The organism is Streptomyces flaveolus (genome assembly GCF_000716535.1).
Classification (GTDB): Bacteria; Actinomycetota; Actinomycetes; order Streptomycetales; family Streptomycetaceae; genus Streptomyces; species Streptomyces flaveolus_A.
Genome location: NZ_JNWV01000028.1, coordinates 113,921 through 194,920, shown reverse-complemented (window position 1 = coordinate 194,920; position 81,000 = coordinate 113,921). Strand labels below are relative to the sequence as shown.

The 81,000-nt window shown below is 73.1% G+C and carries 66 protein-coding genes, 3 tRNA genes and 2 pseudogenes (1 of these 71 running past the window's edge); 37 read left to right on the top strand and 34 right to left on the bottom strand.

The window, feature by feature from the left end; all coding sequences use genetic code 11:
* Positions 1–358: 358 nt before the first annotated feature.
* A pseudogene (locus tag OO52_RS29245) lies at positions 359–1,006 on the top strand (carboxyl transferase domain-containing protein); the annotation flags it as partial.
* A gap of 18 nt (positions 1,007–1,024) precedes the next feature.
* Here OO52_RS29245 and OO52_RS29240 read toward each other — a convergent pair.
* The gene (locus tag OO52_RS29240; RefSeq protein WP_030652317.1) at positions 1,025–4,636 is read right to left on the bottom strand and encodes a S8 family serine peptidase; all 3,612 of its coding nucleotides are present in this window, start codon (positions 4,634–4,636) and stop codon (positions 1,025–1,027) included.
* 281 nt (positions 4,637–4,917) lie between these two features.
* Here OO52_RS29240 and OO52_RS29235 point away from each other — a divergent pair, with 281 nt between their 5' ends.
* From OO52_RS29235 to OO52_RS29215, 5 genes are all read left to right on the top strand, one after another.
* Positions 4,918–5,370: a CU044_2847 family protein gene (locus OO52_RS29235; protein WP_030652320.1), complete on the top strand. Its 453-nt coding sequence runs from the start codon at positions 4,918–4,920 to the stop codon at positions 5,368–5,370.
* Positions 5,370–7,142 (top strand): trypsin-like peptidase domain-containing protein, encoded by a 1,773-nt coding sequence (locus tag OO52_RS29230; RefSeq protein WP_030652321.1) that lies wholly within the window; start codon positions 5,370–5,372, stop codon positions 7,140–7,142. The genes OO52_RS29235 and OO52_RS29230 overlap by 1 nt, the downstream gene beginning before the upstream one ends.
* A 43-nt stretch (positions 7,143–7,185) precedes the next feature.
* Entirely contained in the window at positions 7,186–8,220 is a 1,035-nt protein-coding gene (locus OO52_RS29225) for an AAA family ATPase (protein WP_030652326.1), read from the top strand.
* Positions 8,210–12,151 (top strand): SAV_2336 N-terminal domain-related protein, encoded by a 3,942-nt coding sequence (locus OO52_RS29220; RefSeq protein ID WP_030652329.1) that lies wholly within the window; start codon positions 8,210–8,212, stop codon positions 12,149–12,151. The genes OO52_RS29225 and OO52_RS29220 overlap by 11 nt, the downstream gene beginning before the upstream one ends.
* 159 nt (positions 12,152–12,310) lie before the next feature.
* Positions 12,311–13,348: a rod shape-determining protein gene (locus OO52_RS29215; RefSeq protein ID WP_030652333.1), complete on the top strand. Its 1,038-nt coding sequence runs from the start codon at positions 12,311–12,313 to the stop codon at positions 13,346–13,348.
* 42 nt (positions 13,349–13,390) lie between these two features.
* Here the strand turns inward: OO52_RS29215 and OO52_RS29210 are convergent, their stop codons facing one another.
* Entirely contained in the window at positions 13,391–14,353 is a 963-nt protein-coding gene (locus OO52_RS29210) for an anti-sigma factor RsbA family regulatory protein (protein WP_030652336.1), read from the bottom strand.
* Positions 14,350–14,703: an STAS domain-containing protein gene (locus tag OO52_RS48020; protein WP_234339802.1), complete on the bottom strand. Its 354-nt coding sequence runs from the start codon at positions 14,701–14,703 to the stop codon at positions 14,350–14,352. The genes OO52_RS29210 and OO52_RS48020 overlap by 4 nt, the downstream gene beginning before the upstream one ends.
* Positions 14,704–14,857: 154 nt before the next feature.
* On the opposite strand from OO52_RS48020, the gene OO52_RS29200 reads away from it, so the two are divergent.
* The gene (locus OO52_RS29200) at positions 14,858–15,622 is read left to right on the top strand and encodes an ANTAR domain-containing protein (protein ID WP_030652341.1); all 765 of its coding nucleotides are present in this window, start codon (positions 14,858–14,860) and stop codon (positions 15,620–15,622) included.
* A 159-nt stretch (positions 15,623–15,781) separates the two neighbouring features.
* On the opposite strand, the gene OO52_RS29195 is transcribed toward OO52_RS29200, so the two are convergent.
* From OO52_RS29195 to OO52_RS29180, 5 genes are all read right to left on the bottom strand, one after another.
* Positions 15,782–17,068, bottom strand: coding sequence for a serine/threonine-protein kinase (locus OO52_RS29195; protein ID WP_030652344.1), 1,287 nt, complete (start codon positions 17,066–17,068; stop codon positions 15,782–15,784).
* Positions 16,966–17,391: a hypothetical protein gene (locus tag OO52_RS53085; protein ID WP_234337774.1), complete on the bottom strand. Its 426-nt coding sequence runs from the start codon at positions 17,389–17,391 to the stop codon at positions 16,966–16,968. The genes OO52_RS29195 and OO52_RS53085 overlap by 103 nt, the downstream gene beginning before the upstream one ends.
* Entirely contained in the window at positions 17,388–17,699 is a 312-nt protein-coding gene (locus OO52_RS53080) for a hypothetical protein (protein ID WP_030652347.1), read from the bottom strand. The genes OO52_RS53085 and OO52_RS53080 overlap by 4 nt, the downstream gene beginning before the upstream one ends.
* Positions 17,700–17,720: 21 nt before the next feature.
* Complete coding sequence (locus OO52_RS29185) at positions 17,721–19,112, bottom strand: MFS transporter (protein ID WP_030652351.1); 1,392 nt, start codon at positions 19,110–19,112, stop codon at positions 17,721–17,723.
* A 183-nt stretch (positions 19,113–19,295) separates the two neighbouring features.
* Positions 19,296–19,628 carry a hypothetical protein gene (locus OO52_RS29180; RefSeq protein WP_030652353.1) on the bottom strand — a complete coding sequence of 111 codons (333 nt, stop codon included), beginning with the start codon at positions 19,626–19,628 and terminating at the stop codon, positions 19,296–19,298.
* A 146-nt stretch (positions 19,629–19,774) separates the two neighbouring features.
* Between OO52_RS29180 and OO52_RS29175 the strand changes: the two genes are divergently transcribed.
* Complete coding sequence (locus OO52_RS29175) at positions 19,775–20,197, top strand: hypothetical protein (RefSeq protein WP_030652355.1); 423 nt, start codon at positions 19,775–19,777, stop codon at positions 20,195–20,197.
* 270 nt (positions 20,198–20,467) lie between these two features.
* On the opposite strand, the gene OO52_RS29170 is transcribed toward OO52_RS29175, so the two are convergent.
* The 3 genes from OO52_RS29170 to OO52_RS29160 form a co-directional block, all read right to left on the bottom strand.
* Positions 20,468–20,541 (bottom strand) — tRNA-Ile (locus OO52_RS29170).
* Positions 20,542–20,716: 175 nt separating this feature from the next.
* A tRNA-Asn gene (locus OO52_RS29165) sits at positions 20,717–20,789 on the bottom strand.
* Between the two features lie 6 nt (positions 20,790–20,795).
* Positions 20,796–20,868, bottom strand: a tRNA-Asn gene (locus OO52_RS29160).
* Between the two features lie 157 nt (positions 20,869–21,025).
* On the opposite strand from OO52_RS29160, the gene OO52_RS29155 reads away from it, so the two are divergent.
* From OO52_RS29155 to OO52_RS29140, 4 genes are all read left to right on the top strand, one after another.
* A complete protein-coding gene (locus OO52_RS29155) occupies positions 21,026–21,331 on the top strand; it encodes a hypothetical protein (RefSeq protein ID WP_030652358.1) in 306 nt (101 codons plus the stop codon).
* Positions 21,332–21,403: 72 nt separating this feature from the next.
* Positions 21,404–22,843: a xylulokinase gene (locus OO52_RS29150; RefSeq protein ID WP_030652361.1), complete on the top strand. Its 1,440-nt coding sequence runs from the start codon at positions 21,404–21,406 to the stop codon at positions 22,841–22,843.
* 106 nt (positions 22,844–22,949) lie between these two features.
* Positions 22,950–24,683: an ABC transporter ATP-binding protein gene (locus OO52_RS29145; RefSeq protein WP_030652364.1), complete on the top strand. Its 1,734-nt coding sequence runs from the start codon at positions 22,950–22,952 to the stop codon at positions 24,681–24,683.
* Positions 24,683–26,611: an ABC transporter ATP-binding protein gene (locus OO52_RS29140; RefSeq protein WP_030652367.1), complete on the top strand. Its 1,929-nt coding sequence runs from the start codon at positions 24,683–24,685 to the stop codon at positions 26,609–26,611. The genes OO52_RS29145 and OO52_RS29140 overlap by 1 nt, the downstream gene beginning before the upstream one ends.
* A gap of 32 nt (positions 26,612–26,643) precedes the next feature.
* Here the strand turns inward: OO52_RS29140 and OO52_RS29135 are convergent, their stop codons facing one another.
* The 5 genes from OO52_RS29135 to OO52_RS29115 form a co-directional block, all read right to left on the bottom strand.
* The gene (locus OO52_RS29135; RefSeq protein ID WP_420711441.1) at positions 26,644–27,843 is read right to left on the bottom strand and encodes an RNA polymerase sigma factor; all 1,200 of its coding nucleotides are present in this window, start codon (positions 27,841–27,843) and stop codon (positions 26,644–26,646) included.
* Positions 27,844–27,971: 128 nt separating this feature from the next.
* The gene (dnaG, locus tag OO52_RS29130; RefSeq protein ID WP_030652373.1) at positions 27,972–29,876 is read right to left on the bottom strand and encodes a DNA primase; all 1,905 of its coding nucleotides are present in this window, start codon (positions 29,874–29,876) and stop codon (positions 27,972–27,974) included.
* 47 nt (positions 29,877–29,923) lie between these two features.
* On the bottom strand, positions 29,924–31,189 hold the full coding sequence (locus OO52_RS29125) for an NAD(P)/FAD-dependent oxidoreductase (protein WP_030652376.1): 1,266 nt from the start codon (positions 31,187–31,189) through the stop codon (positions 29,924–29,926).
* A 104-nt stretch (positions 31,190–31,293) separates the two neighbouring features.
* On the bottom strand, positions 31,294–32,568 hold the full coding sequence (locus OO52_RS29120; RefSeq protein ID WP_030652379.1) for a deoxyguanosinetriphosphate triphosphohydrolase: 1,275 nt from the start codon (positions 32,566–32,568) through the stop codon (positions 31,294–31,296).
* A gap of 68 nt (positions 32,569–32,636) precedes the next feature.
* Complete coding sequence (locus OO52_RS29115; protein WP_030652382.1) at positions 32,637–33,422, bottom strand: sirohydrochlorin chelatase; 786 nt, start codon at positions 33,420–33,422, stop codon at positions 32,637–32,639.
* A gap of 153 nt (positions 33,423–33,575) precedes the next feature.
* Here OO52_RS29115 and OO52_RS29110 point away from each other — a divergent pair, with 153 nt between their 5' ends.
* The 3 genes from OO52_RS29110 to OO52_RS29100 all read left to right on the top strand — a co-directional run bounded on the left by OO52_RS29110 (position 33,576) and on the right by OO52_RS29100 (position 37,617).
* Complete coding sequence (locus tag OO52_RS29110; protein ID WP_030652385.1) at positions 33,576–34,256, top strand: SanA/YdcF family protein; 681 nt, start codon at positions 33,576–33,578, stop codon at positions 34,254–34,256.
* Positions 34,257–34,359: 103 nt separating this feature from the next.
* Positions 34,360–36,705 carry a molybdopterin oxidoreductase family protein gene (locus OO52_RS29105; protein ID WP_030652401.1) on the top strand — a complete coding sequence of 782 codons (2,346 nt, stop codon included), beginning with the start codon at positions 34,360–34,362 and terminating at the stop codon, positions 36,703–36,705.
* Between the two features lie 54 nt (positions 36,706–36,759).
* On the top strand, positions 36,760–37,617 hold the full coding sequence (locus OO52_RS29100; protein WP_030652404.1) for an arylamine N-acetyltransferase family protein: 858 nt from the start codon (positions 36,760–36,762) through the stop codon (positions 37,615–37,617).
* 1 nt (position 37,618) lies between these two features.
* Here the strand turns inward: OO52_RS29100 and OO52_RS29095 are convergent, their stop codons facing one another.
* Entirely contained in the window at positions 37,619–38,047 is a 429-nt protein-coding gene (locus tag OO52_RS29095) for a gamma-glutamylcyclotransferase family protein (protein ID WP_030652407.1), read from the bottom strand.
* Positions 38,048–38,197: 150 nt separating this feature from the next.
* Here OO52_RS29095 and OO52_RS29090 point away from each other — a divergent pair, with 150 nt between their 5' ends.
* The 3 genes from OO52_RS29090 to OO52_RS29080 all read left to right on the top strand — a co-directional run bounded on the left by OO52_RS29090 (position 38,198) and on the right by OO52_RS29080 (position 41,466).
* On the top strand, positions 38,198–39,847 hold the full coding sequence (locus tag OO52_RS29090; protein ID WP_030652410.1) for a M4 family metallopeptidase: 1,650 nt from the start codon (positions 38,198–38,200) through the stop codon (positions 39,845–39,847).
* A gap of 289 nt (positions 39,848–40,136) precedes the next feature.
* On the top strand, positions 40,137–40,646 hold the full coding sequence (locus tag OO52_RS29085; protein ID WP_030652413.1) for a hypothetical protein: 510 nt from the start codon (positions 40,137–40,139) through the stop codon (positions 40,644–40,646).
* Positions 40,647–40,767: 121 nt separating this feature from the next.
* Entirely contained in the window at positions 40,768–41,466 is a 699-nt protein-coding gene (locus OO52_RS29080; RefSeq protein ID WP_078629923.1) for a class F sortase, read from the top strand.
* 5 nt (positions 41,467–41,471) lie between these two features.
* Here the strand turns inward: OO52_RS29080 and OO52_RS29075 are convergent, their stop codons facing one another.
* Positions 41,472–41,819, bottom strand: coding sequence for a winged helix-turn-helix transcriptional regulator (locus OO52_RS29075; protein WP_030652418.1), 348 nt, complete (start codon positions 41,817–41,819; stop codon positions 41,472–41,474).
* Between the two features lie 98 nt (positions 41,820–41,917).
* On the opposite strand from OO52_RS29075, the gene OO52_RS29070 reads away from it, so the two are divergent.
* From OO52_RS29070 to nirD, 4 genes are all read left to right on the top strand, one after another.
* Positions 41,918–42,805 (top strand): NAD(P)-dependent oxidoreductase, encoded by an 888-nt coding sequence (locus OO52_RS29070; protein ID WP_030652422.1) that lies wholly within the window; start codon positions 41,918–41,920, stop codon positions 42,803–42,805.
* A 144-nt stretch (positions 42,806–42,949) separates the two neighbouring features.
* Positions 42,950–44,164 carry an NAD(P)/FAD-dependent oxidoreductase gene (locus OO52_RS29065; RefSeq protein ID WP_030652424.1) on the top strand — a complete coding sequence of 405 codons (1,215 nt, stop codon included), beginning with the start codon at positions 42,950–42,952 and terminating at the stop codon, positions 44,162–44,164.
* On the top strand, positions 44,165–46,774 hold the full coding sequence (nirB, locus tag OO52_RS29060; protein ID WP_030652426.1) for a nitrite reductase large subunit NirB: 2,610 nt from the start codon (positions 44,165–44,167) through the stop codon (positions 46,772–46,774). It begins immediately after the preceding gene.
* On the top strand, positions 46,771–47,121 hold the full coding sequence (gene nirD / locus OO52_RS29055; protein ID WP_030652428.1) for a nitrite reductase small subunit NirD: 351 nt from the start codon (positions 46,771–46,773) through the stop codon (positions 47,119–47,121). Before nirB ends, nirD begins: the two co-directional genes overlap by 4 nt.
* A gap of 174 nt (positions 47,122–47,295) precedes the next feature.
* On the opposite strand, the gene OO52_RS29050 is transcribed toward nirD, so the two are convergent.
* A complete protein-coding gene (locus OO52_RS29050) occupies positions 47,296–48,279 on the bottom strand; it encodes an NADPH:quinone reductase (RefSeq protein ID WP_030652429.1) in 984 nt (327 codons plus the stop codon).
* A 99-nt stretch (positions 48,280–48,378) separates the two neighbouring features.
* Here OO52_RS29050 and OO52_RS29045 point away from each other — a divergent pair, with 99 nt between their 5' ends.
* Both OO52_RS29045 and OO52_RS29040 read left to right on the top strand, forming a co-directional pair.
* Positions 48,379–48,963: a TetR/AcrR family transcriptional regulator gene (locus OO52_RS29045; protein ID WP_030652431.1), complete on the top strand. Its 585-nt coding sequence runs from the start codon at positions 48,379–48,381 to the stop codon at positions 48,961–48,963.
* 143 nt (positions 48,964–49,106) lie between these two features.
* A complete protein-coding gene (locus OO52_RS29040) occupies positions 49,107–49,874 on the top strand; it encodes an SDR family NAD(P)-dependent oxidoreductase (protein ID WP_030652436.1) in 768 nt (255 codons plus the stop codon).
* Between the two features lie 11 nt (positions 49,875–49,885).
* Here the strand turns inward: OO52_RS29040 and OO52_RS29035 are convergent, their stop codons facing one another.
* The 7 genes and pseudogenes from OO52_RS29035 to OO52_RS29010 form a co-directional block, all read right to left on the bottom strand.
* Complete coding sequence (locus tag OO52_RS29035) at positions 49,886–50,719, bottom strand: carbohydrate ABC transporter permease (protein WP_030652439.1); 834 nt, start codon at positions 50,717–50,719, stop codon at positions 49,886–49,888.
* Complete coding sequence (locus OO52_RS29030; RefSeq protein ID WP_030652443.1) at positions 50,712–51,614, bottom strand: carbohydrate ABC transporter permease; 903 nt, start codon at positions 51,612–51,614, stop codon at positions 50,712–50,714. Before OO52_RS29030 ends, OO52_RS29035 begins: the two co-directional genes overlap by 8 nt.
* On the bottom strand, positions 51,611–52,858 hold the full coding sequence (locus tag OO52_RS29025) for an ABC transporter substrate-binding protein (protein WP_030652445.1): 1,248 nt from the start codon (positions 52,856–52,858) through the stop codon (positions 51,611–51,613). Before OO52_RS29025 ends, OO52_RS29030 begins: the two co-directional genes overlap by 4 nt.
* A 73-nt stretch (positions 52,859–52,931) precedes the next feature.
* Complete coding sequence (locus OO52_RS53075) at positions 52,932–53,090, bottom strand: hypothetical protein (RefSeq protein WP_234339817.1); 159 nt, start codon at positions 53,088–53,090, stop codon at positions 52,932–52,934.
* Between the two features lie 37 nt (positions 53,091–53,127).
* A pseudogene (locus OO52_RS53070) lies at positions 53,128–53,346 on the bottom strand (VOC family protein); the annotation flags it as partial.
* Positions 53,347–53,706: 360 nt separating this feature from the next.
* Positions 53,707–56,427: a pyruvate, phosphate dikinase gene (gene ppdK, locus OO52_RS29015; RefSeq protein WP_030652448.1), complete on the bottom strand. Its 2,721-nt coding sequence runs from the start codon at positions 56,425–56,427 to the stop codon at positions 53,707–53,709.
* A gap of 418 nt (positions 56,428–56,845) precedes the next feature.
* On the bottom strand, positions 56,846–58,066 hold the full coding sequence (locus OO52_RS29010) for an ROK family transcriptional regulator (protein ID WP_030652450.1): 1,221 nt from the start codon (positions 58,064–58,066) through the stop codon (positions 56,846–56,848).
* 122 nt (positions 58,067–58,188) lie between these two features.
* On the opposite strand from OO52_RS29010, the gene OO52_RS29005 reads away from it, so the two are divergent.
* The 3 genes from OO52_RS29005 (at position 58,189) to OO52_RS28995 (ending at position 63,716) form a co-directional block, all read left to right on the top strand.
* Positions 58,189–59,838 carry an MGH1-like glycoside hydrolase domain-containing protein gene (locus tag OO52_RS29005; RefSeq protein ID WP_030652453.1) on the top strand — a complete coding sequence of 550 codons (1,650 nt, stop codon included), beginning with the start codon at positions 58,189–58,191 and terminating at the stop codon, positions 59,836–59,838.
* Positions 59,835–61,772 (top strand): amylo-alpha-1,6-glucosidase, encoded by a 1,938-nt coding sequence (locus OO52_RS29000; protein ID WP_030652455.1) that lies wholly within the window; start codon positions 59,835–59,837, stop codon positions 61,770–61,772. The genes OO52_RS29005 and OO52_RS29000 overlap by 4 nt, the downstream gene beginning before the upstream one ends.
* A 375-nt stretch (positions 61,773–62,147) precedes the next feature.
* Positions 62,148–63,716: a hypothetical protein gene (locus tag OO52_RS28995; protein ID WP_051818789.1), complete on the top strand. Its 1,569-nt coding sequence runs from the start codon at positions 62,148–62,150 to the stop codon at positions 63,714–63,716.
* Between the two features lie 327 nt (positions 63,717–64,043).
* On the opposite strand, the gene dusB is transcribed toward OO52_RS28995, so the two are convergent.
* Positions 64,044–65,174, bottom strand: a complete 1,131-nt coding sequence (gene dusB / locus OO52_RS28990) for a tRNA dihydrouridine synthase DusB (RefSeq protein WP_030652461.1) — start codon at positions 65,172–65,174, stop codon at positions 64,044–64,046.
* A gap of 185 nt (positions 65,175–65,359) precedes the next feature.
* Between dusB and OO52_RS28985 the strand changes: the two genes are divergently transcribed.
* Both OO52_RS28985 and OO52_RS54685 read left to right on the top strand, forming a co-directional pair.
* Complete coding sequence (locus OO52_RS28985) at positions 65,360–66,811, top strand: MFS transporter (RefSeq protein WP_030652464.1); 1,452 nt, start codon at positions 65,360–65,362, stop codon at positions 66,809–66,811.
* 100 nt (positions 66,812–66,911) lie between these two features.
* Positions 66,912–67,469, top strand: a complete 558-nt coding sequence (locus OO52_RS54685) for a DUF6766 family protein (protein WP_356197644.1) — start codon at positions 66,912–66,914, stop codon at positions 67,467–67,469.
* Between the two features lie 20 nt (positions 67,470–67,489).
* Here OO52_RS54685 and OO52_RS28975 read toward each other — a convergent pair whose 3' ends face one another.
* Positions 67,490–68,362: a helix-turn-helix transcriptional regulator gene (locus tag OO52_RS28975; RefSeq protein WP_030652470.1), complete on the bottom strand. Its 873-nt coding sequence runs from the start codon at positions 68,360–68,362 to the stop codon at positions 67,490–67,492.
* A gap of 189 nt (positions 68,363–68,551) precedes the next feature.
* Between OO52_RS28975 and OO52_RS28970 the strand changes: the two genes are divergently transcribed.
* Complete coding sequence (locus OO52_RS28970) at positions 68,552–69,979, top strand: MFS transporter (protein ID WP_030652472.1); 1,428 nt, start codon at positions 68,552–68,554, stop codon at positions 69,977–69,979.
* 105 nt (positions 69,980–70,084) lie between these two features.
* Complete coding sequence (locus tag OO52_RS28965; RefSeq protein ID WP_030652475.1) at positions 70,085–71,137, top strand: chitinase; 1,053 nt, start codon at positions 70,085–70,087, stop codon at positions 71,135–71,137.
* 67 nt (positions 71,138–71,204) lie between these two features.
* Here OO52_RS28965 and OO52_RS28960 read toward each other — a convergent pair whose 3' ends face one another.
* Entirely contained in the window at positions 71,205–72,587 is a 1,383-nt protein-coding gene (locus tag OO52_RS28960; protein ID WP_030652477.1) for a glycine--tRNA ligase, read from the bottom strand.
* 160 nt (positions 72,588–72,747) lie between these two features.
* On the opposite strand from OO52_RS28960, the gene OO52_RS28955 reads away from it, so the two are divergent.
* From OO52_RS28955 to OO52_RS28940, 4 genes are read left to right on the top strand one after another with little or no spacing between them, the layout of a single operon-like run.
* Positions 72,748–73,728: a metal ABC transporter substrate-binding protein gene (locus tag OO52_RS28955; RefSeq protein ID WP_030652480.1), complete on the top strand. Its 981-nt coding sequence runs from the start codon at positions 72,748–72,750 to the stop codon at positions 73,726–73,728.
* A gap of 11 nt (positions 73,729–73,739) precedes the next feature.
* Complete coding sequence (locus OO52_RS28950; protein ID WP_030652482.1) at positions 73,740–74,510, top strand: metal ABC transporter ATP-binding protein; 771 nt, start codon at positions 73,740–73,742, stop codon at positions 74,508–74,510.
* On the top strand, positions 74,510–75,412 hold the full coding sequence (locus OO52_RS28945) for a metal ABC transporter permease (protein WP_030652485.1): 903 nt from the start codon (positions 74,510–74,512) through the stop codon (positions 75,410–75,412). Before OO52_RS28950 ends, OO52_RS28945 begins: the two co-directional genes overlap by 1 nt.
* A gap of 60 nt (positions 75,413–75,472) precedes the next feature.
* Positions 75,473–75,892: a Fur family transcriptional regulator gene (locus OO52_RS28940; protein ID WP_030652488.1), complete on the top strand. Its 420-nt coding sequence runs from the start codon at positions 75,473–75,475 to the stop codon at positions 75,890–75,892.
* Positions 75,893–75,895: 3 nt separating this feature from the next.
* Here the strand turns inward: OO52_RS28940 and OO52_RS28935 are convergent, their stop codons facing one another.
* Positions 75,896–76,744, bottom strand: coding sequence for an isoprenyl transferase (locus OO52_RS28935; protein ID WP_030652491.1), 849 nt, complete (start codon positions 76,742–76,744; stop codon positions 75,896–75,898).
* 30 nt (positions 76,745–76,774) lie between these two features.
* Positions 76,775–77,521 (bottom strand): DNA repair protein RecO, encoded by a 747-nt coding sequence (gene recO, locus OO52_RS28930; RefSeq protein WP_030652494.1) that lies wholly within the window; start codon positions 77,519–77,521, stop codon positions 76,775–76,777.
* A 107-nt stretch (positions 77,522–77,628) separates the two neighbouring features.
* Between recO and OO52_RS28925 the strand changes: the two genes are divergently transcribed.
* The gene (locus OO52_RS28925; RefSeq protein ID WP_030652499.1) at positions 77,629–78,180 is read left to right on the top strand and encodes a flavin reductase family protein; all 552 of its coding nucleotides are present in this window, start codon (positions 77,629–77,631) and stop codon (positions 78,178–78,180) included.
* Between the two features lie 86 nt (positions 78,181–78,266).
* On the top strand, positions 78,267–79,370 hold the full coding sequence (locus OO52_RS28920) for a Gfo/Idh/MocA family protein (protein WP_030652502.1): 1,104 nt from the start codon (positions 78,267–78,269) through the stop codon (positions 79,368–79,370).
* Between the two features lie 69 nt (positions 79,371–79,439).
* On the opposite strand, the gene OO52_RS28915 is transcribed toward OO52_RS28920, so the two are convergent.
* The 3 genes in view from OO52_RS28915 to OO52_RS28905 are tightly spaced (at most 1 nt apart) and all read right to left on the bottom strand, a layout consistent with a single transcriptional unit that may run on beyond the window.
* Positions 79,440–80,204, bottom strand: coding sequence for a thioesterase II family protein (locus OO52_RS28915; protein ID WP_030652505.1), 765 nt, complete (start codon positions 80,202–80,204; stop codon positions 79,440–79,442).
* Between the two features lies 1 nt (position 80,205).
* Positions 80,206–80,973 (bottom strand): 4'-phosphopantetheinyl transferase family protein, encoded by a 768-nt coding sequence (locus OO52_RS28910; protein WP_030652508.1) that lies wholly within the window; start codon positions 80,971–80,973, stop codon positions 80,206–80,208.
* On the bottom strand, positions 80,970–81,000 hold the 3' portion of the coding sequence (locus tag OO52_RS28905) for an acyl carrier protein (RefSeq protein WP_030652511.1). 371 nt of this gene lie beyond the right edge of the window; only the last 31 of its 402 coding nucleotides appear in the window; its start codon lies off the right edge, out of view; it ends in the stop codon at positions 80,970–80,972. Before OO52_RS28905 ends, OO52_RS28910 begins: the two co-directional genes overlap by 4 nt.

Here is an 81,000-nt window from a genome sequence, read left to right as displayed (position 1 = left end):
CCCCCCCCCGCCGGACCCCGCCCCACCGTCCGCCCGGAAGACCGCGCCCACCCCCACCCCAGAGCCCGTCCAGGGGACGGACCCGGCACCACCCGGGCCCACCCTTGCGCCCACCCAGTGGCCCGAGCCCACCTCCACCCCAGGGTCCGCCCAGGGGACCGAACCCGCCCCGCCGGAACCCGCCCCACCGTCCGCCCGGAAGACCGCGCCCACCTCCACCCCAGAGCCCGTCCAGGGGACGGACCCGGCTCCACCCGTGCCCACCCTTGCGCCCACCCAGTGGCCCGCGCCCACCTCCGCCCCAGGGTCCGCCAGGGGCAACCCGCCCACCCCCACCCCAGAACCCGCCGGAGGCAACGCGCCCGCACCCGTGCCGGGTGCGCTCTGGCGGGGCGGGCTGCCCGGGAGCGGGTGGGAGGCGGTCGAACGGGCCCGGGCGGCCGAACGGCCACGGGCGCACGCCTACCTGGACGCCTACTTCGACGACCGGCTGCCGATCAGCGGTGACCGGTGCGGCGGTACCGATCCCGACGGGATGCTGTGCGGGTTCGGTGAGCGGGACGGCCGTACCGTGGCCTACGCGGCGCAGACCGGCACGGCGACCCGCCCCGCCGGGTACCGCACCGCCGCCCGGCTGATCCGGCTGGCGGACCGGCTCGGCATCCCCGTGCTGACGCTGGTGGACACCCCGGGTGCCGCGAACGACGCGGAGGCGGAGCGGCAGGGCGTCGGCGCGGCCGTCGCCGAGGTGTTCGGCGCGGTGGCCGCCGCCCGGGTGCCGGTCACCACCCTCGTCATCGGCGAGGGCGGTTCGGGCGGCGCGCTCGCGCTGGCCGCGCCCGGCAACACCTGGGCCACGCCGGACAGTTACTTCTCGGTGATCGCCCCGGAGCTGGCGGCCGCCATCCTGAAACGCCCGCCGGAGGAGGTCCGGTCGACCGCGGACCAGCTCCGCATCCGTCCACAGGACCTGGCGGAGCTGGGCGTGATCCGGGGCGTCGTCTGAACGCCCTCGGCCGCGGCGCTACCGGACCGCCACCGCCCGGATGATCTCCTGTGTCACCGATCCGCCCTTGTCGTCCCGGGCCGAGGCCCGCAGCGAGACGGACGACGCGCCGTGCGGCACGGTCAGCGTGCCGTGCCAGGAGGCGTCCCGGCCGGTGCGCAGGGGGACCTTCCGCCAGGTGGTGCCGTCGTCGTACGACACCTCCAGCCGGCCGCCGCCGAGCCTTCCGGTGCCCGAGGCCCGCGCCACGTAGGAGGCGCCGAGCCCGACGGGGACCCGCTGCCCGCCGCGCACGGCTCCGGCGAGGTCGGTGTCGAGGTCGTAGGCGAGGTTGATCAGCGGCAGGTACGTCCAGTGGTCCTCGGGGGTGGCCGCCGAGCGGAAGGTCCACTCGGAGTGGCCCCGGGTGGCGAGCGGCCACCGGCCGGCGTCGAGGGCGGTGTCGGTGACGACCTGGTAGGTGTGCTCCTCGGCGGGCGCGTCCCTGACGTAGGCGGCGGAACCGGTGTTCTGGTCGACGAGGGTGCCGTCGAGCCGGACGGAGGTGGTCTGCCGCATCCCGCTGTCCTCGCTCCACACGTCGCCGAAGCCGGTGTGGTCGGGTCCGGAGTCGCCCCAGCCGGGCACGTTCAGCTGGATCTGGTTCCCGGCCCGCTGCTGGCCCCAGCCGAGTCCGGTGCCCATCCACGGGTGCCACACCGGCCGGAACCAGTGCAGCGCCGGCCGGGTCCCGCCGTCGTAGCGGACGAGCCCGCCGCGCTCCTCCAGCGCGCCGTCGGCGGCGGTGACGGACTCGTGCCACAGCTGGCCGGGACCGGTGGAGACGTAGTCCGTGCGCTCGGCGGGCAGGGTGACGCGCTCCTGGAAGCCGAGGCCGATCGGGAAGGTGCCGGTGATCGAGTACCGGAACTCGCCGCCGCTCTGCGGCCGTGCCGCGTGGAACGTGACGCGCACGGCGGCCAGTTCGCGGGCGCCGGGCGCGTACGTGAGGTCCCGGTCCGGGATGGCTCCCCGGTGGCCCTCGGAGAGGTCGTACACGTACGGCGAGTCGGCGGTGCCCGTCATGTCGGCCCGGCCCGCCGCCCTGAGGCGTGCCGCGTCCGCCTGGTTCACGGTGGCGATCAGCAGGGGCCGGTCGGCGTTGTCGTCGGTGCCCCACCAGGCCGTCAGCCGGCCGGGGGCGTCGTCCGTGACGAACAGGGCCTCGGCGCCCGCGTCCTGCGCGTCCCGCGCGAGCGCGGCCGGGTCGGCGCCGGGGACGAGACGGGCGAGCACGGCCTTGCCGGACACCCCGGTGACGGGTCCGTCGCCGACGTCCACCAGGGGCAGTCTCGTGCGGCCCGGGACGAGGGTGCCGCCCGGCTGGACGGTGGCCTCGCCGACGCCCTTGACCTCCAGTTGTGGCTTGGCCAGCCGCCATACGGTCCGGTACTCGAAGGTGCCCCGCGTGACCTCGGGCGTGGGCGCCGCGAAGACGCTGTCGTAGGTGAGGGGCACCTGGACCGCGCCGAACAGGTCGGCGCCGTTCGCCTTCCGGTCGTACTCCATGACGAGCTGGTGGGTCTCGGTGCGCCGGTCCACGTCCGCCCGGATCTCCCGCAGCGTGCGGCCGTCCAGGGTGATGTCGCGGTCCCGGTCGAGGGTGATCTCGGGGGCGGTGAGGAAGCCGAGGCCGAGGGAGTCGGCGCCGTGGCTGCCGGGCACGTCGAGGAAGGTGGCGAGGGAGTAGGTGCCGGGCTTCAGGCGCAGCCGGAGCGTGCCCGAGTCGCCGACGTGGGCGGGCTCGGCGTCCGCGCCCTCGGCGAGCCGCTGCACGGTGAGGTCGGCGGCGGCGGGCGCGCCCGAGCGGTCCTTGACGTGGACGGTGAGCGTGTACCGCTCCTCCTCCTTGACCAGCCCGAACACGGTGTGCGCGACCGTGTCGCCGGCCGGGTCGGTGGCCACGATCCGGCCGCTGGTCTCGCCGACCGGTGCCTTGGACCCGTCGCCGGTGACCGTGGTGGAGGCCGTGCCGTGGGCGGGCACGGTGAGGGTGTCGTCGGCGAGGGTGGCGACGCCGTCCGGGGCGCCGCGCACCGACAGCCGCAACTCGACCGGGGCGTCGGAGGAGTTGGTGTAGGTGACGGTCCGGGTGACCGGCTCGTCCGCGTCGTAGGGCCAGCGGTGGAAGCCGAGGTCGGCGCTGCCGGTGGCGGTGACCGTGGCGCGCACCGCGTCCGGCACGCTCACCCGGCCCGCGCCCAGCGTGTAGGCGGAGGCGTCGAGCTGCTTCGAGCTGGACATCAGGGCGTCCTTCAGCCGCGCGCCGGTCCAGTCGGGATGCTGTTCGGCGAGCAGCGCCGCGACGCCCGCGACCTGCGGGGTCGCCATGGACGTACCGCTCATGGAGGTGTAGGGGCCGGAGCCGCCGACGAGACCGGAGCGGGCGGCGAGGATGTCCACGCCGGGGGCGGCGAGGTCGGGCTTGAGGGCGTTGTCGCCGTACCGGGGTCCGGCGGAGGTGAACCAGGCGGCCTGGTCGGCGGAGTCGACCGCGCCGACGGTGAGTGCGGCGTCGGCGGCGCCCGGTGAGCCGACGGAGGAGGGGGCACCGGTGTTGCCGGCGGCGACGACGAACAGCGCGCCGGTCTCCTTCGAGAGGGTGTTCACCGCCTGCGCCATGGGATCGGTGCCGTCGCTCGGCTCCGTGGAGCCCAGGCTCATGGAGACGATCCGGGCGTGCACGTCCCGTGCCGCCCACTCCATCCCGGCGATGATCTGGGACTCGCTGCCCGAGCCCTGGTCGCTGAGCACCTTGCCGACGGCGAGGTCCGCGCCCGGCGCCACGCCCTTCTCCTTGCCGTCGGAGGCCGCGCCGCTGCCGCCGACGGTGGAGGTGACGTGGGTGCCGTGGCCGTTGCGGTCGGCGACCTCCTGCCCGTCGATGAAGCTCTTGGCGGTGCTCACCCGGCCCGCGAGGTCGGGATGGCCGAGGTCGGCGCCGGAGTCCAGGACGGCCACGGTGACGCCCTTGCCGGTCAGCCCCGCGTCCCAGCCCGCCGCGGTGCCGATCTGGGCGTTGCTCTCGGCGAGTTCGGCCCGCACCCGCCCGTCGAGCCACACCTTGTCGATGCCGGGCGTCCGGGTGAACGACCGCCAGAAGGCACGCCCCTTGCCGGCCTCCACGGCGGCCCCGCGCAGACTGGGCAGCGCGCGGGTCCGCTCGGCACCGCCCGGGGTCGTGGTCCGCGCGCTCCTGTCGTAGGTGACGATCAGTGGCAGGGCGTCGGTCTCGGCGTCGGTGAGCCCCTGCCGGATCAGCCCGCTGACGTCGAACAGCCTCCGGTCCAGGCTGCCGGCCCGCAGGTACGGCAGCGCCTCGTCCGGTACGACGGTGAGGTGGCCGTCGCCGCGCTGCGTCCGTACGGCACCGGTGGCGCCCACGGGCCGCCGTACGGTGACCGTCTGTCTGCCGTGCCCGAGGTCGGTGACGGTCACCTCGTCGCCGGTGACGAGGGTGACGGTGGTGGTGCCGCTCGCGCCGGGGCCCTGGGGGTGCGGTGCCGCGACCGCCGGGCCGGCCGGGAGCAGGGCGCTCACCAGCCCCGCAGCGAGCAGGGCGGCCCCGCGTCTGACTGGTCCTGTGCTCATCCACGCCTCTTCTCGTGTGTAGCGAGTCGTGTGCAGCGAGTCGTGTCGTCGAGTCGGGTGTGCCGAGTCGTGTGTGCCGAGTGCGTCGAGTGCTGGGACGAGTGTGATGTGTCGTATCCCGTACGGGAGTTGACCGGAACTGACGGAAAGGCGCCCTGGCGGGTTTTCGCCAACCTCGGAACAGGTCCCGCCCCTCACCGCCGGATGTGTGACACCCGCAGCACCGTCCGTAACATGGACCGTGGTCACTGGTCAGGTACGACGGGGGAGCGAGCGTCACCGTGGACGAATTGGTGGAGTTCAGGACCGAGGACGGCGCGCTCGTCATGGTGGAGGGTGCCGGCAGCACCCGGTCGGGAGCCCGCCTCGTCTCGCGCGGCGACGGGCCGGCGCAGGCCGCGCGCACCTTCGAGGGAGCGCTCGACGGCGTACGGGCGGCCGCGGCGTCCGCGCTGCGGGTCTTCCGGGACGGCAGCCTGCGCCCGGACACGGTGGAGATCGAGTTCGGCGTGCGGCTGTCCGCGGAGGCCGGTGCCGTGATCGCGAAGGGATCGGCGGAGGGCCACCTGGTCGTCAAGCTGAGCTGGTCCCCGGGGCAGGCGCCGGAACCGGCCGCCCCGGCGCAGAACCCGCCGGCGCGGGCCGCGTCCGGACAGCACGCGTCACCGCCGACCCTGCCCGGCCAGGCCGCGCCCGACCGGACCGTGCCCGGACCGGAGTCCGCCGACCGGTGATGCGCAGCGCTGCCTGGCAGGCCCGGATCGCCTGTGGCGACGAGGTGGGTGCCGGATTCCTGGTCACCGGCCGCCGGCTGCTCACCTGCGCCCACGTCGTCGGGCGGAGCGACCGGGCAGCGGTGACCGTCACCTTCCCGCACGCCAGGGAGCTGGGCGAGCTGTCCGCCTCGGTCGTCGCCCACGGCGGCTGGGCGGGCGAGGTCACCGACCCCGGCGATGTCGCCGTGCTCGAACTGGACCGTGACGTCCCGCTCGCCCCGGCGGGTTTCGCCCCGCCCGACGCCGCGTACACCGAGCCGTACCCCCGCCTGGTCGCGTACGGCTTCCCCCAGGGCTACGACGAGGGCACGCTCGCCGAATGCCAGGCCGTGTCCGGGCAGTTGATCGCCGGGGAGTGGCTGGAACTGGTGGCGTGGCAGGGGCACGGGCAGCCGCTCGTGGACGGGTTCAGCGGGGCGGCGGCGGCGCTCCCGGACGGCAGGGTCGCGGGCATGGTCACCGCGGCCGTGGGGTCGTCGCCGGACGTGCGCAAGGGCCGGATGCTGCCGCTGGACGTGCTGGCCCGGTACTGGCCCGAGCTGGGCGAACTGGTGCCCACCCCGGGCCACCGGGACGACGCCCGCCGGCGGCTGTACGCCCTGCTGCGCCGGGCCGTGGCCGCCGGCGGCGGGGTGGGCGATCCGAACCGGCTGTACGTGGACGCGGTGGGCGCCTTCGGGCCGCCCCTGCCCCCGGGCGGCTTCCCCTCCCTGTGGGCCGCCGCCGCCTATGTGCAGTGGGAGGTCCCCGATCCGCAGGCGATGACCCGGTTCGCCGACCGGCTCCTGGAACTGCTGGACGGGGAGCCGACGTTACCGGACACGGCGGCCCCGGACGCCCCGGCCCCCGCCGCCGCGTCGGCGGCTCCCGCCTGGTCCCCGGTCGTCGTGGAGATCGATCACAGCGGTGCCGGTCCCGACCAGGTGACCGTGGAGGTGTCCGCGTACCGCGACGGCCGGCGCCGGCCGGTGGGCGCCCGCCGGCTGCCGCGCACCGGGGTGCGGGCCTACGTCCAGAGCCGCATCGACGAAGCCGTGGCCCACCTCGCCCCGGACGCCGACGAGCTGGTGACGTTCGTCCTGCCCCGTGAGTGGCTCAACGAGGCGGTGGCGCAGTGGGAGTGCGGCGCGGACGACAGCACGCCGCTCGGCTGCGCCTATCCCCTCGTGGTGACCGACCGGGCGCGCCACCACAGCGGCCGGCTGCGCCACCAGCTGCGCAAGAAGTGGCAGAAGCTGGACTCCGGCGGCGGGGTGGAGGTGCACCGGGTCGAGTGCGGCACCCGGGAGCGGCCGCCGAGCCTGCGCAAACGGCTCTGGGACGGCGACGCCGGGCTGGCGGGCTACGCGGCCCAGCCCACGACGGCACGGGAGCACTTCGAGGTCGGTCTCACCGTGCCCGTCCCGATCCTGCTGTGGCCGCGCACCGGCTCCCCCTGCACCGCACACGAGGACCCGCCCTGCCCGAGCGCCGAGTCCGGGGGTTCCCCCCGCCCCGGCACCGGCCCCGAGGACCCGCCCTGCCCCGGCACCGCGTTCCTCGACCAGCTCGCCGCCTCGGTCGCCGGTGTGCCGCCCGCCGAACTCCCGCGCCACGTCCTGTCGTTGCGGCTGACCGCGGACGCCGCCGACGAGCCCGACCTGCACTGGGCGAGAGACCTCCAGCTCCTCTGGGACGACCCGCGCTGCTTCCCCGAGACCACCGCGAGCCTGCACTCGCCCGTCGCCTGACCCACCGCACGACCGAACCGCCCCCCACGGAGAAGAAGAGCCCATGCCCCTGTGGCCCGTCTACACCGGTACGAACGAGCCGCACGACGGCATCACCCGGCTGCCACCGCCGCCGCCCTGGCGGAACTTCGACGGCGGGCCGCTGCTCCCGGCGCCGGACCCGTCCGGCGACGCCGCCGCCGTCTCCCCCGACCGCACGCACCGCGCCGAGACGTACCAGGCCACGCCGGAGACGGTCCAGCTCGTCAACGCGGCCCTGTACCTGCGCCGCCCGCTGCTGGTCACCGGCCCGCCCGGCACCGGCAAGTCCTCGCTCGTGTACGCGGTCGCCCGGGAGCTGCGGCTCGGCCCGGTGCTGCGCTGGAACGTCACCAGCCGCAGCACCCTCCACGACGGCCTCTACCAGTACGACCCGCTCTCGCGGCTGTACGCGGCCCGGCAGGAGGCCGCCCGGCGGGACGGGGCCGAGGGCGCGGACGACCGGTCGGGCATCGAGCACCATCTGCGCCTGGGCCCGCTCGGTACCGCCCTCCTGCCGTACGCCCGGCCCCGCGCACTGCTCATCGACGAGATCGACAAGAGCGACCTGGACCTGCCCAACGACCTGCTGAACGTGCTGGAGGAGGGCCAGTACGAGATCCCCGAGCTGGTGCGTGCCGCGCGGCTCGCGCCGGACGGTGTCGCCGAGGTGCTGGCCGACGGCACCGACGAGCGGGTCCCGGTGGCCCACGGGCGGGTCCGCTGCCGGGCCTTCCCCTTCGTCGTCCTCACCAGCAACGGCGAGCGCGAGTTCCCGCCGGCCTTCCTGCGCCGCTGCGTCACCCTGCACCTGCGGCAGCCCGACGACCGGCAGCTCGCCGAGATCGTCCGCGCCCACCTGGGCGAACCCGACGCCCACGCGCGCACCCTGATCGACCGGTTCCTGTCCCGGGCGGGCGTCGGCGACCTGGCCACGGACCAGCTCCTCAACGCGATCTACCTGGCCCGCTCCGCCGACCTGGACGCCGACTCCCTGGACCGGCTGGCCGAGCAGTTGATGCCGTACCTGGGGCAGACCGCGCGGTCCGATGTCTTCTGAGTCCTCCGGGGCCTTCGAGCGCCCCCGTTCCCCGGACCCCTTCGTCCGCCTGGCCGACGTCCTGGCCGAGGCGGCCCACGGGGTGCGCCCGACCCCGGTGGAACTGGCCGAAGTGCTGTGGCTCGCCCGGCAGATGACCCCCGGCGCGGACGACGGCCACACCCCGGCCGGCCCTGGCCCCGCCGACTCCACCGGACCAGCGGCGCCGAAGCGGCAGGAACCCCCGCCGCCACCGTCCCGGGAGACGGCACGGGACCCCGAGCCCGCCCCCGGGACCGAGCCCGTCCCGCACCCGCAGCCGCCCTCCCGCGTCCCCCTGCACCTGCCCGCCCGCCGTCCCGCCCCGGTGGCGGACCGGTCCCACACCCCGCTCCTGGCCCCGGCGCCCCCGATGCTGCGCCACCCGCTCGCGCTGCAACGCGCGCTGCGTCCGCTGGAACGCCGGATCGACGCACCCGTGGGCCTGGAGCTGGACGAGCCGGCGACCGCCGACCGCATCGCCCGCCTCGGCGCCGACCCCGCGTGGTGGCTGCCGGTGCTGCGCCCCGCACGGGAGCGCTGGCTGCGCCTGAACCTGGTGTACGACGTGGGCCCCACCATGCCGGTCTGGCGGCCCCTGATCCGCGAACTGCACACCGTCCTGGCCCAGTCGGGCGCCTTCCGCACGGTCGCCCTCCACCGCGCCGCCGCCGACGGCACCGTACGCGGCCCCGACCCGCACGCCCCCGCCGACGGCCGTACCGTCACCCTCCTGATCAGCGACTGCATGGGCCCGCAGTGGCGGGAGGGCCCGGCCGGCACCCGCTGGTTCGCCACCCTGCACCGCTGGGCGCGCCGGATGCCCCTGGCCGTCGTGCAGCCGCTCCCGGAGCACCTGTGGCGGAACACCGCCCTGCCCACCACCCCGGGCACCCTGTCGGCCCCGCACCCCGCCGCCCCCGCGGCGACGCTCGCGTTCACCCCCTACGAGCGGCCCGAGTCCGCCGTGACCGGCGGCGCGGTCCCGCTTCCCGTGCTGGAGCCGGAGCCGCGGTGGCTCGCACACTGGGCCGGGCTGCTCGCCACCCCGGGCGGCGGGGAATTCCCCGGTGCGGTCGCCTGGTTGGGGCGCCCGCTGCCGGCGGACGCCGAGGACCGTACGGACGTCGGGCTGCTGTCCGCCGAGGAGCTGGTCCTGCGGTTCCGGGCGACCGCCTCGCCGGAGGCGTTCCGGCTGGCCGGCCATCTCGCGGTGGGCCGCCCCGACCTGCCGGTGATGCGCCTGGTCCAGGCCGCCGTCGAACCCGATCCGCGCCCTCAGCACCTGGCCGAGGTGATTCTCAGCGGGATGCTCACCACCGCCCCGGACGGCCCGCCCGGTACCTACGCCTTCCGGGACGGCGTACGCGAGCTGCTGCTGCTCGGCCTGCCCCGCACCGACCGCCACCGCACCACCGAACTCCTCGACCGCATGGGCGAGGTCATCGACCGCAGGGCGGGCCGGGCGCCGGGCGAGTTCCGGGCGTCGGTCCCGGCCGCGCGGGGCGCGGGAACCGCCGCGGAGGGCGATCCGTTCGCCACGGTCAGCGAGGACAGCGTCCGGCGGCTGTCGGCGGACGGCACCGAGGAGCTGTTCGCGGGGCGGTACCGGCTGCTGCGGCAGGCCGAGGGCACGGGCGGCACGGGCTGGTTCGCCCAGGACACGCGCGCCGGTGACACGCTCGTCGTGCTGCGCCGGTATCCGCGGGGACGGTCCCCCGCCGCCTTCCGGGACCTGTGCCGCCGCCTCGCCGAGGTGCGCCACCCGGGGATCGCACCGGTCCGCGACCACGGCGTCGCCGACGGATCTCCCTACCTGGTCCGTGAGTTCGTCGCCGGCCCCACCCTGCGCCGGCGCCTCCTGGACACTCCGGGCGGCCTGCCCGCCGACGAGGTCGTCGCGCTGCTCCCGCCGCTGGCCGAGGCGGTCCTCGCCCTGCACGCGCAGGACGGGCCGCGCGGTGTGCTGAACACGCACGCCGTCGTGCTCACCCCGGACGGACCGGTCCTGACCTGTCTGGACTCCGCGCCGGTGGTCCACGGGAGCCGGGAGAAGGCGCTCCAGGCGCTCGGCGGCATCGCGCGCGCCCTGCACCCCGACGACTCCGACGCGCTCGGGACGGAACTGACCCCGGCGGTCACGGCGCTCCTCTCCGACAGCCCGGAGGCCCAGCGGCGCGGCGCCGAGCGGCTTGCGCGGCTGGGGCGGGGGCGGCGGGGCGATCCCGCCGGCGCGGCTGCCGACCGGGCCGAGATCCGCTTCGCGGCCGACGGGCTCACCGGCCGCCCGGAAGCCCGCATCACGCTCGAAGCCACCGTGCACGAGATCCTGGCGCGCGGCTCCCTCGGCCCCCGGCAGTACGAGGCGGAGGTCCGCCCGGACGGCTACCTGGTGCGCACCGCGCCCGGCGCCTACCTCCTGCCCGTCCTCGTCGCCGTGCTGCGCGAACTCCCCCAGGCGCTCGCCCGGCTGACCGATCCGCCGCGGCTGCGGGTGACGTTCGGCCGGCCGCCCGTCGGGCCACCGGAGGAAGCCGCGGACGTGATGGTCGTCGTACCGCCCGCCCTGTACGACGACTTCGCCGCCAGCTCCGCCGCCCGCCGCTCGCAGCGGTTCCGCCCGCTGTTCCGCGACAGCGCCCCGGACAGCCCGCCGGCCGCCTGGTACTGCCCGCTCGGGCCGGGGTCCGCCGAGCCCGGGGAGCGGGATCTGGTGCGGGGCCCGTTCATCACGCACGACCTGCGCGAGCTGGGCGTCCCCACGCCGGGGCGCACGGCCGTCGTCCACACGCGGCCCGACGGCCCGCTGACGCTGCTCGACCCGATCCACCCGTACGGCACGCGGCCGCCCCGTCCGGAGACGTACTACGCGGTCGACCTCACCCCGCACGAGACCCGGAAGATCGTGTCCCTGCCGAGTTCCGGCAAGGGCGCGTTCACCGCCGCGGTGAAGCTGTCCTGGCGGGTCGAGGATCCGGTGGCGTTCGTCCGCGCCGAGGCCACCGGTGTCTCCGGGCTCCTGCTGGAGCATCTGCGCGGCGCGGCGGCCCCCGTCACGCGCCGCTATCCGCCGCGCCGGGCGGGCGCGGCCCAGCGGGCGGTGAACGCCGGGGTGGACGACTGGCCGGTGCCGGGACTGGCGGTGTCGTACACCGTGCAACTGGTCCCCGAGTGGGCGCCCGCGCCGGAGGCGGAGCCTCCGGTCCCGTCCCGTCGGCGGCTGGCGGCGCTCCTCGCCGACGCCGAGACCGTGCTGGTCGGCTTCGACGGGCCCCTCGCCCGGCTGTTCCCGGCGCAGACGGCCCGGGAGGCCGTGCTCGACCTGCTGTCCGTCGTCGCCGACCACCGCGATCCGCAGGACGCGCTGACGGGCCGGCCGCTGCCCGTCGCGGGCGTCCCCGGCCGGGAGGCGTTCACGCACCCGCTGGACCTGCTGCGCGCCTTCGCCCACGACCGGCTCGGCCCGCTACTGCGCGCGCGACTCGACGAGCTGGAGCTGCGGGCCGTACCGGACGCGCCCACGACGCACCGCTCCCTCGCGCTCGTCCGCGCCCTGCACCGCTCCGGCCGCCGGGTCAGCGTGGTGACGGACGTGGGCACCCAGGCCGTCCACCGCTGCCTGGAGCCCTACCGGCTGCCCCTCGCGGGCGTCCACGGCCGCCGCGCCGACCTCAGCCTGCTGACGCCCCACCCCGACTGTCTGCTGCGCGCCCTGACCGCCGTCGGCACACCGGCCCGTTCGAGCCTGCTGATCAGCTCCTCGGTCGCCGAACTCACCGCCGCCCAGCAGCTCGGCCTCCGCTTCGTCGGCTACGCGCCCACCGCCGCCGGCCGGCGCGGGTTGCGCGAGGGCGGCAGCGAGGTCACGGTGTCCTCCCTCGAACCGCTGGTGGAGGCCATCCGCGCCCGCTGACCCCGCCGACACTCCGGGACGGCCGGAAAATACGCCCGTTCAGCGGCACCCCGCCCGGCCGCCCAGGAAAGGCGCCCGCTCCCGGACCCGCGCAGGATGCCAGTGAGCCCGCCGGACAGGCGGGGCACCTCAAGGCCTGCGCACTCGGGAGGATCCGCCGTGACCGTCAGCCTGGAGCACCTGCGCCGCTGTCACTTCGCCGTCGACCTGGGGGCGGCCCGCACCCGGGTGTACGTGAAGGGCTCCGGTCTGGTCGTGGACCAGCCCTCGGTCGCCGCCGTGAACACCCGTACCGGCGCGCTGATCGCCGTGGGCGAGTTCGCGGAGAAGATGACGGGGCGCACCCCGGACTACATCCGGGTCGTACGGCCCATCGCCGGAGGCACGGTGGTGGACATCGAGATGGCCCAGCGGATGCTGCGGCACCTGCTCGGCGACAAGATGCGCCGGGCGCTGCGCCGCAAGCCCCGGCTGCGGGCGGCGGCCTGTGCCCCGCACGACGCGGATCCGCTCGCCCAGCGCGCGACGATCGAGACGCTGGTCGGGCTGGGGGCCAGGCGGGTGGAGCTGGTCGACACGCTGATCGCCGCGGCCGTGGGGTGCGGGCTGCCGGTGGAGCGGCCCGAGGCCACCATGGTCATGGTGTGCGGGGCGGCGGCGACCCAGGTCGCGGTGCTCTCGCTGGGCTCCATCGTCACCGCCGAGCGGATCCCGGTGGGCGGCGAGGCCGTGGACCACGCGATCGTGCAGCATCTGCGGCACGCGCACGCGCTGATGCTGCCCAGTCAGGCGGTACGGCCGCTGCAACTGGCCCTGTCCGGCAACGGGCTGACCCCGCACGGCCCCGCGTCCACCGAGATCCACGGCCGGGACGTGGCGACGGGGCTGCCGCGCAGCGTGCGGGTGGACACCGCCGCCGTGCGGGACGCGATCCAGACCCCGCTGACGGCCGTCCTGGACGCCATCGGCAAGGTGCTGCGCGAGTGCCCGCCGGACCTGGTGGCCGACCTCGCCGACCGCGGGATCATGATGGTCGGCGGCTCGGCGCTGCTGCCCGGGTTCGACCAGATGCTGCGGAAGGCCACCGGGATGCCGGTGCACATCGCGGAGCGGCCCGACGTGTGCGCGGCGCAGGGCCTGGGCGCCATGCTGGAGGGCCGGATCGAACCGCTGGTCCTGAACCCGTTGGCAGCCTGAGCCGGGGACGGCAGTGCCCCTAAGGGGCGCGGCGCCCGCGCATCAGCGCCCCAGGTAGCACCGAACGGTCGTGCCCTCCGCCCCACTGTGCGTCCGCACCAGGTCGGCCACCAGGTTGACCAGCAGCAGGCCGCGTCCGCCCTGCTGGTCACGGGAGGCGGGGCGGCGGCCGGCCAGCGGGTCGGCGAGGCGGCCCTTGTCGCGGACCTCGCACAGCACGTGTCCGCCCTCGGGCCACACCGTGAGGACGCCGGTGCCGCCGCCGTGGATGACGCTGTTCGTGGTCAGCTCGGCGGTGATCAGCGCCAGGTTCTCCAGGCCCAGGCCGGTCAGGCCCAGCCGCGCGCCGTGGTCGGTGGCCAGGTGCCGGACGGCGGACAGGGAGTCCTCGTCGAAGGAGCAGCGGAGCACGTCGGGGCCGGCGTCGGGGGCGGGCGCCAGGGGCTCGTTGTAGCGGGCGACCACGTCGTCGGGGTCGTAGGCCGCGCTGGCCCGTTCGGTGCCGGAGCCGGCCGGGATGACGACCGGGTGGGTGGCGTACGCGTCGGCGAGCGCCCGCTCGTCCAGGCGGGTGGTGTCGTACGGGCACAGGATGGTGACCTCGCGGCCCCGGAAGGCCGCGTTGATGAGCGCCTCGTGCTGGGCGCAGGCCGGGTACTCGGCGGGGCTGCGGCCCGCCCAGATCGGTTCGCCGATGATCCGGACCCGGCGGCCGGGCGGCTGGGCGTCGGCGAAGGCGCGCAGCACACCGGGGATGATCCGGCCGGGGTTGCGGCCGGCCTCCCGCATGTCCAGGAACCGTACGGCGGCGCCGTCGGCGCCCAGCTCGTCCTGGATCAGCCGCAGGTTCTCGCCGGGGACGGCGACCGCGACCGGCTCGCCGGCGGCCAGCGCCGCCCGGACGAACGGCACGGTGCCGGCCACGTACTCCCGCGCGTCGGCGTAGAACAGCGCGGGATGCACGAACGGGTCCACGGTCTCCGCGGGTTCGGCGGTCGCGGTCATGACGTCCACACCTCGATCCCCGGCAGACCGGGCCACAGCAGGTCCAGTATCCGTGGCAGGGCGTCCGGAGGCCGGTCCAGCACCAGACGCCGCCGCCCGCCGAGGTTCCGGGCGGCGTCCGCCAGTGCGCCGGCGCCCGCGACGTCGACGAATGTCAGCGCGGAAAGCTCCAAGTAGTACACGTCCTCGCCCTCGCGAACGGCCCGCTCCAGCGCGCGCTCCCAGATGCCGCGCGTCGGCAGGCTCACCTCGCCCGCCGCCCGGATTCCGGTCCGCCCGGTCAACGGGGACACGTCGAGCCGCGGCGGCGCGTGCGTCGGCACGGCCGGCGTCGGCACGGCGGCCGGCAGGGGCCGCGCCGGTTCAGCTGCGTTCACGCCGTCTCCCAGCCGCACGGGTACATGAGTGCCCAGTATGCGCCCTTGCTCTCCCGGATGGTGTGTAGGTCCCCGGGCGGGGGGCAGGCGAGCTGCGAACGACCGACGGCCGAGCGAGACGAGAGACATGATTTCGGCTGCACGCGCAGCGCACACCGGGCGGCTGGACACCCTGGCCGTCGACGGCGGCACAGAGGGCGACCGGGTCCTGCTGACCGCGCGCGGCGAGTTGGTCCGCGGCTGTACGCGGCCCCTCACCAGGGCGCTGGCGGCGCTGCCGGCGGGCGTGGCCGGGGTCGGCCTGGACGTGTCCGGGGTGACCTTCCTCGACACGGCGGGACTGGCGGCGCTGGACGCGCTGAGCGAGTACGGCCGCCGGCACCGGGTGCCGGTACGGGCCACCGGCTGGCGGGGGCAGCCGCGCCGGGTGCTGGAACTGGCGGGTCTGGACCCCGTGGACCCGCTGAGCGCCGCCCTGCCGCCGGGACTTCCCGCCCGGACTGCCTCGGCCGTCGCCCGTGAGCACGCGGAGCAGACCGAGCAACTGCACCGGCTGCGCCTGGAGATCGATCAGCTACGGCACGCCATGGACTCCCGGCCGGTGATCGACCAGGCCCGGGGCATCCTGATGGCGGCGCACGCGTGCACCCCGGAGCAGGCGTGGGAGATCCTGCGGGAGGCGTCCCAGCGGTCCAACACCAAGCTGCGGCACGTGGCGTCGGCGGTCACGGCGAGCGCGGCGCCGGACGGCCCGGCCCCGCCGGAGCCGCTGCGATCGGCCCTGGCCGCCGCGGCCGACCGGGTCGGTACGGCGGTCAGTACGGCAGGACGCGCCCCGAGGGGGTCCTGCGGTCGATCTCCTGCCCGCGCGGCGCGGCGGGCCGCCGGCTGACACGTACCCGGATCCGACGGTCCATGACGCCCATGACGCCCTCCTCCTGCCGACACCGCCCGGCTGCACGCCGGTAGGAGGTGCGTGCCCAGGACCTGACCGGTTCAAGCGTGGACCGGCTCAAGTCTTCGGGACGGCACGGTGGTTGACCCGGACCTGTTAGCGGGTCAGGTACCGGGCGAGGACCGGGTCGAGCTGGGCCAGCCAGGCGGTCAGCCGGGCCCTGCGGCGGGCGTTCAGCTCGCAGGAGTACACCTCGCCGTCCCACAGCCGCACGGTGAGGGTGAGGCGGTTGCCGCGCCAGTGGCGTCCGACGTGCGCGATCTCGTTCCAGGCGAAGTCCGCGGTGACGCCCGCGACTTCGAACAGCACTCCGGTGGCGTTCACGACCGCGCCGGACTGCGCGTCGGCGAGCACGGCCTCCGGGGTGCCGTAGGGCATGGGCGGCCCGAAGCCGTAGGGGGCCGGCGGGGTGGCGGGCTGCACGGGCAGGTGCGGGGGCGTGGCGGTCTGGACGGGCTGCTGTACGGGGTGCTGGTACGGGTGCGCCGCGGCCTGCGGGGGTGTCGCGGGCGGCGGGGGCGGGGTGAACGCCGGGGGCGGGGCGGCCGGCCGCGGGGAGACGGTGAGCGTGGGCGGGTACGGCGGTGTCGCCGGCCGGGCCGGGTCCGGTACCGGTTCCGTCAGCCGGTCCAGCAGTTCGGCGGGCGTCGGCCGGTCCGCGGGCTCCTTGGCCAGGCACGCCGAGACCAGGTCCGCCAGCCCGGCGGGTACGGCGGACAGGTCGGGCGGCTCGTGCACGGAGCGGTACATCAGCCCCATCGGCGTGCCCTCCCCCCAGGCGCTGCCGCCGGCCGCCGCGACCAGCACGGCGCCGAGCGCGAACACGTCGGCGGCGCCGGTGACGTCGTGACCGAGGGCCTGTTCGGGCGCGAGGAAGCCGGGGGTGCCGAAGGCGGTGCCGGTCGCGGTGAGGCGGGTGGACTCGGCGGCCCGGGCTATGCCGAAGTCGAGGACGCGCGGGCCGTCGACGTCCATGATGATGTTGCCGGGCTTGAGGTCGCGGTGCACCAGGCCGCAGGAGTGGATGGACTCCAGCGCCTCGGCGAGCGCGGCGCCCAGGGACCGCAAGCCGTCCTCGTCCATGGTGCCCTCGGCGGCGAGCCGGGCCGCGAGGGTGGGTCCGGGGATGTAGGCGGTGGCCAGCCACAGCGGGTCGCCGTCGACGTCGGCGTCCACCACCGGCGCCGTGTGGAAGCCGCCGACCGCGCGGGCCGCCTCGACCTCGCTGCGGAACCGCTCGCGGAACACCGGGTCGGCGGCCAGTTCGGCCTTGGCGACCTTCAGCGCGACGGCCCGTCCGCCGCGTGTCCGTGCGAGGTAGACCGTGCCCATGCCGCCCTCGCCGAGCCGGCGCTCGACGAGGTATCCCCCGATGCGTTCCATGCGGTCCAGTATGGCCGCCGGATCCGGCCCGTCCATGCCCGGCCCGGATCCGGCGGCCGGTGCGGCTCGCGGCACGACGTCCACGTCGTACGCCCGCAGCCGCGCGTCCAGTTGGAGGGTGGTCTCCAGGACGGCCCGGTTCCGGCGTCCCGCCGTACCCGCGTCCTCTGGTCGGGCGAGAAGAAGGGGGCGAGCGGGCCGGTGCCGGTACGGACGAGGCCGGCGAGGCGCTCGCGCAGGGTCCGGTTGCAGGCCTCGGCCCGGATGGAGGGGTAGGGCGTCTTGACCCGCTGGGCGACGGCCGTGGGCAGGAGGTCCTTCATGGCCGCGCGCAGCAGGCTCTCCTCCCGGCCGTCGACTCTTCATCGCTCAGGCGACGTTGAAGGTGTACTCGACCGGTCCTTGCGGTCGAAGAGGACCTGGGCGTGGCGGGTGAGGGCGAGGCGTCCATCTCGGCGACGGCGGCGCTGTGGCAGTCGCGTTCATGGGTGTCGAGGTCCGGCTCGGCGAGCAGGGCGGGGGTGAAGACGACCTCGCTGCCCTGGTAGTTGTGGCGGCCTTCGCGGACCCGGGGGAACGTGGTGGAGAAGACGGCGTCGGGGTCGCGCTGCCGGCGGTAGCCGCCGGACACCTCGTCGCCGCACGGGGGAGTTCAGTCGCCGCGGGCGCGGACGGCGAGCAGGGCGACCAGCAGGGTCGGCAGGAGCAGCAGCGCGAACGCCACGCGGTAGCCGTCGATCGGGCCGGCGCCGGCGGCCAGGCAGGCGTTGAGGACTCCGGAGGCCAGGGCCAGGACGACGACCTGGCCGAGGTTCATGTTGGTCTGCATGGCGCTGGTGGTGTGGCCCTGCCGGTGCGGCTCGCTGTGTTTCAGGGAGAGCACGGTGACGCAGGGGTCGAGCAGCCCCATGCCGATGGCGGACAGCGGCATCGCGGCGGCGGCCGTGACCGCGGGCAGGCCGCCGGAGCAGCCGGCCACGGCGAGGGCCGCGGAGGCGGTCATGATGAGGGCGCCGACGGTGACGAGGCGGTGCCGGGCCACGTCCTGGAGCGCCTTGCCCTGCACCCAGGAGGCGCCGGCCCACAGCACCGCGGAGGCGGTGAAGGCGACGCCGACCACGACGGCGGCGACCCGCCGTTCGGTGATCAGCATCAGCGGCACCAGCGCCTCGATGGTGAAGTACGTGCCGGAGGTCAGGCCGCGCAGCAGCACCGCGGTCGGCAGGCCCCGGGCGCTGCGCCAGGTCCCGCGCGGCAGGAGCCGGGGCGCGAAGACGACGAGGAGGACGAGGCCGGCGGCGGCGAAGGCGAGGTGGCGCGGGTCCCAGTCGGAGACGCCGTACTGGCCGAGCGCCGCGCCGAGGCTGAGCATGGCCGCGACCAGCAGCGGTGGGCGGGCGGCCCGCTCCGTCGCGGGGGGTACGTCGGCCGGGTCGCCGTCCGCGGGTCTGCGGAGTACGACGACGAGGGCGACGGCGGGCAGCGCCGTCAGGGCGGCGAGGCCGTAGAACACCGCGCGCCAGGACCACCACTGGACGACCACACCGGCGAGCGGCGGCCCGAGCAGCGACGGGATGACCCAGCTCGCGCTCATCATGGCGAGCATCCGGGGCCGCAGTCGCTCGGGGTAGGCCTGGCCGATGGCGGTGGTCACCGACACCGCGACCATGCCGGCGGCCAGGCCGTCCACGAACCGGCCGGCGGCGAGCTGCCAGACGGACACGCTGGACGCGGACACCAGCAGGGTGAGCACCGACAGGACCATGCCGAGCGCAAGGGGCCGCCGGGCGCCCGCCCGGTCCGCCCAGTGCCCGCCCAGCACCCCGCCGAAGAGGCCGGCCGCGACGAAGCAGCCCGCCACGACCGGGAACAGGGACACGCCGTCCAGTTCCCGGGCCGCGGTCGGCAGGGTGGGCACCACGGCGAGCGCGGCGAACCCGGTCAGGAACATCACCACGGCGAACGTCAGGGTGGCGGCGAGGTACGGCGGTGAGAAGATCCCGTCCTCCGTGCCGCCGCCCGTCTGGTCTGAACCAATAATCAAGACGGGACGGAAATCTACGGGCGGCACAGCGCGAGGTCAACAGTGCTCAGATGACTGGTTCAGGGCGAGCACCGGGCAAGTCCCTGGCGTGGAGGCGGAGATGGTGTCCCGGTCCCCGGGAACGGCGGCGTAGCGGCGGAGATGACGGCCGTTCAGCTCCCCGTCCGAGTCACCGCTGGTGCCTCAGCAGTACCTGTCCTCGGCTCGCGAGTACCCGGCGGAGTAGCCGTCGGCGTAACCACGCGCGTAAGACTCGTTGTTTCTGTTGCTGTTGAAGTTGTTGTTGTTCCTGTTCCGCTTGCAGTCGTCTTTGGCGTCGGCCCACCCGGCACGGAACCCGGCCCTGTAGCCCTGCCTGTAGCTGTTGTCGCTCTCGACCGTCGTCGTCGCACTGGCGTGCGTCCCGCTCGGCGTTGCCGCCGAAGCCTGCTGGAGGCCGACGGGGCTGAGGGCGAGGGTGGCGGCGATGAGGGTCGTACCGAGGACGGCGGATCGCTTGCAGTGGCTAGCACGCATGACCTGCCCCCTTAGATCCATAGGTCACTTTCGGTCACTTTCCACACTAATCACGCTGGTAACTCTCGCAACTGGCCGCACTCCAGTTGCACGGGCCGGACATTGGCGCATGATGGCCCCTCAGCCGGACCGGACCAGGGGGGAACATGCGCACCCGCACGACCATCGCCGCCGTCATGGCGGCACTCGCCGTCTCGCTCGTCGGCTGCAGCAGCAGCGACAGCGGCGAGGACGCGAAACCCGAGGCGACCAAGACCCCGGAAGCGAGCAGTGAGCCCAGCATCGATGCCGGCACCGCCGAGAAGGCCGCCGGCATCCCGCCCGAGCCGACCGGCGGCAAGCGCGAAGAGCTGCTCCGCGCCCTCGCCGCCGCGAACCCGGGCATCGTGAAGTACGAGGACAAGGCCATCGACGCCGCACGCAACCAGTGCTCCGCCCTCAACGGCGGCAGCGGCAAGGCCGACTGGGCCGCGTCTCAGCGCTTCACCTACAAGGACGTCACCACGACCGAGGCACAGGGCAAGCAGATCAACGAAGCCCTCAGGGGACTCGGCTTCTGCAAGGCCTGACACAGAGGTCCTGGCGGGGCCGCCCCGGCGGGCAGGGACCCGTGGCCGACCGAGCGGTCCGCCATCGGCCGCTCGGTGTCACGCCGGGCAGACGATCAAGCTGCCCGAGAAGTCGAGCCCCGCCGCCGGCACCGCCGTGGACCTGATCGTCCGCGCTTCGGCCGGGCCTCGGCCGAGCCAAGGATCTTCAGAGGTGCCGTAACCCCCTCCGCCCGGAGGGGGTTAATACTGCGCCGCAGCTGAAAACGTTCCTGCGCCGAAGCGCCTCGGTGGGGCGGGTGGGACTCGAACCCACGGCCGACGGATTATGAGTCCGCTGCTCTAACCGGCTGAGCTACCGCCCCATAGCGGCGTGTCGCGTACAAGTGTGCGCGCCGTCTGCCGCAGCATAGCCGCTCATACGATCTCCTGCCTCGGATGGTCGGCTTCCGCGCTGCTCACGACCCTGAGGACAGCGCCGCAGGCCGCGACGGTTCCCGGGGACATGAAAAAGGACCCCGGAGGGGTCCTCGTTCAGCGCTCCCCCGACTGGACTCGAACCAGTAACCTGCCGGTTAACAGCCGGCTGCTCTGCCAATTGAGCTACGGAGGACCGAAGCTCCCCCGACTGGACTCGAACCAGTAACCTGCCGGTTAACAGCCGGCTGCTCTGCCAATTGAGCTACGGAGGATCGCCTCGTTGCATCGAACGTACCTACCTGGGTATTCGCCAGGGGGCGGGCGCTCGCTGCGACACATACATTAGCGCAAGCAGGGGGGTGCTCCGCCAATCGGTTCCCTCGGCGCCAGCGCGGTACCAGAAACCTACGCACGGGAAGGGTGGCAGCCATGCGCTACCGGCTCACGTTCCTCGCCGGACTGGCCCTCGGTTACGTACTCGGCACGAGGGCCGGTCACGAGCGCTACGAGCAGCTGAAGAAGTCGGCCCGCCAGATCGCGCAGAACCCCGCGGTGCGCAACACCGCCGAGACTGCCGCCCACCAGGGCCGCGTCTACGCGGGCAAGGCCTTCCACACGGTCAGCGACAAGGTCGGCGACCGGGTCCCGGAGTCGGTGGCCCAGCGAGTCCGCTCCCTGCGCGACCGCAACGCCGACGGCAGGACCTCGGACGACTGGGGCACGAGCAACACGTAGGAGACGGGTGCCACCACGGCGACCGGGCGCCCTCGGCCGAACCCACCGTAGGAATGCGGCAAAATTCTCCGCATGGGGATAGTCGCCGGCTTGGACAGCTCACCGGACTTCACACGCATCGTGGTCTGCGACACGGACACCGGTGCCGTACTACGGCAGGGGTATGCCCCGCACCCGGTCGAGGGCCGGCCCAGTGACATCGACCCGCAGGCCTGGCTGCTCTCGCTCGGTGAGGCCGCCGGCGGCGGCCTGCTGGAGGGCGTGCAGGCCATCGGCGTGTCGGCCCAGCAGAACGCGGTGGTCCCGCTGGACGCCCAGGGCAACACCGTCCGTCCCGCGATGGTCGGCGGCGACAAGCGCGCCCAGGTCGCGGCGGCCGATCTCGTGGACGCGCTCGGCGGCCGGGAGGCCTGGGCGCAGGCGGTCGGATGCGTCCCGCAGGCGGCCCAGCCGGTCACCAAGCTGCGCTGGCTCGCGAAGAACGAGCCCGAGAACGCGCTGCGGACGGCCGTCCTGCTCCAGGCCCATGACTGGCTGGTGTGGCAGCTCCTCGGGCGGCCCGTGCGGCGGACCACCGATCGCGGCGGGGCCTCCGGCACCGGGTACTGGTCGGCGGCCACCGGCGCCTACCGGCCCGACCTCGTCGAGCTGGCCCTCGGCCACCAGGCGATGCTGCCGGAGGTGATCGGCCCCTCCGACGCGGCCGGTACCACCCCGGAGGGCCTGCTGATCTCCGCCGGCACCGGGGAGACCATGGCCGCCGCGTTCGGGCTGGGGATCGGGCTGGGGGACGCGGTGGTGTCCCTCGGGGCCTCCGGCTCCGTGATGGCGGTGCACCCCGAGGCGCTCACCGACCAGTCCGGGATGATCACCTCCCTCGCCGACGCCACCGGCATGCACCTGCCGGTCGTCACCACCCTGAACGCCGTACGCGCCCTGCGCGGCGCCGCCGAGCTGCTCGGCCTGCCGGACCTGGAGAGCCTGTCCGAGCTGGCGATGAAGTCCACGCCGGGCGCGCACGGGCTGGTGCTGCTGCCGTACCTGGAGGGTGAGCGGACGCCGAATCTGCCGCACACCGCGGGGACCCTCGCGGGGCTGCGGCGCGAGTCGATGAAGCCGGAGCACCTGGCGCGGGCCGCGTTCGAGGGCATGCTGTGCGGCCTGGCCGACGCACTGGACGTGCTGCGCGGGCGGGGCGTGGACGTGCGCCGGATCTTCCTGCTCGGCCCGGCCGCCGAGCTGCCCGCCGTACAGGCCTCGGCGCCCTCGCTGTTCGGCGCGCAGGTCGTCGTACCGCAGCCCGCGGACTACACGGCGATCGGCGCGGCCCGGCAGGCGGCCTGGGCGCTCGGTGTGTCGCAGGGCACACTCGACCCGCGCACCCCGCCGGCCTGGCAGGGCGCGGCGGCGCAGGTGCTGGAGCCCGGCGAGGAGCTGGCCGTGGGGCAGGCGGTACGGCAGCAGTTCACGGCGGTGCGGGAGCAGACCCATCCGGGGGCGTTCCGTCCGTGAAGCCCGGCGGTGAATTAACCAGTTGAGGTAACGCCGGTGGAGTGTCCGACGATAGGGGCCAGGGGCAACCGACCATGCCCCTGTCGCCGACTCCGAGAGACGTAGCGTGCTCATACGACTTCTGCGGACCTATCTCAGGCCCTACAAGAAACCCATCGCCCTGCTGGTGGTGCTGCAGTTCCTGCAGACCTGCGCCACCCTCTACCTGCCCACTCTGAACGCGGACATCATCGACAACGGTGTCGTGAAGGGTGACACCGGTTACATCGTGTCCTTCGGTGCCCTGATGATCGGCATCTCGCTGGTCCAGGTGGTGTGCAACATCGGCGCCGTGTACTACGGCGCCCGGACCGCCTCCGCGCTCGGCAGGGATGTACGCGGTGCCGTCTTCGACCGGGTCCAGTCCTTCTCCGCGCGTGAGGTGGGTCACTTCGGGGCGCCCTCGCTCATCACCCGTACGACGAACGACGTCCAGCAGGTCCAGATGCTGGCCCTGATGACGTTCACCCTGATGGTGTCGGCACCCATCATGTGCGTGGGCGGCATCGTGCTGGCCCTCGGTCTGGACGTTCCGCTGTCCGGGGTACTGGTCGCGGTGGTACCGGTGCTCGGCATCTCCGTGACGCTCATCGTGCGCCGGCTGCGCCCGCTGTTCCGCGCGATGCAGGTCCGGCTGGACACGGTGAACCGGGTGCTGCGCGAGCAGATCACCGGCAACCGGGTGATCCGGGCCTTCGTGCGGGACGAGTACGAGCAGGGCCGGTTCGGCGGGGCCAACGGCGAGCTGACCGACATGCAGCTCGCCACCGGCCGGCTGCTCGCCCTGATGTTCCCGATCGTCATGACGGTGGTGAACCTGTCGTCCATCGCGGTCGTGTGGTTCGGCGCCCACCGCATCGACAGCGGCGGCATGGCCATCGGCGACCTCACCGCGTTCCTCGCCTATCTGATGCAGATCGTCATGTCCGTGATGATGGCCACCTTCATGTTCATGATGGTGCCGCGCGCGGAGGTCTGCGCCGAGCGCATCCAGGACGTCCTGGGGACCGATTCCAGCGTCGTACCGCCGACGGCCCCCGTCGCCGAGCTGCGCGCGCACGGGCACCTGGAGATCCGGGGCGCGGGCTTCCGCTACCCGGGTGCCGAGGAGCCGGTGCTCAGGTCCATCGACCTGGTGGCCCGGCCGGGGCAGACGACCGCCGTGATCGGCTCCACCGGCAGCGGCAAGTCGACCCTGCTCGGTCTCGCCCCCCGGCTGTTCGACGCCACCGAGGGCGAGGTCCTGGTCGACGGCGTGGACGTCCGCGAGGTCGAGCCGCACCTGCTGGCCCGGACGGTGGGACTCGTGCCGCAGAAGCCGTACCTGTTCGCGGGCACCGTCGCGACCAACCTGCGGTACGGCAACCCGGACGCCACGGACGAGGAGCTGTGGCACGCGCTGGAGGTCGCGCAGGCCGCGGACTTCGTGCGGAAGCTGGAGGGCGGCCTGGACGCGCCGATCGCGCAGGGCGGTACCAACGTCTCCGGTGGCCAGCGGCAGCGGCTCGCCATCGCCCGCACGCTGGTGCAGCGCCCGGAGATCTACCTCTTCGACGACTCCTTCTCCGCGCTCGACTACGCCACGGACGCGGCCCTGCGCGCCGCGCTCTCCCGGGAGACCGCCGAGGCGACCGTCGTGATCGTCGCCCAGCGGGTGGCGACCATCCGGGACGCGGACCGGATCATCGTGCTGGACGAGGGCCGAGTGGTCGGTTCCGGCCGGCACGCCGAGCTGATGGCATCCAACGAGACCTACCGGGAGATCGTGCTCTCCCAGCTGACGGAAGCGGAGGCCGCCTGATGGCCGGGCCCATGGGACGCATGATGGCCGGGGGCGGCCCCGACCAGCGCTCGATGGACTTCAAGGGGTCGGGCAAACGGCTCGTCGCCCAGTTCAGACCGGAACGCCTCACGATCTACTGCCTGCTGCTGTGCGTGGTCATCAGCGTGGGCCTGAGCGTGATCGGCCCGAAGATCCTCGGCCGGGCCACCGACCTGGTCTTCGCGGGCATCGTCGGCCGGCGGTTCCCGGCCGGCGCCACCAAGGAGCAGGTCCTCGACTCCCTGCGCGAGCGTGGCCAGGGCCGCATCGCGGACGTGCTGGGGGGCACCGACTTCACGCCCGGCAAGGGCATCGACTTCGACGCCGTCGGGCACGTCCTGCTGCTCGCGCTCGGCGTGTTCCTGGTCGCCGGCCTGCTGATGGCGGTCGCGACGCGGCTGGTCAACCGGGCCGTGAACCGCACGATGTACCGGCTGCGGGAGGACGTGCAGAGGAAGCTGTCACGGCTGCCGCTGTCGTACTTCGACAAGCGCCAGCGCGGTGAGGTGCTGTCCCGGGCGACCAACGACATCGACAACATCGGGCAGACGCTCCAGCAGTCGATGGGCCAGCTCATCAACTCGGTGCTGACCATCATCGGTGTGCTCGTGGTGATGTTCTGGGTGTCCTGGCTGCTGGCGCTGGTGGCGCTCGTCACCGTACCGCTGTCGTTCGTGGTCGCCACCCGGGTCGGCAAGCGGTCGCAGCCGCACTTCGTGCAGCAGTGGCGCACCACCGGCAAACTGAACGCGCACGTCGAGGAGATGTACACCGGGCACACCCTGGTGAAGGTGTTCGGGCGGCAGGAGGAGTCGGCGCAGCAGTTCGCCGAGCAGAACGAGGCGCTGTACCAGGCCGCGTTCAAGGCGCAGTTCCACAGCGGTGTCATGCAGCCGCTGATGATGTTCGTGTCGAACCTGAACTACGTGCTGGTGGCGGTCGTCGGCGGTCTGCGGGTCGCGTCCGGTGCCCTGTCCATCGGCGATGTGCAGGCCTTCATCCAGTACTCGCGGCAGTTCTCCATGCCGCTGACGCAGGTCGCGTCGATGGCGAACCTGGTGCAGTCGGGCGTCGCCTCGGCCGAGCGGATCTTCGAACTCCTGGACGCGGAGGAGCAGGAGGCGGATCCGGTGCCGGGCGAGCGGCCGGAGGAGCTGCGCGGGCGGGTGCGCCTGGAGCACGTGTCGTTCCGGTACGACCCGGAGAAGCCGCTGATCGACGACCTGTCGCTCACGGTGGAGCCGGGCCACACGGTGGCGATCGTCGGCCCGACCGGCGCGGGCAAGACCACGCTGGTCAACCTGCTGATGCGGTTCTACGACGTCTCGGGCGGCCGGATCACCCTGGACGGGGTCGACATCCGGAAGATGACCCGGGACGACCTGCGGGCCGGGATCGGCATGGTGCTCCAGGACACCTGGCTGTTCGGCGGCACCATCGCGGAGAACATCGCCTACGGCGCCTCCCGCGAGGTCACGCGCGGGGAGATCGAGGAGGCGGCCCGCGCGGCCCACGCGGACCGCTTCATCCGCACCCTGCCCGACGGCTACGACACCGTGATCGACGACGAGGGCACGGGCGTCAGCGCCGGTGAGAAGCAGCTCATCACCATCGCGCGGGCGTTCCTGTCCGACCCGGTGATCCTGGTGCTGGACGAGGCGACGAGTTCCGTGGACACGCGGACGGAGGTGCTGATCCAGAAGGCCATGGCCAAGCTGGCGTCCGGCCGTACGTCGTTCGTGATCGCGCACCGGCTGTCGACCATCCGGGACGCGGACACCATCCTCGTGATGGAGAACGGGTCCATCGTCGAACAGGGCGGGCACGAGGAGCTGTTGGCGGCGGACGGGGCGTACGCCCGGCTGTACAAGGCCCAGTTCGCGCAGGCGGTGGCCGAGGTGGACTAGGCGCGGGGGGGCCGCCGCGCGGCGGCGGCCCCTCAGTCCAGGTAGCCCCTCAGCTGGTCCGCGAACGCGTGGTCCCGGAGCTTGTTCAGGGTCTTCGACTCGATCTGCCGTATCCGTTCGCGGGTCACGCCGAAGATGCGGCCTATCTCCTCCAGGGTGCGCGGGCGGCCGTCGACCAGGCCGTACCGGAGCTGGACGACCTTCCGCTCGCGCTCCCCCAGCGTGGACAGCACCGCTTCCAGGTGCTCGCGCAGCAGCAGGAAGGCGGCGGACTCGACGGGGCTCGTCGCGTCGCCGTCCTCGATGAGGTCGCCGAGGGCGACGTCGTCCTCCTCGCCGACCGGGGCGTGCAGCGACACCGGTTCCTGGGCGAGCCGCAGCACCTCGCCGACCCGCTCGGGCGGCAGGTCCAGGTGGGCGCCGACCTCCTCGGCCGTCGGCTCGTAGCCGCGCTCCTGGAGCATCCGCCGCTGGACCCGGACGACCCGGTTGATCAGCTCCACGACATGGACCGGGACCCGGATGGTGCGGGCCTGGTCGGCGAGCGCCCGGGACATGGCCTGCCGGATCCACCAGGTGGCGTAGGTGGAGAACTTGTAGCCGCGGGCGTAGTCGAACTTCTCGACGGCCCGGATGAGTCCGAGGTTGCCCTCCTGGACGAGGTCGAGCATGGTCAGGCCGCGGCCGACGTACCTCTTGGCCACGGAGACGACGAGCCGCAGGTTCGCCTCGATGAGCCGGCGCTTGGCCATCCGGCCCATGACGACGAGCCGGTCCAGGTCCAGCGCGAGTTCGCTGTCCAGGTCGGGGGTGCTGCCGAGCTTCTCCTCCGCGAACAGGCCGGCCTCCACCCGGCGGGCCAGTTCCACCTCCTCGGCGGCGGTGAGCAGCGGGATGCGGCCGATCTCGCGCAGGTACTGGCGGAACAGGTCCGCGGAGGGGCCGCCGGATTCGACGCGGGCGACGGCCGGGACCTCGACGGGTTCCTCGGGCTCGTCCGCGAGCGCGTCGGCGGGCGGCTCCGCCTCGGGACGCAGGGCGGCACGGCTCTGCGGGGGCACGGCGGCGAGCACGTCCGCCTCCGCGTCCGGCTCGTCCGCGGTGATGCCGGTGGCGCTGGTGCTGCTGTCGGTCTGGGTGAGGGTCTGGGTCTGCACGGGGGCGACCTCCAGGATGATCGCTGCTGAAGGTGTGCGGCAGCGTGCGCTCCGAGGCTCGGGCACCGCCCCCAGTGTGGAGTACGACACAAGCCCGCCACGAGGGTCGTGCCGTGACTTTTTGCGTCCGGTCCGTCACCCGTCGGTTACTCGTCTCGTTGGACTATGCGACTGGCAACCCCGCGACGAGGGCCGGCCCCGCGTCACAGCGCCTCCGCGCCCCGCTCCCGCAACGCCTGGTCGTACTGCTGGAGGATCCACAGCTCGTTCTGTACGGCGGCCAGCCGGGCCGGGTCACCGGCGGTGGACAGGCGGGTCATCTGGGACTGGATGTCGCGGATGCGGCGCTCCACGGCGCGGCGGCGGATCTGGACGAGGACCGTGCCGGCGTACGTCTCGTCCACCGTGCGGCGCAGGATCGGCTCGACGGCCAGCTCCGTGACCATCGCGCGCACGGTGTCGTCGGGCGCGGCCTCACGGACGCGGACCAGGTACTCCTGCGGGTCCGGTACGCCGTACTCGGCGCCGCCCGCCTCCGCGATGGCCTGGCGCACGGCGGCGTACGGCGGGGCGGTGAACTCGTCCACGCCGTAGGCGTCGAAGGCCGGGGAGACCAGTTCGGGGCGCTGGAGGGCGAGTTTGAGCAGTTCGCGTTCGGCGGCGAAGACCGGGTTGCGCAGGATCAGGGCCGGCCCGGAGTTCGCGGGGCGGGGCGCCTCGGTCCACTGGCGGTCGGCCGGGCGGCGACGGTCCTGCTGCTGGGGGCCCTTGCCGTCGCGGGCCCAGCGGGCGAGCTGCGCCACCCGGCGGACCACGAACTGGGTGTCGAGGATGCCGAGCATGCCGGCCAGCTCGACGGCGACCTCGTGCTGGGCGCCGCTGTTCTTGATCCGGGCGACGATCGGCGCCGCCTCGTCCAGCGCGGCCGCGCGGCCCGCCGGGGTGTCGAGGTCGTAGCGGCTCACGATCTGGCGGAGGGCGAACTCGAAGAGGGGCGTGCGCGGTTCGACCAGGTCGGCGACCGCCTCGTCGCCCTTGGCGAGGCGCAGTTCGCACGGGTCCATGCCGTCCGGCGCGATGGCGATGTACGTCTCGGCGGCGAACTTCTGGTCGTCCTCGAAGGCGCGCAGGGCGGCCTTCTGCCCGGCCGCGTCGCCGTCGAAGGTGAAGATCACCCGGGCCGAGCCGTTGTCCATCAGCAGCCGGCGCAGGATCTTGATGTGCTCGCCGCCGAAGGCCGTACCGCAGGTCGCGATGGCCGTCGTCACACCGGCGAGGTGGCAGGCCATGACGTCGGTGTAGCCCTCGACCACCACCGCGCGGCTGCTCTTCGCGATCTCCTTCTTGGCCAGGTCGATGCCGTACAGCACCTGGCTCTTGCGGTAGATCGGCGTGTCGGGCGTGTTGAGGTACTTCGGGCCGGTGTCGGCCTCGTACAGCTTGCGGGCGCCGAAGCCGACGACGTCGCCGCCGATGTCCCGGATCGGCCACATGAGCCGGCCCCGGAACCGGTCGATGGGTCCCCGGCGGCCCTCCTGGGCCAGGCCGGAGAGGATCAGCTCCTTGTCGGTGAAGCCCTTGCCGCGCAGGTAGCGGGTCAGGTGGTCCCAGCCCTGGGGGCTGTAGCCGACGCCGAAGTGGACGGCGGCGGCCTGGTCGAAGCCGCGCTCGGCGAGGAAGATCCGGCCGGTCTCGGCCTCGGGGCCGGTGGCGAGCTGCTCCGCGTACCACTGGGCGGCGATCTTGTGCGCCTCGACCAGGCGGATGCGCTCACCGCGCTGGTGGGCCGGGTTGTAGCCGCCCTCCTCGTACCGCAGCGTGATGCCGGCCTGCGCGGCCAGCCGCTCCACCGCCTCCGAGAAGGAGAGGTGGTCCACCTTCATCACGAAGGTGATGGTGTCGCCGCCCTCCTGGCAGCCGAAGCAGTGGAAGAGACCCTTGCTCGGGCTGACCTGGAAGGACGGCGACTTCTCGTCGTGGAACGGGCACAGGCCCTTGAGGTTGCCACCGCCCGCGTTGCGCAGCTGGAGGTACTCGGAGACCACGGCGTCGACCGGGACCGCGTCCCGTACCGCCTTCACGTCCTCGTCGTTGATCCGTCCTGCCACGCGTGAATTCTACGGGGGTGCGGTGACAGTCCCGGTGCCCGCGGAGGTCAGGGGGTGAGGCTGTCCAGGGGTACGTGCGGGTCCGAGAGGGCCTCGATGTTCACCTGGGCCCGGGAACGGATCAGCTTCTGGATCGGCTCTGTGACATCCCACACGTTCACGTTCATCCCGGCCAGCACGCGTCCCTCCTTCACCCAGAAGGCGATGAACTCCCGCTTCCCGGCGTCGCCGCGGATCACCACCTCGTCGTACGACCCGGGCGGCGCCCATCCGCTGTACTCCATGCCCAGGTCGTACTGGTCGGTGAAGAAGTACGGCACACGGTCGTAGACCACCTCCTCGCCGAGCATCGCGCGCGCCGCCGCCGGGCCGCCGTTCAGCGCGTTGGCCCAGTGCTCGACGCGCAGCCGGGTGTCGAAGAGGCCGAGCGGGAAGGACGCCACGTCGCCGGCCGCGTAGATGTCGGGGTCGGACGTGCGCAGCCGTTCGTCGACGACGATGCCGCCGCCGTGCGCCCGGTCGGCGATCTCCAGGCCGGCCGCCTCGGCGAGGGCGACCCGGGGTGCCGCGCCGATCGCCGCGAGGACGTCGTGCGCGGGGTGCTCCTCGCCGTCGTCCGTCCGGGCCGCGAGGACCACGCCGTCCTGGCCGACGATCTCGGTGAGCCGGACGCCGAAGTGGAAGCGGACGCCGTGCTCGCGGTGCAGCTCGGCGAAGACGTTGCCCAGCTCGGGGCCGAGCACGCCGTGCAGCGGGGTGGGCGCCGGTTCGATCACCGTGACCTCCGCGCCGTAGGTCCGGGCCGCCGCCGCGACCTCCAGGCCGATCCAGCCGGCGCCCGCGATCACCAGGTGCCCGTTGTCCCGGCCGAGGTGGTGCAGGACGCCCTTGAGGCGCTCGGCGTGCGCGAGGCGGCGCAGGTGGTGGACGCCCGCCAGGTCGGTGCCGGGGATGTCCAGGCGGCGCGGCTCGGCGCCGGTGACCAGCAGCAGCTTGTCGTAGCGGACGATCGTGCCGTCGTCACCGAAGCGGACCGTCTTGGCCGTGCGGTCGATCCGGTCCACGGTCTGGCCGAGGTGCAGCTCGACGTCGTTGCGGGCGTACCAGGCGGGCTCGTGCACGAAGACGCTGTCCCGCTCCTCCTTGCCGAGCAGATAGCCCTTGGACAGCGGCGGGCGCTCGTAGGGGTGGTCGCGTTCGTCGCAGATCAGTATCACGCGGCCGCTGAAGCCCTCCGCCCGGAGCGTCTCGGCCGCTTTCGCGCCGGCGAGACCGCCTCCCACGATGACGAATGTCTGATCCGCGTCGACCACTTGATGCCTCCTCGTAAGGGTGCCGCCACATGCGAGCGTCCCGCACGCAGCGTGATGCGGGAAGAGGGTGTGACCCGATCAGGCCACGCAGGGTCATGTTCCTTTCACATATGCCCCGTAAGTCTCGCGTGCAGCGAGAGCGCCGAGGCGTCGGTCAGCGAGGCGATCTGGTCCACGATCACCCGCTTGCGCGCCCGGTCGTCGTCCGCCGCGTCGAACAGCGCCCGGAACTGGGGGTCCAGGCCCTCGGGCGCGCGTGCGGTCAGCGCCTCGGCCAGCTCCGCGACGATGACCCGCTGGTCGGCGCGCAGCCGCTCCTGTTCCGCGCGCTGCATCACGTACCGGTCCGCGACCGCCTTGAGCACCGCGCACTCCATGCGGGTCTCGCGGGGTACGACGAGTTCGGCGTCGTAGCGGGTGAGCGGGCCGCTGCCGAACGCGGCCCGGGTGGCGCCCTCGGCGGCCAGGCAGAACCGGCCGATGAGCTGACTGGTGGCGTCCTTCAGGCGGGCCTGGGCGACCGCCGTTCCGTCGTAGCCGTGCGGCCACCACTCCTCGTCCTGGAGGCGGTCCAGGGCGGCGGCGAGTTCGGCGGGGTCGGTGTCCACGGGGACGTACCGGCCGACGGCGACCTCGAACACCGCCTGCCGTTCCGGGTCGGCGTGCAGGCAGTTGGGGTCGATGTGGCCGGCGTGCAGGCCGTCCTCGACGTCGTGCACCGAGTAGGCGACGTCGTCCGACCAGTCCATGACCTGCGCCTCGAAGCAGGTGCGGGTGCCGGGGGCGTGCCGTCTGACCCAGTCGAACACCGGGCGGTCGTCCTCGTACACGCCGAACTTCCGCGACGCCGGGTCGGTGGGGTGCGTGCCGCGCGGCCACGGGTACTTGGTGGCGGCGTCCAGGGCGGCGCGGGTCAGGTTCAGGCCGACGGATCCCTCCGGGGTGAACCGTTTGGGCTCGATGCGGGTGAGGAGCCTGAGGGACTGGGCGTTGCCCTCGAAACCGCCGCAGTCGTCGGCGAACTCGTTCAGCGCGGTTTCGCCGTTGTGGCCGAAGGGTGGGTGACCGAGGTCGTGGGCGAGGCAGGCCGCCTCGACCAGGTCGGGGTCACAGCCGAGGGCGGCGCCCAGCTCCCGGCCGACCTGGGCGCATTCGAGGGAGTGGGTGAGCCGTGTCCGGGGGCTGGCGTCCCAGACCTGGCTCCTGGTGCCCGGGGTCACCACCTGCGTCTTGCCTGCGAGACGCCGCAGGGCGGCGGAGTGGAGGATGCGGGCGCGGTCGCGCTGGAAGGCTGTGCGACCCGGGCGTTTGTCCGGTTCGGGGGCCCAGCGCTCGAGTGACGCCGGGTCGTATGCCGTGGAGAGTGCGGTGCCTTCCATGGGTCGACAGTAAGCCTAATCGTCTGCCATGTTCGGTTTCGCCCGCGGGTGAGGGTGCGTTGTGGCTCTCAGGCAGCCGCCGTGGCCCCTTGTGCCAGGCTCTGGTCGTAGCGGTGGAGGACCAGGCGCGCCATCGCCTCGTGGGCGCCCAGGGGTGCCGAGGCGATCCACGGCGCCGCGTCCGCGCACTGGGTGGCGAAGCGGCCCGGGGCCGTGAAACAGGACGCCACCGCCACCCTGTGGCGGCCCCTCGCCGCCAGCGCGCGCACCGCCGTCGGGACCGTCGGGGTCGCCGCCGAGGCGTAGGCGGGGAGCACCGGAACGCCCAGGCGGGCGGTCAGGAGGCGGGCCGTGCGGCGGGTGTCCGTGGCCGAGTCGGGGTCGCGGGAGCCGGCGGCGGCGAGGACGACCGCGGTCTCACGGCGGGCGGTGTCGTCCATGGCCGCCGGCCAGCCGGCCTCCAGGAGGCGGGCGTGCAGGGCCTCGGCGAGGAGGGGGTGGGGTCCGAGCGGGGCGGCCACGTGCGCGCGTACCGGTGAGGCCGCCGCCATCTCGGGGATGTCCTGCTTGACGTGGTAGCCGCGGGCGAGGAGGAGCGGGACGAGGACGGCGGGGGCGCCGCCGAGGGCGGCGAGGGTGTCGGGGAGCAGGGGCTCGTTCAGCTCGATGTGCCCCAGGTGGACGGGGAGGCCGGGGCGCAGCGCGCCGACCCTGGCCATCAGGGCCCGCACGGTGGTCAGGGCCCGGGGGTTCCGGCTGCCGTGGGCGACCAGCACGAGGGCCGGCGGGGCCGGGCGGCGGCCGAGCGGGGAGACGAGCCGGCTGCTGGTGCGGAGGGGGATCGACGCCGTCATGGAACGATCCTGACCGGAGCACGTTGCGCGCCCGTTGCGTGGCCGTCACGGGTATTTTCCGCGGGTTCACCTCGTACGGGCGTCCGGTGTGAGGTGAACCGGAGCGGCGCCGGTGGCGTCCTCCTTGGTCGGGAGCGATCACTGGGGGGCCGTATGAGGATCCGTCGACCGCGATGGCCGCGCACGCGGACCGGGCAGCGGCGGCTGGTGCAGGCCGTGATGGCCGGCTGTGTGCTGGCGCTGCTGCCGTCCACCTGGCTCTACGTGTCGACGGCGGACCGGCTGCGGACGACGGCGGACGTGCCGCGCACCGAGGTCGCGGTGGTGTTCGGGGCGGGGCTGTGGAAGCACGGGGAGCCGTCGCCGTACCTCGCGCACCGGCTGGACGCGGCGGCCACGCTGTACCGGGCGGGGCGGATCGAGGTCGTGCTGGTCACCGGGGACAACAGCCGCGAGGACTACGACGAGCCCGACGCCATGCGCGCCTACCTCACGAAGCACGGGGTGCCGGACGCGCGGATCGTCGGCGACTACGCCGGGTTCGACACCTGGGACTCCTGTGTCCGGGCGAAGAAGATCTTCGGGGTGGACCGGGCGGTGCTGATCAGCCAGGGCTTCCACATCCGGCGGGCGGTGGCCCTGTGCGAGGCGGCGGGGGTGGAGTCCTACGGGGTCGGGGTCGACGCCGAGCACGACGTGACCTGGTACTACGGCGGGACGCGGGAGGTGTTCGCGGCGGGCAAGGCGGCGCTGGACGCCGTCTTCCGGCCGGATCCGCGGTTCCTGGGGCCGAAGGAGCCGGGGGTGGCGCGAGCGCTGGCCGCCGGGCGGTGACCGCGGCCTCACGGCCCGCCGGCCGGCGCGGGGAGGTCGCCGTGCCGGGGGTGTAACCGGAGGCGACCCGGGGTCGTAACACGTACGACGCACGCTGGGCGGCATGGAGAACACCCCGACGCCCACCCACTGCCCGTACTGCGCCCTGCAGTGCGGGATGAACATCACGCCCCTGCCCCAGGGGGGCGTCGAGGTCACCGAACGCGCGGACTTCCCCGTGAACCGGGGCGCGCTGTGCGGCAAGGGCCGTACGGCGGCCGAGGTGCTGTCACCCGCGGTACGGCTGACCGCGCCGCTGGTGCGCGACGGCGGCCGGCTGGTGGAGGCGAGCTGGCCCCAGGCGCTGGACCGGATCGCCGAGCGGCTCGGGGCGACGCGGGAGCGATACGGCCCCGACGCGCTCGGGGTGTTCGGCGGGGGCGGGCTGACCAACGAGAAGGCGTACACGCTCGGCAAGTTCGCCCGGGTGGTGCTGGGCACCTCGCAGATCGACTACAACGGCCGGTTCTGCATGTCGTCGGCCGCGGCGGCCGGTACGAAGGCGTTCGGTCTCGACCGGGGACTGCCGTTCCCGCTGGAGGACGTCCCGAGGACCGGGTGCGTGATCCTCGTCGGGTCCAACCTGGCCGAGACCATGCCGCCGTCGCTGCGGTTCTTCACGGAGCTGCGGGAGAACGGCGGCACGCTGATCGTCGTCGATCCGCGCCGGACGCGGACCGCCGAGCAGGCGGACCTGCACCTGGCACCCCGCCCCGGCACCGATCTCGCCCTCGCCCTGGGCCTCCTGCACCTGGTGGTGGCCGAGGGGCGGACGGACGAGGAGTACATCCGGGAGCGGACCACCGGGTGGGAGGAGGCCCGGGCCGCGGCGATGGCGCACTGGCCGGAGTACGTGGAGCGGATCACCGGGGTGCCGGTGCCGCAACTCCGCGAGGCGGTGCGGATGTTCTGCGAGCCGGAGGCGGCGATGGTGCTCACCGCGCGCGGACCGGAGCAGCAGTCCAAGGGCACGGACACGGTGGGCGCCTGGATCAACCTGTGCCTGGCGACCGGCCGTCCGGGCCGCCCCTTCTCCGGGTACGGCTGTCTGACCGGGCAGGGCAACGGGCAGGGCGGACGCGAACACGGCCAGAAGGCCGACCAGTTGCCCGGCTACCGCAAGCTGGACGACCCGGCGGCGCGGCGGCACGTGGCGGGCGTGTGGGGCGTGGATCCGGACAGCCTGCCCGGTCCCGGGCGCAGCGCGTACGAACTCCTCGACGCCCTCGGTACGGACGTCCGGGCGCTGCTGCTGATGGGCTCCAACCCGGTGGTGTCGGCCCCGCGCGCGGCCCACGTCGAGCAGCGCCTGCGCTCGCTGGACTTCCTCGCGGTGGCCGACGTCGTCCTCTCGGAGACGGCGGAGCTGGCGGACGTCGTGCTTCCGGTGACCCAGTGGGCGGAGGAGACGGGCACGACGACCAGCCTGGAGGGCCGCGTGCTGCTGCGCCGCCAGGCCGTCGCTCCCCCGCCCGGCGTCCACAGCGACCTGTACGTCCTGCACGAGCTGGCCGACCGCCTCGGGGTGGAGAAGGGCTTCCCGACCGACCCGGAGGAGATCTTCGAGGAACTCCGCCGCGCGAGCGCCGGGGGCCCGGCGGACTACTCCGGCATCACCTACCGCCGCCTGGCCGAGGAGAACGGCGTCTTCTGGCCGTGCCCGGAGGGTCCGGGCGAGACGGAGGGCTCCGAGGAGACCGGGGGTACCGGTGCGTCCGACGGAGAGGACGCGGTCCTGGACACACTGCCCGACGACCCGGCGGCGGACACCGGCGGCACCGCCGACGTGCCGCCCGCCCGCCTCACGGCGGCAGCCAGGACCACGGAGGACGCCGTGCCGGACGACCCGGCAGCCGACGCCGGGACCGCCCTCGACTCCCTGCCCCACCGCCCCGCGGCGGACGCCGGCGCCGCCCGCGCCCCCGCCGGCCACACCCACCCCGGCACCCCCCGCCTCTTCCTCGACCGCTTCGCCACCCCCGACGGCCGGGCCCGGTTCGTGCCCGTGGCGCACCGGGCCACGGCCGAGGAGCCGGATGCCGAGTACCCGCTGCTGCTGACCACCGGGCGGGTGGTGTCGCAGTACCAGTCGGGGGCGCAGACCCGGCGCGTGGCGGAGCTGAACGCGGCGGCGCCCGGCCCGTTCGTGGAGCTGCACCCGCGGCTCGCGGCCCGGCTGGGGGCGGCCGACGGCGACCCGGTGGCGGTGGTGTCCCGGCGCGGCCGGGCCGTCGCGCCCGCGCGGATCACCGGTGCCATCCGGCCGGACACCGTCTTCATGCCCTTCCACTGGCCGGGCGAGGGCCGCGCCAACACGCTCACCAACCCGGCCCTGGACCCGACCTCCCGGATGCCCGAGTTCAAGTCGTGCGCGGTGCGGGTGGAGGTCCTAGGTCCAGCGGACCAGTGAGGTCCGGTCCGCCGGACGCGGCACGGGCGGCGGGGCTCGCATAGGTTCGGGGGTATGTCCGACACCGAGCTGACCGAGCAGAGCGCAGCGTACGACCTCGACGCCTATCTCGACCGCATCGGCTTCAAGGGCGAGCGGCGGGCCGACCTGGCCACCCTGCGCGGGGTGCACCTGGCGCACGCGCTGTCGCTGCCCTTCGAGAACCTGGACCCGGTGCGGGGCACGGCTCCGTCCCTCGCGCCCGCCGACCTGATGGCCAAGATGATCCACGGCCGGCGCGGCGGCTACTGCTACGAGCACAACATCCTGCTCCGGCTGGCGCTGGAGGCGTTCGGTTTCCGGGTGACCCAGCTGGCCGGCCGGGTCGTGGTGGGAGCGGGGACGCCGGAGAGCCGGCCCCGGACGCACGCGATGCTCCGGGTCGAGGTGGCGGGCGAGCCCCTGCCGTACCTGGCGGACGTCGGCTTCGGCGCGCCGGGCGCGCTGCTGCTGCCGGTGCCGCTGGTCACCGGCACCGAGTTCGAGGGCGCCGGTCGCCGGCACCGGCTGGTGCGGCTGCCCCACGACGGGCCGCTGGAGCTGTGGGAGTTGCAGTTCCACGGCCCTCGGGGCGGTGGCGGGAGGGCGTGGGCCGGTCAGTACGCGTTCACCCAGGAGCCGTTCGCCGCGCCCGACCTGGAGGTGTTCAACTGGTTCGTCGGCACTCACCCCCGCTCCCCCTTCACCCGCCGCCCGTATCTTCAGCGCACCACCGCCGATCGCCATCTCGCCCTGGACGGCGCCCGGTTCACCGAGACGCTCGCCGACGGCACGGTGACCGAGCGCACGCTGGCCGAGGAGGCTCAGGCGCGGCGCGTGGTGGAGGAGGAGTTCGGCATCGAGGTGCCCGAGGGGGTCACCCTGCTGCCCTGACTCAGCGGCGGGAGAACCAGTCGCCGTCCGCGATGCGGGTGCCGGTGGCGCGCAGCCGGGCGGCGACCCGCGGGGCGGCCAGGTAGACCCAGGCCCGCACGGTGCCGCCCGCGGTGCGTACGACGTCCCGGGCGAGGCGTTCGTAGAGGTTGCGGGGGTCGCCCGGCACATACTCCTCCAGCCGGTCCAGGGCGGCCAGCAGTTCCTCGTACGCCTCGGGCCGGGCGGTCACCAGTTCCCCGCGCACGGTTCCGCCGGGCTCCTCGACCGCGTAGGGGTAGCCGGGGCCGTCGTACAGCACGGCACCGGTGAGGCGGGCCGGCTCCTCGGCGAGGGTGCGACCGCGCAGGAAGAGGTCGTGGTTGGCCTCGCCGGGGCGGAGCGTGCCGTAGACGAAGAAGGGCAGGGGGCGGGGGTCCTCGGCGATCACGGAAACGATTCTGGACCCTCGCCGGCTCCTCACACATCCGTCCGAAGATCCATGAACGCGCTATGGACATGACATGTCATGGCCTCTTAAATCTCGGTGATACGTCAGCGCCACCCCCACACCCAGCCTGGCGCCTCCCCGAGGAGACAGATGAGCCGGATACGGCAGCACGTCCGAGGAACCCGTCGCACAGCCACCGCCGGTGTCGCCCTGACCACGGCGACCCTGCTGGCCGTCAGCCTCTCCCCCGCCGCCCACGCCGACGCCCGGCCGACCCGGGCCACCGCGGTCGAGAACGCGGCGTCGGCCCTCCTGGCCCACGCGACGGCCCTGGGCCTCACCGCCCCCCAGGACACCAGCGTCCGGGACGTGGTCGTGGACAAGGACGGCACCCAGCACGTCCGCTACGACCGCACCTACCGTCAGCTCCCCGTTCTGGGCGGCGACTTCGTCGTCCACCTCGCTCCCGACGGCGCCTACCGCAGCGCCGACCGGGCCACCCGGCAGGCGATCTCCGTGCCCTCCGTCACCCCGCGGGTCTCCGGCCCCAGGGCCGCCGGTCTCGCGGTGAGCGCCCTGCGCGCGGCCAACCCCGGCACGACGCTGAAGCAGGCCAAGGCCAAGCCGGTGCTGGTGGTCGACGCCCTGCACGGCAGCCCGAAGCTGGCCTGGCGCACCGACGCGGCCGGCCTGGACTCGCTCGGCAACCCCGTCGCCCGGACCGTGCTGACCGACGCGCGCACCGGCGCGCAGATCGACGCCTGGGACAGCATCGAGACGGCCACCGGCGACGGCAAGGGGCTCTACAGCGGCACGGTGCCGCTGGAGACCACCCAGTCGGGGACGTCGTACCAGCTCAAGGACCCGACGCGGGGCAACACCTACACCGGTGACGCCGAGGGCAAGACCGACCTGTGCATCTTCGGCATCTGCTTCAGCCGGGCCCCCGCGACCCTGTTCACGGACGCCGACAACCACTGGGGCTCGGGCACCACGGCGGACCGCGCCTCGGCCGCCGTCGACGCCCAGTACGGCACCAACGAGACCTGGGACTACTACAAGAACATCCACGGCCGCAACGGCATCGCGGGCGACGGCAAGGGCTCGTACAACCGCGTCCACTACGGCAGCAACTACAACAACGCCTTCTGGGACGACAGTTGCTTCTGCATGACCTACGGCGACGGTGACGGCACCACCTTCGGGCCGCTGGTCGCCCTCGACGTCGCCGGGCACGAGATGACCCACGGCGTGACGTCCAAGACCGCCGCGCTGACCTACTCGGGCGAGTCCGGCGGGCTGAACGAGGCCACCTCCGACATCCTCGGCACGATGGTGGAGTGGTACGCGAACAACTCCTCCGACACCGGTGACTACCTCATCGGCGAGAAGATCGTGAAGCCCGGCTTCGGCAAGGCGGCCCTGCGCTTCATGGACAAGCCGTCCAAGGACGGGAGTTCGGCGGACTACTGGAGTTCGTCGGTCGGGAACCTGGACGTCCACTACTCCTCGGGCGTCGCCAACCACTTCGCCTACCTGCTCGCCGAGGGCAGCGGCGCGAAGACCATCAACGGCGTCAGCTACGACTCGCCCACGTCCAACGGCTCGACGGTCACCGGCATCGGCCGGGACAAGGTCGGCAAGATCTGGTACCGGGCGCTGACGGTCTACATGACCTCCTCGACCAACTACGCGGGCGCGCGCACGGCCACCCTCAACGCGGCCAAGGACCTCTACGGCGCGGGCAGCGCCGAGTACAACGCGGTGGCCGCCGCCTGGAGCGCGGTCAACGTCAACTGATCCGTCGCGGCCTCCCCGGCCCGCCGCCCCTGCCGCCGACGGTCCCCGGCTGTCGGCGACGGGGTGCGGCCGGCGGGTGGGGGCCAATCGTGTGCTCTTCGCACCCGGCCCCTCACACGGCCCTGACCTGCCGGAACGCACTCCGGCTAGGCCGTGTGGGGGGCCGTTCGCGCCACCCGTTCACCGCAGTCCCGGCGCAGCCTCGGGAAGCGGATCCCCGCGACTGCGACTTACCTCGGTAGGGCAGGGGCGCACCCCTGGACGAGTCGGACAAGCTCTGGGGAGCACCATGCGACGCACTGCCCGTCTGCTGGCCGGTACCGCGCTCGCCGTGACCGCCGCGGCGCCCGCCCAAGCGGCCGGGACCGGCCGTCTGGACCTGTACCCGGCGACCGTGGCACCCGGTGGCCAGGTCACGGTGAACACGGCCGCGTGCAAGGACACGGGGGCCGCGACCGGGGACGCGGGCGCGGTCGGTGCCGGAACGTTCATGCTGGCGCCCACCGCGCACGAGGGCGAGGCGATCGGGCAGTTCCGGGTGCCGCCGAGCGCGCAGCCGGGGACGTACGAGATCGTCGCCCGGTGCGCCGAGGGCGACCGGCAGGTGGCGGGCGACCTGGTGGTGGCGTTGAGCGCGGCACACGAGCAGGTGCTGCCGCGAGGAAGCGTGAAGACGGGGGTCGGCGGCGGACTCGGCCCTGACCCCGTACAGACCGCGGCGGGTGTGGCGGCACTGGCCGTCGCCGCCGCGGGCGGTACCTGGCTCCTGCATCGCCGGGCGAGAGGCGACGGGATCTGACGGACACCCTCCGCTGTCCGTCCGCCGGTACCGCACATCCCGCCCCCTCCGGGTCCGACGCCCCTCGCGGCCCGGAGGGGGAAGGGATTTCGGGGGCCCGCCCCCGGGAGAGGGGGTTGGCATGCGCAAGGCCGCCGGAAACCGCACGGCCGGGAACCGCAAGGCCGCCGGGAACCGCAGGACCGCTCGGAGCGCCAGGGCCGCCCGGCTCGGCGACACCGCGATAGCCGCCGTCACCGTCGTGGCCCTCGGCTCGGGGGTGTGGCTGCTGGGTGGCGGCACCGGCCCGCACACCCCACCGCAGCCGTCCGCCGCCGAGGGCCGCCCCGACCCGGGCGGTGCGCGGGTCGCGGCACCCGGCCTCGCCCCGTCCCCGCCGATCCGCATCCGCATCCCCGCGATCCGGGTCGACGCCCCCCTCATGGGCCTGGCCCTCACCCGCTCGGGCAGCCTGGACGCGCCGCCCGCCCAGGAGAAGAACCTGGCCGGCTGGTACGAGGCCGGCACCACCCCCGGCGAGACGGGCACCGCGATCGTCGCCGGGCACGTCGACAACACCGAGGGGCCCGCCGTCTTCTACGACCTCGGCGCGCTGAAGCGGGGCGCCCGCATCGAAGTGGACCGCCGGGACGGCACCGTGGCCGTGTTCACCGTGGACGCGGTGGAGGTGTACGCGGCCCGCGACTTCCCCGACGAGAAGGTGTACGGCGCCGCCCCGCGCCCCGAACTGCGCGTCATCACCTGCGGCGGAGGCTACTCGAAGACCACCGGCTACCAGGGCAACGTGGTGGTGTTCGCCCACCTGACGGCGAGCCGCTGACGGCTTCAGCGCGGTGCCGGTGCCGCGCCCAGCACGTGTCGCTCGCCCCACGTGCCCAGGGGTGCCAGCGCCTCGTTCAGCTCGGTACCGCGCTCGGTCAACGAGTACTCGACGCGCGGCGGCACCTCGTCGTACTCCTCGCGGTGCACGATGCCGTCGGCCTCCAGCTCGCGCAGGTGCGCGGCGAGCACCTTCTCCGTGACGCCCGGAAGCCGCCGGCGCAGCTCACCGAAGCGGCACGTGCCGCATTGGCCCAGCGCCCACAGGATCGACACCTTCCACTTGCCGTCGATGATGTCCATCGCCGCGTCGGTACCGCAGACGTACGCCCCCGGCCGCCGTCCCACCGGCATGGTGTTCCCCCTTCCGACCCGCACGCTTTCCCGCCGGTAACCACCCACTTGCAAGTACGTACTTCTGCTCGGCGGTTCCTCCGACGAGCCTAGTCGCCATGACCGACAACTCCCCTTCCTCCGGCCCCCGCACCCCCCTGACCCTGCTCGGCACCGGCGCGATGGGCACCGCGCTCGGGCGGGCCTGGCTCGCCGCAGGGCATCCGCTGACCGTCTGGAACCGCACGCCCGAGCGCATGGCCGGGCTGACCGCCGAAGGAGCGGTGGCGGCCCCCAGCGCGGCTCGGGCGGTGGCCGCGAACCGGCTCGTCGTGGCCTGCCTGCTGGACGACGCCTCGGTGGGCGCCGCCCTGGACGGTGCCGATCTGGCCGGCCGTGACCTGGTGAACCTCACCACCGGCACCCCCGCCGAGGGCCGGGCACGCGCCACCTGGGCCGAGGAGCGCGGCGCCCGTTTCCTGGACGGCGGCATCATGGCCGTACCGCCGATGATCGGCGCGCCCGGTGCCTTCGTGCTCTACAGCGGCCACCGTGACCTGTTCGACGAGCACCGGGACACCCTCGCCGTCCCGGCCGGCACCGAGTACGTCGGCATCGACCCCGGCCACGCCGCGCTGCACGACGTGGCGCTGCTGAGCGGGATGTACGGCATGTTCGCGGGCATCACGCACGCGTTCGCGCTGCTGCGCGGGACCGACGTGGCGCCCGGGGACTTCGCCGCGCTGCTCGTGCCCTGGCTGAACGCGATGGCCGGCTCGGCGCACCAGGCGGCCGAACGGCTGGAGTCGGGCGACTACACGACCGGCGTCGTCTCCACTCTTCAGATGCAGGTGGCGGGCACGGACACGCTGCTGCGCACGGCCCGGGAGCAGGGCGTACGCCCGGACCTGCTCAACCCGTTCCTGGAGCTGATGCGCCGCCGCCTGGCCGACGGCCACGGCACGGAGGACACCACCGGCCTGGTGGACCTGCTGCGCACCCGGTGACCGCCGGGCCGCGCCGGCCTCACACCCCGCCCCCGTCCCCGCGCAACCCCCTCACACCTGCGGCCCCCGTCCGCTGAGGGCAGCGTTCCTCCCGGGAAACAGACGTGATGCTGCCGGGTAACGTCGGGGCCGCACGCTCGGGGCATGACCTCGAATACGCGTGTGGTGGTGATCGGCGCCGGCCTCGCGGGCGTACGGCTCGCCCGGCGGCTCGGCGAGCTGGGTGTGCCCGCGCTGCTCGTCGGCGACGAGGAGCACGCGCCGTACAACCGGGTGCTGCTGGCCGAGGTACTCGCCGGCCGGTACGCCCCGGAGGTGATCGCGCTCCCGCCGCACGCCGGCCTGCTGCGCACCCGGGTCACCGGCATCGACCGGGCCGCCCGGACCGTCGCCTGCGCCGACGGCACGTCGATCGCATACGACGCGCTGGTCCTGGCCACCGGCTCCAACCCGGTGCTGCCCCCGCTGCGCGGCCTGTTCACCCCTGATCACCAGCTCCCCGAGGGCGTCCACGCGTTCCGCACCATGGACGACTGCCTGGGCCTGGCCAAGGCCGTGCGGCCGGGGGTGCGGGCGGTCGTCGTCGGCGGCGGGCTGCTCGGCGTCTCCGCGGCCCGCGCGCTCGCCGTGCGCGGCGCCCAGGTGGTGCTCGCGCAGCAGGCCGAGCGGCTCATGGAGCGCCAGCTCGACCCGGACGCCTCCCGGCTGGTGCTGCGGCACCTGACCGGCCTGGGCGTCGAGGTGCACACCGAGTGCCGGGTACGGGACGTGCGCTGCGTCGCCGGCGCGGTCCGCTCGGTGGAGATGGCCGACGGGTACGCGCTCGACGCCGACCTCGTGGTCCTCGCCTGCGGGGTACGGCCCCGCACGGGTCTCGCCGAGCAGGCGGGCCTCGCCGTCCGCAAGGGCGTCCTCGTGGACGACGAGCTGCGCACCTCCGACCCGCACATCCACGCCATCGGCGACTGCGCCCAGCACGACGGCACCGTCTACGGCCTGGCCGCCCCGGCCCTGGAACAGGCCGACGCGCTCGCGGAGCTGCTGGCAGGCGACGCCCGTGCCCGCTACACCGGCACCCGCTCCCTGACCCGGCTGACCCTCACCGGTCCCGACTCCCCCTTCGACCTCGCCGCGTTCGGCGAGACCGAGCCCCGCCCGGGCGACGACGTCGTGCGAATCGCCGACGCCACCCGGGGCACCTACCGCAAGGTCGTCGTCCGCGACGACCGCCTGGTCGGCGGGGTCCTCGTCGGCGAACTCGGCACCGTCGGCGCGCTCGCCCGCGCCTGGGAGGGAGCGGAGCCGCTCCCCGACGACGGTCCCCTGCTCCACCTGCTCACCAACGATGGAGGCTCCTGAATGACCGCCACCCCGGGGGCCACCCCCACGATCGTGCTCGTCGGCCACGGCATGGTCGGCCAGCGCTTCCTCGAAGCGCTCGCCGAGCGCGGCCTGACCGCCACGCACCGCGTGGTCGTGCTGTGCGAGGAGCCGCGTCCGGCGTACGACCGCGTCCAGCTCACCTCGTACTTCTCCGGCAGGACGCCCGAGGACCTCTCCATGACCGACATGGAGTTCATCAAGGACCACGGCATCGAGCTGCACATCGGCGACCCGGCGGAGACGATCGACCGCGAGGCGCGCACGGTGACCGCCCGCTCGGGTCTGGTCGTGGACTACGACGTCCTCGTCCTGGCCACCGGCTCCTACCCGTTCGTGCCGCCGGTGCCGAACAAGGACGCCACCGGATGCTTCGTGTACCGGACCATCGAGGACCTGCTGGCGATCGAGGAGTACGCGAAGTCCCGGGCGACGACGGGCGCCGTGGTCGGCGGCGGTCTGCTCGGCCTGGAGGCCGCCGGCGCGCTCAAGGGGCTCGGACTCAACGCGCACATCGTGGAGTTCGCGCCGCGCCTGATGCCGGTGCAGGTGGACGACGGTGGTGGCGCGGCGCTGCTGCGGACCATCGAGGACATGGGCCTGACCGTCCACACCGGTGTGGGCACCCAGGAGATCGTGACGGACGCCGACGGTGCGGTCACCGGCATGAAGCTGTCCGACGGTTCCGAACTGGCCACCGACATGGTGGTGTTCAGCGCCGGTGTCCGCCCCCGCGACCAGCTGGCCCGCGACGCGGGCCTGACGGTCGGCGAGCGCGGCGGCATCGCGGTGGACGAGCAGTGCCGGACCGTCTCCGACCCGCACGTCTTCGCGATCGGCGAGTGCGCGCTGGCCGCCGACGGCCGGGTGTACGGCCTGGTGGCGCCGGGGTACGAGCAGGCGGAGACGGCCGCGGCCACCATCGCGTCCGATGAGGCCGCCTTCACCGGCGCCGACCTGTCCACCAAGCTGAAGCTGCTCGGCGTGGACGTGGCGTCCTTCGGCGACGCCCACGGCACCACCGAGAACTGCCTGGACGTGGTCTACTCCGACTCCCGCGCGGGCCTGTACAAGAAGCTGGTCATCGGCGCGGACGGCACGCTGCTCGGCGGCGTCCTGGTCGGTGACGCGGAGGCGTACGGCACCCTGCGCGCGCTCACCGGCTCGGTGCCGCCCGTCTCCCCCGAGTCGCTCGTCCTGCCCGCCGGAGCGGGCTCGGGGGTCCAGCTCGGCCCGTCCGCGCTGCCGGACGAGGCGATCATCTGCTCCTGCCACAACGTCAGCAAGGGCACGATCCGCGGCGCGGTCACCGACCACCGGTGCGCCACGGTGCCCGAGGTGAAGAAGTGCACCAAGGCCGGTACCGGCTGCGGCAGTTGCGTGAAGGTGCTGGGCCAGCTGGTCACCGCCGAGCTGGAGGCGTCCGGGGTCGAGGTCGACAAGGGCCTGTGCGGCTGCTTCGCGCAGACCCGCGAGGAGCTGTACGAGATCGTCCTGGCCCTGCGCATCACCTCGTACCAGGAGCTGCTGGACCGCCACGGCCGCGAGGGCGCCCGGGGTGGTGACGGCTGCGAGGTGTGCAAGCCGGCGGTCGGCTCGATCATCGCCTCCCTCGCCCCGGCGATCGGCGCGAGCGGCTACGTCCTGGACGGGGAGCAGGCCGCGCTCCAGGACACCAACGACCACTTCCTCGCCAACCTCCAGAAGAACGGCTCGTACTCGGTCGTGCCGCGCATCCCCGGCGGGGAGATCGCACCCGAGAAGCTGATCGTGATCGGCGAGATCGCCCGGGACTTCGGCCTCTACACGAAGATCACCGGCGGCCAGCGGATCGACATGTTCGGCGCCCGCGTCGAACAGCTCCCACTGATCTGGGCGCGGCTGGTGGACGCCGGTTTCGAGTCCGGCCACGCCTACGGCAAGTCGCTGCGCACGGTGAAGTCCTGCGTGGGATCGACCTGGTGCCGGTACGGCGTGCAGGACTCGGTCCGGATGGCGATCGACCTGGAGCTGCGCTACCGGGGCCTGCGGTCCCCGCACAAGCTGAAGTCGGCGGTGTCCGGCTGCGCCCGCGAGTGCGCGGAGGCCCAGTCCAAGGACTTCGGGGTGATCGCCACCTCGAACGGCTGGAACCTGTACGTCGGCGGCAACGGCGGGGCCACCCCGCGCCACGCCGACCTGCTGGCCCAGGACCTGTCCGACGCCGAACTGGTCCGGCTGATCGACCGGTTCCTCATGTTCTACATCCGTACGGCCGACCGTCTGGAGCGCACCAGCACCTGGCTGGAGCGCATCCCCGGGGGCCTGGAGCACGTACGGGACGTGGTGGTGCACGACTCGCTCGGCATCTGCGACGAGCTGGAGAAGCTGATGCGGGCGCACGTCGCGCACTACCGCGACGAGTGGGCGGAGACGGTCAACGACCCCGAGAAGCTGGCCCGGTTCGTGTCCTTCGTGAACGCCCCGGACACCCCGGACCCGGTCGTCTCCTTCGTCCCCGAGCGCGACCAGATCAAGCCCGACCTGCCGCTGCTGAACATCGGCCTGCGGCCCGCCGACGACGTCCTGGAAGGAAGCGCCCAGCGATGACCCTGGCAGTTGAGACGACCGACCTGAAGGTCCAGCTCGAGCTGGCGGACGGCTGGTTCACGGTCTGCGACCTGAGCCTGCTGGTCCCGGGCCGCGGAGTGGCGGCCCTGCTGCCGGACGGCCGCCAGGTGGCCCTCTTCCGCGACCGCGCGGACCGGCTGTACGCCGTCGACAACCGCGACCCGTTCACGGGGGCGGCCGTCCTCTCCCGCGGCCTGACCGGCACCCACCAGGGCCGCCCGTTCGTGGCGTCCCCCCTGCTGAAGCAGCGCTTCGACCTGGTCACCGGTCAGTGCCTGGACGACGAGTCGGTTGGGGTGACCGCGTACGAGGTACGGGCGCTGTAGGGACGGGGTGGGGCCCGGACCGGCCTTCGGCTCAGGTCAGGAGCATCTCCACGCGACCTGGCCAGCGGGGAGCACCGTGCGGGTGACCGCGTACGAGGCGCTGGCGCTGTAGCCACGACGTGAGAGCCCCGGCCCCCGGCCGACCGGACGTCACGGGCCCGGCCCGGAACCGGCTCAGGTCAGGTCCGTGCGCAGCACGACACGGCGCCCCCGCAGCTCCCCGTTCTCCATCCGCGCGTGCGCCTCGGCGGCGGCGCCCAGCGGGAGCACCTCGACGTTCCGGGGGCGCAGCAGGCCCCGCTCGAGCAGGTCGTTGACGGCGGTCGCGGCGGCGGCGAGTTCGACGGTCGTCGCGTGCGAGATGACGAAGCCCACCACCAAGTTGTCGTTCATGTACAGCGGTCCGGCGGGCAGCACCGGCCGGGTCCCGGCACCCGCCAGCAGCACCACCCGGCCGCGGCGGGCGAGCAGACCGACCGAGGTCTCCAGGTCGTTGACGCCCGCCGTGTCCACGTACACGTCGACGCCGCCCGGCGCCGCCCGGCGGATCTTCCCGGTCAGCTCCGGGTCCCGGTAGTCGAACACCTCGGCCGCGCCCGACGCGGCGCAGTGCCCGGCGTCCCGGGCGCCGGCCGTGGCGAGGACCCGGGCCCCCGCCCGCGCCGCGAACGTCACCAGGGCGCTGCCGACGTTGCCCGCGGCGCCCGCGACCAGCACGGTCTCGCCGAGGCGGAGGCGGCCGTGGACGAACAGGGCGAGGTACGCGGTGGCGGCCGGGTGCAGCGCGGCCACGGCGAGGTCCGGGTCGACGCCGTCGGGCAGGGGGTAGAGCCGGTCGGCCGCCACCACCGCCTGCTCGGCGGCCGCGCCCTGCCGCCCCTCGTGCCCGAGGCTGTTGCACCACACGCGGTCACCGGCCCGGAAACCGGTCACGCCGGGTCCCGTCCCGGCGACCGTACCCACCAGGTCACGGCCGATGACGAACGGGAACTCCACGGCCGTACGGAACACCCCCGACCGGACGTAGGCGTCCACCGGGTCCACGGCGGTGGCGAGCACGTCCACCAGGACGTCGGTCGGGCCGGGGCGGGGCGCGGGCAGCTCGCCGTACCGGATGACGTCCGGGGGACCCAGCTCCTGGATGTACGCGGCACGCATGGCATTCCATGCTGCCACCGGGGGCCGGAACGCGCGCGGGCGTCTTTGACCCCGCCCCTTTCTTGACCGACCGGTTCAGACAACTCTAGGCTTGCGCGCATGGCCAGGACCAAGGAATTCGACCCCGACGCCGCGCTCCAGTCGGCCCTGGAGCTGTTCTGGCGGCGCGGCTACGAGGCGACGTCGATGGCCGACCTGGTCCAGCACCTGGGCATCGGCAAGGCCAGCCTGTACGCCACCTTCGGCAGCAAGCACGAGCTGTACCTGCGGGCGCTGGACCGGTACGGACAGGCGCAGGACCCGGTGCTGACGCGCGAGCTGTCCCGGCCCGGCCCGGTACTGCCGGCCGTGCGCGGGCTGGTCCGGCGGTTCGCCGCCGAGGCCGCCGCCGAGGCGACCCGGGAGCAGGGCTGCCTGGTCACCAACACGGCGGTCGAACTGGCCCCGCACGACCGGGAGGCGGCCCGCCGGGTGGAGCGGAGCTGGGACACCGTCGAGACCCTCCTGCACTCCGCCCTCGTCCGGGCGCAGGCGCAGGGCGAGCTGGCCGGGGACCGCGACCCGCTGACCCTCGCGCGCATGCTGCTGGTCCTGCTCCAGGGCGTGCGGGTGGTCGGCAAGGCCTCGGCGGACCCGGCCAGGGTCCGGGACGCGGCGGAGCAGGCCCTGGCCCTGCTGGACTGACACCGCGGCGTCACCGGTCCGAGCGTTCTTCCGGGCGTCTCTCCGCGCCTTCGAGCCGGACCTCTCCCGAACCGGACCTCTTCCGCACCGGACCTTTCCGCGCCGTCAAACTGAACCGATCGTTCAAGTAAAGGGACCTCACCATGACGCACCGCTTCTCCGGCCGGACCGCCCTCGTCACCGGCGCCGGCTCCGGCATCGGCCGCGGGGTGGCCCTCGCCCTGGCCCGGGAGGGCGCCCAGGTCGTCGTCGCCGGCCGGCGCCGGGACCCGCTGGACCGGACCGTGGCGCTGATCGAGGCCGAGGGCGGCAAGGGACTCGCCGTCACCGCCGACGTCTCCCGCGCCGAGGACCTGCGGGCCCTGGTGGACACCGCCGTGGACCGGTTCGGCTCCCTGGACGTGGCGGTGAACAACGCCGGTGTGCTCCGGGGCCGGGGGCGGGCCGTGGGCGACCTGGCCGAGGAGGACTGGCGCCGGATGCTCGACATCAACGCCACCGGCGTCTTCCTCGCCCTCCAGGCCCAGATCGCGCGGATGCGCACCCAGCCGAACGGCGGCGCCATCGTGAACATCGCCTCGCGGATCGGCGCGCACAGCCGGCTGCCCGGCACCGCCGGCTACTCCGTCAGCAAGGCGGCCGTCTCCGTCCTCACCCGCGCCGCCGCGCTCGACCACATCGCCGACGGCGTGCGCATCAACGCCGTCAGCCCCGGCCCGACCGCCACGGAGATGTCGTTCCGGGACGGGGAGACCGAGGCCGGCCGGGCCGCGCGCATGCGCGGCGAGGTGCCGCTCGGCCGGGTCTCCACCGTCGAGGAGGTGGCCGCCGCCGTGTTGTACCTGGCCTCGGACGACGCGGCCTCGGTGGTCGGCGCCGACCTGGTGATCGACGGCGGCGCCACGGCCTGAGCCCGGCCTCGTCAGTCGATCCCGGACCGCTCCACCCCGGCCACGATCCACCGCTGGAAGCACAGGAACACCAGGAGCAGCGGCAGGATCGACACGGCCGCCGCGACGAACAGCTCGTGCAGCCGGACGACCTGGGCGGTGGTGAACGAGGACAGGGCCACCTGCACCGTCCAGGCGCTCTGGTCCTGCCCGATCACGAGCGGCCACAGGAAGGAGTTCCACGCGCCGAGGAACACGATGGTCCCGACGGCGGCGAACACCGGACGGGCGCCCGGCACGACGACGAGCCAGTACGTCCGCCAGTACCCGAGCCCGTCCACCTGCGCCGCGTCCTCCAGCTCCCGGGGGAAGCCGAGGAAGTACTGCCGGAAGACGAAGCAGGCGAAGGCCGGGAACAGGGTCGGCACGATCAGGCCGCGCAGCGTGGAGATCCAGCCCAGCGACGACACCAGCACGAAGCTGGGCACGAAGGTGACGGCCGCCGGGACCAGCAGGGTGCCCAGGACGGCGTAGAAGACCTTGCCGGCGTGGCGGTACGGGATGCGGGCGAGGCCGTAGCCCGCGAGCGAGGCGAGGAACAGGGTGCCGAGGGTGGTGGCGACCGCGATCAGCGCGGAGTTGAGCAGGGACCGGGCGAAGGGCACGGACGGATCACCGAACAGCTCGCCGACGTTCCCCCACCGCACCTCGCGGGGGAAGAACGTCCACTCGGGGGAGGTGATGTCCTGCTCGCCGGCCAGCCCGTTGCGCACCAGCAGGTAGAAGGGGATCAGGAAGAGCACGGCGAGCGCGATCAGCAGCACCAGCCGCAGCGCCCGCCCGGCCCGCACCAGGGCGTCATCCATCGCCGTCCGTCCTTCCCAGCCGCAGCCAGCGCGCCTGCCCCACCGTGACGACGGCGACGACCAGCGCCAGGATCACCGCGCCCGCGCTGCCGAGCCCGAGGTTCTGCCCCTGCCCGAGGGCGGTGTAGTACAGGTAGACCAACGGGGGCCGGGCGTACGGCGGATAGCCCCGGGCATCGGACAACAGGTTGTAGAACTCGTCGAAGGCCTGGAAGGCGCCCACGACGAGCAGCAGCACGACCGCGACCGAGGTGGCCCGCAGCTGGGGCAGGGTGATGTGCCGCAGCACCGTCCAGCCGGGCCGGGCCCCGTCCACGGCCGCCGCCTCGTACAGCACCGGGTCGATCCGCTGGAGCCCGGCGAGGAACAGGATCATGTAGAACCCGGCCTGGAGCCACAGCCGTACGGTGACGATGACCAGCCAGTACCAGGGCGGATCGGTGGTGGACAGCCACGCGACGGGATCGCCGCCGAACCACCCCAGCACGGTGTTGGCGAGCCCGAACCGCACCCCGTTGAAGAGCGACGTCTTCCAGATCAGCGCGGCCACGACATAACTGCACGCGGCGGGCAGGAAGAACACGGACCGGAAGAGGGCCCGGGCGGTCCTGAGGCGGTTGACCATGAGGGCGAGGGACAGGGAGAACACGTGGGTGACGGGCACGATGAAGGCCGTGAACAGGAGGAACGTCTCCAGACTGGCCACGAAGGCCCGGTCGCGCAGCATGGCCGAGTAGTTGTCCAGCCCGACGAAGTGCGTGGGCGTGACCGTGTTGTGCGCGTCGAAGAAGCTGAGCGCCACGCTCCACAGCAGCGGGACGTAGGTGAACAGCGCGAGCCCGAGCGCGAAGGGCCCGACGAACACCCAGAACCAGAGCGCCCCACGCCGCCTCACGACGTCTTCTTCACACGGTCGAGTTCGGCCGACACCTTCCGTACGACGGCCCGCAGCTCCCGCTCCGGAGCGGCCCCGTTCCTGATGATCCGGCTGAGCGCGTCCTGGTAGGCGGTCTGGCTCGCCGGGGTCCACAGCAGCGGCTGGGCGTCACCGTGGTCGGTGGTGAAGCGGACCGCGTCGGCGGCGGGACCGTCCTTGAGCGCGGTGGCCTTCCCGGCGAGGGAGATCCGGGCGGGAATGTGGAACCCGTACGACAGCGCGAAGTCCTCCTGGAGGTCGGTGCGTTCGACCCAGAGCCACCTCACGTATTCCTTGGCGAGCTCCTTGTGCCGGCTGCGGGCGGCGACCGCGGCGCCGTACGCCCCGACGGGCACGGAAGGCCGCCCCTGACTCCCGTCCTTCGGGAAGGGCAGCACGCCGAAATCGTCACCGAGTTCCCTGCGCACCGCCGGCAGCGCCCACAGTCCGGTCCACTGCATCGCGGTCAGCCCCTGCACGAAGGCGGACGGGTCCGACCAGTCGCTGGGCGCGCCGAGGAGCAGGGACCTGTCGGCGTAGAGCCGGTGCAGCTTGCCGAGGGTGCGGGCGGCGGCGGGGTCGTCGAAGCCGACCTTCCCGTCGTCGCCGACGAGCTGGAATCCGGCCGCGTACAAGGGAGTCCCGCCGAGCACGCCGGCTCCCCCGTCGTTTCCCAGGAAGAGGCCCTTCACCTTGCCGCCGGTGAGCCGGTGCGCGGCGTCGACCAGGGCGTCGAGGGTGGTGGGCGGCTCGACACCGGCGTCCTCCAGCAGGCTCTTGCGGTAGTAGAGCATCTGCATGTCGACGGCCTGCGGGATGCCGTAGACCCTGCCGTCGTGGGTCTTCGGCGCGAGCACGGCCGGATGGAAGTCGTCCTTCACCTCCTGCACCAGTTCGGTGAGGTCGAGCACCTGCCCGCCCCGGATCTGGTCGAGGGTGGGCCCGTTGACCTCGAAGACATCGGGACCGGAGTCGGTGAGCAGCGCGGCGGCGGTCTGCTGGTCGTAGTTCCCCGGCCGCCACTGCACCGAGACACGCGCCTTCTTGAACCCGGCGGCGTACCGCTGAACGGCCCGCTCGGTCCCGGGCTCACCGTACTGGTGGTACCACTGCGCCAACTCCGGGCCCGAACCACCGCCGCCGCGGCCGGTGTTGGACCCACAGGCCGTGAGCGCCCCGGCACCCAGCCCCGCGGCCAGCAGATCCCTGCGCCTGATCGTCATCGTGTGCCCCCTGACGTCCGTCATCGGTGCACGGCCCAACGATCAACCGGGCGCCCCGATTACGGAAGACGGGTCAGCTGGGGTCGGACGTCCGGCCCGGGAAGAAGTCGGCGCTTTGGACGTACTCCATCGCCGCGGTGAATTCCGGGTCGTCGAGGCGGCGTTCCATCTCCTGCGGGCTCAGGTCCTCCACCCGGGTCTGGATCCAGTACAGGTTGCCCTGCGGATTCACGCACCCGCCCGACCCGGTCCCCGAAGAACAGGTGGGTCACCTCGGTGACCGAGGTGGCGCCGGCCGCGACGGCCTTCCGGTGCACCGCGTCGGCGTCCTCGACGTAGAGGCGGAGGAAACCGGGGGTCGGCGGCCATTCCGGCCGCGCGTCGAACATCAACACCACCGAGTCACCGATGCGTACTTCGGCGTGCTCGACGCTTCCGTCCTTGCCGACGAGGCAGGCGAGCTCCTCCGCGTCGAACGCCCTCCGCATGAAGTCGATGAGCCGCGGAGTGTCGCGGGAGACGATCCAGGGCGTCACCGTGTGGTAGCCGTGCGGAACGGGCTTGACGGACATGCGGGCTGCCTCCCGGGGCGTGACCGGCTCGACATGATGAAGACGCCAGACGCCTTCTAGGTCACCGCCTGCCTGGAACACCCGTTGGGGCCCGGCGGCGATCTCGGGGGTTCCGGGACGCCGAGCGGGTCCTGGCCGTGGCCGGACGGAGGCGCCGGGTACGGCAGAGGGGCGACACCCCCCGCACTGGGATGTCGCCCCTCCTCTTTCGTGCGCCGGAGCCGCCGCCGATCGGTGAGGGTCGGGGACCGACGGCGGCTCCGGGGACCGGGTGGGTCAGCGGTGGTCGCTGCCCGCCGACTGGGTGGCCGCGCGGCCCGCCTCCAGGCGGGCGACGGGGATGCGGAACGGGGAGCAGGAGACGTAGTCCAGGCCGGCCTCGTGGAAGAAGTGGACCGACTCCGGGTCACCGCCGTGCTCGCCGCAGACGCCGAGCTTGAGGTCGGGCCGGGTACGACGGCCCGCTTCGGCCGCCGCCTTCACGAGGGAGCCGACGCCGTCCTTGTCGATCGTCTCGAACGGGCTGACGCCGAAGATGCCCTTCTCCAGGTACGCCGTGAAGAACGAGGCCTCCACATCGTCGCGGCTGAAGCCCCACACCGTCTGGGTCAGGTCGTTCGTGCCGAAGGAGAAGAACTCCGCCGCCTCCGCGATCTGGCCCGCCGTGAGGGCGGCGCGCGGCAGCTCGATCATCGTGCCGATCGCCAGCTTGAGCTTCGTACCGGTCGCCGCCTCGACCTCGGCGACGACCTGGTCCGCCTCCTCGCGGACGATCTCCAGCTCCTGGACCGTGCCGACGAGCGGGATCATGATCTCCGCGCGCGGGTCGCCCTTGGCCGCCTTGCGCTCGGCCGCCGCTTCCGCGATGGCGCGGACCTGCATGGTGAACAGGCCGGGGATGACCAGGCCGAGGCGTACGCCGCGCAGGCCCAGCATCGGGTTCTGCTCGTGCAGCCGGTGCACGGCCTGGAGCAGGCGCAGCTCGTTCTCGTGCGGCTCCTGGCGGGACTCCGCGAGGGCCACGCGGACGGAGAGTTCCGTGATGTCCGGGAGGAACTCGTGCAGCGGCGGGTCGAGCAGACGGATGGTGACCGGGAGGCCGTCCATCGCCTCGAAGAGTTCGACGAAGTCCTTCTTCTGCAGGGGCAGCAGCGCCTTCAGGGACTCCTCGCGCTCCTCCTCCGTGTCGGCCAGGATGAGGCGTTCGACCAGCTCCCGCCGGTCGCCGAGGAACATGTGCTCCGTGCGGCACAGACCGATGCCCTGCGCGCCGAAGCGACGGGCCCGCAGCGCGTCCTCGGCGTTGTCCGCGTTGGCGCGCACCCGCAGGCGGCGCTTGCGGTCGGCGAAGGCCATCATGCGGTGGACCGCCTCGACCAGCTCGTCGGCGTCGTCGGCGCCCGGGTGCATCCGGCCCTCGAAGTACTCCACCACCGGGGAGGGGACGACCGGTACCTCGCCCAGGTAGACCTTGCCGGTCGAGCCGTCGATGGAGATCAGGTCGCCCTCCTCCACGACGTGTCCGCCGGGGACCGTCATCCGGCGGCGCTTGGTGTCGACCTCCAGCTCCTCCGCGCCGCAGACACAGGTCTTGCCCATGCCGCGGGCGACCACGGCCGCGTGGGAGGTCTTGCCGCCGCGCGAGGTGAGGATGCCCTCGGCCGCGATCATGCCGTCCAGGTCGTCGGGGTTGGTCTCCCGGCGGACCAGGATCACCTTCTCGCCCGAGCGGGACCACTTCACCGCCGTGTACGAGTCGAAGACCGCCTTGCCGACCGCCGCGCCCGGCGAGGCCGCGATGCCCCGCGCGACCTGCTCGACCTTCGCCTGCTCGTCGAAGCGCGGGAACATCAGTTGCGCGAGCTGGGCGCCGGTGACGCGCTGGAGCGCCTCCGTCTCGTCGATCAGGCCCTGGTCCACGAGCTGGGTGGCGATGCGGAAGGCCGCGCCCGCCGTGCGCTTGCCGACGCGCGTCTGGAGCATCCAGAGCTGGCCGCGCTCGATGGTGAACTCGATGTCGCAGAGATCCTTGTAGTGGTTCTCCAGGGTCTCCATGATCTGCATGAGCTGGTCGTACGACTTCTTGTCGATCTGCTCCAGCTCGGCGAGCGGGACGGTGTTGCGGATGCCCGCTACGACGTCCTCGCCCTGGGCGTTCTGCAGGTAGTCGCCGTAGACGCCCTGGTGGCCGGAGGCGGGGTCGCGGGTGAAGGCGACACCGGTGCCGGAGTCGGGGCCCAGGTTGCCGAAGACCATCGAGCAGACGTTGACGGCCGTGCCCAGGTCGTGCGGGATGCGCTCCTGGCGGCGGTACAGCTTGGCGCGGTCGCCGTTCCAGGAGTCGAAGACCGCCTTGATGGCGAGGTCCATCTGCTCGCGCGGGTCCTGCGGGAAGTCCCGGCCGGCCTCCTTCTTGACGACCTTCTTGAAGGTGGTGACCAGCTTCTTCAGGTCCGCGGCCTCCAGGTCGGTGTCGACCGTGACCTTCTTGGCCGCCTTCGCCTTCTCGAGGGCCTCCTCGAAGAGGTCGCCGTCGACGCCGAGGACGGTCTTGCCGAACATCTGGATGAGGCGGCGGTAGGAGTCCCAGGCGAACCGCTCGTCGCCGGCCTGGGCCGCCAGGCCCTGGACCGACTTGTCGGACAGACCGATGTTCAGGACCGTGTCCATCATGCCGGGCATGGAGAACTTGGCGCCGGAGCGGACGGAGACCAGCAGCGGGTCGTCGGCCTGGCCGAGCTTCTTGCCCATCTTCGCTTCGAGGGCCGCGAGGTGCGCACTCACCTCGTCACGGAGTGCCGCGGGCTCCTCGCCGCTCTCCAGGTAGACCTTGCAGGCCTCCGTGGTGATCGTGAAGCCGGGAGGGACCGGGAGACCCAGGTTGGTCATCTCGGCGAGATTGGCACCCTTGCCGCCGAGCAGGTCCTTGAGGTCCTTGTTGCCCTCGGTGAAGTCGTAAACGAACTTCGCTGCCTGGGGTTCTTTGTTTTCCGACACGGGTCTCGACTCCTTGAGGCCACGGTGGCTGCCCTGATGGCGAGGAACATACCCAGATCGAAGGTTCATGGGTACGTCCACTTGCGCGTCATACGCCTGTAACCACCCGTCCGCCAGCGGATCGAAAGTCAAGGCTTGGCAAGCGAAGCCAGCCTTATGTTTTCACTTCTTGAAGACAGCGGTGCCCACAGGTGCAGTTTTCTGCTCACATGAGCGGGTCGCGGCGCGACTGATTTCGATCGATGAACGATCAAGGGGTGGCACCGAGTGCCACCCCTTGAGGAAGTGCAGCCGTGCTTGATCCGCTCATCTGAGCGTAACCCTTATCAAGGGTGGCGAGAATCACGCTGCCACAGACCGCTCCGTTTCACCATGCGGACCGCCCTGCGGACGCCGGTCGGCGGCGGAAACAGCCCTGTCACACACCCATCTCCGACAGCCGCTGCTCCGCCCGGTCCGGCGCGTACAGGTGCTCCACCACCAGCGCCCCGGCTCCGATCAGCCCGGCGCGCTCCCCGAGCCGCGAGGTGACGACGTCCAGGTGGGCCGTGGAGCGGGGCAGCGCCCGCTGGTAGAGCAGCTCGCGCACGCCGGTCAGGAAGGGCGTTCCGGCCAGGTCGCCCGCGATCATCAGCACGCCCGGGTTGAGCAGGGTCACGACCGTCGCCAGTACGTCCCCGACCTGCCGCCCGGCCTCCCGGGCCAGCGCGGCGGCCTCCGGGTGCCCGGCGGCCAGCAGGTCCCGCACGTCCGAGCCGGAGGCGGCCGGCACCCCCGACGCGGCCAGCCGCCGGGCCACGGCACCGCCGCTGGCGACCGCCGCGAGACAGCCGTACGAACCGCACCGGCACAGCGCCTCGGCGCCGACCCGGATGTGCCCGATGTCGCCGGCGCCGCCGTCGACGCCCCGGTAGATCGAGCCGCCCACGACCACCCCGGCACCGATGCCCGTGGACACCTTGACGAGCACGAAGGCCGTGCAGTCGGGGTGTCCGGTGCGCTGTTCGCCGTACGCCATGAGGTTGGCGTCGTTGTCGACCAGGACCGGGACCGCGGGGGCCCCGGTGTGCTCGGTGAGGGCGCGGGAGAGGCGGCCCCGCACGTCGTAGCCGTCCCAGCCCGGCATGATCGGCGGCTGGACCACCCGGCCGGTCTCGCTGTCCACCGGGCCCGGCACCGCGAGCCCGATCCCGCACACCTCCTCGGCGCGGTGCCCGGCCTTGGTCAGCAGCTCGGCGAACCAGTGGCCCAGCTCGCCCAGGACCGCGTCGGGGCCCTCCTCGACCGCCAGCGTGCCGGCGTGCTCGGCGAGGATCTCGCCGGTCAGGGTGAGGACGGCCGCGCGGGCGTGCCGGGTGTCCAGGTCGGCGGCGAGGACCACCGCGTGGGAGTCGTCGAACTCCAGGGTGATGGAGGGCCGTCCGCCGAGCGGCGAGTCGACCGGGCCGCCCGCGCCCTCGCGCAGCCAGCCCGCCCGGAACAGCCGGTCCAGGCGCTGGCCGACGGTGGCCCGGGACAGTCCGGTCGCCTGCTGGAGCGCGCCGCGCGTCACGGCCCGTCCGCTGCGCACCAGTTCGAGCAGATCGCCGGCGCTCGCCTGGCTTCCGCTCTTGCCGACCCTCCCCGGACGTCCGGTCATGCGCACCCCCTTGTGTTTCCTCAGTTTGCCTTACATATTGAGTTTTGCGTGTTAAATAGACGTAACCCTACGGTGGCCGGGGCCGAACCGCGTCGGCCGGACGTCTTTTCGGGGAGCCCCGAGTGGATCGCACCACCCAGCTCACTGCCCGTTCCACCCCCTACGAGACGGCATACGATCCACCGCCCACGGCCACCACCCCGGCCACGGGGACGTCCCTGCGCGCGAGGGCCGCCCGGGTGCTGGAGGCGAACTGGACCGGCGCGTCGACGGTGCCCTCCCGCGACCTGTATCCGCACCAGTGGTCCTGGGACTCCGCGTTCATCGCCGTCGGGTTGCGGCACGTCTCACCGCTGCGGGCCCAGACGGAGCTGGAGACGCTGCTCGCGGCCCAGTGGGCCGACGGCCGCGTCCCGCACATCGTGTTCAACCCCTCCGTACCGCTCGACGCGTACTTCCCGAGCCCCGACTTCTGGCGCTCCTCCACCGCCGGGCGCACGGCGGGCGCCCCGCGCACGCTACAGACCTCCGGCATCGTGCAGCCACCGGTGCACGCGCTGGCGGCCTGGCTGGTGCACCGCGCCGACCCCGGGCTGTCCCGGGCCCGCGGCTTCCTGGCCCGGGTCCACCCACGGCTGGCCGCCTGGCACCGGTACCTGCTGCACCGCCGGAACTTGGGCGGCGCCGGGCTGGTGTCCGTGGTCCACCCCTGGGAGCAGGGCATGGACAACAGCCCCTGCTGGGACGCCCCGCTCGCCCGGATCACCCCCGCCCCGGCCCGCTCCTTCCGCCGCGCCGACCTCGACCACGGCGCGGCCGAGGACCGGCCGACGGATCTGGACTACGGGCGGTACGTGCGGCTGGCCGCGGACTACCGGGACGCCGGGTACGCCGACGGGGGCGGGGAGTTCGCCGTGGAGGACCCGGCGTTCAACGCCCTCCTCATCGCCTCCGAGTACGCGCTCGCGCGGATCGCCGAGGAACTGGGCGCGACCGGCTCCGCCCGCCGGGCCCGCGCGCAGCGGCTGACGGCGACGCTGGTGGCGCGGCTGTGGGACGCGGAGGCGGGGATGTTCCTGTGCCGGGACCTGCGGGGCGAGGACACCCCCGCCGGACGCGGCACCTCCGGTTCCGGCCCTGACAACGAGTTACGCACCCCCGGCGCCGGCCCCGATCGCGAGCCCCGCGCCTCCGGTTCCCACCCCGGCCGTGAGCCCCTCGCCTCCGGTTCCCGCCCCCGTCGCGAGCCCCTCGGCCTCGGTTCCCGTCTCCTGCCCGAGCGCGGTGTCTCCGGGCTGGTGCCGTTGATCCTGCCCGGCCTCCCCCGCGGCATCGCCGCCGCCCTCGTCCGTACCGTGCGCGGGCCGCACTTCTCGGTCGGTGACCGCACCCGGCTCGTGCCCAGCTACGACCTCCTCGGCGAGGCCTTCGACCCGCACCGCTACTGGCGCGGACCCGCCTGGTTCAACACGAGCTGGCTGCTGGAGCGCGGGCTGCGCACACACGGCGAGACGGCGGCGGCCGACGCCCTGCGCCAGGCGGTGCTGGACCTCGCCGACGCCACCGATTTCGCGGAGTACGTCGACCCGTACACCGGTGAGCCCTGCGGAGCCACCGGCTTCGGCTGGACGGCGGCCCTCGCGCTCGACCTGTGCCACCGGCCGACCGTGTGCCACGAGCGTCAAAATCTGGACAAGAGCACACAAAGAGTCGTACCCCCCACGGACAGCGGACCGTTCGACAGGAGTGACAGAGGAGGGGACCGGGGATGACGGACCGACATCATCTGCTCGTGCACGGCGCCAGCTTCGCCGCCGTGGGCGACCGTGGCGACATCAGCGGAGTGCGGGGCGGCAGCTCCCCGGACGGATTGTTCGTCCGGGACGCCCGGCACCTCAGCCGCTGGCAGCTCACCCTCGACGGCGCGGTGCCCGAGGTGCTCACCCCGGTCACGGACGGGGACGAGGCCCGCTGTGTGCTGGTCCCGCGCGGCGGCCGGCAGGAGCCCCCGGCCTACACCCTCTTCCGTGAACAGGCTGTCGGGGACAGCTCGTTCGTGGAGTCCCTGAAGGTCACCAGCAACCGCCCGGTGCCCACCACCGCACGGCTCGCGCTCACCGTCGACGCCGACTTCACCGACCAGTTCGAACTCCGCTCCGACCACCGGACGTACGCCAAGGCCGGTGCCCTGCGCTCCCGCGAAGTCCTCCCCGACGGCATCGAGTTCACCTACCGGCGCGCCGAATGGCGGTCCTGTACGACGATCACGGCCGACCCGGCCCCCGACGCCGTGGAGGAGACGGGCACCGGCGCCCGCCGCCTGGTGTGGACCCTCGACCTCGCACCCCACGGCACGACCGAGCTGCTGCTGCGGGTGATCGCCCGCCCGCACGGCGAGAAGCGCGCCCTGCGGGTGCCCCGCGACCCCGCCGCCGTGCAGGAGCAACTCCTGGCGCGCGAGGCCGAGTTCATGGAGGGCGTGGCCTTCCCGACCGGCTGGCCGGAGCTGGCCGCCGCCTGCGCCCGGGGCCTCGCCGACCTGGCGGCGCTCCAGGTCCCGGCCACCGGACCGGACGGCGAGGACCTGCGCGTGCCGGCGGCCGGTGCCCCCTGGTTCCTCACCCTGCTCGGCCGCGACGCGCTCCTCACCTCCCTGTTCGTCCTGCCGTACCATCCCCGGTCGGCCGCCGCCACGCTCCTCGCCCTGGCCGCCACCCAGGCCACCGGCACCGGCCGGTCCCCGGTCGCCCAGCCCGGCAAGATCGTGCACGAGGTACGCCACGGCGAGCTGGCCCACTTCGGCCAGGTGCCGTTCGGCCGCTACTACGGCTCGGTCGACGCCACCCCGCTCTTCCTGATCCTGCTCGGCGCGTACGTCGAGCGGACCGGGGACACGGAGCCGGCCCGGCGCCTGGAGCCGCACGCCCGGGCCGCCGTCGGCTGGATGCTCGACCACGGCGGCCTGACCTCGCGCGGCTATCTCGTCTACCGCGCCGACGAGGGCGGCCTCGCCAACCAGAACTGGAAGGACTCCCCCGGCGCGATCTGCTGCGCCGACGGCACCCGGCCCACCGGCGCGGTGATGGCGGCGGGCGCCCAGGGCTACGCGTACGACGCGCTGCGCCGCACGGCCGGGGTGGCGCGGACGGTGTGGGGCGACGAGACGTACGCCGCGCTGCTGGAACAGGCTGCCGCCGACCTCCGGGACCGTTTCCAGCGGGACTTCTGGATGCGGGAACAGTCCTTCCCGGCGCTGGCGCTGGACGGACAGGGCCGCCGGATCGACGCGCTGGCGTCCGACGCCGGGCACCTGCTGTGGTCGGGGCTGCTGGACAAGGAGTACGGCGAGGTGGTGGGCCGGCGGCTGCTGGAGCCGGACTTCTTCTCGGGCTGGGGCGTCCGCACGGTGGCCGCCGGCCAGCCCGCGTACCATCCGCTGTCCCATCACCGGGGGTCCGTGTGGCCCCACGACAACGCGCTGATCGCCCTGGGCCTGGCGCGGTACGGGCTGCACGACGAGGCCCGCACGGTCGCCCACGCGCTGATCGACGCGGCGACGGCTGGCGGGCATCGGTTGCCGGAGGTGCTGGCGGGGTACGGGCGTGGTCCGCACGGTGCGCCGGTGCCGTATCCGCACGCGTGTGGGCGGGGGGCCCGGTCCGCCGCCGCGCCGCTTGCTCTGCTGACGGCGGTGGGGGGCGCCTGAGAGGGGTCGGTTGCGGGACGGGTGCGGGTCCGCGGGGGTCGTGCGCGCGGTTCCCCGGGCCCCTTCAGGGCGCTGACGTGCCGTCGGCCGTGTTGACCAGGTGTTTGCCCAGCGGTCGTGAACGGTGCTTCTCCGTGGGCCGTACCGGAAGGCATGAGCGCGCTCCAGTCTGCCTCTGCCGATGCCTCTGCCGATGCCTCTGCCGAGGGCGTGGCCGAAGAGGTCACCGAATCCGCCGCACGCACGTTCCGCCGTCCCTGGGCCGCATGGTCGGCGTGGCGCGGGCGCTGGCGGGAGGGACATCCGGAGGCCGCACGGGCCCTTTCCGTCACCGTCACCGTGCTCGCCGCGGCCCTTGTCGTCGCGGCACTGGTCATGCCCAACACGGTCGTCCGGCTGGGGCCCGCGAAGTTCTTCCGCATACCCGCCGAGGCCGTGATCGGGGCGGCCGTGCTGCTCGCGCTGCCCCGGCGGCCCCGGGTGGTGCTGGCGGCGGTGTCCGGGGTGCTCCTCGGAGCCATGACCGTGCTCAACGCGCTGGACATGGGGTTCAACCAGTACCTCGGCCGCAGCTTCAACGTCGTACTGGACTGGAGTCTGTTCGGGGACGCGGAGTCGTATCTGGAGGACTCCCTCGGGCGGACGGCCACCCTAGCCGCCGTGGCCGGACTGGTCGTGGTCGTGCTGCTGCTCTTCGTGCTGCTCGCGCTGTCCATGGTCCGGCTGAGCAACCTCCTCGCCCGCAACCCCGGCACCGCGACCCGTGGCACCCTGGTCGCCGGGGTCGTCTGGATCACCTGTTCCTCGCTCGGGCTCCAGATAGCGGGCGTGCCGATCGCCTCCGACCGCACCGCGACCGCGCTGAAGGTCCAGGCGCGCCGGGTGTCGGCCACGCTGAAGGACGAGGCGGAGTTCCGGAAGGTGGCCCGGGTCGACGCGTTCGGGAACACGCCGGGCAGTCAGCTGGTCCCCGACCTGCGCGGCAAGGACGTGATCTTCACCTTCATCGAGAGCTACGGCCGCAGTGCGATCGAGGACCCGGTCATGGCGCCCGGCGTGGACCGGACGCTCGACGTCCGCACCAAGGCGCTGGCCAAGGCCGGCTTCCACGCGAAGAGCGGCTGGCTGACCTCGGCGACCTACGGCGGCAGCAGCTGGCTCGGCCACTCCACCACCATGTCGGGCCTGTGGATCAGCAATCAGCAGCGCTACCGCACGGTGATGGCCAGCGACCACCTCAGCCTGACGGGGGCGTTCGAGAAGACCGGCGCGTTCGACACGGTGGGGGTCATGCCGGGCGTGCAGAAGGGGTGGCCGGAGCAGAAGTGGTACGGCCTGGACAAGGTCTACAACGCCTTCCAACTCGGCTACCAGGGGCCGAAGTTCAGCTGGTCGACCATGCCCGACCAGTACGCGCTCCAGCAGTACCAGGAACGGGTGCACAGCAAGCGGCCGGCCGACGGCAAGGCGCGGATGTCCCTGCTCATCCTGACGTCGAGCCATCAGCCCTGGGCGCCCATCCCGAAGATGGTGGACTGGGACCAGCTCGGTGACGGCTCCGTCTTCAAGGGCATCGAGGCGGCGGGGAACAAGCCGGCCGACGTCATCGCCGACACGACCAAGTCCCGCGAGGAGTACGGAAAGTCGGTCCAGTACTCGGTGACCGCGCTGACCGAGTGGCTGGAGCGGTACGGCACCGAGGACACCGTGCTGGTCTTCCTCGGCGACCACCAGCCGATCGCCCGGGTCAGCGGCAACCACGCCAGCCGTGACGTGCCGGTGTCGATCGTCGCCAAGGACCCGAAGATGCTGGACAAGATCGCCGACTGGAACTGGACGAACGGGCTCCGCCCCGCCCACGACGCCCCGGTATGGAAGATGAGCTCCTTCCGCGACCGCTTCCTGACGGCCTACGGCTCGACTCCCCACCCGAAGAAGGGCTGACCCCTTTTGCCACCCGAGCCGGGGGACGGCACCTTCCAGCCGCCCGAGCCCGGACGCGTGACCCTCCGGCCACCAGAGGAGCCGGGCCGCAGAACCTCGCGGCCGCCCGAGCCGAGGCACGGCACCTTGCAGCCGCCCGAGCCCGGGCGCCGCACCTCCCCGCCCGCCCGAGCCCGGGCACGGCACCTTCCAGCCGCCCGAGTCGGGTGGTGGGTGGGCGAGGCCGGGGTCCAGGGGCGGAGCCCCTGGCGGGGTCTGGGGCGGAGCCCCAGGGACGGTCAGCCACCCAGGCCGACCAGCCAGCAGGAACGCTCAGCCCCAGCCCGCTCAACCACCCGACGTATCGAGCTCCGCTTCCTCGGTGATCCCGGAACAGTCGTACGGATCCTTCAACCACCCGTCCGGCAACACCACCCGGTTGTTGCCGGACGTACGCCCCCGAGGCCCCTCCGCCCCGACCGGCCACGCCTGCTCCAGATCCAGCTCGTCCAGCCCCGCCCGCAGCTCCTCCAGCGACGACGTGATCGCGAGCCGCTTGCGCATCTCGGACCCGACCGCGAACCCCTTCAGATACCAGGCGACGTGCTTGCGGAAGTCGACCACGCCCTTGGACTCGTCACCGATCCACTCCCCGAGCAGCGTGGCGTGCCGCACCATGACGTCGGCGACCTCCCGCAACGTGGGCCGCAGGAAATCGTCCCGGCCCTCGAACGCCGCGACGAGATCCGCGAACAGCCACGGCCGCCCCAGGCACCCGCGCCCCACGACCACCCCGTCACACCCGGTCTCCCGCACCATCCGCAGCGCGTCCTCGGCCGACCAGATGTCACCGTTGCCGAGCACGGGGATCTCCGGCACGTGCTCCTTCAGCCGCGCGATGGCGTCCCAGTCGGCGGTGCCGCCGTAGTGCTGGGCGGCGGTGCGGCCGTGCAGGGCGATGGCCGTCACGCCCTCCTCCACGGCGATGCGGCCGGCGTCGAGGTAGGTGATGTGGTCGTCGTCGATGCCCTTGCGCATCTTCATGGTCACCGGCAGGTCACCGGCCCCGCTGACCGCCTCGCGCAGGATGGCCCGCAGCAGGTTCCGCTTGTAGGGCAGGGCCGAGCCGCCGCCCTTGCGCGTCACCTTCGGCACGGGGCAGCCGAAGTTCAGGTCGATGTGGTCGGCCAGGCCCTCCTCCGCGATCATGCGGACGGCCTTGCCGACGGTCGCGGGGTCGACGCCGTACAGCTGGATCGAGCGCGGCTGCTCGCTCGCGTCGAACCTGATCAGCTGCATGGTCTTCTCGTTGCGCTCGACCAGCGCCCGGGTGGTGATCATCTCGCTGACGTACAGCCCCTTGCCGCCGCTGAACTCCCTGCACAGGGTGCGGAAGGGCGCGTTGGTGATCCCCGCCATGGGTGCGAGCACGACGGGCGGTGTCACGGCGTGCGGGCCGATGGAGAGCGGGTGGGTCATCGTCAGGACTCCGGGGCGGATCTACGGCACAGGACGGACACAGGAACACTGAGCAAGGACCCATTGTCCCCCACTCGACCCGTGCCTCGTCCGCCGGCTCCGTCGAGCGCCCCCTCTCCCGACCCGAGGATCATGTAGGACTCATTAGTTAGACGCACTATTGAGTTCGGCGTACGATGGGGAACATGCCAGAGCTGAGCCCTCGCCGACGCCTGCTCGTGCTCGCGATCTGCTGCATGAGCCTGCTGATCGTGAGCCTCGACAACACCGTGCTGAACGTGGCCCTGCCCTCGTTGCAGCGCGACCTGCACGCCACCACCTCCGGCCTGCAGTGGACCATCGACGCCTACACGCTGGTCCTGGCCTCGCTGCTGATGCTGGCGGGCTCCACCGCCGACCGGATCGGCCGCAAACGCGTCTTCATGGCGGGCCTGACGGTGTTCACCGTCGGCTCCGTACTTTGCTCCGTCGCCCCGAACCTGGAACTGCTGGTCGTCTTCCGCATGGTCCAGGCGGTGGGCGGCTCGATGCTCAACCCGGTCGCCATGTCGATCATCACCAACACCTTCACCGACGCCCGGGAACGCGCCCGCGCGATCGGCGCGTGGGGCGCGGTGGTCGGCATCTCGATGGCGGCGGGTCCGCTGGTGGGCGGGCTGCTGGTGCAGTCGGTGAGCTGGCGCTCCATCTTCTGGGTCAACCTCCCGGTCGGCCTCGCGGCCCTGCTGCTCACCCTCCGCTTCGTCCCCGAGTCCCGTGCGCCCAAGGCCCGCCGCCCCGACCCGGTCGGGCAGGTGCTGGTGATCGCCCTGTTCGGCTCGCTGACGTACGCGATCATCCAGGCACCGGAGTCGGGCGCCGGCCCGGTGACGCCGTACGCCGTAGTCGCCGTGGCCGCGCTGCTCGCCCTCCTCTGGTACGAGCCCCGCCGCGACGAACCGCTCATCGACCTGCGCTTCTTCCGCTCGGCCCCGTTCAGCGGCGCCACGGTGATCGCGATCAGCGCGTTCGCGGCCCTCGGCGGGTTCCTGTTCCTGTCCACCCTGTACCTGCAGAACGTGCGCGGCCTGGACGCCCTCCACGCCGGCCTGTGGATGCTCCCGATGGCCCTGCCGACGTTCCTGTGCGCCCCGCTGTCCGGCCGTCTGGTGGGCAGCCGCGGCCCGCGCCTGCCGCTCCTGGTGGCGGGTACGGCGATGACCGCGAGCGGCGTGCTGTTCGCCGCGTTCGAGGCGGAGACCTCCGACGTCACCCTCTTCCTCGGCTACGTCCTGTTCGGCATCGGCTTCGGCTTCGTGAACGCGCCGATCACCAACACGGCCGTCTCGGGCATGCCGCGCGCCCAGGCCGGTGTCGCCGCCGCCGTCGCCTCCACCAGCCGGCAGCTCGGCCAGACGCTCGGCGTCGCGGTCATCGGCGCCGTCCTGGCCTCCGGCATCGGCTCGTCCCCGTACCGGCAGGTGTTCGTCTCGGCGGCCCGCCCCGGCTGGTGGATCCTCACCGCCTGCGGCCTGGCCGTCCTGACCCTGGGCCTGCTGACCAGCGGCCACTGGGCCCGCCGAACCGCCGCCCGCACAGCCGAGAGCCTCCGGTCACCGGAGCTGCACCAGGTAGCGGAAACCGCAGACCGGGCCTGACACCGAGCCCCACCGGCCGCGCTCGGCATCCCGCTCCGGTCCCGGCAGGCCGGACGAGCCCCCCGCCGCACCCCCCTAGCCCGAACGCTCTGTTGTCCGTGTGGGGTGCGGCGCGGCTTCCCGGGGTGGTGGGGGTGCCGGCTCACGATGGCCGGCAGGAGTTGCGCCGAGCCCGTGGAGGTTGCCTTGCCGTGCTGGAGGCGCGCGCTCCTCTGCGCTGTCTGCCTCAGCGGCTGCGCCACCCTCGGCGAGCGGGAGACGGCCGCGTCACGGGCCGCCGTGCGCTTCGAGGAGAGCGTCCGGCGGGCCGACGGCCCCCGCGGCTGCGCTGCGCTCGCCCCGGAGACCCGGCAGGAGGTCGAGCAGTCCGCCGAGTCCTCCTGCGCCAGCCACGATCTTCGCGTGGTCCTGGCTCGCCCAGTCCGTCACCGGCGTCGCCGCCTACAACGAGGAGCACCTGCGCCAGCTCCAGGCGCCGATCTCCTGGTCCGCGTACCTGGGCTCCGCCGACTTCTGGGACCGCACCCTGCAGAACTGCAGTCGGAACTGCTGGCCGTCGCCTCGATGGCCATCCTCTCCGTCTATCTGCGCCAGCGTGCGCTCCCCCGAGTCCAAGCCGGTCGGCGCGGCCCACACCGCCACCGGGGTGGAGGGCTGAGGGCCGGCGCCCGCTGAGGGTCAGCGCCCGCACGCGATCTCGTACAGCTTCTCCAGCCGCTCCCGGGTCTCCTCGTTCTTCGGCATGTACGTCACCATCCGGGCGCCGACCTCGGGGGCGAGCCACAGGTCCGTGTGCTCCAGGCTGAGGTGGCCCACGTAGGGGTTGAGGAACTCCTTGGTCTTGGAGCGGGTGTCGACCACCTCGTAACGCTGCCAGTTCTCGCGGAAGGCGGGTGACTCGTCCAGCCGCTTCAGGAGCATCTTCCAGGCGGGCTCGCCGAGATGGCCGGCCAGGGCGGCGCGCAGCCGGGCGGCCATCAGGCGCTGGGTCTTCTCCAGGTGGACGACCGCCGCCTGCCACTCCTTGTTGGTGTGGACGAGGAGCATGCAGTTGCGGTCCTCGGGCGGTACCGCGTCCAGGTCGCCCAGGAGGCGGCTGTAGGTGCGGTTGTAGGCGAGGATGTCGTACCGGCTGTTCTGGATGCAGGCCGGCATCGGCTCCAGCCCGGTCAGCATCTCGCGCAGGGCGGGGGTGATGCTCGGGCAGGTGGCCGCCGGGGTGGGGTCCGTCGCGCCGGCGAGCTGGAAGAGGTGGGCGCGTTCGCTGGCGTCCAGGAGCAGGGCGCGCGCGAGGGCGTCGAGGACCTGGACGGAGACCTGGATGTCACGGGCCTGTTCGAGCCAGGTGTACCAGGTGACGCCGACGGCGGAGAGGTGGGCGACCTCCTCGCGGCGCAGCCCGGGGGTGCGGCGGCGGGTTCCGCGCGGCAGGCCCACCTGCTCCGGCGTGATGCGCTCCCGTCTGCTGCGCAGGAACGCGGCCAGCTCGTGCCGGCGGATCTCCGCTCCCCGGGCGGGCTGCACCCGGTTTTCCTGTACCGAGGTCGTCATAGGTCCAGGGTGCCGGGCCGTCCACCCTGTTGCCAGGTACTTCCAGTACCAGGACAAGGGCCGCGGACCACCAGCATGACCCGGAGTCCGGCACGCGATCCGGCCCGGCCCCGGGTGGTTCCGGGTAGTTCGGCTACCAGGATGAGGAGACTCTGGTACCAGCCTGGGCGGTGTTCCAGGCTCGGGAGCATGAGTGAAACCGTCACCGCCCCCGCCGTCCGGCCGACGGCGGCGCCGCCCGCGCTCGGCGGGCCCGGGCTGTTCACCGTTCTGCTGGCCGCGGCGCTGCCGCTGGTCGACTTCTTCATCGTCAATGTCGCCCTGCCGACCATCGGCCGCGATCTCGCCGCGGGCGAGGCCGTGCTGGAGCTGGTCGTCGCCGGGTACGGGGTCGCGTACGCCGTGCTGCTCGTGCTCGGCGGGCGGCTCGGGGACCTGTTCGGCCGGCGCCGGCTGTTCCTCGCCGGGATGGCCGCCTTCGGGCTCACCTCGCTGGCCTGCGGACTGGCGCCCGGCGCCTGGAGCCTGGTCGCGGCCCGGGTCGCGCAGGGCGCCTCGGCCGCGGCGATGCTGCCGCAGGTGCTCGCCACCATCCAGTCCGCCACGAGCGGCGCGCGCCGGGCGAAGGCCATGAGCCTCTACGGCGCCACGGCCGGGCTGTCCATGGTGGCCGGGCAGATCCTCGGCGGGGTGCTGGTCGCCGCCGACATCGCGGGGACCGGGTGGCGGGCCATCTTCCTCGTCAACGTGCCGGTGGTCGTGCTGGGGCTCGTGCTCGCCGCGCGGTTCGTGCCGGAGACCCGCTCACAGCACCCCGAGCCGGTGGACGGGCCGGGCACCGCGCTGCTCGCGGTGTCGCTGCTGACGCTGCTCGCGCCGCTCACCGAGGGCCGGGCGGCCGGCTGGCCGCTGTGGACCTTGCTGTCGCTGGCCGCGTTCCCGTTCGCGGCGGGCGCGTTCTGGGTGGTGGAGCGGCGGGCGGACCGGTCGGGCCGGACCCCGCTGGTGCCGCCGAGCCTGTTCCGGGTGCCGTCCATGCGGCGCGGTCTGGAGCTGATGGTGCCGTTCTCCATCGGCTTCAGCGGGTTCATGTTCATGATCGCGCTGGCGTTGCAGCAGGGTGCCGGGCTCGGTCCGGTGCCGGCCGGGCTCGCGCTGGCGCCGATGGCCGTGGCGTTCCTGCTCGCCTCCCTCGCCGGGCCCCGGCTGATCGCGCGCTTCGGCACCCGGGTGGTCACGGCCGGGTCCGTGCTCCAGGGGGTGGGCGTGCTGCTGATCGTGCTGGCCGCGTGGCGGGACTGGCCGCGGCTGGACATCGTCTCGCTGCTGCCGGGCGCGGCGGTGGCCGGTGCGGGTCAGGCGCTGCAACTGCCCAACATCATGCGGCTGGTGATGTCCGAGGTGCCGCCCGCGCGGGCCGGGGTCGGCAGCGGGGTGATGGTGACCACGCAGCAGTCGGCGCTGGCGCTGGGGGTGGCCACGCTGGGCACGCTGTTCCTGACCCTGGTGCCGCACCTGGGCATGCGGGACGCGCTGGTCAGCACGTTGCTGGTGCAGCTCGGCGGGATCGTGCTGACGGGGCTGCTGAGCCTCCGGCTGCCGCGGACGGTGAGCTGAGGCCCGTCGGGGCTTTTGGTCCAGACCTATTGACGAGAGGTCTGGACCACGCGCACTGTCATGTCTACGACATGACACCTCGCCGATCCCCCACCGGGAGGCCCCATGCTCCGCCGTACCCTGCGCGTCCTCACCGCCGCGCTCACCGCGGCCGTTCTCGCCCCGCTCGCGATCGCCACCGCGCCCGCCGCCTCCGCCGCCGACACCTGCGCGGTGAAGCCGAAGCCGGCGGGCAAGGTGCTCCAGGGCTACTGGGAGAACTGGGACGGCGCCGCCAACGGCGTCCACCCGCCCTTCGGCTGGACCCCGATCACCGACTCCCGCATCGCCGCCCACGGCTACAACGTGATCAACGCGGCCTTCCCGGTGATCCGCTCCGACGGCACGGCCCTGTGGGAGGACGGCATGGACGCCGGCGTGAAGGTGGCCACGCCGGCCGAGATGTGCGCGGCCAAGGCGTCCGGCCAGACGATCCTGTTGTCGATCGGCGGCGCGGCGGCCGGTATCGACCTCAGCTCCTCCACCGTGGCCGACCGCTTCGTCGCGACGATCGTGCCCATCCTGAAGAAGTACAACTTCGACGGCATCGACATCGACATCGAGACGGGCCTGGTCGGCAGCGGGAACATGGGCCAACTGTCGACGTCCCAGGCCAACCTGATCCGCATCATCGACGGGATCCTCGGGCAGATGCCGGCGGGCTTCGGCCTGACGATGGCCCCGGAGACGGCGTACGTCACCGGCGGCAGCGTCACCTACGGCTCCATCTGGGGCGCGTACCTGCCGATCATCAAGAAGTACGCGGACAACGGCCGGCTGTGGTGGCTGAACATGCAGTACTACAACGGCAGCATGTACGGCTGCTCCGGCGACTCCTACGCGGCCAGCACGGTGCAGGGCTTCACCGCCCAGACCGACTGCCTCAACAAGGGCCTGGTGGTGCAGGGCACGACGATCAAGGTGCCGTACGACAAGCAGGTGCCGGGCCTGCCCGCCCAGTCCGGCGCGGGCGGCGGCTACATGTCCCCGTCGCTGGTCTCCCAGGCCTGGAAGCACTACGGCACCTCGCTCAAGGGCCTGATGACGTGGTCGGTCAACTGGGACGGGTCGAAGAACTGGACCTTCGGCGACAACGTCAGGGCGCTCCAGGGCCGCTGAGCGGGGGCGGACACGCGAATGCCGGACGAGTCCGCGCTGGCGGCTCGCCCGGCATCCGGCGGTGTGACTAGGCGCCCACGAGGCGCTGGGCCAGGTAGCCCTCGATCTGGTCGAGCGACACGCGCTCCTGCTTCATGGAGTCACGCTCGCGGACGGTGACCGCGTTGTCCTCCAGCGTGTCGAAGTCGACGGTCACGCAGTACGGCGTACCGATCTCGTCCTGGCGGCGGTAGCGGCGGCCGATGGCGCCGGCGTCGTCGAACTCGATGTTCCAGTTCTGCCGCAGCGCCTGGGCGAGGCCCTTGGCCTTCGGGGACAGCTCGGGGTTCCGCGACAGGGGCAGCACGGCGACCTTCACCGGGGCCAGGCGGTGGTCCAGGCGCAGCACCGTGCGCTTCTCCATCTTGCCCTTGGCGTTCGGCGCCTCGTCCTCGACGTAGGCGTCGAGCAGGAAGGCCAGCATGGTGCGGCCGACACCCGCCGCCGGCTCGATGACGTACGGCGTCCAGCGCTCGCCGGCCTCCTGGTCGAAGTAGGAGAGGTCCTGGCCGGAGGCCTTGGAGTGCGCGCTGAGGTCGTAGTCGGTGCGGTTGGCGACACCCTCCAGCTCGCCCCACTCCGAGCCGCCGAACTGGAAGCGGTACTCGATGTCGGCGGTGCGCTTGGAGTAGTGGGAGAGCTTCTCCTTCGGGTGCTCGTACCAGCGCATGTTCTCCTCACGCAGGCCCAGGCCGGTGTACCAGTTCCAGCGCTGCTCCATCCAGTACTCCTGCCACTGCTCGTCCTCGCCCGGCTTGACGAAGAACTCCATCTCCATCTGCTCGAACTCGCGGGTGCGGAAGATGAAGTTGCCCGGCGTGATCTCGTTGCGGAACGACTTGCCCATCTGGGCGATGCCGAACGGCGGCTTGCGGCGCGAGGTGGTCTGCACCTGGGCGAAGTTGGTGAAGATGCCCTGGGCGGTCTCGGGGCGCAGGTAGGCGACGGAGCCGGAGTCCTGGGTCGGGCCGAGGTGCGTGGACAGCAGTCCCGAGAACTGCTTGGGCTCGGTGAACTGGCCCTTGTTGCCGCAGTTCGGGCAGTTGACGTCCGCGAGGCCGTTCGCCGGGGCGTGGCCCTTCTTCTCCTCGTACGCCTCCTCCAGGTGGTCGGCGCGGAACCGCTTGTGACACGCGGTGCACTCGGTCAGCGGGTCCGTGAAGGTGGCGACGTGGCCGGAGGCCACCCAGACCTCGGGGGCCAGGATGACGGACGAGTCGATACCGACGACGTCCTCGCGCGACGTCACCATGTAGCGCCACCACTGGCGCTTGATGTTCTCCTTGAGCTCGACACCCAGCGGTCCGTAGTCCCAGGCGGCACGCTGTCCGCCGTAGATCTCACTGCAGGGGAAAACGAAGCCACGGCGCTTGCTCAGGCTGACGATGGTGTCGATCTTGTCGGCGGCCACGGTGCTCTCTTCATTACGACGACGGGCGTTGAAGCGAGATGCTTCCAGCGAATGATTCAGGTTACCGGCGCAGGCTCCCCCACGACCAAATCGGCCCCTGCCCAGACCGTCTGACGAGCGTTGTTGACAACGGTTTCCATGTTTGTTGAAAATGACTGTCATGAACGTACGACGACGCACCCGGCCCCGCGCGCAGCGCCTCATACCCGCCGCCGCGGTCGCCGCGGCCACCGCCCTCGGGATCGGCACGCTGTCCGCCTGCTCCGGCGACAAGGCGGTCGCGGCCAACACGAGCAAGTTCGACGTCGTCGCGTCGTTCTATCCGATGACCTTCCTCGCCGAGCGGATCGGCGGGGACCACGTCCACGTCACCACCCTCACCTCGCCCGGCCAGGAGCCGCACGACCTGGAGATCAGCCCCCAGCAGATCGCCTCGCTCCAGGAGTCCGACGCGGTGCTGTACCTGAAGAACCTCCAGCCGTCCGTCGACGACGCGGTGGCCCAGTCCCCGGTCAAGACCAAGATCGACGCGGCCTCCCTGACCACGCTGGAGGACCACGGCAACGAGGTCGGCGGCCACGCGGCCGAGCACGACAGCCACGAGGGCGGGGAGTCCCCCGGCAAGGACCCGCACCTGTGGATCGACCCGGTGCGCTACGCCCAGGTCGCCGAGGGCGTCGGCAAGGCCTTCGAGAAGGCCGACCCGGAGCACGCCGCCGACTACAAGAAGAACACCGCCGCCCTGGTGAAGCAACTGAACGACCTGAACACCGAGTTCAAGGACGGCCTCGCGCACACCAGGAGCAAGGTCTTCATCACCACGCACGCCGCCTTCGGCTACCTCGCCGAGCGCTACGGCCTCACCGAGGAGGCCATCAACGGCCTCGACCCCGAGTCCGAGCCGAGCGCCGCCCGGGTCAGGGACCTGGAGAAGATGGCCGAGGCCGACGGCGTCTCCACGGTCTTCTACGAGACGCTCGTCAGCGACAGGACGGCCAAGACCATCGCCCACGACACCGGGCTGAAGACCGACGTCCTCGACCCGATCGAGGGCATCACCGGCAAGTCCCGCGGCAAGGACTACTTCGCGGTCCAGCGGGCCAACCTCAAGGCGCTCCAGCAGGCACTGGGCGCCAAGTGACAGGAGACGAGATGACCAGCGAGCCTGTCATAGCCCTGCGGAGGGTGACCGCCGAACTCGGCGCGCGCCCCGTGCTGCGCGGCATCGACCTCACCGTCGGCCGCGGCGAGGTCGTCGCGCTGCTCGGCGCGAACGGTTCCGGCAAGTCCACGGCGATCCGCACGATCATCGGCCAGGTGCCGGTGAGCGGCGGCACGATCGAGCTGTTCGGCACCCCGCGCCGGTCCTTCCGGGAGTGGGCGCGCGTGGGCTACGTACCGCAGCGGACGACGGCCGCGGGCGGGGTCCCGGCGACGGTCACCGAGATCGTCTCCTCGGGCCGCCTGTCCCGCACCCGCTTCGGCGTCTTCCGCAGGAGCGACCGGGAGGCCGTGCGCGCGGCCCTGGAGCTGGTCGGCATGGCGGACCGCGCCAAGGACTCCGTGAACGCCCTGTCCGGCGGCCAGCACCAGCGGGTGCTGATCGCCCGCGCGCTGGTCGCCGAGCCCGAGCTGCTGATCATGGACGAGCCGATGGCGGGCGTCGACCTGGCCAGCCAGGAGATCCTGGCGCGCACCCTGAGGCAGCAGGTCGAATCCGGTACGACGGTCCTGCTCGTGCTGCACGAGCTGGGTCCGCTGGAGCCCCTGATCGACCGGGCGGTCGTCCTGCGCGACGGCTGCGTGCTGCACGACGGCCCGCCCCCGCGCGCGGTCGGCCAGCACGCGCTGCCCGGCCACGACCACGTACACCCGCACGCTCCGGCGGGCGCCGAACCGATCCGCACGGGACTGCTGAGCTGATGGACTTCCTGAACTACGCCTTCATGCAGCGGGCGCTGCTGGCCGCCGTGCTGGTCGGCATCACCGCGCCCGCGATCGGCATCTACCTGGTCCAGCGCCGCCAGGCCCTGATGGGCGACGGCATCGGTCACGTGGCCATGACGGGCGTCGGCCTCGGCTTCCTGCTGTCCACGTCCCCCGTGTGGATGGCGACGGCCGTCTCCGTCCTCGGCGCGGTCCTGATGGAACTGATCCGCTGGTACGGCAAGACGCGCGGTGACATCGCCCTGGCCATGCTGTTCTACGGCGGTATGGCCGGCGGTGTGATGCTGATCAACCTCGCGCCGGGCGGCTCCACCGCCAACCTGGTGTCGTACCTGTTCGGCTCCCTGTCGACGGTGTCCGAGTCCGACGTGACCGCGATCTGCGAGCTCGCCGCGTTCGTCCTGCTGGTCACGCTCGGCCTGCGCCGCCAGTTGTTCGCGGTCAGCCAGGACGAGGAGTTCGCGCGGGTGACCGGCCTGCCGGTGCGCGTGCTGAACCTGCTGACCGCGGTCACCGCGGCCGTCACCGTGACGGTCGCCATGCGGGTCGTCGGCCTGCTGCTGGTGTCCGCGCTGATGGTCGTCCCCGTGGCGGCGGCGCAGCAGCTCAGCCGCAGCTTCACCGTCACGTTCGTGATCGCGGTGGCGATCGGCGTGGTGGTGGCCGTCAGCGGCACGGTCACGTCGTACTACCAGGACGTCCCGCCCGGCGCCACGATCGTCCTGCTGACCATCGCCGCGTTCATCGTGCTGACCGCGCTGGCCGGCCCGCTGGCCCGGCGACGCGCCCGTGCGGCCGCCGCGGCCCAGCCCGCCGGGGACCCCGCGGAGTGCGCGATTCCGGCCGCGCGGGGCGCCGCGGACGAGGTCGGCGTCTGACCGCCGACAGCCCGGGCCTGGCACAATGGCCCGGGCAGCAGCAGACGTGAGGAGGCAACGGTGACGACCGCTGGACCGCCCGTGAAGGGCCGCGCGACCCGCCAGCGTGCGGCCGTGGCGGCGGCCCTGGACGAGGTCGACGAGTTCCGCAGCGCGCAGGAACTGCACGACATGCTCAAGCACAAGGGCGACTCCGTCGGCCTGACCACGGTCTACCGCACCCTCCAGTCCCTCGCCGAGGCCGGCGAGGTCGACGTCCTGCGCACGTCCGACGGCGAGTCCGTCTACCGCCGCTGCTCCAGCGGCGAACACCACCACCACCTGGTCTGCCGCGCCTGCGGCAAGGCGGTGGAGGTGGAGGGCCCGGCGGTGGAGAAGTGGGCCGAGGCCATCGCCGCCGAGCACGGTTTCGTCAACGTGGCCCACACGGTGGAGATCTTCGGCACGTGTGCCGACTGCGCCGAGGGCTGCTCGCCGTAGCGGCTACGAGGTGCCGTCGCCCTTCATGGCGGCCTCCATGGCCAGCAGCTCCTCGTTCGGGACGGCGCCGCCGAAGCGGCGGTCGCGGGAGGCGAACTCGACGCAGGCCCGCCACAGGTCACGGCGGTCGAAGTCGGGCCACAGCACGTCCTGGAAGACCATCTCGGCGTACGCGCTCTGCCAGAGCAGGTAGTTGGACGTGCGCTGCTCGCCGCTCGGCCGCAGGAACAGGTCGACGTCCGGCATGTCCGGGTAGTACAGGTACTTCTGGATGGTCTTCTCGTTGACCTTGGACGGGTCGAGCCGGCCCGCCTTCACGTCCTCGGCGAGCCGCTGCGCGGCGTCGGCGATCTCCGCACGGCCGCCGTAGTTCATGCAGAAGTACAGGGTGAGCAGGTCGTTGCCCTTGGTCTGCTCCTGGGCGACCTGGAGCTCCTTCGCCACCGACTTCCACAGCTTGGGCATCCGGCCCACCCAGCGCACCCGGACGCCCAGCTCGTCGAGCTGGGCGCGGGTCTTGCGGATGAAGTCGCGGTTGAAGTTCATCAGGAAGCGGACCTCGTCGGGCGACCGCTTCCAGTTCTCGGTGGAGAAGGCGTACAGGGAGATGTTGCGGACGCCGATCTCGATGGAGCCCTGGAGCACGTCCAGCACCCGCTCGGCGCCGACCTTGTGCCCCTCTGTGCGCGGCAGCCCCCGCTCCTTGGCCCACCGCCCGTTGCCGTCCATGACGATCGCCACGTGGTTCGGGACCAGCTCACCCGGGAGCTTGGGCGCGCGGGCACCGGACGGGTGCGGCTCCGGCGCCTTGTACTCGCGCCGCTGGCGCCCCAGGATCCCGCGTACGACCATGTCCTTCTCGTCTCCTCGACCGTGCCGTGCTTACTTCTCTACGTACCGCAGGGAGCGCAACCCGCGCTCCAGATGCCAGTGCAGGTAGGCGGACACCAGCCCGCTGCCCTCGCGGACGTACCGCGCCTCGCACGCGTCCGCCGTCTCCCAGTCTCCCGTAAGCAGCGCCCCCAGCAGCACCAGGGTCTGCGGGGACGGTACGACGCTGCCGGGCACCCGGCAGTCCCCGCAGACGGAGCCGCCGGACGCCACGGAGAAGAACCGGTTCGGGCCGGGCATCCCGCACTTCGCGCAGTCGCCGAAGCTGGGCGCGTAGCCGTTGACGGCGAGGGAGCGCAGCAGGAAGGCGTCGAGGACGAGGTGCGGCGCGTGCTCGCCCCGGGCGAGCGTGCGCAGGGCCCCGACCAGGAGCAGGTACTGCTGGACGGCCGGCTCGCCCTCGTGGTCCGTGAACCGCTCGGCCGTCTCCAGCATGGCGGTCCCGGCGGTGTAGCGCGCGTAGTCGGTGACGATGCCGCCGCCGTAGGGAGCGATGGTCTCGCTCTGGGTGCACAGCGGCAGCCCACGCCCGATCAGCTCGCTGCCCCGTGCGAAGAACTGCACGTCGACGTGGGAGAAGGGTTCGAGCCGGGCGCCGAACTTGGACTTCGTACGCCGCACGCCCCGGGCGACGGCCCGGACCCGGCCGTGGCCGCGCGTGAGCAGCGTGATGATCCGGTCCGCTTCTCCCAGCTTCTGGGTGCGCAGCACGATGCCGTCGTCGCGGAACAGACTCATGGCTCCATTCTCGCCCATGCCGGGGGCGGTGCTGCCGCACGTGTTGGTGCCACCACTACTTTGCGTACGCACTTGTTACGGGTTGTCGGGGGACCAAGGATGGAGGCATGCCCTCGTCGACAGATTCCGTCAGTCGCGTCAGCCGCGTCAGCGGCGTCAACCAGGTCAACCAGGTCAACCAGGTCAGCCATGAGGAGTTCCGGGCCACGCTGGGCCGGTTCACCACTGGTGTCGTCGCGGTGACCGCGGTTCGCGCGGGCGATGCCGCACCGGTCGGTCTCGCGGTGAACTCCTTCACCTCGGTGTCCCTCGACCCCGCGCTCGTTCTCTTCTGCATCGCCCGGACGAGCACCAGTTGGCCGCGGGTCCGGGCCGCGGAACGCTTCTGCGTCAACATCCTCGGCGCGGACCAGCGGGAGCTGAGCAGCCGCCTGGCCGCGAGCGGCGCCGACAAGTTCCGGGGCGTCCGGTGGAGCACCACACCGGCCGGGACGCCCGTGCTGGACGGCGCCATCGGCTGGCTGGAGTGCTCGGTGGAGGCCGAGCACCCGGCAGGGGACCACGACGTGGTCATCGCCCGTGTCCACCGGCTCAGCAGCCGGGAGGACGGGGCGCCGCTGATCTTCTACCGCGGGTCGTACGAGCGGCTGGCCGCCTGACGCCGGGCTGGGCTGGAGCGGCCCGATCATCGCCGTCCGTCGTTCTCCGGTACCTGCCGGACCAACAGTTAGTGGGTTGACCCTTCATGACACAGAGCACCGGTTCCCCCGGGCCCCTCGGAGTCGGCATCGTCGGTCTCAGCGCCGACGGCGGCTGGGGTGCCCGCGGGCACCTGCCCGCGCTCGCCGCGGTGGAAGGATTCGAGCTGCGCGGTCTGACGGCGTCCTCTGCGGAGGCCGCGCGGCGCTCCGCCGAGAAGTACGGGGTGCCGCTGGCCTTCACCGACGTCGCCGAGCTGGCCGCCCACGACGACATCGACCTCGTCGTGGTGGCGGTGAAGGTGCCCCGGCACCGTGAACTGATCGAGCCCGCGCTGGAGGCGGGCACGATGGTGCTGAGCGAGTGGCCGCTGGCCGTCGGCCCCGAGGAGGCCCAGGCGCTGGCCGCGCTCGCCGAGCGGCGCGGGGTGCGCACCGCGGTGGGTCTGCAGTCCCGTTCCGCCCCGGCCGTGCGGTACCTGCGGGACCTGATCGCCCAGGGGTACGTGGGCGAGGTGCTGTCCACGACCCTGGTGGGCTCCGGCGGCGGCTGGGGGCCGGTCGTGGGCTCCCGCGGCGCGTACACGGCCGACCGCGCCAACGGGGCCACGCTGATGACGATCCCGTTCGGGCACACCCTGGACGCGCTGACGATGTGTCTGTCGGGCTTCGCCGGGCTCACGGCCACCACGGCCACGCGCCGCGGCAAGGTGCGCGTCGCGGAGACCGGGGAGTCGCTGCCGCAGACCGCCGAGGACCAGATCGCCGTGTCCGGTGTGCTGGAGAGCGGCGCGGTCGCCTCCCTGCACTACCGGGGCGGTTCCAGCCGGTCCACCAACCTCCTGTGGGAGATCAACGGCACCGAGGGCGACCTGGTGGTCACCGGGGACACCGGGCACCTCCAGTTCGGCCAGTTCACCCTCCGCGGCGCCCGGGGCGACGAGGAGCTGTCCGTGCTGCCCGTCCCCGACGAGTACCAGCTCGTGCGCGGGGTGAGCGGGCCGGCGTCGCCGGTCGCGCATGCCTACGCCCAGTTGCGCACCGACATCGAGGAGGGCACCCGGACCGTGCCCGACTTCCGGCACGCGGTCGGGCACCACCGGCTCCTGGACCGGATCGCGCGCGCCGCCGAGACGGGCGTCCGTCAGTAACGGCACCGCACGCACGACAAGTCCCCCGGGCCGTCGGGCCCGGGGGACCGCGCCGTGCGCCGGGGCGGGTCAGGGTGCCGTGCGGTCGCCGGCGAGCAGCGTCCGGCAGGCGCCCACCAGGCGCGCGGAGACGTCCTCGGCGTGGTCGAAGAGGTAGAAGTGCCCGCCGGGCCAGAGGTGACAGCCCATCGGCCGCCGGGTGTACGCCGACCAGCGGCGGAGCAGGTGCGGGGGAGCCAGCGGGTCGTCCTCGCCGCCGAACACCGACAGGGCCGTCCGCAGCGGCGGGCCGTCGACGTACCGGTAGCTGCCGACCACCTCCAGGTCCTGGCGCACGGTCCGGGCCACGAGTTCGGCGAGGGCGGTGCGGCGGTCGGCCCCGGCGGGTGTGCCGCCCAGGCCGTGCAGGTACCGGAGCACGCGGTGGGCCGGCCAGCCGGCCGGGGCGGCGGCGTGGGCTCCGCCCCCGCCGGCGGGCGGCGGGACGGCCGAGACCCCGAGCCAGCAGGGGCCGCGGGCCTCGGCCTCCAGCCGCCGTACCAGCTCGAACGCCAGCAGGGCTCCCATGCTGTGGCCGAAGACGGCGTAGGGGCCGGTGAGTTCGGGCCGCAGCGCGCCGCACAGATGGTCCACGGCCTCGCGGGCGGTACGGCACCGGGAGCGGGCGCGGTCCAGCAGCCGGCCCGGCAGGTCCGCGCCGAGCACCCGCCACTGGCGCGGCAGATGGGGCAGGAGCGGCGCGAAGCCCCGGGCGGAGCCGCCCGCGTGGTGCAGCAGCACCAGGGTGAAGGGCGGCTCCTGGCCGGACGGGGTGGTGACGTCGTAGACGGGCATGTCAGGCGACCAGCTCTCCGAGGAAGGTGTCCTGCTTGCCCAGGGGCATGGGCTTCTCCTTGTACAGGCAGTCCATGGGGAGCCAGTGCACTCTCAGCCGGGCTCCAGCGGGCTGGTCCCGCAGCGCGGCGGCGGCCGTGTGGCGAGGGCCGCAGGGCACGTCGTGGAGGGTCCACCGGGCGGGGTGCCGGCCGCTGTCGGCACCGAGGTAGTCGGCGGACAGGTCCCGGGCGAGCCCGGTGCCGATGCCCTTGAGGTAGGCCTCCTTGCGCGTCCAGAGCTGTCCGAAGGCGACGGCGCCGACGCCGTCGGGGCGGGCGAGCAGTTCGCTCCGCTCGTCGGGGTGCAGCGCGGGGGTGCACACGCGGACGGTGTCGCGGGAGGGGATCTTCTCGACGTCCACGCCGATCGGCACGGTGGACACACCGATGAGGGCCATGCCCGCGCTGTGGGACAGCGAGAAGTGCAGCGGGGACCCGGGCACTTCGAGTACGGGTCTGCCGTGCGGCTCCCCGCAGCAGGGGCAGGGGGCCCGGCCGAAGCGGAGCTGTCGCGGCCCGGTGTCCAGGTAGGCGCCGAGCAGCCGGCGCAGCGCGATGTGGACGGACGAGTACAGGAGGCGGCCGGCCTCGCGGCGGCAGCTGCCGGCCCGCTGCCGTTCGGCCTCGTCGAGTTCGGTCAGGTCGAGCTCGCCGGTGCAGGTGCCGAGCCGGGGCTGGCGCAGCAGCCACAGATCGGCGTCGCCCGCGGCGGGGATGGAGAGTTTCACGCTGACAGGGCTCCTGCCGTGGTCGCG

What these genes read in the sequence shown, in the direction of transcription:
- OO52_RS29240 (WP_030652317.1), bottom strand. Translation starts at nt 4,636, where the DNA reads ATGAGCACAGGACCAGTCAGACGCGGGGCCGCCCTGCTCGCTGCGGGG.
- OO52_RS29230 (WP_030652321.1), top strand. Translation starts at nt 5,370, where the DNA reads ATGCGCAGCGCTGCCTGGCAGGCCCGGATCGCCTGTGGCGACGAGGTG.
- OO52_RS29225 (WP_030652326.1), top strand. Translation starts at nt 7,186, where the DNA reads ATGCCCCTGTGGCCCGTCTACACCGGTACGAACGAGCCGCACGACGGC.
- OO52_RS29220 (WP_030652329.1), top strand. Translation starts at nt 8,210, where the DNA reads ATGTCTTCTGAGTCCTCCGGGGCCTTCGAGCGCCCCCGTTCCCCGGAC.
- OO52_RS29210 (WP_030652336.1), bottom strand. Translation starts at nt 14,353, where the DNA reads ATGACCGCGACCGCCGAACCCGCGGAGACCGTGGACCCGTTCGTGCAT.
- OO52_RS29200 (WP_030652341.1), top strand. Translation starts at nt 14,858, where the DNA reads ATGATTTCGGCTGCACGCGCAGCGCACACCGGGCGGCTGGACACCCTG.
- OO52_RS29195 (WP_030652344.1), bottom strand. Translation starts at nt 17,068, where the DNA reads ATGGAACGCATCGGGGGATACCTCGTCGAGCGCCGGCTCGGCGAGGGC.
- OO52_RS53085 (WP_234337774.1), bottom strand. Translation starts at nt 17,391, where the DNA reads ATGAAGGACCTCCTGCCCACGGCCGTCGCCCAGCGGGTCAAGACGCCC.
- OO52_RS29180 (WP_030652353.1), bottom strand. Translation starts at nt 19,628, where the DNA reads ATGCGTGCTAGCCACTGCAAGCGATCCGCCGTCCTCGGTACGACCCTC.
- OO52_RS29175 (WP_030652355.1), top strand. Translation starts at nt 19,775, where the DNA reads ATGCGCACCCGCACGACCATCGCCGCCGTCATGGCGGCACTCGCCGTC.
- OO52_RS29155 (WP_030652358.1), top strand. Translation starts at nt 21,026, where the DNA reads ATGCGCTACCGGCTCACGTTCCTCGCCGGACTGGCCCTCGGTTACGTA.
- OO52_RS29150 (WP_030652361.1), top strand. Translation starts at nt 21,404, where the DNA reads ATGGGGATAGTCGCCGGCTTGGACAGCTCACCGGACTTCACACGCATC.
- OO52_RS29140 (WP_030652367.1), top strand. Translation starts at nt 24,683, where the DNA reads ATGGCCGGGCCCATGGGACGCATGATGGCCGGGGGCGGCCCCGACCAG.
- OO52_RS29120 (WP_030652379.1), bottom strand. Translation starts at nt 32,568, where the DNA reads ATGGAAGGCACCGCACTCTCCACGGCATACGACCCGGCGTCACTCGAG.
- OO52_RS29115 (WP_030652382.1), bottom strand. Translation starts at nt 33,422, where the DNA reads ATGACGGCGTCGATCCCCCTCCGCACCAGCAGCCGGCTCGTCTCCCCG.
- OO52_RS29110 (WP_030652385.1), top strand. Translation starts at nt 33,576, where the DNA reads ATGAGGATCCGTCGACCGCGATGGCCGCGCACGCGGACCGGGCAGCGG.
- OO52_RS29105 (WP_030652401.1), top strand. Translation starts at nt 34,360, where the DNA reads ATGGAGAACACCCCGACGCCCACCCACTGCCCGTACTGCGCCCTGCAG.
- OO52_RS29100 (WP_030652404.1), top strand. Translation starts at nt 36,760, where the DNA reads ATGTCCGACACCGAGCTGACCGAGCAGAGCGCAGCGTACGACCTCGAC.
- OO52_RS29090 (WP_030652410.1), top strand. Translation starts at nt 38,198, where the DNA reads ATGAGCCGGATACGGCAGCACGTCCGAGGAACCCGTCGCACAGCCACC.
- OO52_RS29085 (WP_030652413.1), top strand. Translation starts at nt 40,137, where the DNA reads ATGCGACGCACTGCCCGTCTGCTGGCCGGTACCGCGCTCGCCGTGACC.
- OO52_RS29080 (WP_078629923.1), top strand. Translation starts at nt 40,768, where the DNA reads ATGCGCAAGGCCGCCGGAAACCGCACGGCCGGGAACCGCAAGGCCGCC.
- OO52_RS29075 (WP_030652418.1), bottom strand. Translation starts at nt 41,819, where the DNA reads ATGCCGGTGGGACGGCGGCCGGGGGCGTACGTCTGCGGTACCGACGCG.
- OO52_RS29070 (WP_030652422.1), top strand. Translation starts at nt 41,918, where the DNA reads ATGACCGACAACTCCCCTTCCTCCGGCCCCCGCACCCCCCTGACCCTG.
- OO52_RS29065 (WP_030652424.1), top strand. Translation starts at nt 42,950, where the DNA reads ATGACCTCGAATACGCGTGTGGTGGTGATCGGCGCCGGCCTCGCGGGC.
- nirB (WP_030652426.1), top strand. Translation starts at nt 44,165, where the DNA reads ATGACCGCCACCCCGGGGGCCACCCCCACGATCGTGCTCGTCGGCCAC.
- nirD (WP_030652428.1), top strand. Translation starts at nt 46,771, where the DNA reads ATGACCCTGGCAGTTGAGACGACCGACCTGAAGGTCCAGCTCGAGCTG.
- OO52_RS29050 (WP_030652429.1), bottom strand. Translation starts at nt 48,279, where the DNA reads ATGCGTGCCGCGTACATCCAGGAGCTGGGTCCCCCGGACGTCATCCGG.
- OO52_RS29045 (WP_030652431.1), top strand. Translation starts at nt 48,379, where the DNA reads ATGGCCAGGACCAAGGAATTCGACCCCGACGCCGCGCTCCAGTCGGCC.
- OO52_RS29040 (WP_030652436.1), top strand. Translation starts at nt 49,107, where the DNA reads ATGACGCACCGCTTCTCCGGCCGGACCGCCCTCGTCACCGGCGCCGGC.
- OO52_RS29035 (WP_030652439.1), bottom strand. Translation starts at nt 50,719, where the DNA reads ATGGATGACGCCCTGGTGCGGGCCGGGCGGGCGCTGCGGCTGGTGCTG.
- OO52_RS29025 (WP_030652445.1), bottom strand. Translation starts at nt 52,858, where the DNA reads ATGACGATCAGGCGCAGGGATCTGCTGGCCGCGGGGCTGGGTGCCGGG.
- OO52_RS29010 (WP_030652450.1), bottom strand. Translation starts at nt 58,066, where the DNA reads ATGACCGGACGTCCGGGGAGGGTCGGCAAGAGCGGAAGCCAGGCGAGC.
- OO52_RS29000 (WP_030652455.1), top strand. Translation starts at nt 59,835, where the DNA reads ATGACGGACCGACATCATCTGCTCGTGCACGGCGCCAGCTTCGCCGCC.
- OO52_RS28995 (WP_051818789.1), top strand. Translation starts at nt 62,148, where the DNA reads ATGCCCAACACGGTCGTCCGGCTGGGGCCCGCGAAGTTCTTCCGCATA.
- dusB (WP_030652461.1), bottom strand. Translation starts at nt 65,174, where the DNA reads ATGACCCACCCGCTCTCCATCGGCCCGCACGCCGTGACACCGCCCGTC.
- OO52_RS28985 (WP_030652464.1), top strand. Translation starts at nt 65,360, where the DNA reads ATGCCAGAGCTGAGCCCTCGCCGACGCCTGCTCGTGCTCGCGATCTGC.
- OO52_RS28975 (WP_030652470.1), bottom strand. Translation starts at nt 68,362, where the DNA reads ATGACGACCTCGGTACAGGAAAACCGGGTGCAGCCCGCCCGGGGAGCG.
- OO52_RS28970 (WP_030652472.1), top strand. Translation starts at nt 68,552, where the DNA reads ATGAGTGAAACCGTCACCGCCCCCGCCGTCCGGCCGACGGCGGCGCCG.
- OO52_RS28965 (WP_030652475.1), top strand. Translation starts at nt 70,085, where the DNA reads ATGCTCCGCCGTACCCTGCGCGTCCTCACCGCCGCGCTCACCGCGGCC.
- OO52_RS28955 (WP_030652480.1), top strand. Translation starts at nt 72,748, where the DNA reads ATGAACGTACGACGACGCACCCGGCCCCGCGCGCAGCGCCTCATACCC.
- OO52_RS28950 (WP_030652482.1), top strand. Translation starts at nt 73,740, where the DNA reads ATGACCAGCGAGCCTGTCATAGCCCTGCGGAGGGTGACCGCCGAACTC.
- OO52_RS28945 (WP_030652485.1), top strand. Translation starts at nt 74,510, where the DNA reads ATGGACTTCCTGAACTACGCCTTCATGCAGCGGGCGCTGCTGGCCGCC.
- OO52_RS28935 (WP_030652491.1), bottom strand. Translation starts at nt 76,744, where the DNA reads ATGGTCGTACGCGGGATCCTGGGGCGCCAGCGGCGCGAGTACAAGGCG.
- recO (WP_030652494.1), bottom strand. Translation starts at nt 77,521, where the DNA reads ATGAGTCTGTTCCGCGACGACGGCATCGTGCTGCGCACCCAGAAGCTG.
- OO52_RS28925 (WP_030652499.1), top strand. Translation starts at nt 77,629, where the DNA reads ATGCCCTCGTCGACAGATTCCGTCAGTCGCGTCAGCCGCGTCAGCGGC.
- OO52_RS28920 (WP_030652502.1), top strand. Translation starts at nt 78,267, where the DNA reads ATGACACAGAGCACCGGTTCCCCCGGGCCCCTCGGAGTCGGCATCGTC.
- OO52_RS28915 (WP_030652505.1), bottom strand. Translation starts at nt 80,204, where the DNA reads ATGCCCGTCTACGACGTCACCACCCCGTCCGGCCAGGAGCCGCCCTTC.